This is a genomic window from Peptococcus niger (assembly GCF_900101835.1).
GTDB classification, from domain to species: Bacteria; Bacillota; Peptococcia; order Peptococcales; family Peptococcaceae; genus Peptococcus; species Peptococcus niger.
On the sequence record NZ_FNAF01000001.1, the window covers coordinates 115344 to 230686 of the forward strand.

Below are 115343 nucleotides of genomic sequence, written 5' to 3' on the forward strand. Positions count from 1 at the left end.
GACTGCCAACTCAACCATCGGATGGCGCAGGTTTGTAACGTCAAACCCTTTTTCCAGAGGCTCCGGCCGCGTATAGCGATTGACAATGGCACAGGTGGCCAAGGCAGCATGAACATCTAAAACAGCCAGAAGTCGGCTGGTGTTTAAAATGCGCTTAATATGGGCGGCCAACTGGCTACGCAAATCAACAAAAAGGTCATATTCTAATGCCTTCAACCGATCATTTGCCCCCAACATCCGGGCTTCCATGTCTTTTAATGCCGGTGTGATATATCGCTCTGAATTGGCCAATGTTTGTTTCCGCTCATAATCTGTTGGGGCCTTTTCCAGTTGGCTCTTGGTAATCTCAATATAATAGCCGAACACCTTGTTATAACCGATTTTCAAATTTTTTATATCGGTTCGTGCCCGTTCTTGCTCAATAAAATCCGTCAGCCAGTTTTCACCGGCACCGACCATTTGCCGCAATTGGTCCACTTCATCATGATAGCCATCACGAATAATGCCACCGTCCCGTAAAGAAAAGGGCGCTTCAGGCGAAATGGCCCGCTCAAGCAAGGCGCGAATATCTTGCAAGGGATCAAAGGTTTGATAAATACTCGTAAATGTCTCAGCGGACAGCCCCGCTATAATCTCTTTGATTTCCGGAAGTTGTTCCAGCGACTGCTTCAAAGACAACAAATCTTTTGCATTGGCGGTTTGATAGGAAATCCTAGATGTAATCCGCTCCATATCCATGATATGACCAAGCCGATCTCCTAGAAGTTCACGAATATGATGCGCCTGGAACAGCTCATCTGTCGCTTCCAATCGCTTTTCAATGTCTTTACGCTTGGTCAGGGGATGCTCCAGCCACTGGCGCAACTGTCGGCGGCCAAAAGCGGTTTTTGTATGGTCTAAAATATCCAAAAGGCTCGCTGAGCCGTCATTAAAGACCAGGGCTTGTTCCAATTCTAAATTGTAGCGAGTGGCGCGGTCTATAACCATGTAATCATTGATATGCGTTATATAAAACCGGCCGATATTGGTCGCCTTACTCCTCTGCATGGTTTCAATATAATTTAATAACGCGCCGGCTGCAGCAATAGCCGCTCCTTCTTGGGCGCTGTCATCATAGCCGTAAACATCTAAGCTGTTCACCGCAAAATGCTTTTTCAAATAGGCTTCCGCTTCATCCAGCCGAAAAGCAAAAGCATAATGGCCATTATATTGAATGCCCGACTCCCCAAGAATATCTTTTACCCTTGGCAACATATCACTCTGTGCATCATTATAAATTACTTCAACCGGATGATAGCGCTCCAATTCATCCAAGGCGGTCTTTTGATCGGTCGGGTATAGCGCAAAAAATTGGCCGGTTGACGCATCAGCAATGGCAAAACTGTATTTTTTGCCGATTGAAGCCAGAGAAGCGATATAATTATGGTCTTTTGCCAGCATTTGATCGTCCAAAACAACGCCCGGTGTAATGACCCGGATGACATCCCGCCGGACCAACCCTTTTGCCTCCTTAGGGTCTTCCACCTGTTCACAGATGGCCACCTTATGCCCGGCATTGACCAAGGTGGCTATATAAGCATCAGCGGAGTGAAACGGCACACCACACATCGGTACTTTAACCTTGCCGCCATCACGTGCGGTTAGGGCCAGTCCCAGAATGTCACTGGCCGTTTTTGCATCATCACCGAACATCTCATAAAAATCGCCCATTCTAAAAAAAAGGATGGCATCCTTATGATCAGCTTTGATGGCATGGTACTGTTTAAACATCGGTGTTGTGCCTATCATAAATCCTCCTACTTTAAGCGAACAATGGTAACCCCGTCTCCGCCTTCGTTAAAATCACCAAGCCGAAAAGATTTAACTTGACGATTCTCCTTTAAGGCCGTTTGCACCGCTTGTCGTAGTATTCCGGTGCCTTTGCCGTGAATGACGGTGACTTCATTTAAATTGTTCATAACCGCTTGATCTAAATATTTATCCATTAAAGCAACGCCGTCTTCCGGATATTGACCGCGTAGATCAAGCTCGGTAGAAACAGCTTTGACTTTTTTCCCGGCAGACTGTTTGGGACGCAAGTTTTGACGGTTTTTTCCTTGCCCGCCAGCATGGGTTAAATCTTTTACGTTAACATTTAATTTCATTGGACCGGCTTGCACCAGAAGATCGCCTTTTTTATCCGGTAAGGCCAAAACGGTCGCAGATTGAGAAAACTTAGGTAAAAAAACCTCTTGACCAAGGCTGATTTCATCAAGGGTGAGCGGTTTATGGGTCGAAATCTCTTTTTTGGTTCGCAAAGCCGCGGCACCTTTTGCCGCACGTTTGCGCAGGTTCCGAACTTGGCTAACCCCTTCTTGAGAGGCGTCCTTACGCAAGCGGCGGAGTTCCTGTTCGATCACATCCGCTTCAGCACGCGCCTCACTGAGAATTTTGGCGGCCTTGTCTTTGCTGTGTGCCAGCATGGCTTCTTCCTGTTGAAGGAGCGACATTTCTTTTTGCGATAGCTTCTCCGCTTCTGCTTTTAGAAGTTGTGAGCGCTCATGCAGCTCCCGTTCCAGTTCGGCAGTCCGCAATTGTTCGTTTTGCAAGTTTTTGATCATGCGCTCCGTTTCATTTTCGGCTTCTTCAGAGAGTTCCACGGCCCGGTGAATGACCGCTGGATTTAAACCAATGCGCTCAGCAATGGCGAAAGCATTGCTGTTGCCCGGTACACCGATTAAGAGCCGATAGGTGGGCTGCAAGGTTTCAACGTCAAATTCCACACTGGCATTGCTCACACCCGGCCAGTGGTAGGCAAAACGTTTTAAACGACTGTAATGGGTCGTTGCCAAAATACGGCTGCCTCTTGAAAGCGATTCTTCCAAAATGGCGATGGCCAAAGAGGCCCCTTCCGATGGATCTGTCCCGGCACCAAGCTCATCGTAAAGGACCAAGGTATCCGGCCCCAGTTCGGGCAAAATTTGGCAAATATTTGTCAGGTGCGCCGAAAAGGTGCTGAGCGATTGTTCAATGCTCTGTTCATCGCCGATATCCGCATAAATCCGACGAAAAATACCGATTTGACTATCTTCACGCACCGGGATGGCCATACCCGACTGGTGCATTAAAATCAGCAGGCCGGCCGTTTTGAGCGTTAAAGTCTTCCCGCCTGTATTGGGACCGGTAATGACCAGGGCCTGTCGCTCTTCTCCTAACCCTACATCAATGGGGACGACCGTTTCAGGCGCCAAAAGCGGGTGCCTCGCCTGATAAAATGTAAAAGATGCGCCTTCAGAAATGCTTGGTGATACAGCTTTCATTTTTAATGCCAAACGCGCCTTGGCAAAAGTTAAGTCCAAGTGACCTAAAATGTCCAGATTTTTCATTAAATCTGAGACATAGGGCCTGAGCAGGTCGGCCATTTCAGATAAAATCCGTAAAACTTCTTCTTTATCAGCTGCTTCAAGGGCGGCCACCGTGTTATTTTTTTCAACCAAGGACAAGGGCTCAATGAATAAAGTTGCCCCGCTGGCACTTTGATCGTGAATAATACCGGGCATCTTTGACCGGTAGGCGGATTTTATGGCAAAAACAAAACGTTCGTTACGGATGGTTAAAATATGGTCTTGAAAATAGTCTTCATACTGACGACTGTGGAGCATGTGATCCATTTGATTGCGAACCTGCTGACGTAAGGCGGATTTTTTTTGCCGAATGGTCGCCAATTTATCAGACGCATGGTCCAGGACTTCACCATCATCGCCTATTTTCCGTTGAATACTTTTTTCAAGCGTTTCAAATACGCGCAAACTCACTGCCCAATCTGCCAAGGCAGGAATTTGGGATGAACTGTATTTTTCAGTTAGAAATCTTTTTAACCGTTTTGTTGCATAAAGAACCGTATAGATGCGCAAAAACGACGCCCCATCAATGACGGCGCCGACCTTAACCGACTTAAGCAATTCTGTAATGTCATGAATGCCGCCTAGGGGAATATCGCCATCAACTTCTAAAAGCCACAAGGCCTCTTTGCTTTCCTGCTGCAATAAAGAAATGAAATGCGCTGATGTTATGGGACGCAATTCGCCGGCAGCATTTTTTCCCAGTTGAGATAAGCATTCTTTTTCAAGAAGGGAGGTGATTTTAAAATAATCCAGTTTTCGTAATGTCTTTTCATCCGCTAAAGCAGCAGATCCACTCATTGAAACACTCCTCGCATAAATTGTTCATCAGCCGGCGCTTCCTGGGTCAAGGCCGACAGGAGAGCGGCATCAGTCGGATTGTAAATGGATTTTCCTGCATCATATTGATTCAGCGCATTGGCAAATACGCGAACCAGGTCGGACAGGTCTGTATCGGATAAGTAAGCGCCTTCAATACGCCATGCATCCAGCGACAATGACGACAAAAGATCTATATGTTCATACAGCGACAGCAGGCGTCCGTTTAAGACCAGAAGGTCGCCGTAGCTGTTTTCAGAGACAGGGAAAAACGCGCCGCTTCCTTGCTTTAACCGCCGCCTTGCATCGGTTTCCGCCAGCGATTGCGGTGCCAGGTCACCATATGCGCTCTGCAGAAGGGGGTACCGACCTGCGACAATTATCTCCAAAGGGATGTTGCCTACAGCCGACAGGTCATTGATTTGGTCAGCACTGAGTTCAGGCGACAGGGTTAAGGCTGAAAGGCCGCGCTGCATCCAAAAATGCACATCTGCGTCATTGGTAATGTTCAGCGGATAATCTCCCTTTATCATATCATATACTTGATCCATCCGGCTCTGAGAAATATTACTGATATAGCAGGTTTCAACACCCCATTGCGCCAGTTGACGCAAGCGCCAGTCAGACTCTGCTTGGTGCGCCTGCATAACAATCGGTCCTTCCTGAGCGCTTAGCTCACAGCCTTGTTCCAGCAATGACTGGATGTCTTGCTCCTGCCAGTTAAATGCGCCTGGTAAGGCGGAGCATTTAATAATAATATGGTCGGCCCCGTTTTGAATCGCCAAATGCGCTTGACCGGGCGTGCCTACAGCCACTGATAATTTTGGCTTTGGCCACAATTTAATTTGTGGTGCAATGGCATCTAAGTAGGCGAAAGCACCGTCCATAAATGTTTCTTGACCACGCTTTGGTTCGGAAGATGCTACTTCACTGCAGGCTGCAACAGCAGCCCGCCGCAGGCGATTTAAAACACTGACAGGAATGAAAATGTCTCCGTCAGCCTCTACTTCAACTGCGCCCAAGGAAAAACGCGTTCCGCCCAACCGGTCCATCTGCTGACGAATGACGTCCAATTCAAGGGCCTTGCCGGTGGCTTCCTGTACAATATAATCATCTTCTACAGTGATGGGCATTTCTTGATCTGAGACCATCACTTGAGCCGTTAGCTTTTCTCCAATATTGGCAAACAGATAAATATCCAAGACCGATTTTCTTGGTGGCAGCAATTTTTCCCGTCGTGCCAGCTCCTTTACCAAACTGTTGTCATAACTCTTAAAAAGCTTAACCGGTCCTGTCGGTGCTTTTTTCAACTGCAGCGGAATAGAAACCGTTTGTCCAACCCTTGCCCCGCGTACCGGCTTGCCTGAAGACTTTAAGGCGTTTATATATCCCCCGGACAGCACATTGTCATCTGCGTCAAGCAGCACATATCCGTCACCTAAGGCCACCGGCACCTGCAAGTTAACGATCATTTCTCCACTCTGAACGCTTTTCACCTGCCCCAAAGGAATCCCCTTGTGATTGGCCAATTTGGTGCTGAGCAGGTCTTGCTTGTCTGCCTGACCGATATAGCCTTGCGTAAACCCGCCACGATTGTAGATTTGTGCCATGCTGTCAATTTCTGCATTCAATTGTTTCTTGCTGAGTGGCTTGTGCGCCAGGCAGGCGTCAATCTGCTTGCGGTAAGCGCCGACCGTCGAAGCAATATAAGCTTCTTTCTTCATGCGCCCTTCAATTTTAAGAGAAGTAATGCCCAGTTCAAGCAACTGGGGGACTTGTGGCAAGGTGCATAAATCTTTCATGCTCAACAAATGCCCTTCTGACAACAAGCCATTTTTGTCATCAGTTAAGCGATACATTTGCCGACAAGGCTGAGCACAGGCACCACGATTACCGCTTCGCCCGCCACAGAAACTGCTCATCAGGCAATTGCCAGAATACCCCATGCAAAGGGCTCCGTGAATAAAGACTTCCAATTCGATTGGCGTTGCAGCATGGATGGCCTGGATATCTTGAAGGGTACACTCTCTAGCCAGGACCACCCGTTCAAACCCCAAGTCAGCCAGTTGACGCGCCCCCTCCGGGTTGTGGATCACCATTTGGGTAGAGCCATGTAGCGCCAATTCCGGTAATTCGGAGCGCAAAAGCTCAGCCAATCCCAGGTCCTGAATAATCAAGGCATCAATACCCATATCGTACAAATCGTATACGGTGGCCAAGGCTTCTGCCAATTCATCGTTAAATAAAATGGTATTGAAGGCGCAGTAGGCCTTAGAGCCGTAATGATGGGCGTAGGCAATGCCCTCTCGAATGTCTTCCGGCGAAAAGTTTTTTGCATAGGCTCTTGCACTAAAGGCCTGGGCGCCAAAATAGACCGCATCAGCCCCAAGGTTAATCGCAGTTTTTAGACAAGATAAATCACCGGCCGGCGCCAACAACTCTACCTTATTCATGGGTCAGTTCCTCCAGTAAATCGCTCGAGTGGCTCCAGGTTTGGTATAATTCTTCCAATTCAGCTTCCAGCCGCTCCTTTTGCTGCACATGTGCCTCATAGGTGGCCAAAGCGTCTTCCGTATAATCTTTTGCCGCCGTCAAGATGGCTTCTTCCGCATCTGCTAAAGCGGCTTCCTTTTCTGCAATGGCCAGTTCACAATCTGCAATCGTTTTACGCAGCTTACTCTTACTGATATTACGCTTGGTCGTCTTCGCTGTGGGCGAGCTTTGCTGGTGCGGAGCATCCGGAGCGGTTAGCGAGATCTTTTTTAAGGCCTCCATTTCACGCTGTTCAGCTTTTTTTTCACGATAATAAGAATAGTTGCCATAGTAGATTTGGATGCCCTGATTTTCAAAGGCCCAGGTTTTTTCCGTAACTTGGTCCAAAAAATACCGGTCATGGCTGACAATTAGCAGGGTCCCCTTATACGTTTGCAAATAGTCTTCCATAATCCGCTTGGACGCAATGTCCAAATGATTGGTTGGTTCGTCCATAATGATAAAGTTCGGCTGTTCCAACAAAAGCATCAGCAAAGATAAACGGGCTTTTTCGCCACCGGATAAACTGCCAACGCGCTTTTCCCAGTCATTTTCCGTGAAAAGCATTTTTGCCAACTCTGCTCGAGATTCCGGCAAGTCCAGGTAGCTATTGTACAAAACTTGATCTAAAACCGTACTGTCAAAATTCAATCGCGATTGCTCTTGATCATAATAAGCCCATTGCACACGAGAGCCAAAAGCGACATCCCCACCATCTGCCGGCAACTGACCGATAATGGTCTTGAGTAGGGTTGATTTTCCGCAACCGTTTGGCCCTATAATGCCAATACGGTCCTGGCGAAAAACCGTTAGGTTTAAATCATGAAAGACCGTCTCGGCTCCGAAGCTTTTAGAGAGGTCTTGAATATCCAGTACGATTTTAGCAGATGTATCCACATCAAATTGACGCAAATGCGCCTTTTTTTGGCTTTGAACGTTATTGATAAGCTCTATCCGGGCCAGCTTCTTTTCACGACCCCGGGCTTGCTTGGCCATGCGGCCGGCGCGGTTCTTTTCAATATAGGCTTGTTCTTTTGCCAGCATTCTCTGTTGACTGGCAAAAGCCTTCTCTTGCGCTGCCTCTGCTTCGGCTTTCAACAGCAAGTAACGAGAATAATTTCCCGTATAGGACGTTAATACGCCATGATCCAGCTCTAAAATGCGCGTCACCACTTGATCTAAGAAATATCTGTCGTGACTGATCAGCAACAAGCTGCCACGATAATTTTTTAGATAGGTTTCCAACCATTCTAAGGCATTCAAATCCAAATGGTTGGTCGGCTCATCGAGAAGCAGAATATCCGGTTCCCGCACCAATAGTGCCGCCAACTCCAAGCGCGTGCGTTCCCCACCACTGAAGGTATCCAAGGGACGGTCGTAATCCGCTTCAGAAAAACCAAGCCCCTGCACAACCCCTTTAACCCGACTCTCAACGCTATAGCCACCCAATCGTTCGTATTCATGCGTCAATTCAGCATAGGTCTCATAGATTGCCGCCAGCTTGTCTTCCGAAGCGGCACTCATATCGTGCTCTAAGGCGCTCATTCGCTGCCGCATGGCCAGAACATCTTCAAAGACCGCCATCATGCTGTCCAGTAGGCTGGTATTGGATTTGAAGTCAATGCGTTGCTCTAAATAGCCCATGCTGCAATCGCGCGCAAGGCTGATTTGCCCCGATTCAAGGGCAAGTTCTCCGGTGAGACATTTAAAAAGGGTGGTTTTCCCAGCCCCGTTAGGGCCAATCAAGCCAATCTTTTCACCTGCTTGAATGGCAAAAGACAAGTGTTCAAAAGTGGGCTCTACAATATAGGCATGGCTTAAGTTCGTTCCTTGCAAAGCAATCATTGTCTCACCTCTTTTTTCTAAACTATGACGATAGGGGCTTTAAATAATTGGCCTTTAATTGACCGCATGCACCATCAATATCAGCGCCTTTTTCTTCGCGGATACTGGCTAGGAGTCCGTGGGCGGTCAGTTTTTGTTGGAAGGCACGAGATGCCTGAACGCTCGGCTTTGAAAAATTTTTCCCGGAAACCGGATTCACCGGAATAATGTTAAAATGGCAATCAATGCCCTTAACCAGATGGACCAATTCGGAAACTTCTTTTTTCCCGTCATTGACACCGGCGATCAGAGCATATTCAAAACTAATGCGCCGACCGGTTTTATTACAATAGTAGTGGCAGGCCTCCATTAGGTCAGCCAGCGGATAGGTTTTGTCAACAGGCATCAAGGCTTGGCGTGTCTCGTCATTGGAGGCATGTAAAGAAATGGCCAAACCGATATCTGTTTGCAAATCAGCAAAGCGCTTGATTTCAGGCACCAGGCCACAAGTGGAAATGGTCATCCGGCGTTGTGCCATATCTGCGCCGCGTTTATCGCAAAGAATCTCAATGGCCTTCATAACCGCATCAAAATTGGCAAAGGGTTCGCCCATGCCCATGAACACAAGGTTGCGCACCTGCATGGGTTCAGCATCCTCTTTTAATAAAGCGTTGCTGGCATAAACTTGTCCCAAAATTTCCGCCACCGACAGCTGGCGAGAAAAGCCCAAGGTTCCAGTGGCACAGAAAGAGCAGCCCATGGCACAGCCCACTTGACTGGAAACACATAAGGTGTTGCGCTGCTTGCTGTAATCTCCACGGTATTTCATTAAGACACATTCAATGAGCAGCCCGTCTTCCAACTCAAGAAGATATTTTTCCGTTCCATCTTTTGAGACTTGCCGGCGCATGCAGTGTGGTGGGTGGATGCCATAGCCGTCTTCTGTAAGACGCTCTACTAGCCTGTGACTGATGTTATGGGCTTCCGCCAGGTCATTGATCTGCCGGTTGTGCAGCCAGGCAAATAGTTGTTTGGCGCGAAAAGACGGTTCTCCGTAAGTGGCCAGTAGTGCGGCTAGTTCCGCGAAGGACAGGTTTCTCAAATCAGCCATGCTCATTGCCCTTTCTAAATTTCGCCAGGTAAAAACCATCCATCTGATCACGTTGCGGAATAATTCGACAATCGCTTGCTCCTTCCTCGGACAGGAAGGGGCTCAGAAGCTTAGGAAGCGGCTCAGGAATAAATTCAGGGTGGCGCGCTAAAAACGCCTCAGTCTGGTCTTCATTTTCAGCACGAAGCGTTGTGCAGGTGCTGTACAGCAAGATACCACCCGGCTTCACAGCCTCTGCTGCCCGATCCAGCAGTTGGCCTTGCAAGGCTACTAAGTCTGGAATCTGTTGACGTCTACGGTGCCAGCGTGCATCCGGCCGCCGGTTCAGAACCCCCAAGCCAGAGCAGGGGGCGTCCACAAGCACACGGTCATACGGCACATCAGGTAAAAATTGAGTGCCATCCTGTACAGAGGCCTCAATACAGGTAATGCCCAGGCGTCGAGCATTTTCCTGAATCAATTGAACCCGGTGAGCGTGCAAATCAAAGGCATCCACACGGCCCTTATCTTGCATCAATGCCGCAATATGGGTAGTCTTTCCGCCCGGTGCCGCGCACAGATCTGCAATGCGGTCATGCGCTTGAGGTGACAGCGCGTGCGCCACCAGCATAGAAGATGTATCCTGGATGATAAACTTTCCTTCTTGAAAGGCCTTGATATCACGTAGAGACCCGGGCGTTTGTAAAACAAGTGCTTCCGGAATCGCGTCAAGAGGTATGGCAGAAATATTTTCTTTTGCCAAGTTGTCAATTAATTGCTCCCGGGATACCCGCAAGGTGTTCACACGAGCCACTAAGGGGGCCTTCGCATTCATATATTGGCAGAATTGCTCTGCTCCTGCCTTGCCATATTCTTTCAGCCATGTATCCACCATCCATTGCGGAAAGCTGTAATACTTGGCAAAGTAGCCGGCTGTATTCTTTCGCCTATCCGGCCATTGAATTGGGCCCTCATCCGCCAGATAACGGCGCAGAATAGCATTGATAAATTTATCTGACCGTTGGTGTTTATTTTGCAGCCGTTTAGCCGTATTAACGGCTTCATTTACCGCCGCATGCGCTGGAATCCGGTCTAAAAAGAGCAGCTGATAAAAAGCCATGCGCAGTATTTGACGGGTCAAGCCGTCCATTTTTTTGACGGGTTTGTTGCTGTAATTTTGTAAAACAAAGTCCAGGTGATCCCGGTAGGTCACTGTGCCATAAACCAGCTCGGTGATGAGTCCCTTGTCCTGTGTCGGAAGGTCACAAGAAAAAAGGGCTTTATCCAATTCAAGATTGGTATAAGCCCCCTCCACATCAACAGCATAGAGCACCTGCACCGCAATATCCCGCGCAAAATGCTCAGTCACTGCGGCCACCTCCAAAAATGAGAATTAAACGCAGTAATTGAAAGATAGCCGTTACAGCTGCAGCGACATAGGTCAATGCAGCGGCACCCAACACAGACTTGGCACCAGTCAATTCATCAGCTTGTAAGATTCCCTCTCCACCAAGGGTCATAATAGCGCGATGTGACGCGTTAAATTCTACCGGCAAGGTAATGACTTGGAAAAATACAATCAGCGTAAAGAGCAGAATACCCCAGCGAATGAGCGGTGTTGAACTGAGCACAATGCCAAGAATCAGCAAAGGCAAGTATAAAAAACTACCGAAATTTGTCATGGGGATGACCATATTACGAATACGCAAGGGAAAATAACCCTTGGCATGCTGAATGGCATGGCCCACCTCATGCGCGGCAATTCCTACGGCAGAAATAGAATCCCCATAGTAGACATCATAAGACAGGCGAACTTCTTGGGCGCGCGGATCGTAATGATCGCTCAGCTCGCCGCCGATTTGACTGATGGTCACATTATAAAGGCCATTGTCATCCAACATTTTGCGAGCAACATCCATCCCGGTATAACCTTGCAAGTTCGGAACACTGTTGTATTTATGATAGGTCCTGGAAACCTTGCTTTGCGCGTAAACCCCCAAAATGATACATGGAATCAAAAGTATGAACGTTACATCAAAATACATTTGATCACCTCTCTATTTTTTTACATCGGAACGATTAAACTGATCGCCGACCTGCACCTTTGCACCATTGAGGTAGGCGTGAATCGGCATTGCTTTTTTACCTGCCGGTTGGACCGTCAATAAACAGACGGCCCCTTCTCTCGCCTGCACAACAATCTTGTCTTTACTGGTTTTCAGTACCGTCCCCGGTGCCTTACCGATATCGCTCTCAGCAGATACCGTCATCTCTTTTATCTTCAAACGTTTGCCATCCAAAAAGCTATAAGTGCCGACACTCTTACCAAAGGCCAAGTTCAGTCGCACAATATTTTCTGCCGTATCGGACCAATTGATCTCTTCATCTTGTCGCTCGAATTTCGGCGCATAAGATGCCTTCTCCTCATCTTGCGGGACCGGCAATAGATCTCCAGTTAAAATAGGCGTTAAGTATTTTTTAATGCTTTCTCCGCCTAATAAAGCCATGCGTTTGAATAAAGCATCGCTATCTTCATCAGGGTTTAAGGCAAGTGGCTCCTGGACGTAAATGCCCCCGGTATCCATTCCTTCTTCCATGTGCATCAAGCTGATGCCACTTTCTGCATCTCCATTGCGCACTGCCCATTGAATCGGTGCCGCCCCCCGATAGGTTGGCAACAAGGAGGCATGAACGTTGATACAACCTTTAGGCAAGGCCTCCAGCCATGCCGGTGGTAAAATTTTACCATAAGCAGCCACAACAGCAGCATCGGCGTGCAAGTCACGAAAGGTTTGAAAAGCCTCTGCATCATGCAGGTTGTCCGGCTGAAAAACAGGCAAGCCTCGACTTTCTGCAAAAACTTTAACATCCGGGGCCAGCATTTTTTTGCCACGACCCGACCGGCGATCCGGCTGTGTATAGACGGCAACCACTTCATGCTCCGTTTCGCAAACAGCCTTTAAAATGGTTACGGCAAAGTCGGGTGTCCCCATAAATATAAGCCGCATCAGTCCACACGCTCCACAGAGCTGGCTTTATCGGTATACAAAATACCCTCCAGATGGTCTATTTCATGCTGCAATGCGCGTGCTTTAAAGCCTTCCGCGTCAATGGTGACCGGCTGGCCGTATTCATTTTGCGCGGTAACAACAACATGGTTGGCGCGCACAACAACGCCGTTTAAGCCGGGAACACTCAAACACCCTTCCGGCCCTTCTTGAATCCCGTCTTTAGCACTTATCACCGGATTTACCAACTGTAAAAGGCCGTCCCCTACATCCACGACAATAAGACGCTTTGAAATGCCCACTTGCGGCGCTGCCAAACCGACACCCTGTGCGTGATACATGGTATCTGCCATATCGTTTAATATTTTACGCGTTCGATCCGTTACTTGATCAACCGGTCTTGCCGTTTTTCTCAAAATCGGATCGCCTGCTGTTACAATAGTATATCTGGCCATACGTCCTCCTTATCTGTCACCTACTATAAAATATTTTCCGGATCAACATCAACCGTCAGACGTAAACTTTTACTCTTTCTTGAGGAAAATCGGTAATTTTTACACCAAGTCCCGACGGTCAACAACGTCGGCAAATAAGGCGCTTTTAAAATCAATTGAAACCGCCAGCGATTGCGGATGCGTTCCAAAGGCGCTGCACTAGGCCCTAATAAAGTTACCTGACGGGCCGGATTGCCTAAGGCCGATTCATCATTGGCAAAGGGAACGTAATAAGCACCGCTTATCGGATCTTCCCGCATCAATGCACGTAAATTCTCCGTTAGCTCTGTGATGCCTTCCAAAGCCTTATCGCGATCACCAGCGCTGATAACGATTTGCATTAAATGAAAAAATGGCGGATAGCCTATCATCTTACGTACCTGAATTTCATGTTTATAAAACATGTCATAATCTTGGGCCAAAACAGCCTGAATCACCGGATGGTCCGGTAGCTTAGTCTGCAAAATAACGGTACCGGGTTTATGCCCACGGCCGGTTCGTCCGGCAACCTGGGTCAGTTCTTGGAAAGTCCGCTCCCCGGCACGATAATCGGGTAAATATAAGCCTAAATCCGCATTGATAATCCCGGTTAAGGTAATATTTGGAAAATCGAGGCCCTTGGCTATCATTTGAGTCCCGATTAAGACCTGGGCTTTGCCTTGTTTCATTTGCCGCAAAATATCGCCTTGCTGTCGCGCGGTATCCGAATCCAACCGAACCGATACAAGGTCCGGAAACAAGCCCTTAAAAATATGTTGCACCTGTTCGGTGCCAACCCCCTTATAGTTTAAGGCCTGCGCACCACAAGAAGGACAGGCCTGTGGCGGGCGGATGATAAAATCACAATAATGACAGCGCAAAATATTCTTCCCTTGGTGGTAAGTCAAGGCCACATCACAGTGGGGACAGCGAACAGCTTCACCACACTCGTCACAAATTAAAGCTGTTGAATAGCCGCGCCTGTTCATATATAGCAGGGCCTGCTCACCGCGGGAAAAGGCTTCCGCTAAAGCAGAGGTTAATTTTCCCCCCAGCATGGATGAGGTCTGTCTTGTATCTCGCATATCTGCAGCAATTATATTGGGCAAGACTGCACCACCCGGCCGCTCATGCATGGACAGGCGACGAATGGTTCCTGCTTCAGCACGATAGGTCAAGTCTACAGATGGGGTTGCGCTGCCGGAAATGAAAACTGCCTGGTTGATTTGTGCGCGCTTTTCCGCCACCGTATGCGCATGATAACGCGGATCCGGCTCACTTTGTTTATAGGCAGCATCGTGCCCTTCATCAACAATAATAATCCCAATTTCTTTCAGGGGGGCAAAAACCGCGCTTCGGGTGCCTATGACAATGCGTCTGTGACCAGCTTGAATATCTTGCCATTGTTGATAGCGGTCTTTATCGGTTAAACGACTATGCAAGAGGGCGATATCCTCAGAAAATTTAGCCGCAAAACGCCCCAACATTTGATCGGTCAAGGATATTTCCGGAACCAAAACCAGGGCTGTTTTACCTTTGGCCAGTACTTTTTCAACACTCCGTAAGTAAAGCTCGGTTTTTCCGCTACCGGTGATGCCCTGTAGCAAAAAAGAAGCAAAGCGGGCCTCATTTAAGGCCTGCCTAATCGCCAACATGGCAGCCTCTTGTTCGTCTGAGAGGGCCACGTCTTTTTTTTCATGAAAGGCATCGGCGGTCATAAGCGCCGCTCTATGGAAACTTTCTTCTTTACAGACATACCCTTTGGCAATCAATGCGTCTAAAGCTGAGCGCGGATCTATACCATTAAAGCGTTCACGTAAATCGCCTGCCGTTTGAGGACCATCTACAAACAGGGCCAACAATACCGCATATTGACGCGGTGCCCGTGCAAGCTCTTTTTCAAGCGATGCAAATGCCTCATCCTTCAAAATCGTACTGCTGTAAACGGCAATCCTTTTTTCCTTTAAGGGACGCGTTCTCCACCGCCATTGAATATACTGTTGGGATGCCAATATCTCTGCAGAATGACGCCAATCGCTAAAGGCCTTATCCAATTGATGAACCGTTTTCGGTGTCTTTAAAAATGTCCATAATTCTTCTTCGCCACCATCCAGGTCAGAAGCCGTATCTGTAAGGCGCACCAATACCTGTTCTAGTTTTTGTTTTAGATGGGCTGGCAGCATCGCCGCAAAAACCAGGTAGATCGGTGAGAGAAAGCGCTTCGCCGTCCAAAGCCCGAGCGTCACCTGTTCTTTACTCAAAACCGGCTCTTCATCTGCCACATCCTCGATGGCTTTTAGTTGAAGATCCCTAGATGTCTTGATGTCCGATGTGCATTGAACCACGAAAGCCGGCTCTATTTTATTGCCCCTACCATAAGGAACCACGACGCGCTTGCCGACACAAACATCCGCCTCTAAATTCTTCGGGACTGTGTAGGTAAACGTTTTGGCGCCCGGTGGATAAGGTAAATCCAAGACCACCTCTACATACATACGCCGTGCTCCTTTCTAAAAAAAAGATGCCGCAAGGCGGCATCCATTACATTTAGTCCTTTAAAACTTCTTTTAACGCCTCGGCGCGATCGGTTCTTTCCCATGGCAAATCCAGATCTTCTCGTCCAAAATGACCATAGGCTGCACAAGCGCGATACATCGGTTTGCGCAACTCCAAATCGCGGATAATGGCAGCGGGCCGCAAGTCAAAAACCCGCATTACCGCTTGCCCCAACCGCTCTTCATCAACGGTTGCTGTCCCGAAAGTTTCAACCAAAACGCTCATCGGGCGTGCCACACCGATGGCGTAGGCAATCTGAACTTCGCAACGTTTTGCCAAACCGGCTGCGACAATATTTTTTGCCACATAGCGCGCCGCATAAGCCCCGGACCGGTCAACTTTTGTGCCGTCTTTGCCGGATAAGGCACCACCACCATGACGAGCCATACCACCATAGGTGTCAACAATAATTTTTCGACCGGTTAAGCCGGCATCCCCCTGCGGTCCGCCAATAACAAACCGACCGGTCGGATTAATAAAGTACTGGGTATCGTCATCCAAAAGCGCCGGCGGAATCACTTCTTTGATGACCACATTAATAATATCTTCGCGGAGTTTTTCCAATGCAACCGACTCGGTATGTTGCGCCGAAATAACCACCGTATCCACACGACGTGGAATGCCATCGTCATATTCTACAGTCACTTGACTTTTCCCATCAGGCAAAAGATAATCCAGCAGTTCTTCTTTGCGGACAGCGGTCAATCGTCTGGTCAACGCATGCGCCAAATAAATTGGCAAGGGCATAAGCACCGGCGTTTCATCAGAAGCATAACCAAACATCATGCCCTGGTCCCCTGCGCCGATGGCCTCAATCTCAGCATCACTCATGGTGCCTTCTTTGGCCTCTAAGGCACGGTCAACGCCCAAAGCGATGTCTGCAGATTGTTCGCCTATGGCTGTAATAACGGCAGACGTTTTATAATCGAAACCATGTCGCGCATCCTTGTAGCCAATATCTTGAATCACACCGCGGGCTATTTTAGGCATATCAACGTAACAATTGGTGCTGATTTCACCGGAAATAAACACCATACCGGTGGTCAAAAATGTTTCACAAGCCACACGCGCATTCGGATCTTTTGCCAAAATAGCGTCTAAAATGGCATCTGAAATTTGATCGGCAATTTTATCTGGATGACCTTCCGTAACCGATTCTGATGTAAAAAACTTTTTCACACGAAACCTCCCTATCCGCTTGTCGGATATATCTATATATTAGTCTGGTCGTTTCTCTAGTAATTTGTCAACACGTTGGATAATTTCTGCAGATAAACGGTCTTTGCTCATGGTGGGTAAAGCGCTTATCCTACCATCCTGCTCAATGACCGTAACCGTGTTCACATCACGGGCAAAGCCTGCATTCGCTGCAGTGATATCGTTCGCGACAATCATATCCAGCCGTTTCCTCTTGAGCTTATCTTTGGCGTAAGCCTCAACGTTTTGGCTTTCAGCAGCAAATCCAACCACCACCTGGTGGGCTTGCTTAATATCGGCAACCGATGACAGAATATCCGGATTGCGCGTCAAGTCCAAGGAAAAAGCCTCTTTTGCTTTTTTCATTTTATTGTCCAAATAGACAGCCGGCCGATAATCTGACGGTGCCGCCGCCATGATTAATGCATCACACTGAGGAAATTCAGACAAAACGGCTTTTTGCAAGTCGCAGGTGCTGACAACGGGAATGGTTTTAATGCCTTTCGGCGGCTGAATATGCACCGGGCCGCTGACCAGGGTTACGGATGCACCTGCATTCTTGGCCGCTTGCGCAATAGCATAGCCCATTTTCCCGGAACTGTGGTTGCTCAAATAACGCACCGGGTCCACTTTTTCCTGGGTCGGACCGGCAGTCACCAAAATGCGTTTTCCGCTAAGTGTTTTTGGCACTGTTGACGCCAAAATCTCTGTTAAAATATCTTCCGGTTCCATCATTTTACCAATCCCGACCGTCCGACAGGCCAAGGCCCCTTCAGTTGGTGCCAGCAGTTGAACGCCACGGGAGGTCAGTATTTTCAAATTTTCCTGCGTTGCCGGGTGGGTGTACATTTGGTCGTTCATCGCCGGAGCGAGCAAGAGTGGGCCGCGATAAGCAAGCAGCAAGGTCGATAAAAAATCGTCTGCAATCCCGTGTGCCATCTTAGCGATAATATTTGCCGTGGCCGGAGCGACAACAAGAACATCTGCCCAGCGGGCCAAATTAATATGGGCCAATACATCTTCTCCGTTTGAATCAAACATATCGGAGATCACTTTCCGCGATGTTAAGGTTTCGTAGGGTAAGGGCAAAACCATTTTTTGCGCATGCTCCGTCAGCACAACCTGGACATCACAGCCGACCTTGGTTAAGGCACTCGTTAGAGGTAGGGTTTTATACGCAGCTATACCGCCTGTGACAGCTAGGATAACCTTCATCTATACTACTCCTCTACCGGTTTATGTAGATGGCTGTCATCGTTAAAGCGATAAGAAATATGCCCTTCGCCGATTTCACAAAGCGCAATGGATACGCTCTTATCGGTCGGTGCATCGGTTAAACGCGGCGCCCCGTCCACCAGTTCTCGAGCGCGTTTCGCAGCAATAACGGCAAGGGAATATTTACTGTCTGCTTCTTCAAGCAATTCATCAATACTCGGTTGAATCATGTTCTTTCTCCTTTTCCACCCTAAATTGATGTGGGATGCGGCTGTTGCGCTCAACACGACATTTTTCAGCATTAATAATAGCCTGTAAATCTGCCGTGGCCTCATCAATATTATCATTAACAATCACATAATCATATGCCGTTAAGGTATTGATTTCATTTAGGGCATTGCCCAGTCGATGGCGTATTTGCTCTTCCGTTTCTGTATCTCGGCCACGTATCCGTCTTTCTAGCTCGGCAAAAGACGGGGGCATAATGAAGACCAAAACCGCATCGCTTTTTTTGAGTTTAACCTGTTTGGCGCCTTGTGGGTCTATCTCCACCATAACATCTTTACCGGCGGCAATCTGCTGCTCCACATAATCCAAGGGCGTCCCATAAAAGTTATTGTAAACTTCCGCCCATTCTAAAAAACCATCATCTTTTATTTTCTGCTTAAAGGCCTCACGCGTCATAAAGAAATAATTGACTTTATCCTTTTCACCCGGACGCGGCGCCCTGGTTGTGGCAGAAATGGAATAGTTGATGTCAATTTTTTCGCGTAAATGCTCGCACAGAGTGCCTTTCCCGGCACCGGATGGGCCGGATAAAACGATAACGATTCCTTCTTTTTTATGATCCAGCATAGGTACCCCCTAGCAACCGGTTAAATTCAAGCAATATTTTGTACCTGCTCGCGCAGTGCATCAATCAAGGTCTTTAAGGCCACCACCGCTTGACTGCCAGTACTGTCGTTAATCTTAGACCCGCAAGTATTGACTTCCCGGTTCATTTCCTGCAAATAAAAATCTGCTTCCCGTCCAATGGGCCCGTCGCTCTCAAAAAGTTCATCCAGCTTTTGCAAATGACTATCCAGACGGACCAGCTCTTCTTCAATACTGGTGCGATTTATAAAATAGACCAACTCCTCCAAGAGGCGCTGCTCATTATAGTCTGCTGCAACCGAGACTTCCGTCAGCTTTTCCCGCAGCTTTTCTTCTAACTTGGCATTAATGCGGGGGGATGCCTCCACTAAAATACCCAGGTTTTCTTTAAAACGTGTAAGGCGGTCTGCCATATCCGCTTTTAGCTTTTCACCCTCTGTAGTGGTCGTTTGCAGGTGATTGGCCAAGGCTTCTGCAGACGCTTGGAATAAAATAGCCGCGTCATCATCAGAAAACTCAAGGCTTTTTTCTTCCAAGACATGAGGAATCTGGAGCAGCTCCAACCACTCGCCACGCGTTAATTCACCTTGCGACACTTGTTTTTGTAAAAAATCCTGGACGGTCGCAAGCAGGGTCTCATTTATAGTCCAGTGAGATTGACCTCTTGTCAAGGCCTCAAGGCTCACTTCTATCGTTACATTTCCACGCATAATTTTTTCACTGAACTGATGGCGTAATTCAACTTCATGGGGTCGGAGCATTTGCGGCATTAAAAGACGCAAGTCCAATCTTTTGTGGTTAACGGAATGAATGGTAACCGTCACACGCCAATCGGCGTTTTCTGCCCTTCCGGCGCCAAAGCCTGTCATGCTGCGCATAGGTCCTCCTAAAAATAGTTTTATATAAGAATAGCACAAATCTTTTATTAAAAAAAGTGCTTCCATTTATTGGAAAATGGGCAGAGCCGACTATTTACTTTGGACAACTATAATGTATATTCAATTTCAATGGGGCGCAAATTTTTGCTGAGAATATTTTTTTTGGGCTTGATAATGATTTTATTTTTACGAATTAAAATACTGCCACACCGCTGAATGGCTACAGATAAGCAGTGGGCGTCATCAAGGTGGTCATGCCGTAAGACCTCGCCATGTCTATCCTTAATGGTTGAAAAAATTTGGCATCTGCCATTATCAAACAAGCGCAGGGACAAGTCCACTTCTATTTTTTGATCACTCTTACGCTGGTAAAGAAGGGGCACATCCTCATCGTTGTTGCGAATGACCTCGATGGCTTGGGAAATAATCTCTGAGAATTGATGATCCACATCATAGGTCATCAATATCCGTTCCGTCGTTGCCAATAAAATATCAAGCTTCTCATCAACAGTACGGCGATTAAATTCATCTGCATTTAAACCGATGGTAATATAACGTGAGCCATCATTCGACAGGCGTCCCTCATCTTCAATTTCTGCCGGATTTAAATAAGTGCTGAAAACGACTGTTAATTTTTCCTGGTCAAATAGCTTGACGCCTTTCTCATAAAGCAAGAGCGCCAGGCGCTGCCCGATAACTGAGTAATTAAAAGGAATATCGTATAAGAGGCCGATGTCCGCCGGAAATTCTTCACCTGTTACGTTAGGAACATGGGTTTCCGCATAGGTCAAAGCGGAAATGACCTTTGCTGTCATGTCTTCACCTCATTAATTATAAATTTAATGCCTATAGCTTCAATATACATTGTCAATGTACACATTTAACAGTATAACATACAATCTATGGAACAGTTTTATTTTATTCTGTAATTATCTTTTTTTATGACTCGTAAAAATCCCTCTAACCCATCGGGCATCCCGACCGGCTAGAGGGATTTGATTAAATCCAATTTTTTTCAAGTAAAAGTTCTAAAATTTGAACCGTATTGGTAGCGGCGCCTTTTCTAATTTGATCAAAGCAGGCCCACATATTTAACGCATGATCATTGTAGAGGTCTTTACGAATACGCCCTACAAAAATATCATCGCTTCCGGTAGCGGTAATCGGCATTGGATAAATATTATCCTGCGGTGCATCCTGTAGAACAACCCGCGGTGCAGCCTGCAAAATATCCCGCGCTTCATCCGGTGAAAGTTTTTCTTCAAATTCCAGATAAATGCTTTCCGCATGGCTTCGCATGACGGGTACACGCACGGCTGTGACGGTTATAGCCATATCCTTGTCGGAAAGAATTTTATGGGTTTCGTGAATAACTTTTGTCTCTTCTTTACTGTAGTCTGCTTCCTGCCAAACGTCGATATGTGGAATTAAGTTAAAGGCAATTTGATGTTGAAAAACATCCGGATGAATCGGTTCTCCGTTCAAAATTTGGCGAGTTTGCTCTTCCAGTTCACTTAAGCCTGCAGCGCCGGCACCTGAAACCGCCTGATAGGTGCTTAAAATAATCCGCTTAATACCCGCTTTCCGGTGCAAAGGGTTAATGGCGCCAACCAGTAGGGTCGTTGAGCAATTGGGGCTGGCAATCAAGCCTTGATGGTCTTTTGCGGCGTCACCATTCACTTCAGGTATGATTAAGGGGACATCGTCTTCCAAACGGAAAGTACTGCTGTTATCGATGACGACAGTGCCCATGGCCTGTACATCCCGTCCGAAAGCACGGCTGGCCGGGCCACCAGCAAACAAGGCGACGTCAACACCTTTAAAGACTTCCAACGTCGTTTCTTCAACCGTATACTCTTTCCCCATAAATTGCAGTTTTTTCCCCGCGCTCCGGGAGCTGGCCAACATTTTTATGGATTTGTAGGGCACTTTTCTTTCTTCAATGACTTTGAGTATTTCCTGACCAACCGCGCCGGTTGCACCGACAACAGCAAGGTTTAATTCTTTCATGGCAGACGCTCCTTTTTCGTTCTTATTAACGCAATCCTATCATGCACCAGAATAGCTGTCAAATATCAGCGCGCTGTTCTGGCAAGGAATTCACGCGTCCGTTCGTTTTTCGGATTCGCAAAAAATTCTTCTGATGACCCGCTTTCTAAAATAACGCCCTCATTCATAAAGACAATGCGATCCGCCACTTCACGAGCAAAATTCATTTCATGGGTAACAACGATCATTGTTAAACCGCTTTCTGCCAGTTCTTTCATAATCCCTAAAATACCATCTACCATTTCAGGGTCAAGCGCAGAAGTCGGTTCATCAAACAGCACCACTTCCGGATCCATGGATAAAGCCCGGGCAATGGCCACCCGCTGTTTTTGTCCGCCGGAAAGTTGACGCGGCAAGGCATTGGAAAATTCCAACATGCCCACTTGACGCAAATATTTCTTTGCATTTTCTTCTGCCTCTGCTTCAGAACGCCCCAAGGCTTTCATTTGAGCATAAGTGCAGTTTTTGAGGGCTGTCATGTTGTTAAAAAGGTTGAATTGTTGAAACACCATCCCCACTTTAGAGCAATATCGGTTTTGATCCACTTTCTTTTCCAAGATATTTTGATCTTTAAAATAAATGGCACCGCCAGTAGGCTGCTCAAGTAGGTTGATGCACCGCAAAAGTGTTGATTTCCCGGAGCCGGATGAACCAATGAGACAAACGACCTCTCCCGGCATAATCTCCATATCAATTTGCCGGAGCACTTCTCGAGGTCCGAAAGATTTTTTCAATTTTTCAATGCGCAAAATGGCTTCGCTCATTTGCCTTTACCTTCCTTCCCGAGACGGCTCACATAGGCACTTCCGTCTAAATCTACCAGCAATTCATAATGATCGCTGCCATCCATCTTGCGTTGGACTAGGGCCAAGATCCGCGTCGTCAGCAGGGTCAATACCAGGTAAATGACGGAAGCAATCAAGAAAGGAGGGCCTACATTGAACATCGCCCCACCTATGGTTTGCGAGGTGTAGAAAATTTCTGTTACGCCAATAATGGATAAGACGCAGCTGTCCTTCATGTTGATAATGAATTCATTCCCGATGGTCGGTAAAATATTGCGAAGGGCCTGGGGTAAAATAATCCCTTTCATCGTTTGCCAATGGCTTAATCCAACAGAATGTGCCGCTTCATACTGGCCGTCATCAACGGAGATAATCCCACTGCGTACAATTTCCGCCATATAAGCGCCGGTATTAATGGTAATGATTAACAAGCCGGCGGTTAAAATATTTAATTTAACGCCAAAAAGGCTTGCAGCAATCCCAAAATAAATAAACATGGCCTGTACCATCATCGGCGTACTGCGGAAAAATTCAACATAGCAGGTGGTTAAAAAACGACCGATTTTATATAAGACCACCAACAGCTGGTTGGACTGACGCTCAATGGGGATCACCCGATACATGCCGATAAGCATGCCAATCAGCAACCCCACCAAGGTGCCAACCACAGCTAAGAGCAAGGTTACCCCAATGCCGCGCAAGTACCACTGGCTGTAATTCGCTAAAATATCCGGAATAGGTTCGAATAATGCCATTATTGCCTTCCTTTCAGAAAAGAGAGACTGCCCTTTTTAAAGGGCAGTCCGCCGTACATGTATTGATTAGGCAGCCGGTTGATCTTTAATCGCTTTCTCCATAATGGCTTCGCGATCTTTATCGCTGATGTTTTTCAAAGCGTTATTAACGGCTTCCAAAAGCGCATCGTTACCTTTTTTAACGGCTGCTGCAATGGCAATATCGTTAGGATCGGTTTTGAAGGCATTGTCCTTGTCAAACTCAACAAAGGTAAATTCCGGGATGGCGTTTTGAGCGGATAACCCTTCAACCTTTTCAGATACATAGCCATCAATGATACCGGATTTTAAGGCCTCCCGCATGGTGCTGAAATCTTTCATCGGTTTTTGAATATCGGCTTCGGTCAACTGCTGTAAGGCAGTGGCATGGAAGGTATTCACCTGAGCGGTAATTTTAGCATCTTTGAAGTCACTCTTGGTTTTGGCTTTTGCCAAGGGACTGTCTTTTTTAACCACAATAACCAATTGGCTTAAATAATAGGGCTCGGAAAAATTAACCGTTTCACGACGTTTGGCTGTCGGGCTCATGCCGGCCATCACCAGGTCAGCTGTACCCGATTGAACGGCCGGAGACAGAGAATCCCACGGTAATTTAACAACTTCAAGTTTCAAGCCGAGGTCTTTTGCGATTAATTGAGCAATTTGAATATCATAGCCATTGGCGTAGGTATTGCTGCCTTTAATCGGGGCAGCATTGTTGCTGTCGTCCACCTGTGTCCAGTTAAACGGCGGGTATTGAGCTTCCATAGCAATCAAAAGTTTTCCTTTTTCAACAGTGGCCAAACCGGTGCTGTCGGATGCAGCAGCGGATGTTGCTTCTGATGAAGCATTACCACCATTGTCATTTCCGCAAGCCACCACAGATACTGCGAGTGCCATTGCAAGTACAGTAGCCAACATTTTCTTGAGTTTCATTTTTTATCGCTCCTCCTTTTTTTATCATATAAAAACACCACAATTGCTTGTGGTGTAATGCATCAGTTTGCAGCACAACAATGTGGATGTACATTGACAGCCCTAGACCTATTTGATCCAGTTCCAAGAAGATATGAAAAAAGCATTTCCTCTTTCGGCGATGACACCTTTTGTACTGTTTCATCAGCGCTTTTTTCGCCTCCGCAGCCGACTCATTGTCATCGCAACCTCTGCATTACATATGATATTGGTTAAAGGCTACCACACATTGGGGGCTACGTCAAATGAATTTAGACATAATTTTACCAATTCAGTCATATTATCTTATATAATCTATAAATGCTGAGTCTGAAGCTGGAGGGGAGCCCCCATTGACAAGAGGGGACGCTGAAAGGGATCCTTGTTCACAGCAGTTAAGCGAAGGGTCTTCAAAGCATCTGCTGAAAAGCACTCGGTTGCTGCACCAAGTGCCCATGCGTGAACACTGGGATGTGGCCAATAGTGTTCAATTAAAGTCTCCAACAGCTTGTTCCGTTGCAGGGCATCGCCAGCTTTTTCTGCGTACTTGGTCAAGGGTGGCAAGCTGATCACAACTTTTTGGCCAAGGGCATCACACAAGGAAAGACGTTCCTCAAGCCGGTGTAAATTTGCAATCCAGAGGTATTTATCCGATGCCCTATAGGCCTCTCCATTTTTTACCAACTCTGAAGTGATCTTACTTAATGTTAGGCCTTGGTCGCTTTGGAAATCGGCCAGAGACGGGATGCCAAAGGAAATCATCCAATGATCCATCAGCCTGTCATTTTGAATAGCTTGAACCTCTAGACGATAAAGTGTGGGTTCTGAATCGCGCCAGGTTTCCAAGACCTTACAGGGAACAGCAATCCGGTCACCGGAAGAGTAGGCCAATTCCTTGCCTTCTTCATCAACAACAAACAGGTGCAGGCTGCCAAGGTCCCCCAGGGTTTTTATCGTAAAAATGAGTTGATCATCTGCGCGTATCGCCTGGCAGCCGACAATATAAGCCCATGGCGTTGTACAAATACCAAGGTCACCAAATATTCCCATGCCTGGCCATCCAAGGGGCTCGGCCAGTTGAGACCAGGTCTCTTCCGATAAATTCATCGGCGGCAAAAGCGGACAACTGCCGCCTTCCGGGACTTGTTCAAATTCTATGCGAATCTCATTATCTCCCACTTGCAAGAGGTCATTACAAGCCACTGAAAAGGCTGTATGCCGGGTGTAGTAGACATGCGCTAAAATATTATTGATATAGACACGGGCCGGAATAGACAGACTTTCGCTGTAGAAAACACAACGTTGCTGTAAAAAGGCAGCAGGCAAGATAAAGCGACGGTGGAGAGTCCGCCTTGCACCAAGCTGGTCAACCCTAATCCCCTTTTCCATCGGCACAGAGATACCGGCCGAAGCCTTATCCTGCAACCAGTAGCCGCCCAATGATAAAACCATTCTGGTTGCCGAAGGTTCCATATAAATGCCCCCTTCCGCCATTGTCAACCCCTCGGAAGTTGCCCACCATCTGCGTAGGCTTCTAGGAGTGGAATAACCTTGGCACATGCGCGGCCTCGATGGCTGATGGCATTCTTTTCTTCTGCAGACATCTCTGCCAATGACTTCATATAGGTCGGTACAAAAAACAGGGGATCGTAGCCAAAGCCACCACTGCCAGCAGCCTGGTGAAGAATAACCCCGTCCAGCTGACCTCGAACAAAAATCGGCTTTTCATCTGGTAAGGTCAGGGCCATGACACAGGTAAAATGCGCTTGCCGCTTTTCTGTCGGAACAGCTGCCATTTTTTTCAAGAGCAAGGCATTGTTGGCCGCGTCGTCATGATCCAATCCTGCAAAGCGGGCAGAATAAATACCAGGCGCACCGTCCAACGCATCTACTTCCAAACCTGAATCATCTGCTAGAGCCAATTGGCCGGTTAAGTTTGCCACGGTCTGTGCCTTAATGGCGGCATTCTCGGCAAAGGTCTTGCCATTTTCAACAATTTCTCCAATATCCGGGTAATCGTTTAAACTCAAAACATGAATTGGCAAGTTTTTCAACATGGCTGCCATTTCTTTTCGCTTATTTTCATTGTGTGTTGCCAAAATCAAAGTGAGCATGCCCATCCCTCCCTAGGATATAAAAAAAGCACCCAAACGGGTGCTTTAATCAAAAGCGGAAAACGAGATTCGAACTCGCGACCCTCGCCTTGGCAAGGCGATGCTCTACCACTGAGCCATTTCCGCATGCGTTTTCCTTAGCGCTATTACATAATATCATACTTCACAAAAAATGCAAGCCCTTTTTACAATATAGCTGTTATTTCTTTTTGAAGGTGAAAGCTGCCTCGAAAATTTTATCTGTGAAATAAGAGTAAATTAGAGCCAATACAAGTCTCCCACTTTACAAATACCGCAAATAAAGCTATAATACTAACCGTTAAGCGCCCGTAGCTCAGTGGATAGAGCGTTGCCCTCCGGAGGCAAAAGCGTAGGTTCGACTCCTATCGGGCGTGTCAAAAGTGGTCTGGAAAACAGGCCGCTTTTTTTATTGGATTTGTTTATTCTAGCCCTGCTTCGGTTATTTGACCAAGAGATACGAGGCTTGGAGGTGTATGATGGCTTTTATTTGGAAATATATCAAACAGGATTCGGCTTTATTGCTCTTAGCGCCTTTTCTAATGCTTTTATCGGTGGCTGCTGATTTATTGCAACCGAAGCTGATGGCCGATATCGTCGACATTGGTGTTGCCAATGGTGACGTAACCTTTATTAAGGGCAAGGCCCTTATCATGCTAATAACAACTTTTGGCGGCTTATTGGCCGGAATTTCTTCTTATTATTTGGCAGCCCGCTCAACAGCCCGTGCCGGCGAACGAATCCGCTCGGCTCTTTTTTCACGCATCATGACTTTTTCTCATAAAGAATTGGATTATTTTTCCGTTCCCACTTTAATTACACGGATGACCAATGATGTCAGTCATGTGCAAGGGGTTATTCTGTCTATCCAAAATACCTTTATTCAGGTTCCTTTTCTCTTAATAGGCGGTCTGTTTATGGCCATTACATTGAGCCAGCGCCTATCGCTTATCTTTTTGGTTGCCATTCCGGCGCTCATTTCAACGATTGCCCTGGTCTTGGTCAGAGCAGTAAAGGTTTTTCCGGTGGTACAAAAAAAGTTGGATGCCATGAACCGTATTGCACGGGAAACACTTCTCGGAATGCCGATTATCAAGGGGTATTTGGCTGAACCCTTAGAACGCCAACGATTTGACAAGGCCAATCAAGATCTCTACGATTGGCAGCTAAAGTCTGCCCTGCTCATGATCTTAATGTCCCCTTTTATTATGATAACCTTTAATTTTTCCACGGTTGCGGTTCTGTGGATGGGGGGATACCAGGTCTATGGCGGCCAATTAGAAGTCGGTAAAATCATGGCCTTTTCAACCTATCTGTCACAAATTCTGATGGCGGTAATGATGAGTTCTTTTGTGATTTATATGTTCTCACAGGCACAGGCCTCTTTAGCCCGCCTCCAGGAAGTCATCGACAGTGGGAGCAGTATTGTTTCTCCGACCCAGCCACAAAAATCTCAAGGCTATACCTTGATTTTTGACGACGTTTCTTTTCGATTTGATGAGCAATCCCCAAAAAGCACTTTAGAAAATATCAATCTCAGCATTTCAGAAAATGAACGCATCGGCATTGTTGGGCCTACTGGTTCAGGAAAATCAACTCTAGTTGGCTTGATGCTGCGCTTTTATGATCCGCAAAGGGGAAAAATCACATTAGGCGGGGTTCCGTTAAAAGACCTGGACCTCTTGGCCTTGCGTAAAAAGATCGGCCTCGTGCAACAGGAAAATACCGTTTTATCGGGAAGTATTGAAGAAAATTTAAAGATTGCTGCGCCAGATGCAAGTCCGGATGATATGCAAAAGGCCTTGGATCAAGCCATGGCGTCTGAACTCTACATCAACCGGGTCGGTGGATTGACCACAGCCATCCAGCAACGTGGTAAGGATTTGTCCGGTGGCCAGCAACAGCGTCTGTCAATTGCCCGGGTCTTGTTGCAAAAACCTGAAATACTTATTTTAGATGACAGCACCAGCGCTTTAGATGTCCTGACGGAAAAGCGCTTTTTGGATGCACTGGATGACCAAAAGGCACATCAAACCCAAGTCATCATCGCCCAACGCATCAGCACCTTACAACGCTGTGACCGCATTGTCGTTATGAACTGCGGCAAAATTGAAGCCATTGGAGACCATGAAAGCTTGCTGAAAACGAGCCCCACTTACATGGCCATTGCTGAAAATCAATCAGATCGGAAGGTGAGCGCATGAGCAGACATCGCCGAAAAGCTTATCGGGAGACACCGGCTACCGCCCAAAATACATGGGCAACATTCCGCCGACTGGTCCGCTATTTTCGCAATTCACTGGGGCTGATACTGCTTGCTTCTCTTGCAAATGCCTTGGTAACCGGCTTAACCATCTTGAGCATGTACTTGATGGGGGTTGCCATTGACAAGTATATTCTGCGTATGGATTTGGTCGGCTTAGGCCACCTGTGCCTCGGCATGGCCCTTCTTTTCATCTGTACGTCTACCTTGAGCTATGCCGACACACGAATTATGGCGGTCGTCGCGCAAAAAATTTCCAAATCACTGCGCACTTCGATATTTGCTCAATTTTTACGCCTTCCGTTGAGCTATTTTGACAAGCAAAGTTCCGGTGATTTAATGAGCCGGCTGACCAATGACGTGGACAACATCAACCAAACCTTGTCCACGAGCATCAGCTCGGTTTTAGAAGCGATGATTAACCTCATTGGTATTTTTATTGCCATGATGCTCCTGTCCCCGGCGCTGACCGGTTGGAGCATGCTGATTTTACCCTTTGTCATACTGAGCACACGCATTGTTGTCTATTTTTCAGCGCGCTATTATCGCAGCTTGCAGAAAAATTTAGGTGCTGTAAACGGCTATGCGGAAGAACATATTTCCGCCCAAAAAATGCTGCTTCTATATGATACACAAAAAAGTATTGAACGGGACTTTACCCAACTGAATGCCCAATTGGCAGATGCCTATAAAAAGGCACAAGCGGTTTCCGTGCTGAGGCCAATTACCGGTTTTTTAAACAACCTCATCTTCCTTTTGGTCACCTTAATCGGCAGTTATATAATCATCAAGGACGGGTCCTTAACCGTTGGGATTCTTTTTTCTTTTTTAATGTACATGCGGCGTTTTACGCGCCCCCTCAATGAGCTGGCGGCCCTTTTTAATACAATTCAATCGGCCATTGCCGGGGCGGAAAGGATTTTCACCCTGCTTGATGCCACCCCTGAAGACGATACCGGCTTGAAAGATTATGATTTTAAAGGCGGTGCCATCAGCTATGACCACGTTTCATTCGGTTATGCAGCAGATAAAGAAGTCCTGCATGATATTTCTTTTGACATTGCTGGCGGGGAAACGGTGGCCCTGGTTGGCGCAACGGGTTCCGGGAAAACCACTATTGCCGGTTTGCTGAACCGCTACTATGACCCTGTGCAAGGGGCCATCTACTTGGACGGGCAAGACACGCGCAGCCTAAAACGCCAGTCCTTGCGCAATCATATCGGGCTTGTGCTCCAGGACACCTTTCTGTTTACCGAATCGGTAGCGGATAACATCCGCTATAGCCGTCCGAAGGCGACGGAGGATGACGTCATCGCTGCAGCCAAAGCGGCCGGAGCCGATGACTTTATTCGGCAATTACCCCATGGCTATGAGACCACTTTAAAAGATAATGGCAGCAATCTTTCCGGCGGGCAGCGGCAGCTTTTAGCCGTCAGTCGCGCCATGCTTGCCGATAAACCGCTGCTCATCCTGGATGAAGCCACCTCCTCCATCGATACAAAAACGGAAAAAATCGTTCAGGCCTCTTTTGCAGAATTGACCAAAGGACGTACAACCATGATCATTGCCCACCGGCTGTCAACCATCCGGAACGCCGATCACATTATCGTCATCGATGACGGGCGTATTTTGGAGCAAGGCAACCACCAGACCTTACTCGAAAAAGGTGGTGCTTATGCCCGAATGCACGCCAGCCAAGCTTTACCGGAACCAGTAGGAATGCCAGCCGGATAATTGAACCTTAGCGTCCGAGGGTACTTGCCGCAAAGTGTTGGCGACATTATAAAAATCGCCAACTGCGCCAAAGAGTAAGGCGGCCCCAAAGGGCAAACATGAACGGACAAAAATGCCTGTACCCATGGACAGGGACCAAATGACCAGGGGAACCACCCCCAGCAGCAAGGCCGGCGCCAGAGAGATAAAAATAAAGCGGTTGCGCGAAACAGGAAAAGTTGAATACGCCAATAGGACGCCCTGAGAAAGTTTGCGATAAATATGGACGCTGGCTTGGCGCGGAAAACAAAGGGCATGGATCCATTCATGTAAAAACAGGCCGGGAAAAATCGCTATAAACCCGATGATGGTCGGCAAATGGACCCATTCTCCTGTGCGCAGGCTCTTGACCAAGTACAAGCCTAAGATAAAAATAAGCACCGGCCAATGCCATGGCAAAACCGCTTCTACCAATTCATTTAAGTCACCTGCTTCATCATATTGAACAGCTTGCGACGGCAGATCTCCTTTCGGCAGGTCACTTAAGCTGTTTAGGTGACCTTTATAATCAATTGCCAACCCCTCACCTCTTTTCTAATCCACAAAAAAATCCTATTCCGTCTTACCGGCGGAATAGGATTTTTTTAATTTAAGCAAGCCTTTAAAAGACTGCTGGCCCCAATGCGAGTGGCACCGGCAGCAAGATAGGCCATGGCTTCGTCAAGCGTACGAATCCCGCCTGACGCTTTTATCCCAATCTGCGCCGGCAGTGCCTCCCGCATCAACCTTACTGCGGCCAATGACGCACCTGGAAAATTGAAGCCGGTGCTCGTTTTTAAAAAGTTCGGGCCACAAGACGGTAAAATATCGCACAACCACCGGATCTGCGCTTCCGTCAACGCACCGCTTTCAATGATGACCTTCAAGACGGCATCAGGCACCGCTTCCCGCACAGCCCGAACTTCATCCGTAACGGACTGGGCGTCATGAGCGATGACATTGCCAAGACATAACACCATGTCGACCTCATCTGCGCCATCTTCTATGGCTTTGCGGGCTTCAAAAGCCTTAACGGCTGGCGTGCTGTAGCCGTTTGGGAAGCCGATTACCGTGCAAATCTTCGTCTCCCCCTGGAAGAAGGCCCGGCCCTGGGCAACCCGGTTCGGCGGAATGCAAACCGATGCCACGGGAATCCCCTTTACAGCTGCGAAAAAAGACCGATAGTCGGCCTCCCCTGCTTCCGGCTTGAGAAGCGTATGGTCCAGAGCTGTCAGAACATCTGATGCCTTAATATCAGACATTGTCGAGCACCTTCGTTAGCAATTGGTTGACCATTCCCGGGTTGGCCTGACCTTTCGTTTCTTTCATCACCTGGCCGACCAAAAACCCGAGGGCTTTTTTCTTACCGGCCTTATAGTCCGCAACAGACTTGGGATTGGCCGCAACAATATCCCGAATGAGCGGCTCTAAAGAACCTGTATCGGAAATTTGTTTTAAGCCTTCTTTTTCGACAATATCAGAGGGCTGGTCTCCACTGTCAAAAGCTTTCAGAAAAACGTCCTTAGCAATTTTCCCGCTAATAACGCCATCTTTGATAAGGTTCAGCAGGTCCACCAACTGTTCAGCGGTGAAATGACTGTCTGCTAAAGCCACATCGTCTGCATTGAGCTTGGCCATAACATCACCCAGCAGCCAATTGGCGACCGGCTGGGCATCCCCATAGGCTTTCCAAGCGCTTTCAAAGAAGTCTGCCAGATAGCGATTTTCAGCCAGCAGTGCCGCATCTGCTTCAGGCAATTGAGCTTCTGTGATAAAACGGGTCCGGCGGCTGCGCGGTAATTCAGGGATTTCTGCCCGCAACCGGTCAATATCCGCCTCCGTTACAATAACCGGCGGTAGGTCCGGGTCCGGGAAATAGCGGTAATCATCGGCATTTTCTTTGCTCCGCAGGGAATGGGTAACCCCTTTTGCATCATCCCATGTTCTGGTTTCAAGCTTAACCGCTTCGCCATCGTCTAACAAATCGCTTTGGCGATCAATTTCATGGGCAATTGCCCGTTCCACTGCGCGGAAAGAATTCAAGTTTTTAATTTCCGCCCGCGTACCGAAGGCCTCCTGGCCGACCGGTCTCAGGGAAATATTGACATCACACCGCAGCGATCCTTCCTCCATTTTTGCATCACTAACACCAATGTAGGTGATGATGGCCTTGAGTTCTTCCAAGTAGGCACGCGCTTCTGCAGCGCTGCGCATATCCGGCTCGGAAACGATTTCAATCAAGGGAACGCCGGCACGGTTATAGTCTGCTAAAGAGCTGTTGGATGCCGTAATACTGGCCCCTTGGTGGACCAATTTCCCTGCATCTTCTTCCATATGGATCCGCGTCATCCCGATGCGTTTTTCCTGACCGTCTACGGTAATATCAATGTATCCATGCTCTGCAATCGGCTCATCATATTGGGAAATTTGATAGGCCTTTGTCAAGTCGGGATAGAAGTAATTTTTGCGGTCAAATTTACTGAATTGATTGATGGTGCAGTTCGTTGCCAGGCCAGCCAGGATGGCATAGTGCAGGACTTGCTTGTTCAAGACAGGCAAGGTTCCGGGCAGACCTAGGCATACAGGGCAGGTATGGGTATTCGGATCGCCGCCAAAGGCTGTTGTGCAGCCACAAAAGATTTTCGTTTTTGTTTTCAGTTCAACGTGAACTTCCAAACCGATGACCGGTTCATACTTCATGCCGACACCTCCGTCATGTAGCGCTCTAAAGCGGCAGCAAACCCGATTAAGGTTTCATCACCGCGTACATTTCCAATGAGTTGCAAGCCAATCGGCAAGCCGTTCAGTTGACCAAATGGCATGGACAATCCCGGCAAACCGGCCAAATTAACCGGGCAGGTCAGCAAGTCTTGCCGGTAAGCCTCCACAGCATCTAGGTTTTCATGTAAAGCAGGTGCCACCTGGATGGCCGTTGGCGTCAGAAGCGCATCGTATGTCTTGAACAGGTCCTTGAAGGCATCTTGAATCAAGCGGCGAACCTTTAAGGATTTTAAATAAAAGGCGTCATAGTAGCCGGCGCTTAAAGCGTAAGTACCAAGCATAATGCGGCGTTTGACCTCCTCGCCAAACCCTTCGCGGCGGGTTTCTTTAAACATGGAGATAACATCTTTACCATCAACGCGCAAGCCATACCGAACCCCATCAAAGCGTGCCAGGTTTGAAGAAGCTTCTGCCGTTGCGATGAGATAGTAGGTCGGAATGGACTCTTCCAGGTAGGCCAGGTGACAGGTTTCCACTTCTGCACCCAAGTGCCGGTAAATATCCGCCGCCTCCATGACCGCATCACGAATGGCCGGGTTGGTGGCGGCATTCAGCATTTCTTCCGGAATACCTATTCTTTTCCCCTTCATATCGGTCTGCAAGGCAGCCTCATAATCCGGACGCTCCTCCGGAAGTGAATTTGCATCCCGGTGATCATAACCGGCAATAACCGATAAAGTCGTCGCCAAATCAGCCACAGAATGACCCATCGGGCCGATTTGATCCAAAGAAGAGCCAAACGCCACGCAACCATAACGGGATACAACACCATAAGTCGGTTTTAAGCCATAAATCCCACAATAGGCTGCCGGTTGGCGAATGGAGCCGCCCGTGTCTGAGCCCAGGGCAACCGGCACCATATCCGCTGCAATAGCCGCAGCGGAACCGCCGCTTGACCCACCGGGCACATGCCCCGTATCCAAGGGGTTTAACGTAGGCCCGAAGTAAGATGTTTCTGTCGTCGCCCCCATGGCAAATTCATCCATGTTCGTCTTACCGATGATGACCGCGTCTTCGGCGATTAATCGCTCCACCACATGAGCATTAAAGATAGGCTGGTAGTTTTCTAACATTTTAGAAGCACAAGTGGTGCGCAAGCCAACCGTGCTGAGGTTATCCTTAAGGGCAATCGGCACCCCCGCTAAGCGGCCCAAAGGCTCGCCGGCCGCTAATTTTTCATCTAGTTTTTTCGCCTGTGCAAGGGCATAGTCCTGGTCAACGGTAATAAAGGCATTGATGGTCCGGTCTTGTTCAGCAATACAATCCAGGTACGATGTCACAATATCGACAGCGCTTTTTTCACCGCTGGTGAAGGCTTCACGCACAGAGGCGATGGTATGATTTTGCATAATTCCTCCTAAACAATCTTCGGGACTTGAAACATCCCGGCTGCAACTTCAGGCCCATTGGATAAAGCAGCCTCTCTATCCACGCTTTCCGTCACCTGGTCTTCCCGGTAAACATTGGACAATTCTAAAACGTGGTTCAAGGGCGAAACGCCTTCTGTATCGATTTCATCCAAAATCGCCATCATATCAATAATCATATCCAACTGTTCCGTCTGCTGGGTCAATTCATCTTCTGTAAAGGACAACCGCGCCAAATGCGCAATGTGTTCTACCGTTTCACGTGTCAGCATAATCTATCTCCTATCTGCTTCTATTGAGGCGCCAGCCTTCTCTAGCAAAAGTTCTATCTCGTCTTGAGTTAATATGGTAATCCCCAGGGCGTGCGCTTTGTCCAATTTACTGCCGGCGTCTTCACCGGCCAGGACAAAATCGGTTCGCTTGCTCACCGAACCGGTCACTTTGGCGCCCCTGGCTTCCAGCAAGGTTTTCATTTCACTTCTGGAGTAGTCCGGTAAGGTACCCGTCAAAACAAAGGTTTTACCTGCCAAGGGCGTGTCCTCTTGCGGTCTTTCAAGGACTGAATAACCCACTCCAGCTGCTTTCAAATCGGCCAACAAGCGTTGATTGGCCGGGTCAGAAAAGTAGCCGACCACCGCTTCCGCTATGCCCGGACCGATGCCATCAATGGTCAGCAGCTCTTCTTCACTGGCCCGCCGAAAATCGTCCAGCGTTGGCAACTGGTTGACCAGTAAGCGACTGACGTTGAGGCCCACCAAAGGAATACCTAAAGCATAAATAAAGCGATCAAGCGGCCTGTTTTTAGCCTGGTCAAGGGCCGTAAGCAAGTTATCGACGCGCTTATCGCCCATACGTTCCAGTTGAAGCAAGTCATCCTTGGTCAAGGTGAACAAGCCTGCTGCCGTGCGAATCAGCCCGGTCGCATAAAGCTGACCAATCAAGGCCGGCCCCAAGCCGTCAATATCCAGGGCATCCCTAGCTGCCATGTGCAAAATACCGGCTTGAATCTGCGAGGGACAGCCAAGACGATTTGGACACCGCCAGGCCGCCTCTCCATCTAAACGAATCAAATGGGAGCCACAGGATGGGCAAAACTTGGGAAAGATATAAGGCCTGCTGCTAGCGCTGCGCTCTTCCGGCAAGGACCGGACCACTTCAGGAATGACGTCTCCCGCTTTTTGAATGACAACCCTGTCACCAACTCGGACATCCTTGCTTTTGATCAAATCTTCATTGTGCAAGGTCGCCCGACTCACCAGAGAACCGGCCACCATGGTCGGCAGGAGGTCAGCCACCGGCGTCACCACACCGGTCCGCCCCACCTGGGTCACAATATCTGTTACCACCGTTTCCTGCTGCTCTGCCGGAAACTTATAGGCAATTGCCCATCGCGGCGTTTTTGCCCGCACATCCAATACACGGCGGTCGGCCAATGAATCCACCTTAATCACCACACCGTCAATATCATAAGGAATGGCTTCCCTATTTTCGGCAATGGCCATGCAGGCCGCAATGGCCTCATCAATGGTCTCGCAATGGACAGCCTCTACCGGCTTAAGTCCCCATTGCCGCATATGGTCCAAGACCTCCACTTGACTTGCCACTTCCTCAGAGCAGGCCAAGATATCGTAAAAGCGAAGGCTCAGCGGCCGCTGGGCCGCTATCTTTGAATCCAATTGTCGGATGGAGCCGGCAGCAGCATTGCGCGCATTGGCAAATAAGGGCAAGTCTGCTTTTTCACGTTCAGCATTTAAGGCGGCAAATGGCGCTTTAGGCAGGTAGACCTCTCCACGGACAATTAAATCTGCCACCGGTTCATTTAAACGTAGCGGTACATTTCGAATGGTCTTAACATTATCCGTTACCACTTCTCCGGCCTGACCATTCCCCCGGGTAGCCCCTAAAACCAATAAGCCGTCTCGATAGGTAAGCGCCATCGATAGGCCGTCAATTTTATGTTCCACACTGTAGGCCACCTGGCTTTTGCCCAGGGCGCGGCAGACTTGTGCGTCAAAATTGCGCAAGTCTGCTTCAGAAAAGGCATTGGCCAGGCTCAACAAGGGCACCCGATGCTGGACCGATTCAAAGCCTTCTGCAACCGCTCCACCAACCCGCTGACTCGGCGAATCGGCCTGCACCCACTCCGGATGAGCCGCTTCAATGGCCAAGAGCGTTTGGTAGAGAGCATCATAGGTACCATCACTGATTTCAGGACGATCCAGTACATAATAACAGTATTCATAATGGCGTAATTGCTCAATCAACGCCAGCATATCTTCTTTTGTCTTATACTCAGCCACCCGCATCACCTGTCTTTCCGTATTATTTTACCTTGACCGTCGCAACACGTCAACGTGTACCCTTATCGATAGCGGCCTCCGCTCTTGACAGGCCTTTATGAAAGGATTATGATAAGCTTAACAAATCAATACTTCTTCAGGGCAGGGTGCAATTCCCGACCGGCGGTAGAGCCCGCGAGCGACCTTTCGCTGATTCGTTGTAATTACGAAGCCGACAGTAAAGTCTGGATGAAAGAAGATTTCTTGATGCATTTTTTGCGTCCATTTCAGTGTGCCCTGTTTAGGGTGCACTTTTTTTATTTGGAGGATTTATGAACGATCGATTAATGATGACACGCGCCTTACACTTGGCGGTGCGTGGTGCCGGGAATGTGGCCCCAAACCCCATGGTGGGCTGTGTGATTGCAAAAGACGGCAAAATTTTAGGTGAAGGTTGGCACCGTCAGTTCGGTGGTCCTCATGCCGAGCGTGAAGCACTGGCTGCTGCGAAGGACGCCGATGTCCAAGGCGCCACCTGTTTTGTCACCTTAGAGCCCTGCAGCCATACCGGTAAAACACCCCCCTGCACAGACGCACTGATAAAAGCCGGCATTGCGCGCGTGGTAATCGCCGCCAAAGATCCAAACCCGAAGGCCAGGGGCGGTGCCGAAAAACTTTTACAAGCCGGTCTGAAAGTTGATATTGGCCTCATGCGGGAAGAGGCGGAAAAAATAAATGAGGCCTTTTTTCATCAATTGAAAACGGGCCGTCCCTATATCCGCTGGAAAGTAGCAGCCACAGCCGATGGGTGCGTGGCACCGCCACCAGGTTCGACAGACCGGAAAATTTCCGCCTCCGATGCGGATGACTGGGTTCAAAAATTACGCCACAGCGTCGGCGCCATTATGGTTGGCGCCGGAACGGTTCGCAAAGACAACCCCCTGCTGTCAGACCGGTCCGGCCTAACCCCTGAGGCTCCCCTCCTTCGTGTGATTGTCGGTCACGATCCCATGGTCTTAGAAGGCAGCCGCATCTTGGAAACGGCAGGAGACATACCAACGGTATTTGCCTGCAGCGGTCCCGCGACCGGGCGAGAATATTTACAAAAGGCCGACATTGACCTCTGGCATTGGCCTGACCACCAGGATGTACCGCTTGACGCCCTATGTGACCGCTTGGCAGCCCGCGGCATTAACGATGTCTTGTTGGAAGGTGGCGCTCATTTGGCCGCCGCCATGCTGCAAGCACAGCTGATTAATCGGGTACACATTTTATGGGCGCCAAAGCTATTGGGCACCCGGTCCATTTCACAAGCCATGCTGGCCGATTGCAAGTGCAGCGGTCCATCTGACGCTTATCGTCTGGTCAAGCCGGACCTGACCTTTTTAGGAGACGATGTGCTGTACAGCGCTGCCGTTGCTTATGATAAGGAGGGCCTATGTTTACCGGATTGATTGACCGCACCGGCGAGATTCGCCAATTGCAAGCAACGGCTTCAGGATTGGAATTGACGATTGTCCCCAAATCGCCCTACGTTGCACTGGAACTGGGTGAAAGCATTGCCGTCAACGGGATGTGCTTAACAGTAACAAAAATAACCGATGACGGATTTTGCGCCGATGTAAGCCGTGAGAGCATTCATCGGTCAACCATCGCTGATCTGACCGTCGGAGCCTTGGTTAATTTGGAACGGGCCATGGCCATGGGCGACCGGTTTGGTGGTCATATTGTCAGTGGCCATATTGACGGTACCGGGAAAATTGCTCGAATTACGCCGGACGGAGACGTCCGCCTCTTTGAAATCGATATTGGTGACCGCTTGGCCCGCTGGGTGGTTGAAAAAGGTTCCATCGCCATTGACGGCATCAGTCTAACGGTGGCAAAAGCAGAGGTCGCTTCCGTCACCATTGCAGTGATTCCCCACAGCCTGGCCGCGACAACCCTATACCGGTCCTCAGTTGGCCAGGAGGTTAATGTGGAATGTGATATGCTGGCCAAATACGTGGAAAAAATGCTTCACCCACCATCGGCTGAAAAAGAATCAACCGATGCGACTGAAGCTATAAATATGGATTTCTTAGCAGAAAACGGTTATTTATGAACTGGAGGGAAAAATATGAATAAGTTTAGTACCGTGGAAGATGCTTTACAACGTTTACGCGATGGCGGCATTATCATTGTCACCGATGATCCCGATCGTGAAAACGAAGGCGATATGATTTGCGCCGCTGAATTTGCCACTACGGAAAACGTCAACCTCATGGCCTCTGTGGCCAAAGGGCTGATTTGCATGCCGATGAGTGTCGAACTTGGCGAAAAATTGGGCCTGTCTCAAATGGTCACTAAAAATACCGATAACCATGAAACAGCCTTTACCGTATCCATTGATCACATGGATACCACCACCGGCATATCAGCCGTTGAACGGGGATTTACCGCCCGAAAATGCGTTGAAGCAGACGCCAAACCGGAAGATTTCCGCCGCCCTGGGCATATGTTTCCACTGATTGCAAAGGACCGCGGTATATTTGAACGACAGGGACACACAGAGGCCACGGTGGACTTGTTAAAATTGGCCGGCCTTGATCCCTGCGGATTGTGCTGCGAAATTATGAACGACGACGGCACCATGATGCAGACCAGCGATTTACACCACCTTGCTGAAAAATATGACCTGCCTTTTATCACCATTCGTGACTTATTGCATTACCGTAAAGTGCATGAAACGATCGTCCGCCAAGTGGCCAAGGCCAAAATGCCCACCCGCTACGGTGACTTTACCATCTACGGGTATATAAACCTCATTAACGGTGAACACCATGTCGCCCTCGTCAAGGGCGATGTTGATGATGGCGAGCCGGTTCTCTGCCGGGTTCATTCTGAATGCCTCACCGGTGATGCCTTAGGGAGCATGCGGTGCGACTGTGGCGAGCAATACGATGCCGCCATGAAGGCCATTGCCGAAGAGGGGCGGGGCATCCTCCTCTATTTGCGGCAAGAGGGGCGGGGCATCGGCTTAATCAATAAAATCAAGGCCTACGCCCTACAGGACCAGGGCTATGATACCATTGAAGCCAACAACATGCTCGGCTTTCCTGATGATATGCGAGACTACAGCGTTGGCGCCCAAATTTTACGCGACCTGGGCGCACGTGACTTGCGGATTATGACCAATAATCCCCAAAAGATATACGACCTTAAAGCCTACGGCATGTCCATTGTCGAACGGGTGCCCATTCAAATGCCCATTCACGACACGGATGCGCGGTATTTGAAAACCAAGCAGGAAAAAATGAACCACTGGCTCGATTACGATCTCAACAACTAGGAGGATATCATGCACATTATTAACGGCCACTTGGTTGGCAACCAGCAAAAAATCGCCATTATTGCTTCTCGTTTTAACGAGCTCATCGTCAACAAGTTAATTGGTGGCGCTCAAGACGCCTTGACCCGCCACGGCATTGACGATGACAACATTGACCTATACTGGGTCCCCGGTGCCTTTGAAATTCCAGCGCTTGCAAAGCGAATCGCTTTGAGCAACCGATATGACGCTGTCATCTGCTTAGGCGCTGTGATTCGCGGCGCCACCCCGCACTTTGATTACGTTTGTGCAGAAGTTTCCAAAGGCATTGCGGCCATTTCATTGGAAGCTGCCTGCCCGGTTATGTTCGGCGTCCTGACCACAGATTCCATCGCCCAGGCCATTGAACGCGCCGGCAGCAAGGCCGGCAATAAGGGCTACGATGCCGCCGTCGGCGCCTTGGAAATGATGGACTTGTACCAAAAAATTTAATCCTTGTGATTTTAGTCCATAAGATAAAAAAGCGCCTGTCAAATCCGCATCCTTGGATTTGACAGGCGCTTTATCTTATGAGCAGGCTGTGGGCAGGTAAACCGCTTTTACCCATCTTGATGACAGGCCTCTTCTTCCGCTTGCGCTTCCAGCAGCAATTTCTTTTCTTCATCTGAAAGTGAATAGTCTTCAAGTAGGTCCGGCCGCCGCAACCAGGTGCGGCGCAGGGCTTCTTTTTTTTGCCAGCGGCGAATGTTGGCATGGTGGCCGGATAATAGCACGTCCGGCACCTCCATGTCTCGAAAGACCCTCGGCTTGGTGTATTGGGGATATTCTAATAAACCTTGAAAGAAGGAGTCCTCTTCATAGGAAGCACGCTCCTTAATAACCCCGGGAATCAATCGCGCAATGGTATCAATCATGACCATGGCCGGCAATTCACCACCGGTGAGCACATAGTCGCCAATGGAGTATTCGCTATCGACAAAATGGCGTATCCGCTCATCAAAGCCTTCGTAATGCCCGCAGACAAAAGATAGCTCGTCACGGTCGGCAAGGCGAACAGCATCGGACTGGGTAAAGGTCTTTCCCTGAGGCGAAAGCAAAATGATTTCGCTGTTATCGCTCATCGGTGCATTGGCTTCCATGGCCGCAATCAAGGGCTGGGGCATCAGCACCATTCCCTGACCGCCCCCATAGGGCGTATCATCCACATGCCGGTGCTTGTCCAAAGCAAATTCGCGGAAGTTAATGACCTCTAAAGAAAGAATGCCCTTATCTTGAGCCTTTCCCAAAAGGCTGGCGGATAAGGCACCGTCAAACATTTCCGGGAAAAGCGAAAAAACGCGTATTTTCATGGTTATTCGTCCCTTAATCCGGCCGGTAATTGCACATCCATTTGGCCAGCGGCCAAATCAACCCGATTTACCACCGTTTTTAACGCCGGCACGTAGATCCTTTTCCCATCGGTCCCATGAACAACATAGACATCATTTGCCCCGGGTTGCAACACTTCCCTTATCTCTCCCAGGCAGATGCCGTCCTCATAAACGGAAAGGCCGATTAAATCGTCAATGTAAAAGCGATCCGGCGGCAAAGGCCGCCGCTGATCAAATGGGATGAGACAATCATAGCCTTTAACCGCCTCGGCAGCGTTACGGTCTTCCAAGCCGTCCAGCTGTAGTAAGACGCTCCCCTTGTGGTATCGGCGGCTCCGGATGGTATATTTTTCCACCATTTCTTTATGCGCCAGCATGATTTCATCCAAGTCATCAAAACGTTTGGGATCATCGCAGAGCGGCTTTATTTTCAACTCACCGTGAACGCCGTGTGCTGCCTGGACTTGACCGACGGTAACCGTTCTCAATTTAGGCATTGGGCCGACGGATGTCGATGACGACATCATCTTTGATGACCACTTCGCGGTTCAGGTTCAAGTTGAAGGGTTCACCAACGGCCAATTCGGTGACAAAGTTGCCCTCACCGGCCGTCACCTCTTCCCCTTCAGCTAAAATATCAACCGCTTGCTTACCGCTTTCAATTTGTTCCCGGTAAACAGCAATTTTTTGCCGTTCCATGTTGAATTGCTGCCGCAATTGTTCAATTTGCGGATGTGCCTTCAACGTCAGTTCGGTCATGGTTTTATCCATTTGTTTATCAAAATTAGCCAGTTCTTCGTCAATTTTCGCAATCTGCTCATCAACTTCAGCTAAGGCTTTTTCTTTATAGGCTTGTGTAACCACTTGTTTGTAGGTCACTTTGCCCATAACAGTTAATTTTTCTTCGCTCATGGATGGCTCCTTTCTAAAAAATCCGGAATCCCAACGGGCTTCCGGATCCAATCTTTATTCTACAATTTCAACATACACTTTTTTATGCATACGAGCGCCTACCGCTTTGAGCACCGTGCGCAAAGCATTGGCAATTCGGCCTTGTTTACCGATAATCTTGCCCATATCTTCGCCGGCGACTTGCACTGTTACGTTAACGGCTGTGTCGCTCTCTTTGATACGAACTTCAACCGCTTCCGGATAATCCACCAGTGCCTGCACCAAATGTTTGACCAGTGCTTCCATGGTTACCACTCCTTAAGCATTTTTCTTCACGCCTGCTTTTTTGAAAAGACTGCGCACTGTATCGGACGGCTGAGCACCGGTAGAAAGCCATTTCTGTGCTTTTTCTGCGTCAACCTTGATATCAGCCGGGTTTTTATTCGGATCGTAATAACCAATTTCTTCGATAAAACGACCGTCACGCGGTGCACGGCTGTCAGCTACGACAATACGATAAAAAGGTTTCTTTTTAGCGCCCATGCGTTTTAATCTGATTTTTGTTGCCATTCTTCCTCACCTCCTATGTGAGATTACAGCCCGAAAAAGGGTAACCGTTTCTTTTTACCGCCTTTTCCGCCGGCCATTTGTGTTAATTGTTTCATCAGCGTTTGCGATTGGTCAAATTGTTTTAACAGTCGGTTGACATCTTGCACGCGCACGCCTGCACCTGCCGCAATGCGCTTGCGGCGACTGCCATTTATGATTTTCGGGCTTTGACGCTCTGCTTTGGTCATGGAAAGAATCACAGCTTTACTGCGTTCCATTTCCCTTGCGTCAATCTTAACATTCTTTAAAGCCTTCTTGTTAAGCCCCGGAACCATCTCTAAAAGAGAATCCATATCCCCCATTTGCTGCATTTGGGTCATTTGTGCTAAATAATCTTCCAAGGTAAAGGATTGGTTGATAATCCGTTCTTGGATTTTCTGCGCCTCTTCCTCGTCAAAAGCTTCCTGCGCTTTATCAATGAGCGTCAAGACATCGCCCATCCCCAAAATACGGTTGGCCATGCGGTCCGGATGAAAGGGTTCAAGCGCATCCAGTTTTTCACCCATCCCGATAAACTTAATCGGGCAACCGGTCACTTCCTTAACGGACAAGGCGGCACCACCGCGCGTATCCCCATCCAGTTTGGTGAGGACCAGTCCGGTAATGGCCAAGGTCTCATTAAACCCATCTGCCACGCTAACGGCATCTTGACCCGTCATGGCATCGATCACCAGTAAAATTTCGCTGGGATCCACAGCCGCTTTAATGCCCTCCAACTCTTCCATCAGAGCGGCATCAATGTGCAGGCGGCCGGCCGTATCCAAGATAACCACGTCATTGTTGTGTGACCGCGCATGCTCCCGGGCCCGCACGGCAATATCAACCGGGCTTTCATCCGTACCTTCCGAATAAACAGGAATATCCAGCTGGTCACCGAGCACTTCCAATTGCTTGACCGCAGCCGGTCGATAAACATCGCACGCCACCAGAAGAGGTCTTTTTTTCATTTTATCCCGCATGTAGCGGGCCAATTTACCGGAGGTGGTTGTCTTACCGGACCCTTGCAAGCCGACCATCATAATTACTGTTGGCGGCTGGGAGGCAATTTGGATTTTTTCCTGCTCGCCACCCATCAGCTGGGTTAATTCATCGTGGACGATTTTAACCACTTGCTGGCCGGGTGTCAGGCTTTCCATCACTTCACTGCCTAAGGCGCGGTCCTTAATGTGAGCGACAAAAGACTTAACCACTTTATAGTTAACGTCTGCTTCCAGTAAAGCCAGTCGCACTTCTTTTAAAACATCTTTTAAGTCTGCTTCACTAATCTTGCCTTTACCAGTGATTTTAGAAAAAACATCTTGTAGGCGATCCGCCAATCCGTCAAAAGCCATCGTTTTGGCCTCCTTTCAAGATTGAGAGCACATCCATGGCCACTTGGAAGACCTTGGCATCTCCGCCGGCTAAGTCCTTTATAGCCCCTTCCAGCTGTGTATAATAAGCCTGGTATTGCTCATCTTTTTTTGCCAAAGCCAACCGATTTTCATAATCGGTTAAAAGCGATTCCACGCGCCGCAAGGTACTGTGAACGGCTTGACGGGAAGTATCCATAGCACTGGCAATCTCCGCCAGTGACAAATCCTCTTCATAATATAAAGTAAATAAATCCCGCTGTTTGTCCGTTAACAAGGGGGCATAAAAATCAAACAAACGCGTTATCTCTGCAAGATGACCTAACGTTGTACTCAATCCATCACCTGTCAATCTTTTTCCCTTGACACCTGTAGTATCATAGCAAGTTTATCCCTTACTGTCAAGATTTTTTTCACCGGTACTGCCGAAGCCTCCCGTCCGCTGGGCAAGAGCTTCGTCATCATCGCAAAGAAGGTGGGGTAAAAAAACACCCTGCATAAATCGCTCTCCGGCAGCCAGGGTCAAGACGTCCCCTTTTTTACTGTCATTGGTAATCGTGGTCAGAATATGACCTTCATTTAGTGCGCCGTAGTAGTCGCTGTCAATAACGCCAATGGTATTCGCCAATTGCAAGCGATAGCGAATCCCTAAACCGCTGCGCGGCATCAGCAAAAGCACCACCCCTTCAGGCATGGCTGCACGGATGCCCGTTGGAATGCAAATGCTTTCACCCGGTGACAAGTGAATTTGAAAGGGCGTGTAAAAATCATATCCCGCACTGCCGGCCGTGGCACGGACCGGCAAGGAGATCTTGCGATAAACCGCTTTGATGTCCAAAACAGAATATCCGTTTTTTTCAGCGTCCTCTGCAAACTGTTTTGCACTGACTTTTTCAAAATAAATCATCTTAACCCTCCAAAATAACAGCTTATTCTTGAAACACAAATGCCAAACTGTTATAATTTTAATGTTAGTTTAAAAAGAAAAGGGGATTTTCATGGGTCGTATACATAATATTGAAGGCAAAAAAAATAAGATGGACAGCCAACGATCGGCAAGCTTTACCAAACATGCGCGCAACATCAGTGTTGCAGCCCGTATGGGTGGCGGTGATCCAGCCTACAATGCAACGCTAAAATTGGCCATCGATAAGGCAAAGGCAGATAATATGCCCAATGATAACATACAGCGGGCTATAAAAAAAGGGACCGGCGATAACGATTCAGACAAATTTGAGCACATTACCTATGAAGGTTACGGTCCCGGTGGGGTTGCCATTATGATTGACTGCTTAACCGATAATAAAAACCGAACAGCCGGTAATGTCCGCCACCTCTTGGATAAAAATGGCGGCAACCTTGGTACCAACGGTTGTGTGGCCTTTCTTTTTGAACGCAAGGGGGCCATCGCCATTGATCGTGCAGAAACGCCGATAGGCGAAGATGAATTGATGGAGCTGGTACTTGAAAACGGTGCTGAAGATTTCATCAGCGAAGCGGATTATTTCGAAGTCATCACCGGACCTGAAGATTTTTCACCGGTATTGGATGCCTGTCGAGAAGCCGGTGCTTCGATTATCACCAGCGATATCAGCATGCTACCGGTCACCACTGTCGAGGCCGACAAATCAACTTCCTCTAAAATGGAAAAATTGCTCAATGATTTAGAAGCCGACGATGACGTACAAAATGTCTACACAAATGCTCAATAATCAAAGGCCAGACCAGCTAAAAAGCCGACCGATTCAAGTTGAATCGGTCGGCTTTTTTTACCTGCGACAAAATCGGCAGCAATGATTCTCCGGTGCCGGCCATTCATAAAAACCGTCACCGCATACAGAGCAGGTTTCAAGAGGCACTTCTAGCAAAATATCCCAACTTGGATTAGCCAAGTCACCGATACGCAAGGGCGCATCCCAATGCAAGCCGCTAACGGGACATACATCTTGACACAAACCACATTGGCTGCACAATACCGGCGCATAACTCAGCGCCTTACCCATCTCTGTTTCATCAATCCGCAGTGCCTCACGGGGACAAATAGCTGCACAAGCGCCACAAAATTGACAAGCCGTCGCCCGCAATCGTCGATAGGGCAATTCTTCCTGCCAAGACGCTTTCGGGTATTTTTGATAGGGTCGCATAAGGAGGGCCCGACGCGATATGGGCCTCCCTTCTGCTGCTGAAAAATAGTGCGCGGTTTGTAATTGCCATTCCGCCTTGCCGGTTTTTTGCAGCCGTTGCCAGCCTGCAGCAATAAATTCCCGACGGTTGCTTGTTGGATCTTGGAAGCCCAGCAGGTCACCGGGATTTTGGACAATGGTCAGTCGCTCCCGATAGGGCAGGGAAAGCTGTTCCATCCGCCCTATCAGGGCCTCTGCCGACCAACTGTTGACACAAGGCCGGCAGGACTCTTGATCAACATAGAGAATCAGTTGGGAGACATGCTGTAAAACCGTTGCCAACCACTCCGGTTCCAACTGGGTGAAACAGCTGATGCGTCCATCAACCGACGCACCACTTACATCATGGGTACAGCCGATGACCGGGCAAGCTTTTCCGCGGCAATAGTCAGCTAACAGAAAGCTGTCAAGGGTATAAACCCGCTCCGGGCAATCACGAACGCAACGTCCGCAAGCCCGACAGCGCTCAACGAGCGGTCCCTTATCCGTTAATACAATCCCTTTTTCAGGGCAAATATCTGCACATAAAGAGCAAGTCGCCAAAGGGGACCGGCAGCGAACGCACAGGTCTGCATTCGCTGTTATGCGGCCCAATAATTTTTGAGCCCCCCATCCTAAAACGTTCACAGCGCATCAGCACCTTTTGGTAAGGAAATGGTAAAAGTAGACCCTAGGCCAGGCACGCTTTCCGCCAGCAAGGTTCCTCCATGCGCCTGTACAATAGACCGGGCAATCCACAAGCCCAAGCCGGCGCCATGGCCGTCAGCCTCCACTGCCTCTCCGGCAGTGTCAAAGGCGTTAAAAATACGCCCCACTTGCTCCGGGTTCATCCCCCGTCCGCTATCTCTTATGTCTAAATACAGATGGGCATCATCCTGGCGAATGGCCAGATGAACCTCTCCGCCGGACTGGGTAAATTTAAAGGCATTGTCGACAATATTCACCAAAACCTGACGAAATTTATTTCTATCCAGCTCAACAACCGTACCTTTAGGGATATCGTTAATCAGTTGAACACCGGTTTGCTCCATGCGCAGTTCAAACTGACCTTGAATTTCCAGGCCCAGTAAATAAAGGTCTGCCCGTTCAGGAGACAGCACGACTTTGTCACCGGATAGCCTTGCCCAATCGAGCAGTTGATTGATCACATAAAGCAAGGCATCCGATTCCTGGATAATTTTTTTCGTATAAATATGTTGCTTAGGATTTAGCGGCCCGGCCATTTCTTGATCCAATAATTCGCCGAACCCTTTAATGATATTTAATGGCGTCCGCAGATCATGGCCAATTTGTGCCACATAATAAATCCATTCGTTTGCCTTTGACTCATGCATGGTCGGCCTCCATAAGCTCATCTGCGTGCGATTGGACAATCTCCAGGATGTCTTCATAATGCGCCGCTTCTTCATCGCGAATGCGCTTTAAAATCAATTTTTCCGCCTCTGAGTCAACCATATGCAGTAAGGTCTCATAATAAAATACCGCTGCTTCTTCTTCGGCCAAATAGGTCACCATAAATGCCATGATGCCTTCAGAAAAATCCGGTGGTCGATGTATTGCCCTGCAGTTAAAATCAGGCACTTGCCGGCCCAGCATGCCGGCCAAAAAATTGGCATGGCTCAGTTCTTCTTGGGCATAAGAAATAAACCGTATTTTTATATCAAATGCGCTAATTTCCTGTGCCATAGCAATAAAGGCCTCAGCTGATTTAAGCTCATCGACCAATCCTCTGCACAAGACCTGTTCAAAATCTTGAAGCATAGGCCCTCCATTACTTCATCCGCAACCGAAAATCCAATTTTTGATGCTGCTTTAACAAGGGAAAACGCCGCAATTTAAAAATACGCACGATTGACGATACCAAGATAAAAGCCAGCGCAATCGCACCACAGGCCACTAACGAATTGGTTGCATATCGCATGGATACAGGGATATTGCCATTGATAAAGTTTTCGATAGCTCGGTAGACCCCGGCACCAGGTACAATCGGCAAAACACCAACAATCAGATAAACCATAACGGGCACCTTCGTAACACGCGCCATAATTTCAGCGTAAATAGCCAAGGCAATGGATGCTATAAAAAAGTCAAAGGCCTCTCCGGCAATGACGTTCAAATCAAAGGCCAGCTTACCCAAGGCACCGCCTAAAGATGTCCAAAAGACCAATTGACCGCGCAAATTGTACAGAAGCGCAAAACCAATGCAGGAAAAAAAAGAAAAAATATAGATCATGTCAGCCATTTCCACCCTTCTGAAACCGCCCAATAACCGACGGTACTGCCGATGGCTATCGCACTACCGACTAAGGTACATTCCAGCCCGGCTATCATCCCGGCCAAAAGGTCACGCGCAATCATATCACGAATAGCCGTTGTAAAGGCAATACCTGGAACCAATATCATCAAGGTACCGGTGATGATGCGTCCGAGGTGAAGGTCTGGCATAAATAAAGAACAGCCTGTTGCTACCGTTGTGTGGATCAGGCTTGCTACTAGGGTGACAAAAAAAGCATTGGCATGAAAACGTTCCATTTGCATACAAAGTGCTTTGGCCAAGGCAACGGCAGACATGGCCACCACAGCATCTTTAAGGGTACCGTCAAAAAACAAGGTAAAGAAAAAGCCAATCAAAGCAGCTGCAAACAACTGGGTCGGAAACCCATAAACAGGTCCTCGGCGAATTTCTTGCGTATGCTGACGCACTTCAGCCAGGGGTGGTTTTTGCGCACAAATATACCGCACATAATCATTGACCTCGCAAACAATTCTATAATTGGTGCCCCTGGCATAAACACGGCGCGTTTTGGTCACCGTTTCTTTATCTGCTGTTTCCATCGATAAAATGATCAAATTCGGGATGGCAAAAACATCGGTGCTTTCGATGCCATAGGCTTTCAAAATACGTTGCATCGATTCTTCCACCCGGTATATTTCAGCACCATTAACTAAAAGGAGCACGCCCAAGTCAATTGTCGTGCTCAGCAATCGGTGGTAACTTAATTCTGTATCCAGGTGCTCACCCATTACAATCCTCTAAATAGGTCGCCCTAATAATATCCTGACGGGTGACAATGCCAAGCAATTCATCTTCTTCATTGACAATGGGGATGCGGTTCACTTGTTTGGTCAGCATCAACTGGGCCACTTCAGAGATATCCGCATATTCCGGCAAGGTCAGCGGATAAGGCGTCATGAGTTCAGACACCGTTGTGGCCGTCAAGGCTTCCACTTCAGACTTCATATTTTTGTAATTGATGGGAAAGGCGCTATCTAAAAACATCAGATACAGCGGTTTTTGAAGAGGTTTCTGCTGCTTAACCAAGTCACCCTCAGTTAAAATTCCCACCAACCGATTGTTGCGATCCACCACCGGCGCACCACTGATATTGTGCTCGACAAAAACCGTCGCTGCTTCCTTTAAATCAATTTCAGGGCGTATGGTGATCACATCACGGGTCATAATATCTTTTGCCAGCATTGTGGATGACCTCCTCTTTCATCAAAATAGCATTCGGATTAAAAGAACTGCTCTGTCTTTAAAAACCGTAAAAATTCTTCATTGGCTTGCGTTTTAAATTTTTTCTTATGGTAAACAATTCTAAAGCGTCGTTTAAACTCTTCTTCTTTAAGTTTGACCATCGCCAAGGTCCCAGCCTTTAAATCATTTTTGATGGCCCAACGCGACACAATTGTGAAACCGTAACCGCTTTTCACCGCTGTTTTTAGGGCGGTGGTGCTGCCCAGGCGCATCATCACATTTAAATTATTTGCGGAAAAACCGGCCAGCTTAAGATGGTGTTCAATTTCAGCCCGCGTGCCCGATCCTTTTTCTCGAGAAATAAAGGGGTATTTATCCAATTCAAAAACGGATATGCTGTCATGTTTTGCCCAGGGATGATTAGGACTGGTGATTACCACCAATTCATCATCTAAAAATGGAATGGATTCCAAATCTTTTCCAACCGGTGGTCCCTCTACCAGACCCACATCCAAAGTTGTACCGTGAATGGCCATTTCAATTTCATCTGAATTAGACACATCCAGGGATAGGGTTACTTTAGGGTGACGTTTTTTAAAGGTCCCAAGAATATAAGGGGCAATGTACTCACCAATGGTATTACTTGCCCCAATGCGCAGGCGACCAATGATGGTACTGTTCAGCTCCTGCATATCTTTTTCAAGATGCTGCTGCATATTGTTCATTTCTGTCGCAAATTTATAAAGCAACTCACCGCTTTCCGTCAGTATAATATTGCGGCTGACGCGGTCAAAAAGACGCGTACTGTAATGTTCTTCCAACATTTGAATTTGAAAACTCACAGCCGGTTGCGTTAAAAATAAGGCTTTTGCTGCCTTTGAAAAGCTTTTCTTTTCAACAACCATTAAAAAAACACGAATGCTATCATTTAACATCTGGCCACCCCCTTACTTTTGTTCCAAAATTTTTTCTAAGTCTGCTTCCGCCAAGTAGTGAATGAAATGACTGCAGGCTTCTGATTCAAAATGGTTCTCATTGAGCAAAATATTAAATCGACGCGGCATTTTTAAGTCCTTTATCCGGACAATAGAAGCCATCTTGCCTTCCACCATATCTCTAGCAGCCCACTTGCTCATAACGGAGATGCCCAATCCGCTGATGATGGCAGATTTAATCGCCGTAATATTGCCAATCTCCATGATGATGTTTAAAGATTCAACGTCAAATTCCGCATCAATGAGGGCCTGTTCAAAGACCAAGCGGCTACCGGACCCCGGCTCCCGAATGATAAATGGCTCTCCTGCCAGTTCATCCAGCGTCACTTCTTCACGTTCTGCCCAGGGATGCGTTATCGGAACAACAATCACCAATTCATCTTCTAAGATGCTCTGAAACATTAGTTCATCGTGTTTGACTTGACTTTCCACTAAACCGACGTCCAGATGGTTTGATAACACCAATTCTTCAACGTGCTTCGTATTATAAATTTCTAAGGTGATATCCACATCCGTATATTCATTTTTAAAAGCACAAATAATATAGGGCATAATATATTCACCAACCGTTCGGCTGGCGCCAATCATCAAGGTGCCCTTGACATGTCCTGTCAATTGCTGCATTTTACGTTCCAACTGACTTTGTAAATCATTCATTGATAAGGCATATTCCAGTAAAAGTTCACCAGCTTCAGTCAATTTGACATGGCGGTTTACACGGTCAAACAACATGGTTTGATAATACTGTTCCAAGGTTTGTATTTGAAAACTGATGGCCGGTTGCGTTAAATTCAATGCCTTAGCGGCCTTCGAAAAATTCTTTTTATCAGCAACGGTAATAAATACCTTTAAGCTGTCACTTAACAAAGAGTTTCCTCCTTTAATATTCTTGTCTATCCAGCAGCTTATCAATGATTTGGCAAAAATGAGGGGGTGGCGGTGCAAAAATAGAAATCCATTGATTGAGCTGTGGATGGAAAAATTGCAATTGCCAACTATGTAGAGCCTGCCCCTTGAAGCCGTATGCCTTTTGTCCTGGAGCATATGCCCAATCCCCTATGCAAGGGTGTCCCAGGGAAGCCATGTGTACCCGAACCTGATGGGTTCTTCCCGTCCATAAACGAACCGCTGCTAAAGAAGCCTCATCAGTGCAAATCAATGCATCGATATCACTGACAGCGGGCCGGCCGGCAGGATTAATTTCTCGTTTGTATGGGTGGCCGGTAATCCGTGCAATTGGCGCATCAACCCGTTTAAATGCAAAAGGCAGGCAGCCATGCACCAAGGTTAAATAGCGTCGCAACACCTTATGTTGGCCAAAGTCTTCAGCCAGCTGGGCGTGCGTTTCCATATCTTTTGCAACCAGCAAGGCACCGGAGGTGTCTTTGTCCAATCGGTGGACGATACCCGGTCGAAAATAATCGGTCCCCGGCGATAGTCTCGTATGGGCAAGCAATCCATTTACCAGGGTCGCATCATCGCAGGGGGTTGCTGCATGCACCAAAAGGCCTACCGGCTTATTGACAACTAAAAGCCACTCGTCCTCATAAAGAATATCCAGCGGCATGTCAACCGGCGTCAAGTCAATTGGCTGCGGTGCAGACCATTCAATACCATCGCCACATGTCAATTGCCGGCCGGGTTTGCGAACGACTGCTCCATTAAGGCGTACCCGTCCTTCTTTCACAGCCTTTCGAATGGCCGACCTGCTTTCACCCATTTGTCCGGCGAGCCATTCATCCAAGCGTTGCCGGTCTTGTACCCCGTATTGAAATTTACTTGTTTGTGGACTTGTTTTCATCTTTAAAAATAAACACCGCCATCAAGAAAACACCGCAGGTAACCGCAATATCAGCTACATTAAAAATTGGAAAAAAATGAAAGTCAATAAAGTCCGTCACACTGCCCTTTACAATACGATCAATTAAATTGCCAAGAGCGCCGGCGATAATCAACCCTGTCGATATTTCCAGGAGAAGGGATTGATGCTTATTCTGATGACGATACCATAAAAGAAAAGCCAAGAGCAAAAAAGTCAATGCGATGAATAAAACCCGGCCACCTGCCATAATGCCAAAGGCCGCACCTCTATTTTCAATATAGGTGAGGGACATCAGCGAAGAAGTGATCGGTATGCTCTGACCTAAATCCATTGCATCCCGTACCAGCCATTTGCTAACTTGATCTAAGCCCAACATTAAAACGATAATACCCAAAAATTTAGTTTGCATATAGAACTCTCTAGATAGCCTGTGCCATGGCCAGTAAGTTAGCAAGCCATTCGCTGATACCCGGCAAATTCATTGTAATGATATTTTTCAAAATCATACCAACGATGGCCAATACAAGGGCTAAGCCAATGGTGCTGCCCAAGCCTCTGGCCAAGCCGATGAGGAAGTTCATAAAAAGCAACCGGTAAGGATGTGCCAAATAGCTTGCATATTCAGCCAAGCGCGCTTTTTCCATAGCAGAAATAAGCTTATTAAACTGTTCCTGATTAGACCCGTTACCATCCGCCAGATCCTGAAGCTCTTCTTTAGCCTCCCGGTAGCGAATGTCCGGTGACTCCCCCATTTTACGCTTGCTAAAAAATACCACAGCAGATCCTCCTGTTTTTAATTATTAAGTGCATGTATCGGCGCCGGAATCCGCCCACCACGGGCTATAAAAGCGCTTGAATCATAGCGACTGATGTCCATAATCGGTGCATAGCCTAATAAACCGCCAAATTCTACTTTATCCCCTACAGATTTACCTGGAACAGGAATAACGCGGACAGCAGTGGTTTTGCGGTTAATCATCCCAATGGCCGCTTCATCGGCAATCATAGCAGCAATGGTGGAAGCCGGTGTATCACCTGGAATAGCAACCATATCAATGCCGACGGAGCAGACCGACGTCATTGCTTCCAGCTTACTAAAAGACAGGGCGCCTTCCTGGGCAGCCCGAATCATTCCCGCATCTTCGCTGACCGGTATAAAAGCACCTGATAATCCGCCAACATGCGAACTGGCCATTGCGCCACCTTTTTTTACAGCATCATTTAGCATGGCTAGGGCTGCTGTCGTCCCATGCGTGCCGACCCGTTCCAAGCCGATGGCTTCTAAAATATCCGCAACCGAGTCCCCCACGGCCGGTGTCGGGGCCAAAGACAAGTCTACAATGCCAAAGGGAACGCCCAAACGGTCTGCGGCAACACGACCGACCATTTCACCGCTACGGGTAATCTTATACGCCATGCGCTTAATATGTTCCGCAATAACATCAAAACTTTCTTTTTCCCGGCCTTTAAGGGCATTCAATACCACACCCGGCCCACTTACGCCAACACTTAAGACAGCGGCCCCTTCGCCAATGCCGTGAAAGGCGCCGGCCATAAAGGGATTATCTTCAACGGCATTACAGAAAGCCACAAATTTGGCGCAGCCCAAGGCATCATTTTCTTTGGTGCGCTCCGCTGTTTCTTTAATAATATCTCCTAAAAAAGCAACGGCATCCATATTGATGCCGGCTTTACTGGACCCGACATTCACCGAAGAACAGACCAAATCTGTTTCAGCTAAGGCTTCCGGAATAGATGCAATGAGCTCACGCTCTGCGTCGGTCATCCCCTTCTGCACCAAGGCACTAAACCCGCCAAGGAAGTCCACACCGACGGTATGGGCTGCCTTGTCTAAGGCTTTGGCAAGGGCGACATAATCACGCTTATCACAAGCTTCACCTATAATCGAAATCGGTGTTACAGAAATTCGTTTGTTGATAATGGGAATACCGTATTCAGCGGAAATATCTTCCCCTGTTTCGACCAAATGCTCGGCATAGCGTGTAATCTTATCATAAATCCGACGCGCAACATCATTAACATCTCTTGATATACAATCGCGCAGAGAAATCCCCATAGTAATGGTTCTAATGTCTAAATTTTCATCAGAAACCATATGGATGGTTTCAAAGATTTCAGTTGGTGTAAGGCTCAGTTTCATTGGCGGCTCCAATCTATACCCGATGCATAAAATTGAAAATATCTTCGTGCTGACAAGTAATTTGTGTTTTTGTTTCTTTGGCAATCGATTGTAAGGCCTGGTTTAAATCGCCTAAACTGATTGTCGCTTCAGAGATATCCACAACCATAATCATGGAAAAGAAACCATCAATAATGGTTTGGCTAATGTCTAAAATATTAACATTGTTTTCCGCTAAAGCGGTGGATACAACACTGATGATGCCTCTATGATCCTTGCCCACAACTGTAATAACAGCTTTTGTACTTTGTGTTTCCATAGGCCCTCCGAAATTAGGACAGGTGTTTTTGAACAATGTAGCGAATGATATTGGAGCGGCTGACGACACCAACCAATTTACCATTTTCTTCAACCGGTACTTTTTTTATTTTCTTTTTGCCGAGCACACGTGCCACATCATCAACGGCTTCATTGATGTCAACGGTGATGGCCTTGGTGGTGGCCAGCTCCATAACATTGATTTTTAAAAGGTCTTCCAATTTTTGGTCGAAACTTTCAATATCATACCAGACGGTAATGAAGCTTGTCATATCAATGATACGCGGATCTTGTTTGGCAATGAATTTCATAATGTCGCCATCGCTGATAAAGCCGACAATTTCACGATTATCATTGATAATGGGCAGTCCACTGGTTCGTTTATCCACTAAGATTTTCAATACATCAGCTATGGTATCGTTTTCATTGGCCGTATAAACATCCGTCTCCATAATTTTGCTAATTGGCTCTGCCATGAAAATCCTCCTCTTCATTTGAGTAAAGCATAATTTTTATTTATAATACCGCAAGTTAATTCATTTGTCCAGTAGCTGGCGGTTTGTTTAAATACAATTGATAAAATGTGCACCTGCTTGACAGCAAGTGCACATTGGCCATAAATTTATTTATTTGCTTACTTCAACTGACCAGCCAAGTCTGCAGAGAGATCAAGTTCACCCACTTTTTTACCCTCTTTAATAACAACAACTGCGGCATGCTGGTTATCATTTAATTCAATGCCAAACTTCGCCGCCAATGTTTTCTTGCGCGTATAGTCAGCTTCCATGGTCTTATAATGGCCACCGGCTTCTGCAACGGCTTTATCCACAGCATTCACCATTTCTAAGCTGTCATCATAATCCGGCGTCCAGAAAGACAGTAGGACCGGTCTATCGGAATGCATGATATTTTCCTGGAAATCTTTCTGCTCTTCAATGAAGCGTTCAGCAGCCGTCGCAGCTGTTGCACCATCACCAACAGCCGTCGCGATTTGCCGCAAGTATTTATCTCGAACGTCACCGACGGCATAAATACCTTCCAGATTGGTTTCCATTAAATTTGTCGTCGGGATATAACCACGAGAGCTGGTTTCAATCCCGGTGCCTTCCAAGAACGCGGTTTGGGGCACTAGGCCGACAAAGAAAAATACCCCTGAGCAAGCCAGGTCGCTAATTTCACCTGTTTTAACGTTTTTAACCTTAACGCCTTCAACGCCATCATCGCCGTAAATAGCGTCCAAAACAGAGTTCCAAACGAAGTTCATTTTCGGATGCTTAAAGGCACGTTCGGCAGCCTGTTTATTGCAGTCCAAAACACCTTCATCGTGTAATACGATGACCGTAATCTTTGAAGCAAACTTAGCAATAAACATGCCTTCTTCAATGGCCTGGTCACCACTGCCGACAACGACAACGTGTTGGTCTTGGAAAAATTCCGCATCACAGGTGGCACAATAAGCAACACCATCACCGGTAAATTCTTTTTCACCGGGGATACCAAGCACACGAGCTTCAGTACCGGTAGCGACAATAACAGCCGGTGCCATGTATTTGTTTTTACGTGTGGTTAGAACTTTAACATCATCGCTGAAGTCAACACTTTTTATATTTTCACGTGCAATGGTAACACCAAATTTCTCAGCGTGTTCGCGCATGATATTGGTTAAGTCCGGCCCTGTCGTCTCCGGAAAGCCGGGGTAATTCACAATTTCACGCGTTGTAAAGGCGCGACCGCCGACACTGCCTTTCTCAATAATCAAGGTATTCAGCTTCGCACGTCCACCATAAATACCGGCAGCCAGCCCAGCAGGGCCACCACCTAAAATAATCAAATCATAATGTTTTTCATTTAATTTTTTCTCAGCCATTAATGCCTACCTCCACGTCTGCACACAGAAAAAATGTATGGATTATATTAACGCTACTATTATAGCAGATATTGTGACGAAAGCCATAGGCGTTCAGTTTACCGGCAAAGCTTTTTCTATTTAATCCATTGATTTATTTTATTCTCCGGCATGAGCCAACGGTTTCACCAGAATGTGGTCGCATATTTCTTTCGGCACTTCCAGCTGACCGGCACCAATCTGAACCAGGGAAGCCACTGCGCGTTTTAAAACGATAACGCTCATACCCACATGAGCACCAATCTGTTCAAAAATCCCCTCATTATCAATGGCGACGATTTCCCCCAAAGCGCCTTCCTGTAATTCAGATAGGGTGCACGTGTGCAAGGGTTTAGCGACTCGTTTCATGATCATTAGAACCTCCTTCAGACAAGGGCCTGGCCAAGCGATACAATTCTGTGATTCTATCGGCCCGCAAGACTTGCTTAATAACATCGCTTGTTATTTCTTGTCCGGGCATAATTATCACCTGCCCATATTCATTGACAATCGGGCGAGACACGGTTTGTCCGGCAAGGTCATTTAATACGGCTTCCACATCTCGATCATACCGTTGCCGTGATGTGCGCTCAATCACTTGATCAAAGAAATCACCAAGCTGTCTGTTAATCTTGGTCGTTAGCCGATTTAAATCGTTAACCATCTCATCATAGTTAACATTTTTGACCCGGTCACTTATTTTCTCACCAATTTCATTCCATTGTTCACCGATTTTATTGATGAACTCTTCGGATTTTTGCCTGCTCTTATCTTCCTCTTTATCATCCTTGCGATGCAGGGCCTCTTTGTAGAGCCTTTCATCAGCCGGTGAAAAGCCAACTGTGTCGCTGTCTATCTGGCAGATAAGGGCATCTGTTCCAATACGACTTATGGTCAACACGGACAGGACCGCTGGTTTACTCATTTTTGCCATGACAAGTCCGCCGCTCAAAAGGAATTCAAGCAGGCGCCCTTCCCGATCAATGGCCATATCAATGACTTTACCAATCAAAACGCCATCCTCATTGATGACCGGCAGGCCAATTAAGTCTATGCCGCTGACCTCACCGCCCTTATCCACCCCGTCAATGACAATGACATCTCCGGCAAAGGCCTTAATGGCCTCTTTAGGAATAAAGCCTTGAGCCTCAGATGGTAAAATGCCTGTCAGCCCTTGAGTGCTTCCATCAAATAGCCAGGTCGAAGCTACGTTTAACAAGGTACCGGAGGTCACATCAATGATATCTTTAGCCATCAGCTGTCGTACGCTGTATTTAAGGGTTCCCATATGAACACGCCTTTCCTTTTATTTTTTGTGCACTGCTCTTTTTTCCATTGATTTGCAAACTTGGATAGATACTTCATAGAGAACAAGCATCGGTAAGGCCAGCATCAGTTGACTCACTATATCCGGCGGTGTCAATATGGCCGCCAAAAATAAAATAATGATGACAACATAACGCCGCCACTTTTGCAATAAAGCCGCTTGGACAATACCGGCTTTGCCCAATACCCAGGCAAGCAGCGGCATTTCAAAAATAAGCCCAAAAGGCAGCAAAAACCGCCCTACAAAGTCCAGGTAATAATTGGCCGTAATTTGCGGCACAAACTGACCACTGAATTGAAACAGGAGAATTTTCAAGGCCGGCTTTAATACCAATATATACCCAAAAGCAATGCCTGCTAAAAATAAAATCGTGCCTAAAAAACTGACGACCAGCAACAACCGCCGCTCATTTTTATACAATGCCGGCAAAATAAAAGAATACAGCTGCCATATAACAATGGGGCTGGCCAGCACCAGTCCCGCTAAAATACTGATTTTAAAATAGGCTATAAACGCTTCTGAAACTCCGATAAAAATAAGTCCCTGGCCATCGCCTTGAATCGGTGCGACAATCCATTGCATGAGGACTTCCCGCCATAACCCAAAACAAAGCATGGTTGCCAAGCCGATGGCAACCACACTGATCATAATGACGCGGCGCAATTCTTTGAAATGAGCGGAAAGCGTTAATTCTTTTTCTGCCATGCACGCTCCTCACTTTCTTTACTCATCCAAGTCATTTTTATCCGTATCATTTTTAGCAAATGTCGGTTCTTTGATAAGATCTTTCAAGTTTTGTTCACCGACATAGCGATTTTCGCGAATTTTTTTCAGGCCTTCCTTTAAAGAATCATCATCCAAATCCTCGGACAAGGTTTCCTTTAAATCGTCGGTCATCCCGTTCATGGTCTGCCTGAACTCTCTCACAATCTTTCCCAATTGACGCGCCGTCTGTGGCGCTTTATCCGGCCCTAAGACAAGAACTGCGGCGAGTAGAATCAGCAGCAGCTCGCCAAAGCCAATGGCGCCAATCATCATTTCTCATGACCCTTTTGCTCATCTGCCTCAGCCTCATGATCGGAAGAAGGCTCTTTGTCTTGTGACACTTCCTCCTTAAATTCACGTACCGATTGGCCTAATGACTTACCTACACCAGCCAACCGCGAGCCGCCAAAAACAACTAGGGCTACGACAATCACAAGTAAAAGCTCCATGCTGCTGATCAATCCAATAACCAATTTATTCACCCTCTCTCACTATGGCAGCAAACTGCCGCCGGGTCGACTTATAAACTTTTCAACAAGGCTAATCGTTCCTGTACTGTGGTCAAGTCGCCTTGATAAGTTTCCAATTTTTGTCGTTCTTGTGCCACCACCTCTGCCGGTGCTTTGGTCACAAACCCTTGATTGCTAAGTTTCCCGGAAAGCCGTTTCAACTCACCCTGAAGCCGTTTTTCTTCTTTTTCCATCCGGGCAATTTCTTCATCCAAATGAACCAAGTCTTTGAGCGGGAGGAAAATTTGAACACCTCCGCTGACTGTGCTAACCGCTTGTTCGGTTAGCTGATTATCTGCACTGACTGCAACATCTGAGGCAAAGGCCAGGAGCTGGAAGGCTTCTTTTTGGGCCTCAAAAAGAGCCCGCATATCAGCGTCATCACTCACCAGATAAACAGGAGCGCGTTTGCCGGTGGGCACGTTCATATCGTGCCGCAAACCGCGAACGGCTTTGACAGCATCCATAACCATTTGCATCTGCATTTCCGCTTCAGGATCTTCCAGCTGGTCTAAGGCCGGCCAGGCCGAAACCATAATGCTCTCGCCTTCATGCGGCAACTGCTGCCATAATTCTTCTGTAATAAAGGGCATGATCGGGTGGAGTAAAACCAGGGCATCCCTGAGGACAATGGCCGATGCCTGCTGGGCTTGCAATTGAGCTTCTGCCCCTTCTTTTCCATACAAGCGCGGCTTGGCCAGCTCAATATACCAATCACAATATTCATCCCAAATAAAGTCCATAATGGTCCGCGTTGCTTCACCCAATTCATAGGCTTCCAGAGAAGCGGTAACGTGGGCAGCAACTTTTGCCAACCGGGCAGCAATCCAGCGATCGTACAAATGCGTCGGTTGGAAGGAGCCGGCCAATACAGCTTGATCTTCCGGCTGGTTCATCAGGACAAAGCGTGCCGCATTCCAGAGCTTGTTGGTGAAATTACGGGAGGCTTCAATTTTTTCTTGGCGATACCGCGTATCATTTCCCGGCGTTGTCCCGGTTACCAAGGTCATCCGCAAGGCATCTGCCCCATAGCGCTCAATTTCTTTCAAGGGATCGATGCCGTTGCCCAAGGATTTGCTCATTTTGCGCCCTTGTTCGTCTAGAACCAGGCCATGAATCAGCACATCGTTAAAGGGCTTTTCGCCGGTCAATTCATAGGCATCAAAAATCATACGGGCAACCCAGAAGAAAATAATATCGCGTCCAGTAACCAAAACACTCGTTGGATAAAACATCTCCAAATCGGCCGTTTTTTCCGGCCAACCCAGCACCTCAAAGGGCCACAAGCCGGAACTGAACCAGGTATCTAAAACATCCTCATCCTGGTGCAGTGCTTTTGACCCGCAAGCCGGGCACACGTCAGGGCCTTCCATTTCACAAATGACTTCCCCGCAATCAGCACAAGTCCAAACCGGGATACGATGCCCCCACCAAAGCTGGCGAGAAATGCACCAGTCCCTAATATTTTCAAGCCAAGCTGTATAAATTTTGGTAAAACGCTCCGGCACAAAGCGGATATCTCCGCGATAAGCAGCCTCCAAGGCCGGCTTCACCAATTTATCCATCGCCACAAACCACTGCTTGCTGATCCGGGGTTCAATGGCCGTATGACAACGATAGCAATGACCGACAGCGTTATCGTAGTCTTCAACCTTTTCCAAGCTTGACGTGCCTTGCAAATCAGCAATAACCTTCTCACGACAAGCAAACCGGTCCAAGCCTGCATAGGGACCGGCAGCTTCGGTCATATACCCTTTTGCATCCAAGACTTCACAGAAGGGCAAGCCATGACGTTCCCCTACTGCAAAGTCATTCACATCATGAGACGGCGTTATTTTTAAAGCCCCGGTCCCGAACTCCCGGTCAACATATTCATCGGCAATAATCGGAATCTCCCGTTCAATAATCGGGATTAATACCTTCTTCCCTTGCAAATGCTTAAACCGTTCATCTTCCGGATGAACCGCAATTGCCACATCCCCAAAAATGGTTTCCGGACGGGTGGTGGCAATTGTCACGTGATCAGACCTGTCAGGGGTGTAATAATTCAAATAGTATAAGTGGCCATGGTGATCTTCATGTTCCACCTCTATATCAGAAATGGTTGTTTCACAGTGGGGGCACCAGTTAACAATATAGTTGCCTTGATAAATCAAGCCCTTCTGATAAAAATCGACAAAAGTTTTGCGGACTGCACGGCTACAAACGTCATCCATGGTGAACCGCTCCATGCTCCAATCACATGACGAGCCCAGCTTGCGAATCTGTTGAGTGATCGCTTCACCGTATTCGTTTTTCCATTGCCAACACCGCTCAATAAAGCCTTCGCGGCCGATTTCCTCTTTGCTGATGCCGGCCTCGCGCAGCATATTTTCAACCTTTGCCTGCGTTGCAATACCGGCATGATCCGTTCCTGGAACCCATACGGTATTGTCGCCTTTCAGCCGATGATAGCGGATGAGAATGTCCTGCATTGTATTGTCCATGGCATGGCCCATGTGCAGGCGCCCTGTCACATTTGGCGGCGGCATGACAATGGTGAAGGGTTGAGCCCCCGCATCACGCGACGGTTTAAAATATCCCGCCTGCTCCCAAACATCGTACCATTTGGCCTCAATTGCCGATGGATTGTACGTTTTTGCCAATTCTTTCGCCATAATTTACCCCTCCTACTAAAAAAACAGCCGCCCCTAAAAGGACGACTGTTCGCGTGGTACCACCTTTTTTTGATCATAAGATCCTCAACGTTGGTAACGAAACGACCCGGAGCCGTTCCCACGGCCCACCTCAGGAGCGACCTTCAAGCAGTTTAACATCCGGCCTTTTCAGCTCCAGCCAGTCTCTGTAATGCAAGTCCTGCTCTACTCTTCTCCATCATCGGCATTTATTATTTTCGCAATTATAACCGATATTTTTCTCCCGGTCAATAGCGGTTTAATTGATTGCCTATCCGCAAAAACAAAGCGCCGGATAAAAGCGTCACCAAGCTGCCTTTAATGAAATTAAAGGGCAAGACGCACAGCACGATTAAAGCCTTTAAATCAACCACATGAGCGTTAAGCGCGTGCCCCGCATTGACATAAACCTCAATTGGCACATTGAACAGGGTTGCATATAGTGGAATCAGGAGAAAATAATTCAGCACCGCTGCCGCAAGCATCAGCGCTAAAACACCGACGGTCGAACCAACAACCAGCATCCGTTTAGAGGGCTTGTGCCGAACAAACAAGACCGGCGGTAAGACCAATACGCACCCCATCATAAAGTTTGCCAATTCGCCAACGCCTGCCGTATAGCTGCCTTTAATGAAAAAGATAATCAGAATCTTCATCAGTTCGACAACAACGGCTGCAAGTGGCCCCATCATAAAACCCGCTATCAGCACCGGAACTTCGCTAAAATCCATTCGATAAAAATCCGGTGCCAAAAACGGAATCGGAAACTCAAAATACATCAGCACACTGGCAATCGAGGCCAACAGCGCCAGTCGGACCAGATTCTTTGTTGCAAAAAACCTTGATCTTGTCATTCGTCAGCCTCCTACTGCCATTAGAACCGTTTGTTTTTGCTGGCCATCGAGAAATCATACCACAGGGGCGCTGCAACGCCAATGGATGAATAAGCCCCTGCCGTAATACCGATGATCATGGCCAATACAAAGTAACGCGTTGTATCCCCACCAAAAAGGAATACAGCAAGTAAAGGCAACAAGGTGCTGATAGACGTCACCAGAGAGCGGCGCAAGGTAGCGCTGATGCTTTTATTGACAACAAGGCCCAACTCCTGACGTTTAACGCGACCCAAGTTCTCGCGAATGCGGTCAAATATAACAATGGTATCGTTGATCGAATACCCAAAGATGGTTAAAATGGCCGCAACAAAGGTGCTGTTGACTTCCCACTGAAAGATTGAAAATAACCCCATGGTGATGAATACGTCATGGAAGAGCGATAAAATCCCAGTCAGCGCAAACCGCCATTCAAAACGCACGGTAATATAAACAATCATCAATACCATGGCAATGAAAAGTGCAATAAGCCCTTTTTGTAAAATTTCCTGACCAATGGTCGGGCCAACGGCGGTCGATTGCAAGACTTCTGTCTTGCCCAATTTATCGCTGATGGCTTTCACATATTGATCCTGAGCATCTTGTTTCATAAACTGGGTCTTAATTTGAAAGGTTCCGTCCTGCAGCTCTTGAATCTGGTCGCCGCCATGGCCGGTCTTTTCCAATGCCGAGCGCACATCAGCAGTTTTAACATCTTTGGCAATCGAAATATGGAGCTTGGTGCCACCGGTAAAGTCAATGCCCAGATTCAATCCTTGAATAAGCAAAGACCCCAAGCTGGCGACCAATAAAATAATGGAAAGAGCGTAAAAGATTTTACGTTTTTCAATAAATGTAAAGTAAAACGTTTTCATTATTTACCCTCCTCCTTTGCTACCCGACGCACGCCATAAAATTCCGGTTTGGCAACGATGCCACTGGAAATAAGATGATTTAAGATAAACCGTGTAAAGGTAATGGCTGTAAACAAGCTGATGATAATCCCAATGCACAGGGTAATGGCAAAACCGCGAATTTCACCGGTGCCTAAAATAATCAAAACCACCCCGGCAATAAGGGTCGTGACATTCGAGTCAATAACGGTTCTGAAGGCTTTTTCAAAACCTGCTTTTGTGGCGACACGAACGGTCTTTCCTTGCCTTAGTTCTTCTTTAATACGCTCGTATATTAGCACATTCGCATCAACAGCCATCCCGACGGACAGCAAGAAAGCGGCTATAACTTGCAGGGTAATGGTGGACTTGATTAAAATCAAAGTGCCGGCCAACAGCAAAGCGTACAAAATTAATGAGAGGCAGGCAATGATACCCGGACGCACATACAACACCAAAATCAAAAGTGCCAGTAAAATGCTACCGATAATGGCAGCTCTGATACTCTTTTGAATCGCATCCGGCCCTAATTGAGCGCCAACCGTATTTTGTTCAATAATATCCAACTTGACAGGCAAGGCCCCGGAATTCAAAAGCATAGATAAGTTTGAGGCCTCTTCCATACTTTCAAAACCACCACTGATGCTGGCTTCCCCATTGGTGATCGGTTCCTGAATAAATGGCGAAGAAATCGGTTGGCCATCTAATTCAATGCGGATTACACGCTGCGGGTCACGTCCTGTCGGGAATTTAGATACCAATTCCGTGGTCGCTTTGGCAAACGCATCCGCCCCGTCTTTTTTGAATTTCAAGCTGACACCAAACTGGTCGTTCGCTTCAATGGCCTTATCATTCGTCACTGCAGCCGCATTTTTCAACTGCGAACCGTCCAAGACCACTTCATTCGTATCTGCCCGAACAAATTCCAATTTTGCTGTGGTGCCGATTAATTTAACTGCTTTTTCCGTATCGGCAACCCCGGGCAATTCAACCGCAATACGATTGGTGCCCTCGCGACGAATTTCCGGTTCGGCAACCCCTAAGCCGTTGACACGGTTGGAAATAACCGCCATCACATCGCGCATGTCTTCGTCAGATGTTCCCTTTGGCGCTTCTAATCTAATCTGAACGCCCCCCTGCAAGTCAAGCCCCAAGTGAGCATGACTTTTATAAATCGGGAACAAAACCACTATAGCGATGGCAATCAGCGCAACGACTGCGACTACAATGGCTAAACCTCGCCGTTTCACAAAAAATCCCTCCCAAAATAATATGATAGACATAGGCTATTATAGACCTGAACGGTTGGATTGGCAAGCCTTTGAACCCTCCAGACCGTATTTTCAGCCATAAAAAAGACGCAGACTCTTATGAGCTTGCGTCTAAAATCCATTGCTTGTCCTTAAGGCTTAGGCGTCTTTTTCCTGATCGGTATCCACCGCATCTTCTTCAGGCGCCTCTTCCTCTAGATCAGCTTCCGGCAACTCAGCATCGTCTGCAGCATCGTCGTCTGCAAGAACTGCGCTAACCGCCTGACGGGTCATCTCAACTGTCAGCCCTTCAGCGATTTCCACATAAATATAATCCTCCGTTAAGGCACGAATGTAGCCGGTAATTCCGCCAACGGTCACAATATGATCACCGTTCGACAAGTTGTTCAGCATTTCATTGCGCGTTTTCATTTGTTTCTTCTGCGGACGCATCACAAAGAAGTACAAAAGGCCGAACATGGCGACCAACCAAATCAAGGTAATGCTTCCACCAGCAGCGTTTGTTGCAAAAATATCCATTGTTAATAACCTCCCTATAAACTTCTGCTCTATTTACACCGTATATTGTGCGAAAAAGCTTTTCCGAAAAGCTTGATAAGTATCCTGACGAATCGCTTCCCGCAATTGTTCCATCAAATGATTTAAAAAATAAATATTGTGCAAGGAGAGGAGCCGGATACCAAATACCTCCTTGGCTTGAACCAAGTGTCGAATGTAGGCCCGACTGTAATGCTGACAAGCGTAACAACCACAGCCGTTTTCCAAAGGAGAAAAATCTTCCTGATTTTTGGCATTGCGGATGTTCTCCCGCCCTTGTCCGGTCCAAAAAGCGCCATGCCGTGCAATACGGGTAGCCTGGACGCAGTCAAACATATCAATCCCATAGCCTACACCTTCAACAAGGTTATCCGGATTACCGACACCCATTAAGTACCGCGGTTTGTCCTTTGGTAGTTCATCGGCTGTTTGGTCCAAGAGGTCATACATCACCTCATTGGGCTCGCCAACTGAAAGCCCGCCGATGGCGTATCCGGGCAGGTCTACTTCCAAGGTGCGCTGAATGCTTTCCAGGCGCAACTCAGGAAAAATTCCCCCTTGAACGATACCGAACAAGGCTTGATCTGGGCGTTTATGGGCTGCCGCGCAACGTTTTAACCAGCGGTGGGTACGCTCCAGGGACTGTCGGGCATAAGCTTCATCCGCATCAGCAGGGGTGCATTCATCAAAGGCCATGATAATATCGGCACCCAGTGCATTTTCGATGCCCATAACCGATTCCGGTGTAAACAGGTGTTTAGACCCATCTAGGTGAGACCTGAAAAGTACGCCTTCTTCGGTAATTTTACGCAAATCTCCCAGGCTGAATACTTGAAATCCACCGCTATCGGTTAAAATCGGCCCGTCCCAGTGCATAAAGCGATGCAGGCCACCAGCACTTCGAATCAGTTCATGTCCGGGACGCAAGTACAAGTGGTAGGTATTGGCCAAGATAATTTGGCTCTTAGCCTCCTTAACCTCTTCCGGCGACAAGGTTTTCACCGTCGCTTGGGTACCCACCGGCATAAAGGTCGGTGTATTGATCACACCATGAGGGGTATGAAATTTGCCCAAACGTGCCTTACTGTCACTTGCCTCGACAAGTTTTTCAAACTCAAACGACATCATACCCTCCTAACGAATGAACATGGCATCACCAAAGGAAAAAAACCGATATTTTCTTTCAACCGCTTCGTGATAAGCGGCTAATATCTCTTCTCTGCCGGCTAAGGCAGATACCAACATTAAAAGCGTTGATTTCGGCAGGTGAAAATTTGTAATTAAAGCATCGGTAACCTGAAATTGGTAGCTCGGATAGATAAAAATATCAGTCCAGCCGCTACCGGCACAAACTTTTCCCTCATGCGCGGCACTTTCAACCGTGCGCACACTGGTGGTGCCTAGGCAAATAATGCGCCGCCCTTCTTCTTTTGCCCGGTTAAGACAAGCTGCTGCCTCCGGCGTCACCTCGTAAAATTCACTATGCATGTGATGTTCCAAGGCATCCTCTTCCTTGACCGGCTGAAAGGTCCCCAAGCCTACATGCAGCAAAACTTCGCAAATTTCCACGCCTTTCTCACGAATTTGCGTTAACAGGTCTTGCGTCATATGCAGGCCGGCTGTAGGGGCTGCAGCAGACCCGCTTTGCTTGGCATAAACGGTCTGGTATCGGTCTGGATTGTCCAATTTTTCATGAATATAGGGGGGCAAGGGCATGGTGCCCAATTCAGCAAGCACCTCTTCAAAAATACCATCATAGCTGAAGTCAACAAGACGGCCGGACTCCGTCATATCTACAATTTCAGCCGTCAAGCGTCCATCACCAAAGCTGATTTGAGCTCCAGCCTTGAGCCGTTTGCCCGGACGCACCAAGCACTCCCACCGGTCTTTTTTATCAGCAGAAGGCTTTAGCAACAAGACTTCAGCCGTTGCAGACCCGCCCACTTTCTCACCGATTAGACGCGCCGGAATAACACGGGTGGTATTCAGAACCAATACATCGCCTGCGTTTAACTCATCAATAATATCATAAAAATGACGGTGCGTCACCTCACCGTTTTCTTTATTCACCAGCATTAAACGGGAAGCACTGCGCCGATCCAAGGGATGCTGGGCAATGAGGGCCTCCGGCAATGTATAATCAAAATCTGAGGTTTTCATCAATTCAACCGTCACCTATCTTAACAATCTTAACAAAAAGCTTAACACAATGCTGATAACAATGCAGGAAACAAGGGGAAAGAAAAAGACGCCTTTTTCACCGCGAATGATAATATCACCCGGCAGTGGAAAAATTTTCAGCCCCCGCATTTCAAAAAAGCAAAAGAGCCCACCTACAAGAACAAAAATAAAGCCGATCAAGACCAAGCTTTTACCCATCTGCTTGCACCCCATTGTCAAAGAGCCCGCCCGGCGGGTGCAATTTTAAGTGTTTATAAGCCAGGGGGGTAACCATGCGTCCACGTGGCGTACGATTGATAAATCCCTGTTGCAGTAAAAATGGCTCACACATATCTTCTAAGGTGCCGCTGTCTTCATTGATGGTCGCTGCCAAAGTGTCCAGCCCGACCGGGCCGCCACCATATTTTAAAATAATCGTTTCCAAAAATAGACGGTCTACCTGGTCCAGCCCTAGCCCATCTATCTGCAAAATATCCAGGGTGCTGTCGGCAAGTTTTTCCGTAATGACCCCGTCCGACTCTACTTGTGCAAAATCTCGCACCCGCCGCAACAACCGGTTGGCAATACGGGGCGTCCCACGCGCACGCTTGGCCAGCTCATGGGCGCCACCTTCTGTGATGGGCACATTTAAAAGATGGGCACTGCGTTCAATAATGCGCTGCAAGTCAGCATCTTTGTAAAATTCCAGACGCTCAATAACCCCAAAACGGTCCCGCAAGGGGGCCGCCAGGAGTCCGGCCCGAGTTGTCGCCCCAATCAGGGTAAAGGGCGCCAAATCCACACGCAAGGTCCGCGCAGCCGGGCCTTTTCCCATGACAATGTCCAAGGCATAATCTTCCATTGCCGGATAAAGCACTTCTTCCACGCTGCGGTTGATCCGGTGGATTTCATCAATAAAGAGGATATCCATTGGCTCTAAATTGGTTAGAATAGCCGCCAAATCCCCCGGCCGCTCAATGGCCGGCCCGGAGGTCACCCGCAGTTGAACATGCATCTCGTTAGCAATAATTTGCGCTAAGGTTGTCTTCCCCAAGCCAGGCGGTCCGTAAAAGAGCACATGATCCAAGGCGTCCCCGCGCTCTTTTGCCGCGCGGACATAGACATTCATATTGGCCTTAACACGATCCTGGCCAATGTATTCGTCAAATGACTTTGGTCGAATGGAAATATTTTCCTCATCACTGTCCAAGATTTCCGGGGAAATGATTCGCTCATCGCGCACCTTACTCAACTCCTATATTTGCCCAGTAGCGACAAGGCCTGCTTTAATAAGGCCCCCTCATCGCTGCCCTCCGCTTTCAAGTGAGGCCGGATGGCATCAATTTCCGACGCTTGGTAGCCCAAACTTATCAGTGCATCGGCCACCGTATCAAGGGCCTCATTCTTTTGCGCAGGCGGCGCCGCCGACCAGTCTGCCGGCAGGTCTTCAGCATCAAAGGCTTTTTCCAACTCTAATAAAATACGCGCAGCTGTTTTTTTACCACAACCAGGTAAGGTCAACAACATTTTTTCATCCTTACTTAAAACCGCACGAATAATGGTCTCTGCCCCGGCTGACGCCACCATGGTCACTGCGCTTTTCGCCCCAATGCCGGTTACACCCCGCAATTTATTAAAAACCGTCTTGTCGTCAACAGTTTGAAAGGCATACAGCTCAAGGGCATCTTCTCGCACATTCGTATAAGTATAGACCGCCAAGTCTTGACCGACCTGATACATCGTACGCGGATCACAGCCGAAATTCAATTCATAGCCGACACCGCCCACCATCAATATCAGGCTTTTGGCATCCATGGCAAAAACCTGTCCCGATAAATACCCGATCATTCAGCCTGCTCCTCTCATATGCGCATGACAAATCGCAATGCCTAAAGCATCTGCAGCGTCATCCGGCTTAGGTATATAATCCAGTTTGAGGATTTCCCTCACCATGCGCTGCATTTGCTTTTTTTCTGCCATTCCGTAGCCGACAATAGCGCGCTTAACTTGCATGGGCGTATACTCACCGACCGGTAAATGGTGCATTTCCGCTTGCAATAATAGAATGCCACGCGCTTGACCGACGGTAATGGCCGTCGTCGTATTGCGGCCGAAAAACAGTTTTTCAATGGCTATTTCATCCGGACGAAAGCGGTCAATCACCTGGCCCAGCTCTTCATAGATTGTCAGCAGACGTTTGCTCATGGGGTCTTCTGCCGGAGTCGTAATCGTCCCATAACAAATACCGGTCAACCGACCGCGAAGGTATTTGACCACGCCGTAACCAGTCGTGGCCGTGCCGGGATCCAAGCCTAATATGATCATAACCCCTCCATGAAGAACCATCAGCAATAGTGCCTTTTATTTTATCATATCGGTCATGCAGGCTCAAATATTGACATGGGTTGTCACTTTATCAATCCGTTCCCCATGTTTATGGCTGATGGGCAAGATGGTGGCCAAAAAGGTATAAATTTCCAACCGGCCGATGATCATTAAAACGCTGTCGTAATATTTCAATGGGCTCGGCAAGGGGGCAAAACAGACATGACCTCCCGGCTCACTAAAAAAGGCACCACCATTGCCGATACATGTTGCTGACATGGACAAGGCCTCCATGTGAGAGACGTCAAAAAAGCTGTTGATCATAGTCCCGATGAGTAAAAATGACACATACAAAAAAAAGAAAACCCCGGCATTGGTCGCAACCCGTGTCGGCAAGGCTGTACCGCTGACTTTTATGCTGGTCACAACCCGAGGATGGATGATACGCTGCAATTCATTTTGCGTTTGTTTGAGCAAGATAAGAATGCGCTCAACTTTCATCCCCCCGCTGGTTGATCCGCTACAACCGCCGATGACCATAAGGATCAGCAAAATATACTGGGTAAAAAACGGCCAATGTATGAAGTTATCGTTTGTATAGCCGGTGGTCGTTATTACAGAGACCACTGAAAAAAGAGAATAGCGAAAAGCCAGACCGGCATTTTTGACATGATAAGCCGCCAAGTACACAAAAGACAAAAGCGTCGCAATGGAAATAATGCTGACATAAAGCCTAAATTCCAAACTGCGCAAGGCCAATTTAAGCGACCTTCGTGCAAAAATACGATACAAGAGGATAAAATTCATCCCGCCTACAAACATGAAAAAAATGGTCACCCATTCTGCCGCCGGATTTTGTAAGCCGCCAAAGCTGGCATCTTGAGTCGAGTACCCTCCGGTTGCGATAGTTGTCATGGCATGGTTGACCGCATCAAACCAACTGATACCGCAAATTTTTAAAGCAAGGGTATTAAAAACAGTCAGAACCACATAAGTGTACCATAGGCGCTTGGCGTTATCTGAAATCCGTGGACGAATTTTCTCGTTCACCTGGCCAAATTCCGCTTTAAACAACTGCATTCCGCTGACACCGATACCTGAAAGGATGGCGACAAATAAAACAACAATCCCCATCCCGCCCAACCACTGGGTCATTGAGCGCCACAATAAAATGCTGGCCGGTAAAATTTCCACACTTGGCAAAACAGTGATACCTGTTGCCGTAAATCCGGAAGAAGCTTCCAGTAAAGCATCTCCAAATTCAGGATAATAACCACTTAGGGCAAATGGTAGGGCACCAAAAAATGATGCAATAAACCAGGTTAGGGTCACCAGGAGCAAGCCTTCTTTGATGCCCATGCTGCCGCGGGGATTTTTAAAAAAATGAGACAAGCCGGCACCGCATACTATGGTAAGCACCGCACTAATGGTAAATGCCGCGGTGTCCATTTCAATCTCTTGATAGGACAGCACCAAGGGGGCTATCATCGCAGCACCGATCAAGAGCAGAATTCGCCCCAGCGCTGATAGAACGATTTTATAATTCATTGATTCCTCTACCCTTATCCAAGTATCCGCTTTAATTTTTTCATAGATGATTTCGCCACAAAAAGGTTCAAGTTATCGTCTTCTAAGAGGATATCGTCCCCAGAGGGAATAATAACCTTGCCATCACGCAAAATCGACACCACTATGACACCTTTCGGGAAATTAATATCTTTAATGGCCCGATTCACAACGGCATGATTCTTACGCCCTATAATGACTTCAATGATTTGAGCGAAACCGGTATTCACTTCCGCCATAGAGATGAGCGTCCCCTTCTGAATAAAGCGCATAATGGCTTCACTCGTTAATAGGCGCGGACTGACCGATACATCAATGCCCACCGATTGAATCAGTGGCAAATAATCACTCCGGCGAATCTGTGCGATGGTTTTTTTAGCGCCTAAGCGAGAAGCCATCAAGCACGTGAGGACGTTCAATTTATCATCTTCCGTGGTACTCACCATGATGTCCACTTCATCAATGCCCTCTTCTTGCAGTAAATCAATATCGCTGGCATCACCATGTAAAACAATGGTTGTGTCCAGCAGGCCCGATAACCGTTCGCAACGCGTATAATTTTTTTCAATAATGGTCACATGGATATTGGTTGGCTCCAGGTTCTTAGCCAAATAATAGCCGGTTCGACCACCGCCTAAAATCATAACATTTTCGACAGGGCGCCTGTTAATGCCCATGGATTTTTCAACCTCGACCATATCTTCCGTCCGTGAAATCAGGGTCAAGCGATCACCGGCCAAGATCATGTCATCACCATTCGGGATAATCAAATCCCCATCACGCAGGATGGAGGTGATGAGAAAGCGGGAGGCACTTGATAAATCTTTAAGCATCACATTGACAATTGAGCACTTATCCGGCACTTCAATTTCTAAGAGCATGACTTGCCGAGCGTCAAAAAAATTAACATTCAAGGCTTCCGGCACCTGGATATAGTTGGTTATAGCATTGGCCGTAACTTGTTCCGGATTGATAAAGAAGTCAATGCCGAGAGATTTATTGGCTTTAAGAAGCGCATCCTGGGCATATTCCACATTACGTACACGGGCAACGGTAAAATCTGTACCGCTTTGTTTTGCAAACATGCAGGCCAGGATGTTCACTTCATCACTGTCTGTCACCGCTACCAAGAGGTCAGCAGATTTTAAATTTAAGCTTTGCTGGAAACGTGGGCTTGCCCCATTCCCAACTATGACTTGAACATCTAAATTATCGTTAACTGTATCTGCACGGGTCGGATCACTTTCAACAACGATAACGTCATGACCTTGATCCGATAACATTTCTGCTAAACTGAAGCCGACCTTGCCGGCGCCGATAATAATCGCTTGCATACCTTGCCACCCTCCCATCTTTAACAGTTTATCATTGCTTGAAAGAAATTCAAGAGAAAAACTCTCCAGCATCGGGGTGACGTTGGAGAGTTGCTAGGGTCAATCTTCATCAAACGGTGTAATGAGTTCTTCCAGCAAAGCCGATAATTGATCTAAACCGTAACCACTGACAGCAGAAAAGACAAGGGGTTTCTTCGGCGTATCCAATGTTCGCATCAGGCGATCAATATGGGCCTGCCACTTCCCCTTCGGGACCTTATCTGCTTTCGTGGCAATAACGGCCACCGGTAATCCTTGGTCTGTCAGCCAACGAAACATCGCCACATCATCTTTTGACGGCTCGTGACGCAGGTCGATCACTTGGAAGGTCAAGGCCAGCGGCCCTCTATTGGACAGATAGGCTTCAATAAAGTCCTGCCATTTTTCTTTTTCAGAGCGGCTCACCCGTGCATAGCCATAGCCCGGACAATCCACCAAATAAAAGGGTGCCAGATCCGTTTCAATGGCATAATAGTTCAGCTGTTGGGTTTTACCCGGTTGAGCGCTTGTCCTTGCCAAGTTCTTCCGGTTAATCAATCGATTAATGAGCGATGATTTGCCAACATTAGAACGCCCCACCAAGGCAATTTCCGGCAAGCCGTCCTCTGGGTATTGTTTAGGACCTACGGCGCCCCGCAAAAAGCTCGCATTTTTAATTTGCATAGGCCCTCCTAAACAAAAGCATGCTGAAAGACATCTTCAATAAGGTGACACAAATGAAAGGTCAGGTCTTTACGAACAGATTCAGGAATCTCATCAATATCGTCTTTGTTATCCACCGGCAGAAGGATCGTCCGGCAGCCACTGCGATGCGCTGCAATGACTTTATCGCGGATGCCACCGACGGCAAGGACTTTACCCCGCAGGGTAATTTCACCGGTCATGGCCACGTCTTTCTTTATTTTTTGTCCGTTAAGCGCAGAAACCATCGCTGTGGTCATCGTAACCCCGGCGGATGGCCCGTCCTTGGGGACAGCGCCTTCCGGAATATGCAAGTGCAAATCTCGCTGCTCGTAGAATTTTTCCGGTAGCTTTAATTTTTCCTGTAAACTGCGCACTAAAGCAAAAGCCAAATACGCACTTTCCTGCATGGTCTCACCCATCCGACCTGTAAATTTCACATGTCCCTTCCCGGGCATGGTCTGACACTCGATTTGCAAAATTTCGCCGCCTAAAGCTGTCCATGCCATGCCAACAGCTACACCGACGTCGTCCTCTTCTTCCGTCATCAAATGTTTCACCAGGGGCTTGCCCAAATAAGCTTCAACGTTGCGCTTTTGCACCCGTACCGTCCCCTCAGCTTCTCCGGCAACCACCTTACGGGCAACCTTGCGGCAAACGGTAGCTATTTTTCGCTCCAAGTCTCGGACGCCGGCTTCAGCCGTATAAGCACGGATAATGCGCAAAATAGCCCCTTCAGAAAAGCTGATCTGCTCCGTTTTTAACCCTTGATCGGCAATTTGACGTTTTGTCAAATATCGTTTTCCGATTTCCAGCTTTTCCCCTTCTGTGTAACTTGGCATTTCAATAATTTCCATCCGGTCTTTCAAGGGCCCGGGAATGGTCTGCGTGGTATTGGCCGTGGTAATGAAAAAGACGCGTGACAAGTCAAAGGGCAAGTCCAAGTAATGGTCTTTAAAGGTGTTATTCTGAGCCGGATCCAAGGCTTCCAATAAAGCCGAAGCCGGATCGCCACGAAAATCTCTATTCAGCTTATCAATTTCATCCAGCAAGAAAACCGGATTGGCGCTGCCGGCATCCTGCATGCCGGCCATCAGACGTCCCGGCAGGGCCCCTACATAGGTGCGACGATGCCCGCGGATCTCAGCCTCATCCTGAATGCCACCTAAGGCAAGTCGAACGTAATCACGACCGGTAGCCCGAGCGATAGACTTGGCCAAGGAAGTTTTCCCCACCCCAGGCGGACCGACCAGGCAAATGATAGATCCCTTACTATCGCCTTGCAAGGCACGAACAGCTAAGAATTCCAAAATACGCTCTTTAACCTTGGTTAAGCCGTAATGATCTTCATTTAAAATTTGCTCAGCCTGTTTAATGTCATGGTTTTCTTCTTTCAAGTCACCCCAGGGAAGTTCCAGGACAAATTCCAGGTAATTGACCAAATTGCCGTAATCCGGCGTCATGGTGGAGAGCCGCGCTAAGCGATCAACTTCACGGTTGAGTTTACTCTTAATATCATCGCTCATTTTACCTTCAGCTATGGCCGTGCGATAAGCGCTGATATCTGCCTCTTTATCGGTGTTCTCACCGAGCTCTTCATTGATGACCTTTATTTTTTCCCGCAGATAATACTCTTTTTGAGATTTATCCAAGGCTTTTTTCAACTTTTGATTGATTTCTGCCTCGAGTTCAATCAATTCATTTTCTTTTGCCAGGTGACGAATCAAAAGAGCCAAGCGTTCTTCCAAGCTCGATTCAGCAAGCATCTCATATCGGTCCTGCGGATCACTCAACAAAATACCTGCAAGATAATCGGCGCGTGCTTCCTGGTCGGACAAGCTTTCATAATGATTCAACTGATCCTGGTTGAGGCCACCGGAAAGTTGAGCGAACTTCATCAGTTCATCATTTAATCGCCGCTCGTAAGCCTCTCTTGTCGTTACGTCCGTCTCACTGGTACCAACGATCGTGTGCAGCGGTTTCCAAACCGCCTCCATGTGCGGATCGTATTGGTTCAGCTCTATCAGTTCAATGCGCTTTTTCACCTCAACAACAATGCGCATGCCGGAAATGGCGCCTGCCGGGATGATTTTCTTTATTTCAGCTAAGGTTCCGACCGGATAAAGATCATCCATGCGCGGCGATTCCGTCTCCAGTTCTTTTTGCGTTAAAAGCACCAGCTCTCCGCCAACGCCTGCACGACGCACAACTTGCTTGGACATCAGTCGTCCAATATCAAGCGTCATTTCCGATCCAGGAAATAAGACCACCTGTCGCAGCGGCAAGGCGCCGGAAATGGACACTTCATCCTTGTGCGACAAGGGCTCGTGGTACTCATTCGGTGTTTTATTCACAGTATCACATCTTTCTAAAAATGCCTTGCAAGGTGAACGCTTGCAAGGCATCAGATTAATTGCTAATTGCTTTCTGAGTTTAAAATCACTTGGGCTTCTTTTTTGCCACGTATTGTATCCTCATCAAGGACAATCCGCGCGACATCCTGACGACTGGGCACTTCATACATGACGTTCATCATGACATTTTCTAAAATGGCACGCAGTCCACGGGCGCCGGTTTTCCGCGCCAGTGCATCTTCTGCAATGGCATCCAAGGCGCCTTCGGTAAATTCCAGGTCAACATCGTCCAAGGATAGGAGTTTTTTGTATTGTTTGACCAAAGCATTTTTGGGCTCGGTCAAAATGCGCTTCAAGGCATCTTTGTCCAGGTTATCCAAGGAGACCAGATAGGGCACCCGCCCGATAAATTCAGGAATTAACCCGTATTTCAGCATATCTTCCGGCTGCACCTGGTGCAAAATTTCATCCTTGTGAACTTTACGGTCTTCTTCCGTTTCACCTGTTTGAAAGCCCAGGGTTTTATGGCCGACCCGCCGCTCAATAATTTTATCCAAGCCATCAAATGCCCCCCCTAGGATAAAGAGGATATTCGTCGTATCCAGTTGGATAAATTCTTGATGCGGGTGCTTACGACCACCTTGTGGCGGGATGTTAGCAACCGTGCCTTCAATGATTTTTAACAAGGCCTGTTGTACCCCTTCGCCGGAAACATCCCGCGTAATGGATACATTTTCACCCTTGCGGGCAATCTTATCGATTTCATCAATATAAATCATCCCGCGTCCGGCTGCTTCCAAGTCAAAATCGGCCGCTTGTATGATTTTCAGCAAAATGTTTTCAACATCTTCACCGACATAGCCGGCTTCCGTTAACGATGTCGCATCCGCAATGGCAAAGGGCACTTTTAAAATCCGTGCCAACGTTTGCGCCAGTAACGTTTTACCGCTCCCGGTCGGACCAATCAGGCATATATTTGTTTTTTGCAATTCCACATCATCTTCAACATCCAGGTCGTGATTGATGCGTTTGTAGTGGTTGTAAACGGCGACAGCCAAAGCCTTCTTGGCTTCGTCCTGACCGATAACATATTCATCCAGGATTTCTTTGATCTCACGCGGTTTTAATGCATCCCCCAAACCGAGTGTCCCCAGATCATCCGTCTGTTCTCTGGAAAGAATATCGTTACACAATTCAACACATTCATTGCAAATAAATACCCCGGGGCCCGCAATTAATTTTTTCACCGCATCCTGCGGTTTACCGCAAAAAGAACAATGCAATTCTTCTTGGTCAATGGTATTGTTGCTCAAAACGTTCCCCCTAAAGGTTCTTAATCATGGTTCTCGATAACTTTATCAATCAAGCCGTATGACAGCGCACTCGCCGCATCCATGAAATTATCGCGTTCCGTATCAACTTCCACCTTATCAAGGGGTTGACCGGTCATTTGCGCTAAAGTCTCATTCAATTTTTGGCGGATGCGCAAGATTTGCTCAGCGTGTATCTTGATGTCAGAGGCCTGGCCAGAAGCACCGCCGGACGGTTGGTGGATCATTATCTCACTGTTCGGCAGAGCAAAACGCTTGCCCTTTTTACCGGCCGCCAACAGGAAGGCGCCCATACTGGCCGCCATGCCAATGCAAATGGTTTGAACATCCGGCTTTATATAACGCATGGTATCAAAAATAGCCATGCCCGCTGTCACAGAACCACCCGGGCTATTGATGTACAGGTAAATATCCTTGTCCGGATCATCAGCTTCCAAAAATAAAAGCTGTGCAACGATGGCATTTGCAGAGGCATCGTTAACCTCGCCACCCAGGAAAATAATTCTATCTTTCAAAAGGCGAGAATAGATATCATAAGACCGCTCACCTTGTCCGGTCTGTTCAACGACATAGGGTACCAAAACACTCATGTTGTATATTCCTCCTTTGTCAAACAAAACAGGCTATCTACAACTATTTACCCGATATTCGCATTATCTAAAAGAAAATCAACCGTTTTTTCCAGCACCATGTTGCGTGCAATGCTGTCCCCTTGACCCTGCATAACAAAAGCGCGCTTAATGTCTTCCTTCTTCATATCATAGGCTTCGGCCAAGCGGTCAAATTCTGCTTCCACTTCTTCATCGGCAACGGTAATATTTTCCGCTTCAGCAATGGCTTCCAAAACAATGCTTGCTTTAACGGACTCTTCTGCGCGTTTCTTAAACTCATCGCGCAAACCATCCATATTACCGCCGGTGAGCTGCAAGTATTGCTCCAGCTCAATCCCTTGATTGCGCATGCTGTAAGCCATTTCATTGATGTAATTATCGGTTTCTTTTTCCACCAATGATTGGGGAGCCACCACATCAGAATCGGCAACAACTTTTTCCGTCACCTTATTTTTATATTGTGCCTGAGTGGATTCTTCCACCTGTTTTGTCAAATCTTTACGAATGTCTGCCTTGTAGTCATCCAGCGTATCAAATTCGCTGACATCCTTAGCAAATTCATCGTCTAAGTCGGCCAATACTTTACGCTTAATATCATTGACCTTGACCGTAAAGATGACCTCTTGACTGGCCAAGTCTTCAGCATGATAGTCTTCCGGGAAAGTCAAGGGAATATCCTTACTTTCACCGACTTTCATCCCAAGCATCCCATCTTCAAAGCCGGGAATGAAGCTGTTGGAACCAATCACCAGTTCATAATTTTCAGCCGTACCACCATCAAACGGCACGCCATCTTTCTTGCCTTCAAAGTCTAAGGTAACGCTGTCGTTTTTCTCAACAACCGCATCTTCAGGCGCATCTTCTAAAAGCGCCGTCCGTTCCTGAGCGCGTTTCAGTTCCGCATCAACCATTTCATCGGTTACTTCCGTATCCAATTTTTCCAGTTCAATGCCCTTATACTCGCCTAAGGCAACCTCTTGCTTGGTATCAACGACAACTTTAAAAATGAAGGGTTTGCCCACTTCCAGTTGTTCTACATCAAAGCTGGGGTCGCCCACCGGCTTAATATCTTCATTATCTTTGATGGCTTCCAGGTAAGCCGGGTAGACACATTTTTCAGCAGCATCATAATAGAAGAAATCTTTACCGTAATGCTGTTCGATGAGCGCCTTCGGCGCTTTCCCCTTACGGAAACCGGGAATTGCAATTTTACCTTTTTGATCCTTGTACGCATCCTGAACAGCTTTGTCGAAAACGTCCTGATCCACTTCAATGGTCAGTTCTTTTCGCACCTTGTCAAGGGCTTTAATTTCTACGTTCATAATATTCCTCCTAGAATACGCAACTGTATGGTATCGCAAAACGATGATTGATTATAAAAAAAACTGCAACCATTGGTCACAGTTAATGAAGCGGAAAACGAGATTCGAACTCGCGACCCTCGCCTTGGCAAGGCGATGCTCTACCACTGAGCCATTTCCGCAGATGCGGGTGAAGGGACTTGAACCCCCACGTCGTAAAACGCCAGATCCTAAGTCTGGTGCGTCTGCCAATTCCGCCACACCCGCAGCTTAAACGACGTAAGGACTTTTCCTTACCGTTGACGCACTTTATAATACTATAAGGCTTGTGCTGTGTCAAGAATAACGGCAAAAAAATGTTATTTTTAGATCGGAAGTGAAATCGGAAGTTTTTGGGAGTTTAAAAATCGCCACAAACCGCTTCGTTAAAGGCTTTTCCGAGGTCGTCAATCTTCCGATCATCGGGGTCATAGTAAATATCCAAAGTTATTGAAGGTCTTTTATGACTTGAACGTTTAGAAACTTGCACCACCGGCACGGTGGAAGCGAGCATTTAACAGTGGAGCCATTTGGAAAGATTTGTCAAGGACATAAACAAAATTTCTTTGACAAATTTATATCTTCTCTGTTTCTCTCTTGATTAGCTTTAGTATTTTATCCTTGTATGTTTCCCCTGTACCTTGCTTAAAATGTAGATTTACAGTATATTTTGTCTTTCCAATATCCATTATTAGCTGTTTATGTTGTAGTTTTTTTATATCTCTTTTTTCTTCTTCCATGTGTCCTCCTTTCCATTTTTAGACAAAGAAAAAACAGTAAACCTTTTATGATTTACTGTTTCGTAAGTTGATATGTTATAGATTGTATTTAGTTGCTTGAGTTAAACAAACTCAATTTTATTTATAGCCATCTTCATCATATCATCGCCTATCTTTGCAAGTAAGCGATGAGAGAAACGAATATTGGGGCTTTTCATGTCATAGTAGCCTAACATATAGCCTTTTGATGTAATTTTTATTTTGTCCGACCAGTTAAGCTCTTGCATTGGATTATTTGTATAGAATAATCCTTCTACATCGCTGATACCCATATTCTTTAGTGTCTTTGACATCATTAGCTTTAAACCAAGCTTGCCTACACTATCAAAAATCAAGCAGCCTCCTACATATCTTTTAGAAAGCTCTAAAACCAAATCCTTTACTTCGTTTCTCTTAAAATAATGAAATACCCCTGCCGCAAAGAAAACAACTCCATTTGAACCGTCTACTTCGTTCATCCATGAATAATCTTTTAAATCACAGGCAACATTTTTTTCTCTTTCATAATTTGAAATAAGCTGATTACGAACTTCTATAACATCGGGGAAATCTACATTGACTATCTTACAACTTCCATTATCACAAGCTTTTCCTGTTTCGTCTAAGCCACAGCCAAGATTTACAACAGTTGCCTTCGGATAAGTCTTTAGATATTCTTTGATTTCCCACATAATATCTAACTGACGCATTGCTGCTTCAAGTGATCCAAACTCATATAAAAACGAATTATTTTTTCTCTCTAATTCTGAAAAATCATAATCCAAACTATTGCATAAATTCTTTGCGAAAATGTCTGTATAAAGTTCAGGAAATTTTTCAGAACACATTTTTCTACCATATAGTGGTACAAGCAATGTTTCCTGAACGGTATTCTTTTCTATCTTTACTTTTTGTATTTCAACACACCTCCTTGAGTTAATTGAAATTTTATTTCACTCTATGTTTATGTCATTATATCAATATTTTCAATTAGTTTCAATATTTTCAATTAGTTTTGCAGCCTTAACTCGTGCTTCTTGACCTGTGTTAATTCTCTGTTTCCTTGTAGTAATTTCTCTATGCAGCTCCTAACACTCTCGGCTTGTTCAACCTCTTTTCGCATATCTAAGATTTGAGAATATAGGCTATTTTTCTCTTTCTTCAAAGTGGTAACTTCTGATTTCCATTTTGATATAGCTAAGGTCTTGCTTTCTCCTAAATGTTCTTTTAGATATTTTCTTGCACTCTCAAATAAAATAATCTCTGCCGTATGTTCGTTATAAAAATCTTCTTGTTTGCTTTTCTTTAACCTGGTATAGGCTTTGTAGGTGTCTTTATGTTTCAAATATTTTTCTGCTTGGTCGATAAGCTCTACTTTGTCATTGGTTTTCTTTTCGGTATCTTTGATAGCTCTTGTAGTCTTGTAGTTCTTATCTCTTAATGCTGATATACATTCTTTCAATTCGGGTATTGATGTAATATTTTTCTCTTTAAGAAATTGATAGCTTTCAATGTATTGTTCTAAATCTGTATTATGGTTATCTGCATTTTCTTTTATGAAATGAGAAAGTATATCTATTAGGTTATTTTGTTTTGGCAAGGTAGTGGATTGTACAGATATATCCTCTTGGTTCTCTGTTAGATTATCTTTGCTTTTGTCTATCGTCAAACTTCTTATCCATCTCATTAAGGCTTTTATTCTTCTTGCAATTTCTTTTAGTATTTTGTTTTGATGTTTTATTTCTCGGTTGATATTTCCTCTATCGGTGGCTATGCCTTTCTTCTCCATTTGACTTGCCGATACTCCTAAATGAATGGTCGGTATTTGCTCTATGCCCTGTCTTTCATAAGAACGGTGATCCACTTTTTCTTGTATACTGTTTTCTTCCAAATATTTGTTTGTAATATCTGCCCATGCATTTCGCCACTCTTCTGCTTTGTCTTGCTCATTCCAATCTGTTGTATTGATTTTTCTTGTTTTGTAATTGCCGTTTTTGAGTTTTACTTTTTCTCCGTTTTTATCAAGGATATATTCCTTTTTTGATTTTGCTCCCCATGTTGTATCTTCATTTAACGGTCGCATGGTAAGTAGGATATGTGCGTGTGGGTTTCCATCTCCTTTATCGCGCAAAGCAATATCGGCACACATACCGACTTTTACAAAATTTTCTTTTACATACTCTCTTACAAGCTCAATCTGTTTTTCCCTGTCTAATTCTTTGGGCAATGCAATTTCTATTTCTCTTGCAAGCTGTGAGTTTTTACTTTTTTCGATTTTCTCTACACTATTCCATAATGTTCCTCTGTCTGAAAATTCCTGTGGTGCATTTTGTGGTAATAGGATTTCTGTATGGGCTATTCCGCCTTTTCTTGTAAAGTCGTGGACTATGCCGTCGTATTCATTTTTTATCTTTTCACCACTTCGATAGGCGGAAGCTGCTACTGCACTTTTACCTTTGCCTCTTGAGATAATCTTTATACTGATATGATATATTGCCATAGCTAAAAACCTCCTCTCTTTTTCTGATATGGATATAGTGGTGATGGATAAGACTTCCTAAAAAAATCGGATTTCTTTTTATCCGATTTCTTTTGGTAAGTACACAAGGGGTAGGAAATTTATTTCCGTAGGGGAGTGTAGCTCCCCTGTATCAGCTTTAGCTGATATGCTCTCTGCAAGAGCCTTCGGAGAACGCACACACCCTTTAGGGTGTATAAGTGCGCCCTTGTAAACAAGGGACTATTCTTCTGTGTCGATTTCTTCCTCTTGTGTTTCTATAATTTTGTTTTCGCTTTGTTCTCGCTTTTCTATGATTTTTAGAATTTTTTGATTAACTGCTTCTTTGATATTTTGGAATGTGATTAGCTGATAAAATTCGTCTTTGCTAAAATCCTTGCTTTCTGTAAAGATACTTTCAAAGACTGCTCCTTTTTCATAAAGCCTTTTATCTCTCTTTTTTCTTTCTTCCTGTTTCTGCTGACCGATGAGTTTTTTTCTCTTGTTTTGTAACTGCTTAATTTCTTCTTCTGCCATTAAAATTTTTTCATCTATATTTTTCATTTTCTGTTTTCCTCTCTTTCAAATTTTGAGCATAAGAAAAGACGATAGATGTTTTACTTTCTATCGCCCTATATCTTTAATGTTCAGTTTTATTCAGCTCGACAAACTGGGATTTAGTTAAAATAATGTCTCGTTCCTTTATAATCTATATAGAATAATTTCACTCCAACCAAGTAAGAACTTCCCTGTGATATAGAATAAAGTAAAATACTAAGAAACTTATGATGATAGAAAACAAGTACACATAGCGATTTTTCACTTTATTGAAAAACAATACTCCAAAAGCAATAGTTCCAATTCCATCCATTAGTAACTGAAACAAAAAAGTATGTGTCATGTGAAATTTTATTGCTATAGCTACCGTCTCTGAAAATAATGCTCCTACCGGCAATGAATATAAAACAGAGTTATAAAATTCATTTTTATTCCAATAATAAAGGATAAACGCTGCGATCGCACATGGTATGGATAAAATCGTAAACATTATAAATAAAGAAAAACGAAATCTATCCGAAAACATTGGAATAAACATACCAAGAATAACCTGCAATCCATAAAAACTCAATGTCATTCCAAACATATATAAGAATGAGCTAATTCCTGCACACTTATTCGATGAACTCTTTACCACTATTATAGTATTTGAAATCATCCAAAATCCTAATAGCGTTTGAATAGAAGACCAACTCCATAAAGTATCTAATGAACAGTAATCTAACAATCGAGTAATACATCCCACCAATATTCCAATTAAAAATATTTTTATATATGATTTTCCATCATCTTTTAACTCCCTTATCATTACATTCTATCTCCATCATAAATTCAAATTTATCCAACTATATTATACCATTTTTAAGGCATTTTTTCTATATCGGCTTTTTGTGGTACTTGACAGTTGCCTATAAAGTTAAAATACACATCAACTTGTTGTTTTCTGTCTTTCCCTTTTCTTCCTCCTGTTGCTTCATGGACTACTACTTTTTCTATATACTCATTTATCATTGGTACTGTCAGTTCCTCAATGTCTGTATACTTCTCTATCATCTTTAGGAATTTATCGGTATCAACTTTTCTCTGATGGTAGCTTTCTATTTCCTGTTCAAAATACTGTATTTGTTTTTCTAAGTCTTGTTGTTCCGTATCATAGATATTAAATAATCTATCAAAGTGTTTTACAGGAATTTTACCAAGAGCGTGGTCTTCGTATAGCTTTGTAATGAGGGTTGTTAATTCTGCATTTCTTGATGACAGTTTTTCTAACTTTTCTTTATCCTCTTGATACTTTTCTTCTCTTTTTTCATCGGATAACTTGTTCATCACCTTTAGAAATTCTTGCTTTTCTTCTTTGGCAAAGTCAGTTATTCCTTTGATTGATTTTAGGAGAATTTCATTGACTGTTTTTACTTTGATGTAGTGCATACTGCAAGAGCCTTTTCTATGTCTGTAATGTTGACATACAAAAGAGTAATCACTATCATATTTCTTTTCCTTATGTTCTGCCGGCTCTCTGTAACTTAGCTTACCGCCACAATCGGAACAGATTAAAAGTCCTGTAAATGGGTGTGAGGTTTTTCCGTACTTTGGACTTCTTCTTACTGTCTTTCTTAGCCTTTGGGCATTATTCCATGTTTCTTCATCTATGATGGCTTCATGGGTGTTTTTGAAGATAATGAGTTCATCTTCTTTTGCCTTTCTTCGCTTTTTGGTTTTATAATCAAGGCATCTTGTTTTCCCAAGTACGGTGTGCCCCATATATTCTCTTTTTTCTAAGATATAACCTACTGTGGTCGGTGTCCAAAAATACGGGTCTTCAATTCCTCTTTTCTTTGAGCTATGATTATTTTCAGGGGAATGTATTTCTGCATAGGCTGATGGGATAAGGACTTTATCTTTGGTTAGTATATCTGCTATCTGTGTTACTCCATATCCCTCTATAACAAGATGGTAAATGCGTTTTACGACCTTTGCACTCTCTTTATCGACAAGTAGCTCCTGTTTGTTCTTAGGGTTTCTAAAATAGCCGTATGGAACACTTGGAGATACTCTTTTTCCTTCTTCCATTCTTGCTCTGAAGATAGATTGTATTTTTCTTGAGGTATCTCTTGCATACCATTCGTTCATGATATTTAGAAATGGGGTAAAGTCGCTTTCTGATTGTTTTTCACTATCTATTCCGTTATTGATGGCTATAAATCTTACTCCCTTTTCTTTGAAAAGTATTTCAGTGTAAAAGCCTACTTTGAGATAATTTCTGCCAAACCTACTCATATCTTTTACTATCACAGTAGATACTTTGTTTTCTTCTACTGCTTTTATCATCTTTTGAAATCCCTCTCTATCAAAGGTTGTTCCACTTACTCCATCATCGGTATAGTGATAGATATTTACAAAACCGTTTCTTTTGGCATAGCTTTCAAGTAGCTGTTTTTGATTGGTGATGGAATTGCTTTCTCCTTGCATTTCATCATCACGACTTAAACGCTCATAAAGGGCTGTTTGTCCTGTTCTTTTCGTATTTGACATGAGAATTACCTCCTTTCCAAGTTTTTATTATTTTCTCTGTCCCTAAAAGATTAATCCTTTTTCAGCGCTTTTGAATGAGTTCTCGTCACCCGCTTTGGGTCGATTCGATTATTTTTTAAATCTAAAACAAGCCAAATTTTCGACTCAAAACTGTCTGGCGTACTTCCCGATCTCCAATTTTTTCAATGATTATTGAACAAGGTTAATCCTGTACATAATTAAATCTGCAATGAATTTTGGATAAACGACGATATCTCTCGATGCTTCGTTTTTTGTCCTATCACGCTCAATGATAGTGCTATTGCAGGTTGAAACGGCCCTCTCTATATTCATATGTTTTTATAAATAAAACCAAAAAATACCGGGGTCTCCCCCGGTAAAGCAGCTTACTCATTCCTATACAAATTTTCCAATCAGTCCGCCCTCATACCGACAGACAGGGTCAATCCTCGTCATCCCAGCGATTGGCAAGTTCTTGAATGGCCGCCTCCAAAAAACGGTCACGTTCAAGATCATACAGGTCAGGAAAGTCCTCCGCCGGCTTTGCCGACGGGATACAAGGATCATCCGCCAGCAAATCCGTCTCATTCTCATTCAACAATAAGTCCTCAAAAGAAGGCTTTTCCTCCAGAGCGTCTTTCCTATCCAGTTCATCCGCATCATCCATAAATGCATAAAACATGGTCCTTGCCATTATGTGATCAATATCCATGGTTTTCTCCTAAAGTCACCTGCAAAGGGGGTACCTTGCCGACCTTGTCCGCCCTATAATATAACAGATAAGGGCCTTGTTTGGGCAAGTTATTCCTATTGTACTGCGGGTTATGAGCCGCCAAAATACCAAGGTTACTTTTCTCAAATCATACGTGAATAAACGAGACAACACCCAGCGTTGCCATGCTGACCAGGGCGGCTGCAATGCAGACTCCCAAAAAAATAGAGGGCAAAGCATCGCGCAGACGCATATTCAACACCGTTGCCACCATAGCGCCTGTCCAAGCGCCTGTCCCCGGTAGCGGAATGGCCACTAAAATACACAATCCCAGCCAGCGATATTTTTTGACATTTTGACTCTTTAAATGCGCCCGTGTTTCTATTTTTTCTGCCCATATTGCCATGCGCGGAATTGAGCGCATCCAATTTAAAATATGCCGCATTAGCAATAGTATAAAGGGCACCGGAAGCATGTTGCCGATAATGCTGACCAATACCACCGGTATGAAGGGTAGGCGAAGAGAAGCACCGAACGGAATAGCAGCCCGCAATTCAAGTACCGGTAGCATCGCCGTAAAAAGCACAGACATAAATTGACCGATTTCACCACCTGCAATATCAGCCAGCATGCACGACCTCCTTTTGGAAATAGCTCTTTTTAGGCAACAGGTCAACCGCATATGAAAAAAGGACACTGAGCGACGGACCGCTCGGTGTCCAAATATTTTTAAGCAATGGCATCCACTTTGTCGGCTTCGCCAGTATTGTCATCAATGCCTTTGACTCGCCATACGGAAGTATAGTCAAAGTTCCAGCCATTTGTTTCCATGTAACCGTAAACCACACCGAAGGTCCCACAACTTTCCAAGGTCACCGGAGCGCCGCTGGCATCTTCTCCCCAATAGAAAGCAACGTGACCATCGCCCAAGATAATGTCCCCCGGGCGAATATCGTCCCAGCTGATTTGTTCAAGATATTCTGTGTAATTTGGCAGTGTATAGGTGGTAAACGCCCAACTTTCGCTCGGCATAAATCCGGCATCCATTAAAGAGGTGTGCACAAAGCTGGAGCAATCACGGTATCCATTGGTCATCCGCTGAGGTTGACTGTAATGCCAACCCAGCATTTTTTCAGCTTCTTTTTTCAGCTTTAGCCGTCCGCTGGATGGAGAAAAATCTTTCCAGCTCATCACAGAACCCTTGTAATATCCGGTGGAATCATCTACATGGTATAAAGGATTCGCCGCAATATAGGCATCATTGGTTGTCACCATCGGTTGCTGAACAACCGATCCGGCATTTTTCTTCGGCACGGGAACAAGCGCCAGATCATCAACGGTATTTTCCTTTTCTTTTTGGGTGGCCACAACCGGCTTATCAAGCGTTTGTGCAAGGGCGGCCGAACTCTCTGGTGCTGAAGCAGCCGGTTCAGTGGCTGTAGCTTCCACTTTATTTGCTGTTGCAGGGGATGATTTAGCATCCTGATTTTTCTTATCCTCTTGCTCAGAATCGACGGCTTTTTCTTTATCTTCTTTAGCACCCTGGGCCTCTTTAGCCGAAGACTTTTTGCTGTCTTTCTCTGAAGTTGCCGTGTCCGCTTTAGCTTTATCTGCTTCGGCTTTTTCGGTTTCTTCGGCAACTAAAGCTTCCAGTTCCTTAACTTTTTCCTTATCAACTTCTTCTCCATCTTTATCAACAAAGACATCGTGTCCATCTTTTACAATTTTATAAATAACAATATCTTTATATTCTAAATAGGGTTTGTCCGGTAATTCTGCTGATAAACCCGCTAAAGGAGAAGCGAGCAAACCGGCAATGGTAATAGCACCAATCCATTTTTTCGCACTTTTATTCATTCAGCTTGCCTCCATAATACAATTTATATTAACGAAACTGCTCTAGGGATACGTCTTAAATTCACTACCTAATACTATACCTCAAGGCGCTGTATTATGCTAGACCTACAAGTCATTTTTTAACTTTTTCCTTAGAATTTAAGCATTTTTTAAGTTCAACCACTACCGTCCAATTCAACGCCCCATAAAACCGACCCGGTCTACCATAATAAATATACTCGCCGAAAAAAACCGGATTGCAGTTGAATCCGGTTTAGAAGATAGTCCATAAAGAGCGTAACCTTTGAGCGCTTTGAAGAAAATGAAAAATCGGATTTAAGCTGGACCCGATTTATGAATACCCATAAAAAATGTAAGCTCTGAACGTCCTTGAAAAAAAAGCAATAAAAAAAAGACCTTACCTAGGTCTTTTCGAGGATGCGCCATAAAGGACTCGAACCTTTGACACCCTGATTAAAAGTTTTATCTCCTATTGTTTGCTTTAATCTATCTTCATAAACTTGTATTTCATTTTCAAGGAATGTTTCTATTGGTATTTTGTATTCATTGGATATTGCAATTAGCGTATTTATATTTGGTGTAGCTATATTATTCTCGTATGAATGTATTTTATATTTTGTTAGGTTGAATTTTTGAGCAAATTCTTCTTGTGTTAGATTATTTTTTAATCTAACATTTTTTAATTTTTCACCTAAGTTATGACCTTTTAAATTTTTTTGTTCGTTTATATTATTTATATCATTTAGATTGAGTTTTAGTATTGGCTTTAGTTCGATTAATTTTTTTATTGGTGGTGTACTTCTATTTGTTTCGTATCGTGATATTTGTGTTTTAGATACATCTATTATTTTTGCCAGTTCTTTTGATTGTATTCCGTTTTTTAGTCTATTTTCTTGTAGATAGTCGCCTATCATTATTTTCACCTCTTTTCTAAAAATATAGGTTGCTTTTGTATTTGATTTAATGTATTCTTATGTTAGATAAATTACATTAAATCTGATTTTACTGCACCTTATATTATACCCTATTTTTGCTAGTAATATTTTAAGATAGACTAAAAATCATGAACACATGAAAACAGAAAGGATGATGAAAAATGAAATTAGTAGCAGAAGCAGTATTTTTAGGTGGTACTACTGGAAAAAGTAAAAATGGTAATCAGTTTGGCATTTTAAGATTTGCTGATAAAAGTGATGGCTCTTTGCTTTCGGCTTTTACTGATGATTTAAGCGTTCAATATTCTTTAAAACAATTCAAACCGCATACTTTAATCGTTGAATATACAGAAAACGGTAATTTTAAGTCAATGTCTTATGTTTCAGCTGAAGAGATTAAACAATGAGTAAACCATATGATTCTGATATTAATGCGGATGAATCTAGTGATTTACATGCTAATGATTCTGTGCCTGAATCAGATCCACAACCAAAACCAAAAGACAATACACATACAGCAGCATTAAGTGATCAAGACGTATTAACATTGGTGAAGCATGTTGATGATATTCATACTATAGCCTACAACACTTACTATATGGAAGCTTTTGCTCTATCTTTCATTATGGTTTGTGCATTTGCTTTAGTTTTGATTTCAGCATTGAGGCGATAATATGTTATTAACAATTGCAACTAACTATTTAATTGATTTTTTCAGTATTTTTTGGCAAATGTATGTTATTACAATGTCTATAGCCTTAATATTGTTAGCCGGCAACTTTATATTTTGGCTTTTAGATAAAATTTAAAAATGAGGTGATCATATGAAAGCATTAGAAAAGTTAAACGCTAAAATGGCTATTCCTGTTTGTACTCTTATGATTGCGACACCTGGCGTTGCAATGGCTTCGGAGGGTGCCGGTAATGATGTTATGGGTATCATTCAAACGCAAATTACTTCATTGACCAGTTCTAGTAAAACTATTATTGGTGGTGCTATCGGCTTATCTGCTATTTTCTTTGGCGCTAAGTTTGTTTGGACTAAGTTTAAATCTATGGCACGTTAAATTACTAGTTGCATAATATTAGGGTGATTATTAATTAAATAATCACCCTGATATTTAATTTAGGGGTGATGAAATGACTTTAACAGTAAAAAAATCATTATCTATATTTTTAATATTTATTGTTATTGTATCGTCTGCTATTGTCCCTAAACGCTCATATGCTATTGCTCCTGCTGTTGCTGCTGGTGCAGTTGAGGTTATACAACTTGCATTGGCTTTATCTGTTGTTGTAACTGGATTGGTTTTAACTAAAGGTGATGTATATCAATTAACGGAGGACTTTATAAACTCTTGTGATGATGCACAACTAAGAACGCTTGAAAAAATAGCAACGAAACCTAACGTTGTTTTAACAGCTGATTTATATTTATTGTTAAAAAAAGCAGCTGAAATAGCTTTAGCAAATCCAACGATAAAAGTATATAAAAATCCGCATTTTAGCCCAAGCAATATAGGTGCTAAAGGTGAAACAATACCTTTAGCATATACAGATAGTACTAATTTACCTAAGTATGTTAAGTCTGATATTGCTGATATTGCTAGTAATCCTAAAACGCTTGAATTATTTAGGATGGCTAATTCTGCTTATGTAGTAGCTTTTTGTGCTGCTACTGAATGGGGACAAATGTATACAATTTTAAATCCTGGCTTATCTTATTATGTCGTTGATGAATTTGGTAAATACAGGACAGGTGTTTCTTCTTATCAATCAATACCTGTTTACAAGTATAAATATGGTGAATGGGTGTTAGTAGGAACAGAAGCTATTTCATTTACTTTATCAGCTTTGTTAGATACTTTTGATTATCTTTATACGCCTGATGGGCAAGCTGTTCCGACATCTGTTGACGCACCTACTCAAGTTATTGAGATACCGACACAATTAGATGCTCTTTTAGAGGGTGATATTGTCGGTGATGTTTCTTTACCGGCTGTAGATACATTAACACTTAATCCAACGGCTGTTTCACAATCAATATCTGCTGATTGGGCTACATCTCTTGATTTAGTAGATGTATCTGTTTCTGTCGGTGATGTTTTAACTGGCGTTGATGTAGGTGACGCTTCAATTGATATTGATTTAGATACATCTATTTTAGATAAAATACTTGAACAAACTAGAGTTGCTTCTAATGCAGTGTCTCAAGTTTTAACTGGTGTACAATCTATACCTGCTACATTGTCAGCAGCTTTATCAGCAGCTTTAACAGGCGTACAAGCTAAATTGGATGTTATATCATTAGCACTTGATGGTTTTTTTGATATATCACAGTTTAGTTTTGATTTAGCACCGATTAAAGCAGCTGGAGCAGATTTATCTAAGGTATTTCCTTTTTGTTTACCATTTGACCTTTTAAAGTCTATTAAAGTTTATTTGGTGCCAGCTCAAATACCGGATTTAACGATTGATATTGATACCGATTTTGTAACTGTATATCGCAAGATTGATTTAACGTCAATAGTTTATGTTTTAGCTTTTGTTAAAGTGGTTGCAGTTGTTTTTTACATGAATTGGCTTATAACCATTACTAAAAAATTAATAAAGTGGTAGGTGATTATATGTTTTTTAAAGCAATTGGAATAGTGTTATCTAAAATTATAGCTGTTATAGCAGCAGCTATAGGTTTGTTAGTTTCTTTGTTACCGCCATCTCCTTTTCAATTGATGGATACTTCCGGTTTTGGTGATTTAATTTCTCAAGTTAATTACTTTGTACCTATTAACGAGTTTGTGGTTATAACGGAAGCTTGGTTAGTATCTGTTGGTGTTTATTACATCTATAGCATTTTTGCAAGATGGCTTAAAGCAATACATTAATTGGAGTGATTACATGATATGGATGTATACCGGTACGCCTGGCAGTGGCAAGTCATATCATGCAATGTATGATATTTATAATAAATTACGTCGTAAAACTAAAAATAATGTAATAGCTAATTTTCCCATTTTTACGGATAAATTCGATTTTAAAGGATGTTTTAGTTATGTTCCTAATTCACAACTTACTCCGCACTTTTTCGTGGAATACGCTAAGGCTCATCATGATTTACGCACTGAAGCTGAAACGCTTGTTGTTCTTGACGAAGCGGGGGCGTTATTTAACTGTCGTGATTATGGTACTAATTCTAATACTAGGATGGATTGGATAAAGTTTTTTAGCCAGCATAGGAAGTTAGGTTATAACTTTATATTGATTGCTCAATATGATAGAGCTATAGATAAGCAAATTAGGACCCTTGCTGAATATGAAGTCGCTCATTTTAAAATGAGTAATTTTTTTAAAGTGCTACCGTGTACAGCTTTTCTTGCCGTTGAACGTTGGTACTCTCAAAAAATGAAAGTTGGACATACTATTATTTTGTATCGATCTAAAATTGCTGATTTATACGATACGTTTGCACTCTTTGACACTGATAAAAGTGAACAAGAATTGGCGGACGTGGCGGTGCGGGGATTGAGGGGACCCGCAACCGACACATCCGCCAATAAGGTAACTAATTTATCAGCGTTAAAAGAGTACTACCGCACGAAAATACTAAAAAACAATAATGTAATTTGAACCCCCCTATTACTAACAGGGGGTATCTGAATTACATTTCCAAAGAACGGGGTGTAAAAATGATTAGAAAATTATTATCTTTTTTTCTAATAATATTTTTTACTTTAAATTTTTTTACTCCTGTTTTTGCTTATGCTTTTCCCTCTCCTCTTCCTGTTGTTTCTCTTTTTCCTTGTGAAGCTAAATATACAGATTACAAAAGTAGTGAATATAGTGGCTATTGGTTGCATGAAAAAGGTCCTAATGATAGTGATACACAATTTATAGTAGCAGCTTATCTTTTTTATGCTATTGCTATGGATGCTTTCTATCGTGATGATAGTGGTGTTACATTTCCCGTATTTTTTGGAGATATAGAAAGTTCGCTTGGTTACCCTCGTACAAAATTAGTTCATGGTGGTTCGTGGGAGTTTATTTGGTTAAATGATCCGACACCTGCCAAACCTAAGTTGGAAACTTATCGGGCTTTGATTTATGGTCAACAAATTCAATATACAAATTTTTTAAGTTTTGCTAAAACCAATTACTATTCTAAACTTGTAAAAATTGGTAATGAAATTATTCAAGGATTAGAGCCTTTAAAAAAAGCACCTGAATCTAAGTGGGATTCGTGCATTGTAACTTGTGGTCGTGATGTTGAAATATATAGTATGGAGTTTATGCCTTTATTTAATAAAGCCTTTGAATGTCTATCTCAAACGCCATATATTTCTGGTGCTAAAAACCCTGATATTTTAAGTTATTATCAGCGTGCTGATGGTATAAAAGTTAAAGCTGTTTATAAAATCAGTGAATATGCTTCTATGTGGTATGCAAGTCATCATCCTGAATTGGGAAATGAAAATAATGTATTTAGAGCTTATACTGATGATGGTAGTAGTTGGCAATATTGCTTTTATCGTGATTTATGTTGCTTTGAATTCATCTATAACTCTATTGTGCCTAGTTCTTTTTGTGCAGATATGATAACTGTAGATTATCATCCTAAATTAAAAAGTTACATTGCAACATCTATTGTACCTGGTGTTGGTGATGATGGCGGTTATAAGTACGATATTGATAAGTCCAACAATCCTAATAAGGATAAAAAAGATGATGTTGGTAAGGATAATTCAGGTTTAATCGCGAAAATCAAATCATTATTTGGGGTGATAAAAGATAAAGCAAGTCAAATTTTAATTGCTTTAAAAGATGGAATTAACCCAAAATTGGAATCAATAAAAAAAGCATTAAATGAAGTTAAAGAGGGTATAAAAAATGCCCTTTCTTCTCCTTTCTCTGTTATTACTAAAAAGTTAGATGTTATTACAGATAAAATTAAATCTTTTTTTTGATGTATCTGAATTTAATTTAGATTTAGAACCATTAAAAACATTGGGTGGTATCTTGAAAGGTAAGTTTCCGTTTTCGATACCTTTTGATTTTTACAATTCTATTAAAGCTTTAAATTCATCTCCTAGTTTAAACTTAACTTTGAATATAGATAATGATTTTTTCCAGCTTCATCATACAATAGATTTTTCGCCGTTTGAGTTTTTATTGCGGTTTGCTCGTTTTGTGATGATAACTATTTACGTTGGATTTCTTATTGTTAGAACTCGTGATTTAATGCAGTAGGTGGTGAGTAATTAATGCAGATGATACAAAACATTGATACTCTTGATTTTTCGGTTCTTGTTGCTGATTTTGATGTATATATGCAAGCTTTTCGCAAGCCACTGAAAGAAGCAAAGTTACAATCAATTGATAGTAGTAAAAATACAGTTGTACTTTTAGCAGGTATGTCATGGGAGGTTTATCCTTATTCTAATCGTCGTTATGTATATATTTTGCATAATGAAATGGTTGAATTGAGATTATGCGATAGCTGGCAAGACACAGATAGTCATTATCCTATATTTGTACGTCTTAAAAGTTATGGTTTGTGGCGTTTTGGCTATTTGCAAGCATATAAAAAATTCATGCAGTATTTAAGTAAGCTATTTAATATTGTAGATACAAAAATTTCGAGATTAGACATAGCAACGCAAGTAAACAGAAAAGTTGAGATCGATATTGATATAGGTGCGGAAACTGTGTCGAGAACTAAATTTAGGCATCAGTGGTTTAGTGATGGTGTTTGTACTGGCTACCAGTTTGGCAAAGGTGATATATTATTACGGATTTATGATAAGGTAAAAGAAATTGAAGTATCTCGTAAATTTTGGTTTGCCGAAGTTTGGGATTCTGAAAATTTTAGCTTAGAAAGGGGTGTTTGGAATATTGAATTTCAGTTAAGACGTGATTTCTTGAGAGAATGGGACATTGACAGTGTAGAGGAGGCATTCAATGAACTTGAAAATTTATATAGTTATTTAACTCGTAAATGGTTTAGAGTTGTTGCGAAACAAGAAAAAGATACTAATGTTACAAGACGTGATACTTGTGATTGGTGGCAAGTACTGCAAGAAAAACATGATGGAATTGATAAAAAGCCGAAAAAAGAAAATAAAAAAGTAAAGCCATCGACTGACCATTTAATAGCTTGTATTACAGGCTATTTAATTTCTATCGGTGCAGTTGATGACTTGGATATAAATGATTTAATGATAAAAGTTAAAGACGGCTTGGTAAAAAATTTAGAAAAAAAAGAGACCACCTATCAACTGGCCAAAGAAGAAAGGCGGTCACTATATGTTAAAATCTGATTTCTACAGCTATTGTACTCTAAAAGGATTAAGCAAGTCAACGCTAGAATACTATGAAGATGTTTTGAATTATTATCAAGATTTTTTAGGCGGTAAAGCAATAGAAAATACTTCTGTTAGTGACATTAAAGAGTATCAGCATTACTTGCATGATAAAGATTTAGCTTTAGCAAGTATTAGAAATTATCTTATAGGGTTAAAAGTTTTTTACAGGTATATTGGTAAAATGGATATAGTAAAATCGATTGTATTGCCTAATTTGCCTAAAAAACAAGTGGAAATTCTATCAGTTGAAGAAATGCAATTGCTTTTAAAATCATGTAAAACATTAAGAGATGAAATTATAATTTTACTCATGTTGGATTGTGGATTGAGACGGTCTGAAGTGTGTCGTTTAAAGGTGACGGATTGGCAATTTAATAAGCGTTTATTGCTTGTTAAGGGCAAAGGTAGTAAAGAGCGTTTTCAACGAGTAGGGCATATTTTAAGCGACAAATTAGAGGTGTATTTAAATGATTGTCATAGTAATACTACTGATTACCTTTTATATACTAGGCGTAGCCCTTTTTTAACGCCTAGTTGCATTGCTAAAGTGTTTAGTAACTTAAGACAGGCAACAGGTATAAATGTTTATCCTCATATGCTTAGGCATAATTATGCTACTTTGTACATGGTGCATAGTCTAATGCAAGGTAATTCTGATTTATATAGATTACAAGTTCTAATGGGGCATAGTTCGCAAGCAACAACGCTAAAATATTTGCACATAGCACAAGAGCAATTAATACTATCTAATTCCTATAGCATAATTGATGATATATTAAGTTGCTGACTGTCAATAAGTATTTTTGGTTTTTAAAATACTTGTTGACAGTTGTAGTAAAACCGTAAAATAGTAAAGCCCTAGCATACGCTAGGGCTTAATTACCAATTACGGTAGCTTATAAAAACACATTAAAACAAACAATAAGTGATGCGCCATAAAGGACTCGAACCTTTGACACCCTGATTAAAAGTCAGATGCTCTACCACCTGAGCTAATGGCGCAAATGCTTTACATGTAAAGCAACTGGGGTAGCAGGATTCGAACCTACGAATGCGGGAGTCAAAGTCCCGTGCCTTACCGCTTGGCGATACCCCAATAAAGGGTGGATGATGGGAATCGAACCCACGAGTGCCGGAGCCACAATCCGGTGCGTTAACCACTTCGCCACATCCACCAAAACAAAATGACACGCGCCTGGAGGGATTCGAACCCCCGGCCCTCGGATTAGAAGTCCGATGCTCTATCCAGCTGAGCTACAGGCGCAAAAGCTGGTCGGAAGCGAACACCGTAGCTCCCTTTTAGGCGGCCGTTTCCTGTGTCACGCATTCAATTGTACCACAAGTCTATACAAAGGACAAGCAGTATTTTTACATTTTCAGTAAAGCGGGTGATGGGAATCGAACCCACGTAGCTGGCTTGGAAGGCCAGAACTCTACCATTGAGCTACACCCGCATGCACTTATCGGGGCGGAGGGATTCGAACCCCCGACCCCATGGTCCCAAACCACGTACGCTACCAAACTGCGCTACGCCCCGACAACAACGATGATTATAGCAAATTGTTTATTCATCGTCAAGCATTTAAAAAGTTTTTCAGTGCAGTGCCTTGTCCTACCGCTCTATAAGGCTTGAACTTATTTCCCTAATTTTCAAATGGCTTTATCCCTCAAATTTACCTGATTTTATGATTATCACTTTATTTTAAAGCCAAAATACGGTATCTTATTAGATGAATAAATATTTCATCTTTTAAGGAGGATGTTATGAGTACAAAAATCGGTATTAATGGCTTTGGTCGCATCGGGCGGTTGGTGTTACGTGCTGCCATGGAGCATCCTGATGTTGAAGTTGTTGCTGTCAACAGTACCTCTAATCCGGAAGGCACAGCGCGCCTCTTTGAATTTGATTCCACCCATGGTCGCTATCAAGGTGACGTCACATTTGATGATGAGCATTTGATCATCGATGGCAAAGCGATTCACCTGTTCAGCGACCGAGACCCTAAAAATTTGCAATGGGGTAAATTTGGTGCGGATATTGTTATTGATTCCACCGGTAAATTTAAAACTGTTGATGCTGCATCGGTACATTTGGAAACCGGTGCCAAAAAAGTTATTATTACCGCTCCCAGTCCGGACGCCCAAATGATTGTAATGGGGGTTAACCAGGACGCATACGATCCCTCCCAGCCGGTTGTTTCTAATGCCAGCTGTACAACCAACTGCCTGGCTCCAGTGACGAAGGTCATTCATGACCACTTCAATATTGTTGCCGGGATTATGACCACCGTTCATTCTTTCACCAATGACCAAAAGAACCTGGACAACCGCCATAAAGACCCCCGCCGTGCACGTGGCTGCACTCAATCAATCATTCCTACGACAACCGGCGCGGCTAAAGCAATGGGCAAGGTCATTCCGGCTTTAAACGGCAAAATGAACGGTTTTGCTTTGCGGGTGCCTACGCCAAATGTGTCCCTGACAGATGTGGTGTTCCAATTAGAAGAATCTCCGAGCGTCGAAGAGGTTAACGGTCTCTTAAAAGAAGCTGCCGATGGCGAATTAAAAGGCATCCTCGGCTTTTCTGACCAACCTTTGGTTTCTATTGATTATAACGGCGACCCCCGCTCCTCCATTGTTGATGGGCTTTCAACAATGAAGGTTAGCGATCATTTAATTAAGATTATCGCCTGGTACGATAATGAATGGGCTTACAGTAAGCGTTGCGTTGACTTAGCCAGCTTTATCGATGCCAAATAAGTTTAAAACTTTCCTAGCTTTTTATGAATAAAAAATGCGCATTGCCCACCTGTCTTAGGTCAGCAATGCGCATTTTTTGTATTTTCCACCGGGTTTATCCAGTGCATCCCGGCAAAAATTTATTTATTTTTCTGCTGTTTGGCAAAGCGGTCTTTTAATTGCTCCAACCGCTTGCTCCGTGACGTCTTATTGTTACTTTTAACCGGATGCAGGGGCTCTACATTGCGGTTCCATTTGTCCTTATCACGCGGCGTTTCATATAAATTCTTACCCATTGTCCTCATCCTTTGCTGCAATCAAATCCATCAATTTGGCGCGCTTGGGCGGTTGGCTACCGTTGGCAAAGCAACGCACGGTTTCTGTACCTTCAATGGCCTGCCGGATTAACTCATCCAAGCCTTCTATACGACCTTCTTCACGGGCACATTCGTGACGTTTGGGCTTGGTCTTCGGCTCTTTTGGGACGAACACGGTACAGCAGTCTTCATACGGCAAAACCGATGTTTCGTAGGTATCAATGGCTTTTGCAATTTTTACGGTATCCACCTTGTCATAAGTTAAAAGCGGGCGTAAGACCGGCATGGTGGTTACTTCATTAATGGCATAAAGGCTCTCAATGGTTTGGCTGGCAACTTGTCCAATGTTATCGCCCGTTACCAAGGCTTTGGCGTGACGCAAGTCGGCAATCTGTTCAGCAATACGGAGCATAATGCGACGCATCAAGGTGATCCGAATATTGCTGTGGCAATTGGCGCCGATGGCTTCTTGGATTGGGGTAAAGGGCACCAGGTGTAGGTCAATATGGCCACTGTAGGCGGCCATTTTTTCCGCCAAATGAAGCACTTTTTCCTCTGCTTGTTTAGAGGTGTAGGGATAGCTGTGAAAATGCAGCCCCTCAACAACGACACCGCGGCGCATCATGAGCCATCCGGCAACGGGACTGTCAATGCCGCCGCTCAAGAGCAGTTCGGCACGACCACCGGTTCCCAACGGCAACCCGCCTAAACCGGGTCGTTTTTCCAAAAAGATATGGGCCTGTTCAAAGCGGATGTCAACGGAAATTTCCAAATCATAATTGGTCAGATTGGGCACCAGTTGAGGATATTTGGCCAAAATGGCCTCTGCCAGTTGCAGCTGAAAATCCATGGACCGAATTGGAAACCGCTTGTTGGCACGGCGGACACTTACCCGAAAGGTCTTGCCCTCCAGTGGCACCTGCGCCAATTCAGACAATACAGCAGCTTGAATGTCTGCAGGATCAAGGCTGGTGGTCATGACAGGGCTATAGGTTGAAATACCGAATACACGGTCTAAAGCCGGATAAAACGGCTGCGGTGGTTGACCCTTCAAAGGAATGGATAGCCGCCCCTGTTCGCGAATAACGTCAGGTCGCTTTCCAATTTCTCTTTCCACTTGACGCCGCATATTGTTGACCAGCGTTTTTAGAAATTGCTTTTGGTTTTTACCCTTCAGACCCAACTCACCATATCGCACTAAAATATGATCGTATTTCATGACACCCGGGGCTCCTTTCCATTATGAACTTTTGCGTCGAGCGGCTTGTTTCCGCTTATCATTTTTCCCCTTGTAAGAGTCTTTACGTTTATCTTTCCCGTAATAAGACCTGGTCTTCCGACCGTGGTGACCTTTTGAGCGATTGCCGCTATAATTTTTTCCGCCTTTACCGCTTTTATTTTTATTATAGATCGGCTTTTCTGCGGTTAAATTAATGCGTTTTGCGGCCGTATCTCTTTCTTCGCCATCGGTAATGAGTGATAAGGTTGCCATCAGCGCTTCTTCAGCGCCATACATATCAATTAAATCCTGTGCCACACCGCTTAAATGCTGACTGCCACCAGCCTCTAAAGCCTCTACGACTTCTTGATACAGGTTGGCTCTGCGCACCTGCCGCGTATCCTTATCACTGGGAATCGGTGAGCGGGCAATGGTCTGCTTGATGGTGCGTTCAATGTAGGCCAAGTGGTCTTTTTCCCTCGGCGTGACAAAAGACATGGCCAAGCCGTCATTGCCGGCACGACCGGTACGGCCGATGCGATGAACATAGCTGTCGGCATCTTGTGGCAAATCAAAATTAAATACATGGGTCACACCCTGCACATCCAACCCACGAGCGGCCACATCCGTTGCGACTAAAATATCAATGCGTTTTTCACGGAACTTGCGCATGACTTGGTCCCGTTGATATTGGCTCAAATCACCGTGTAACCCATCTGCACGAAAGCCTAATTGCTGCAAGGCACGGGTCAGTTCATCCACCCGTCGCTTGGTCCGCCCGAAGATCATGGCCAAGTCTGGTTGCATCATGTCCAAAAGACGCGACAAAAGTAGCAATTTTTTATCTTCATAGACAATAAAGGCTTCCTGGTCGATGGCCGGCACCGTCAATGTTTCCCGGCTGATGGTCACCATTGCCGGGTCCTTCATATACGTTTCCGCAATGTGTTTAATTTCAGGCCGCATGGTGGCTGAAAACATCATGGTTTGACGCTCTTCCGGACAATTTTTGAGAATATCTTCAATATCTTCCACAAAGCCCATGTTCAACATTTCATCCGCTTCATCAAGAATCACCACTTTTATGGCACTCAAGCGAATGGTGCGTCTCCGCAAGTGATCTTTCAACCGTCCCGGAGTTGCAACAATAATTTGCGGCCTGTTTTTCAAAGAAGCAATTTGGCGATTAATATCCTGGCCGCCATAAATGGCCAATGAGTGCAAGGGCAAATACCGGGATAATTTATAGATTTCTTTTTCAACTTGAATGCACAGTTCACGCGTCGGCGTTAAAATGAGCACTTGAATGGTGTCATCATCGGTGATGCGTTCCAGAAAAGGGACAGCAAAGGCCGTCGTCTTCCCGGTTCCCGTTTGCGCCTGACCAATTAAATCCTGTCCTGAAAGACCAATGGGGATGGCCTGCTCCTGGATTGGCGTCAGCGATTCAAACCCCATGTCATCAATGGCACGCTTTAAGGGGGCAGATAATTCTTCTATTGTAAAACTCACATTTTCCTCCAAATCATTTATCAAAACGATTGTTGCATTAGAATACAAAAAAACATTATACCACATTTTAAGAGCTAATGGTATTATTTTAGACAAAAAGTCGCCGGATACTTTCCGCATCCGGCGACTTTATTTTTATGCATTGATAAATTTATCGAAGGGCCAGAAGAAAATGCCGCCTTGCAAGAAGCGTACTTTATCAAATCCGGCATGTTCTAAAATCAACTGGGCTTCATAGCCACGTGTTGACAAGATGCAGAAAAGAATGATTTCCTTATCTTTCGGCAGTTCACCAGCACGTGCCCGCAATTCTTCAATGGGAATATGGGCTTGATGTTTTGCTTTAAATGCGCCCATTTGGTTGACCTCATCATCACAACGCAGGTCAACAAAGATAACATCGTCACGGTCTAAGAGGTCCAGGCAGGAAAAGAAATCGATTTGTTTGGCTCTGCCTTCGATGACGTTTTGGATGACATTGGCATTGGTCAAAAGGTTGTCCACAGCAGATGAGTAGGGCGGGGCATAAGCCAGGTCCATATTGGCCATATCGTAAGCCGTTAGCTGGGGATTGGCGGATAAGGCGCCTGCCATGGTGTCAACCCGTTTGTCAACATTACCCGGGCCAATGATTTGAACGCCTAAAATGCGGGCCGTCTTTTTATCGGCAACCACTTTGACCATAATGAGCTTTTTGCCCGGCATAAAATGCGTAATGTCCGGACCTGGCACAATGCAGGTAACGGCGTCAAAGCCTTGGGCTAAAGCATCTTTTTCTGTCAAACCAACCTTACCGGCCGTCCAATCAAATTGCTGCACCAAACTCGTCCCCAGTACGCCCGGGAAGGTTTGCGTATTGCCTTGGGCAATATTTGTGCCAATAATTCGGCCGTGTTTGTTTGCCGTTGACCCCATCGGTGCAAAAGTGCGTTTGCCGGTAATCCGGTGGTTGACCATGACGCAGTCCCCGCCAGCATAAATATCCGGGTCGCTCGTTTGCAAGTATTCGTTCACCACAATGCCGCCGTCGATCTCCAGGCCGGCATCTTTGGCCAAGGCAACATCGCTGCGCACGCCGGTGGACACCAAAACCAGTCCACATTCCAATTCTCCTGCGTCCGTAACCACACCGCGGACTTCTCCCTTGTCGTCCAGTAAGACTTCCTTTAAAGCGGTGCCGGTCAAGATATTGATGTCTTCCGATTCCAAATAGGCTTGTAAGACCGCAGCCATATCCTTATCCAGCATTTTCGGGAAGATTTGGTCTTCCATTTCAATGACGGTGACCTCCAGCCCCCAATTGGCGCAGGCTTCCATCATTTCCATGCCGATTAAGCCACTGCCGATAATCACCGCATGGCTGATACCGCCTTTCAAATGGCTCAAGATATCTTGACCGTCTTGAGGGGATTTAAGCTGGAAAACGCCCTTCCCGTCCAGGCCTTTAATCGGCGGTTTGGCATTGTAGGAACCTGTCGCTAAAACCAGTTTATCATAGGGCAGGACCTGCTCCGTCCCGTCTGCCACATGTTGAACCGTAACGGTTTTGGCCTTACGGTCAATTGCCGTAGCAGCATAACCGAGCAAGGTATCAATGTCTTTTGTCGCCTTCATAAATTCCGGCGTACGGACCGCATCCCAAGAGGTGGTCATCAGGTCATTTAATTCTTTAACCGTCGCACCAATATAATATGGCAGCCCACAGCCACCGTAAGAAATCCAATCGCCTTTTTCCACCAAGGTTACCTTGGCATCCGGCATTAAGCGTTTCAGGCGTGCTGCAGCTTTCGGCCCGCAAGCCACCCCGCCGATGACAACAACATTTAAAGCGTCACTCATGGTCATTCTCCTTTATCATTTATTCTATGGTTCATAAGTTCTAGCTTCTATTGTACATGACTTTCCTTGAAAACTCGATAGGCCATAAAAATACAGCATTATAATCGATAATAGGTGTGATTACTATTTTCTATGTCTCTTCTGTCAAGTGCCGGTCAAAATTGGTACTAATGCGCAGAAAAATCTGATATGATAGACTCGTGAGATTTAGAACAAACAGCGAATGCGCTGATGTTCAGCCGAAAATAAATCAAAATTTTTCGGCGTTCAGAAAAAAGGAGGTAGTATAGAATGTTCTTGACCCTACTCTGTTGGTTTGCCATCATCTTCTTCATTGCGGCATCTGTGAAAAAATTCCGTTTTTATGCCAAAAAACCGATGCATGGCAGACAAGACCTTTACCCCATCCCCGGTGAAGATCCCGATCGTGCCAAATACGGCGGCTCCTACTATGAAGAGCAACGTTGGTATGAAAAACCGCGTGCTAAAAACCATCGTGGCGAAATTCTCGACATGATGGCTGAAATGCTCTTTATTAAAAAGCTCTTTAAAAAGCAGCCGAAATTATGGTGGGTCTCTTATTCTCTTCACTTGGGCATCTACTGCATTATTGCCGCTATTGTTATCGCTTCTGCAGCCGTATTGCTGCCCTTTACCGGTGTTTTAGCAATGCTCTTAGGCCTGGCCTTGACCGTTGCCGGTGTGGCCGGTGCTGTCTTGATTTCTGTCGGCACCATTGGTCTTCTGTTTAAGCGCATTACTGATCATGAATTCCGCAACTACACCACACCGCAAGAATTTTTCAACTTAGCCTTTCTCGGTGCAGGCGGTCTGACCGGGTTGGCATCATTCGTCAGCAACGGTTGCCGTTTCAACTATGTCAAGCAAATCTTTAGCGATATGTTTCATTTTAGACCTATTAAGGGGTTAAATAAAATCACCGTTGTACATGTGCTGATTTTCTGTGGGCTCTTAATTTACATTCCTTTAACCAAAATGAGCCATTATGCCGGAAAATACTTTGCCTTCCATAGCGTCCTTTGGGACAACCGTCCGAATACGCCCGGCAGCAAGGTTGAAAAGCGCATCATTGATGAAGCATCCATCAAACCGAGCCCGGATATGCAATGGTCCGCCCCTCACTATCATCCGGCTCCGAAAAATGAGGAAAAATAAAAACTGTTGCCTTGGACTATAGAGGATTGGAGGACTTTAAATGATAGATGGACGTCATATTCGCCCGCGCGATATGGGTATCCGTGGAGAACAATTAACCACTGTCAACGACAAAAAGCACCTCATGCCTTTACCGGCACCCTTCGAAGATCCGGCCTCCTGGCCTGAAATTGAAGAAGCAAAACCGGAATGGCGTGACACCTATTATGCTGACCTGGACGGGTTCATCGCTTTGGATGACTTTAAACGGCCACAAACCAAAGAAGAAGAGGATGAACTGGTCAATAAGTTCTTAAAAGGTCTTGAAAAACTGCTCAATGATGAAGCCAACAAGGGCATGATTCAGGTCTTGGATTTGACCATGGAATATTGCGCCAAATGCAATACTTGCTCAGATGCCTGCCACCTGTTCGTCGCAACCGACCGCAATGAAATTTATCGCCCGACTTACCGCATTGATGTCTTGCGACGCATCATCAAGGGCTACATCAATCCGCCGAAAGGCAAATTGGGCCGCTGGAAGGCAAAATTCACCGGCGCAGATGTGGATTTGAACTGGGAAACCATTATGCGATTGGCAGAAAGCGCTTACCGCTGCAACCTTTGCCGCCGTTGCGCCCAGGCCTGCCCCTTGGCTTTGGACAATGGGTCCTTGGCCAAAGAAATCCGTAAAATCTTCTCTCAGGAAATGGATATCGCACCGAAACCGGTTCACGATCGCGGCGCTAAAATCCAATTGCGGACCGGTTCTTCTACCGGTATTACCAGAGCCGCTTTCCTGGATACTGTTGAGTTCTTGGATGAAGACTTAAATGACCTTTACCCGGGCAACAACTATGAAGTGCCTATTGATAAAAAAGGCGCTGACATTCTTCTGATTCATAACGCCGGCGAGTATATGGCTTGGCCAGAAAACCCCATGGCATTTGAAATTTTATTCAACGAAGCCGGCTTGTCCTGGACTCTTTCCAGCGATATGATTGGCTATGACAACGTCAACTACGGCATCTGGTATGATGACAAAATGGCCCGCGACATCGCTCTGCAACAAATCGAAGCCGCTAAAAAGCTTGGCGTTAATCGTATTGTCGTCGGCGAATGTGGTCATGCCCACAAGGCCATCAGCGTCGTCAGCGACCGTTTCTCACCAGCAAAAGACCGGGTACCGGTTGAAAGCTTCTTGCCTATGCTGCGCGATTTGGTGTTAGGCGGAACCTATGACCTGGATCCCATGCGCAATGATTTTGCCGTCACCCTACATGACCCTTGCAACTTTGTACGCCAGATGGGTGTTGTACAACCGCAGCGTGACATCATCAACGCAGTGGTGCCAAAAGGCCGGTTCATGGAAATGTACCCGCACGGGGTTGACAACTACTGCTGTGGCGGTGGCTCCGGCTTTGCCATCATGAACAGCATGAACTTCCCGGCCTATCGTGAAAACATCTCTACTCGTATGAAACTCAAACAAGTATTGGATGCTTTTGGACCGGAGAACATTTACAACAAAGATTTGGTCAAATACATTTGCGCTCCCTGCTCCAACTGCAAGGGGACTTTCCGCGAAATGCTCAAATACTGGGGTCTCACTGAAAACTATAACTTCCAGTATGCCGGCTTAGTGGAACTGGTCGTCAACGCCATGACAAAATTCGATACACCTTATTTCGAATGGATGCGCGATGACGCCGATGAATTTTCCATGATGTAAGATGGCTAAAATGGACAAGTTGGTCCAATAAAAATAACCGACTGCCTTCACTGGCGGTCGGTTATTTTTATTGGGTTTGCTCTTTTATGCCCACCTAGCGGTTAGCCCTATCTTGGCCAGCTCCCCCTTACAAGTCATATGAGCAGCCTTCCCGCTAGCTGCAATCCTGTCAAAAAAACAGCGCCGGCATAATCTATGCCCAACGCTGTTGGTCATTTACCGAAGCATATGGCCGGTGATTTTATTTAGACAACAGGCGGTTTTTGCCAGAGTAAGCAGGCAAAAGCCCCTCTTTCGCTTTGACTTAACCGCATCTCATTTTCCAAAGTTAAGGCTTCCGGCCCGGCATTCGGGGGAACAAAAACCGACTCCCGCGCCGCAAGCAAATAATCCGGCGCCAAGGCTTTCATTTCTTCCATGGTTTTAAAGGCCGCCTCATGAAAAACCGAATCTTCACGAGGCATGTGGGTTAGGTACTCTGCTCCCCAAGTGGAATCCCGGGTAATAGTGCCAATCATGATATAGCCGCCGGGCCGCACCACGCGAAAACATTCATCCAAGGCTTTTTTACTGTCCTGGATAAATTCAAAAAGCGCCATAGAAACAACACCGTCAAAGCTCTCATTGGCAAAATCCATATTGGTGATGTCCATTTCATGAAGTCGCGGTGCTAAACCGGCGTATTTCAGCTTTTGCCGGGCAATGGCAAGCATTTCAGCTGACAGGTCAATGCCGGTCATGCGGTGGCCCAAAAGGCTCATTTTCAAAGTAAATCGACCTGTCCCGCAGCCGACATCCAGGATATTTTTCCCCATTTTCACTGGCAGAAGGGACAGGGCACATTCCGTCTCTCTGGCGTCTACAAACCGTCCAAGGGGTGTCTCATACCAAGCATCATATTCCTTTGATTTTTCGGCAAAATCCGCCATTGACCTCATCCTTTCTGCCCCTATCCGCCTTATTGATCTGCGTGTTTTGCGTACTTTTGGCGATCAGCCAGACGTAAAAAGCGTTTTCTCAAGCGCAAATGCTGAGGCGTGACTTCCAGATATTCATCCTGTGCCAAAAAGGCAATGCATTCTTCCAAGGACATGCTTCGGGCACCCTTTAATTGAATGGCATCGTCTTTACCGGCTGCACGGGTATTGGTTAATTTTTTCGTTTTGCACACATTGATGGGAACATCTTGACTACGGTTGGCTTCGCCGATGACCATCCCCTCGTACACGTTCACGCCCGGACCGATAAACAGTTCGCCTCGTTCTTCGGCAGCCTTCAGGCCGTAAGCAGTGGAAACCCCGGTTTCAAAAACGACCAGAACGCCACCATCCCGGGTGGTAAAAGTCCCTGCAAAGGGACGGTGGTCTTCATAGGTTGCATTCATAATCCCATAGCCGTGAGTTAATGTCAAGAACTGGGTCCGGAAGCCAACCAAACCGCGTGTCGGTACAATAAATTCAAGACGGGTTTCACTGCCGCGCGGCATCATTTGCTGCATAACGCCATGACGGCGATTCAATTCATTCATCACATCGCCAATGTAGTCTTCCGGAATATCCAAGGTGACAAATTCAAAGGGCTCGCATCTCACACCGTCAACTTCTTTATAGATAACTTGCGGCATGGAAACTTGAAACTCCAGCCCTTCACGGCGCATTTTTTCGATTAAAATGGCCAAATGCAGCTCGCCGCGGCCGGCCACACGGAAGGCATCCGCTGAATCGGTGTCGCTGACTTGCAGGGCAATATCCGCTTCACACTCTTTCAGCAACCGTTCTCTAAGTTTTCGACTGGTCAGCGGTTCCCCGTCTTGTCCCGCAAAAGGCGAATTATTGATCAAGAACCGCATTTCCAGCGTTGGTTCTTCTATTTCTATAAAGGGCAAGGGATCCAAGCGGTTAACATCGCAAATAGTTTCACCGACATTAATCTCGCCCAGGCCACCAATGGCCACAATATCCCCGGCGCCGGCTTCTTCAATATCCACCTGCTTTAAGCCGTCAAACCCGTACAATTTATTGACACGCACTTGGCGAACATCTCCTTGGCGGTTCATAATCGCCACCGAGTCACCAAGGTGCAGCATACCCCGCTTAATGGTACAAATCCCCATTTTGCCCACGTATTCGTTATAATCCATCAGTGTGACCTGAGCCTGCAAACTGGCATTTCTATCGCCCTTCGGGGCCGGAATAGTGGTGACGATTTGATCCAGCAAGGCCTTGAGGTCTGTTGTTGCGGATAAATCCGGCTCCGTTCCACAAATGCCCTTAACGCCAACGGCGTACAGCACAGGGAAATCAAGTTGCTCTTCATTAGCATTCAGATCAATGAACAAGTCATATACCTCATCCAAGACCTCGGCCGGTCGAACAAAGGATTTATCCATTTTATTGATAATGACAATCGGCACCAGATTGGCCGCCAGGGCTTTTTTAAGCACGAACCGGGTTTGGGGCATGCAGCCTTCAAAGGCATCCACAACCAAAATGACGCCATCGACCATGGTCATGATGCGTTCCACTTCACCACCAAAATCAGCGTGCCCCGGCGTATCGACAATGTTCATGCGAACGCCTTGATAATCAATGGAGGTATTTTTTGCTAAAATGGTAATGCCTTTTTCGCGCTCCAAATCATTTTTATCCATGACTCTTTCGGCCACGGTTTCATTGTCACGAAAGGTCCCGCTTTGACGCAAAAGTTGGTCCACTAAGGTCGTTTTCCCGTGGTCAACGTGTGCAATGATGGCTATATTTCGAATGTTATTTTCGTCTCGCATACGGCCTCCTAGCCTGAAAGAAAAACACCCGACCAGGCAGACCTGTTCGGGTGAGTAGCTTATTCGTCATCCTGTGCAGCTGTCGTTGCCGGAACTTTTTCGGCACCGACTACACGGCCATCATAATGACCGCAAGACGGGCAAACATGGTGGGGTAATTTCGGTTCATGACAGTTCGGACACGTCATTGCGGAAACAGCGTTCAGTTTAGACCAAGCGCTGCGCTTGATGTTTCTTCTGGCTTTGGATCGTTTACTTTTTTGGACACCCATTTATTCCACCTCCCCGTCTCGCAGTTGTGCCAATTTGGCCCACCGCGGATCAATTTCAATGGTTTCACATTGACAATCGCCCAGATTAAGATTTTGCCCACACTTGGGACACAAGCCTTTACAATCCTCCCGGCACAAAACCGTCACCGGCAAGGTTTGCAAAAGCGTATTCACCAGCAATGGTTCAAAATCGTACATGGTCTTGTCATAAATCCAATAGCGTTCTTCCAAGTCACCCATCTCTTCACCCGGTTTTATGACATTGGGGATGTCTAAGGCATACACCAAATTTTCATCAATATCTGCCTGCACATTGATGTGAACCGGTGTCAAGCACCGATCACAGGGCACCACCAAGTGCCCGCTCATATGGCCAAGCATTTGCATCTCGTATTGGGCAACACGAAAAATGCCGCTAACCTTAAGCCCATCGACAAAATGGTAGCCTGCAGGTAACAAAGGCAAAGCTGCCGCTTCAAAGTGAAACGGCACATCGGATTGTACTTGTGGTCGAACCGATGCCAAATTCAGTGACAGCATGGCGCTCCCTCCTAAAATGATGACAGCGTTCAACTTGTACTATTATAGACATCTGAGGACCACTTGTCAATTGTTTTCACCGCTATTCCAGGCCTTTCTCTTCTTATTTTTATCGGCTAAGCCTTGACGGTGCAGCCTCACTCTTTTTCTCTTCCAGAACTGATCGGTTTACCCATGGGGAAGGTCAGGGCTATTGCCGATGACGCCTGCGGATGGTATGATCATCCATATGAACTGCTGCCATACTGTTAGGTGAATTTTAGGGGGGCTACCATGCAGGTGTGTGGGATTATCGCGGAATTTAATCCCTTCCATAAGGGACACGACCGTTTATTAACCGCTGTGCGCGAACAGCTTCCGGAAGCCCGGCTGGTCTGTGTGATGAGCGGACCCTTTACGCAACGTGGTGAACCGGCTATTTTAGACAAGTGGGCGCGCGCTGAAGCAGCCGTCGCTGCCGGAATGAATGTGGTTTTTGAATTGCACAGCGCTTGGGCGACCGCATCCTTGCAGTCCTTTAGCTTCGGCGCGGTGAAAACATTGGCCGCCACCGGCCTTGTCACCCACTTGGCCTTTGGTAGTGAGTCCGGTAACCTGCCAGAATTAAACCACATGGCGGCCCTGCTCCAAAGACCGACGGCCACTTTCCAACAGGTCTTGAAAGCGGCCCTGGCCAAAGGCGCTCCCTTTGCCGTCGCTCAACAAGGGGCTCTTGAAATGGCCTGTGGCGCCAGAGGCTTACAAGATCGGCCCAATGACCGCCTGGCCATATCCTACCTCCGGTTTGCCCCAACCGACTGGACAGCCCTGGCCGTCCAACGGGACACCTGCCATGACGGTGCCTTGTCGGCCCGGGCCATCCGCCAGGCCTTACAGCAAAACCGTCTACCGGCGAATTATTTAACGGCGGAAAGCGCCAGTCAACTAAAAAAAGCCACCACAAATGGATGGCTTTGGCCGCACCTGGCCGATTTTTATACCGCCTTACAGTTGCGCCTTATCAATCTACCTGTGGCAGAAATTAGCCGCATAACCGGTTGTAGTGAGGGCATGGCGGTACGCCTGCGTCGGGCAGCCAGGACAGCAGAAAGCTTTGATGCCTGGCTGGATACGGCCCTAGACCGTCACCTTTTTGAGACCACCCTATCCCGGGCGGCCCTCCAGCTCTTACTGCCGGTTTCCACCCCTGCTCAGGTACCTTACTTACGGGTCCTGGCTGCCGATGCAGAGGGCCGTCGCTGTTTACGAGCCATTCAACAAACAGCCTCTACCCCGCTGGTCACCAATACCGGCCGCGACGGGAAAAAGCTGACGTCTAAAGCCCAGGCCGCCTTACAGGCAGATGTGGCGCGCCAGGAGGCCACCCGTCTCTTACAGACGGCCCCTGCCTACCGGCGCCCCATGCGCGACTATTATGAACCGCCACGCATGGTCTAACCTGCCCCTATTGAATCACCGTCCGCACCCCATGGCGGAGCCAATACAGGCTTTTACTGATTACGGGTACCCGGCGGGCCTCTGCTAGCGCCTTGGCATAAAGCTCCAATTGCAACCGGTAGTCTTCAGGCTGAACCTGCCGATCGCTTTTGAAATCAATAATATGGTAACCTGCCTCATCCCGATAAATTAAATCAATCTGACCGTCAATCAAATGATCCTCGTAAAACATGGTGAAGGACACTTCCTGTTCCACGCTGTCCTGATATTGCCGCAAAACGGCCGCTGTATCGCTTGCATAATAGTCCAGCAGGAGGGGTCTTTCAATGGCGGCGACTTCATCAACCGTCATCAGCGCACGCTGGACCAAGTCCTCCAAGGCCTGGGTCAACTGCTCGGCTGTATAGGGCCGGTTTGGCAAGAGCTGGACTGCGCGGTGGAGCAAGGTCCCTTGTTCTCGCGCGGTAAAATGCCATTTCCCGTCCAGAAAATCAGGGCGTCGGTGGTGCTCTTTAGCCAAGGCGCCCTTAAAGTAGGTCGGCCAGGCCCCACTCACATCGTCAACCAGTCGGTTTTCCGCCGATAACTGGCTGACGGTTTTTTTATAGGGTTCTTCGGCTGCTTCCGCATAGGGATAAGCTTGAGCCAAGCGGCGGGTCAATTCCTTGAGTGCCTGTGGATCAAAGGGCAAGTCAGACGGCTGTAACCGACTTTCCCCCTCCGACACCTCCCAGGAAATTTCTTCGTGCCTTATACATAAATCTGCCGTTGGCAGAAGTCCCGCCTCTGTCAAGGTGTACAGCCAATCCCCGTAAGACCGTCCGGCCGCCAGGGCAAAGGGCAGGGCCCCGTCGCCAAGGGGCGGGACTTCTTTTTCAGGTATTCTGCCGACCAGAAACAAGCGCTTGATGGCCCGGGTCATTGCCACATACAAAAGCCGAACCTCTTCGCTGATATTTTCCCGCCGCATGTGAAAAGCGCTGAGTTTCTTTTCAAATGACGGCCGCACGGTATGCTTGTCCAGTTGGACCACATCCAGGGCACAGCCCAAGCTGGGGTGAACCAACAGCGCCTCACTGGTATCCCGCATATTGAAGCGGTGATATAGGTCTGCTAGGAATACCGTATCAAACCCCAGCCCCTTGCTCTTATGAATGCTCATGATGCGCACACAGTCATCTTGCTCGGTCAGGGCAACCGCCGGTTGCAAGCTGTCACCGGGCGCTTTTTTTATTTCTTCGACATGGCGCAAGAAGCCATCCAGTCCGGCATGCGAAAAGTCTCCATAAGTCCGCATTAAATCAATCAAGGCGCATACATTGGCGTAACGCTCGGCGCCATGCGGCATGGCCTGAAGAAAATCCCCGTAGCCGGACGATTGGAGCAATTCTTCAGCAAAAAGATCCGGTGAAATCATTTTCAACCGCAAGCGATAGCGGCTCAGTCGATCATAAAAAAGCTGCAGTTTATTTGCCGTAGGTCCTTCTCCCTCAGCAGCCACCCAACGGGCAGCGGCAGAAAACCGGCCTTCCGGCTCTTGCAGGCGAATGTTGGCCAGGTCATCATCGCTACACCCTCCAAAGGGTGATACAAGCACCGCCAGCAAGGGTTCATCATAGCTGTCGTTGTCGATAACACGCAGCATGTCCAGAAAAAGCCTAACTTCCATGTTTTCAAACCCGACCAGGCTGTTCTCCGAGTAGTAGGGCACTTCCGCGTCATTAAAGGCCTGTTCATATTCTGCCAAATGGGTGCGGGGCGTCCGCATTAAGACCGCCATATCCCGATAATGTTTACCTTCTTCCGCCACCAGCCGCCGGATCCGGTCAGCAATCCAGCGGCCTTCAGCATAGTGGGGGGACGCGTCTTGCGGTACTTGATCATCCGCCAGCCAGACAAATTCTGCAGGGCAATCGGCCTCTGATGGCTCTTGTCCGGGAACCAGGGCCTGCCCCGGTGCAGAATAGTCAATGTCGCCCAAGGCCGACGTCATTAAGGGCTGAAAAACAGCGTTACAGGCGTGTAAGATACGCGGCTGGGACCGGAAATTTTCCGATAGGTGAATTAGGGCTTGGTCCCCCTGCTCCCTGCCCTCGTAGGCATGGTAACGCGCCAAAAACAAAGCCGGATCAGACTGACGAAAGCGATAGATGGCCTGCTTGACATCGCCGACAAAGAAAAGCTGGCGTGGGGTGGCCAAGGCCTTGATAATTTCCTCCTGTATTTGATTGGCATCCTGGTATTCATCAAAGAAAATATAGGCCGTCTCCCGGCGAATCATTGCCTGGCTCTCGTCATCCGCCAGCAAGGCCAAAAATCGCGTCTCTAGATCGGCAAAATCTAAGCTGTTTTTCTCTGCTTTTAGAGCCTCATACCGCTCCATAACCGCCTTTGTTAATTGGCCCAGGGCATATAAACGCGGTAAAGTGCCCTGCCTGTCTGCAATGACTTGGGCCATGCCACCGGCCGGCAAGAGCTTACGCAAATGGGTCAGCGGGGCCTTAATGCCACTTTCGCGCAACCGCTTAAAGGTCTCCTGAAGGTCACGGACCGCCTCGTCATCCTCCTTCTTTAACCGCACAGCTTTTAACCGCGCCGGCTGTAAATCGGTTAAAAGGGCCAAGGCCTCCGGCACTTGCAGGCAAGCGGCCTGGTCAACCGCCGTGACCAAGCCCTGATCCTCCACCACCGTATCCCGATAGGGACTGAGCCTTTCCGCTTCCGGCGATTCCAACAAGCGGGCCATACTCTCCAATGCCGCCATCATCTGCTCGGCCGTTGCTTCCAGCACTTGTTGAAAGGCGCTTGTAACAGCCTCCGGCAGCACTTCAGGGGCCTCCTGACCCAATTGGTCCAGCCAGGCCGAGGGCACAGGATGCGCCCGTGCAGCTTGCAGCAAGCGGGTAACCAGCCGGCGTACATTCGCATCGTCATTGGCTGTCCCGTAAGCCCAAATCAAATCGCTAAACTGGTCCTCCCCACTTTCATACGCCGCATCAAAAACATCGGTCAAGGCTTCGTTCAGCAATTTGCCGGCCGGCGCACTTTGCAAAACGCGAAAATTCGGTTCTACACCGGCCGCTTGAAAGTAACGCCGCAGCATTTTGGCACAAAAAGCATGCAGGGTGCTGACATTGGCTTGGGGGAGTGCCGTTAGCTGGTGCCGTAAAAATTTGATCCGCTCCTGATCTCCAGCCGCCATCGCCAGCTGGAGCGCATCTTCCAAGCCTTTTGCCAGCCGATCCTTTAATTCACCGGCGGCTGCACGGGTAAAGGTGACCACCAGCATTTCTTCCAGTGAAATATGCTCTTCAGATACCATGGCAACAATGCGGTCAATGAGGACCCGCGTTTTTCCGCTGCCGGCGGCCGCTGACACCAAAATATCCTGATTGCGTAAATAAACTGCTTTTTCTTGAGCTGCCGTCCGTTTCATCGTGTCCCTCCCTTCGGAATATCCTCTGCTGAGGCGGTTCTCTCCGGCATACCCGGCTCAAATCGACAGATGCCCTGATAGCGGCAAAAATGGCAAGAAGATTGGTTGCCAATGACCATGGGCTCGTTAGCAATGTAGCCGGCCAAGGCGTTTTGCGCAGCGCAGTTCGCCATGTCTTCCGCATACCGCATCATGTCATCAAACGCTTCCTCTGCAATGACATTATTTTTCTGCGAAA

114 protein-coding genes, 10 tRNA genes, 2 riboswitches and 1 other annotated feature (2 of these 127 cut by a window edge) are annotated in these 115343 nt (G+C 46.1%); of the genes, 21 read left to right on the forward strand and 103 right to left on the reverse strand.

What is annotated here, in order from left to right:
* The 23 genes from mutS to BLQ16_RS00725 all read right to left on the reverse strand — a co-directional run.
* On the reverse strand, positions 1-1788 hold the 5' portion of the coding sequence (gene mutS / locus BLQ16_RS00615) for a DNA mismatch repair protein MutS (RefSeq protein ID WP_091790821.1). The gene continues 813 nt to the left of window position 1, outside the view; 1788 of the gene's 2601 nt are visible here — the first part of the coding sequence; it begins with the start codon at positions 1786-1788; its stop codon lies beyond the left edge, outside the window.
* Positions 1789-1796: 8 nt separating this feature from the next.
* Positions 1797-4181, reverse strand: coding sequence for an endonuclease MutS2 (locus BLQ16_RS00620; RefSeq protein ID WP_091790822.1), 2385 nt, complete (start codon positions 4179-4181; stop codon positions 1797-1799).
* Positions 4178-6652, reverse strand: coding sequence for a U32 family peptidase (locus tag BLQ16_RS00625; RefSeq protein ID WP_091790823.1), 2475 nt, complete (start codon positions 6650-6652; stop codon positions 4178-4180). The genes BLQ16_RS00620 and BLQ16_RS00625 overlap by 4 nt, the downstream gene beginning before the upstream one ends.
* Entirely contained in the window at positions 6645-8576 is a 1932-nt protein-coding gene (locus tag BLQ16_RS00630; RefSeq protein WP_091790824.1) for an ABC-F family ATP-binding cassette domain-containing protein, read from the reverse strand. The genes BLQ16_RS00625 and BLQ16_RS00630 overlap by 8 nt, the downstream gene beginning before the upstream one ends.
* 22 nt (positions 8577-8598) lie before the next feature.
* Positions 8599-9666: a dual-specificity RNA methyltransferase RlmN gene (rlmN, locus tag BLQ16_RS00635; RefSeq protein ID WP_242868921.1), complete on the reverse strand. Its 1068-nt coding sequence runs from the start codon at positions 9664-9666 to the stop codon at positions 8599-8601.
* On the reverse strand, positions 9659-11014 hold the full coding sequence (gene rsmB / locus BLQ16_RS00640; RefSeq protein ID WP_159427918.1) for a 16S rRNA (cytosine(967)-C(5))-methyltransferase RsmB: 1356 nt from the start codon (positions 11012-11014) through the stop codon (positions 9659-9661). The genes rlmN and rsmB overlap by 8 nt, the downstream gene beginning before the upstream one ends.
* Entirely contained in the window at positions 11007-11690 is a 684-nt protein-coding gene (locus BLQ16_RS00645) for a zinc metallopeptidase (protein ID WP_091790827.1), read from the reverse strand. Before BLQ16_RS00645 ends, rsmB begins: the two co-directional genes overlap by 8 nt.
* 12 nt (positions 11691-11702) lie before the next feature.
* Positions 11703-12653, reverse strand: a complete 951-nt coding sequence (gene fmt, locus BLQ16_RS00650; RefSeq protein WP_091790828.1) for a methionyl-tRNA formyltransferase — start codon at positions 12651-12653, stop codon at positions 11703-11705.
* Positions 12653-13108 carry a peptide deformylase gene (gene def, locus BLQ16_RS00655; protein WP_091790829.1) on the reverse strand — a complete coding sequence of 152 codons (456 nt, stop codon included), beginning with the start codon at positions 13106-13108 and terminating at the stop codon, positions 12653-12655. Before def ends, fmt begins: the two co-directional genes overlap by 1 nt.
* A gap of 23 nt (positions 13109-13131) precedes the next feature.
* Complete coding sequence (gene priA / locus BLQ16_RS00660; protein ID WP_091790830.1) at positions 13132-15621, reverse strand: replication restart helicase PriA; 2490 nt, start codon at positions 15619-15621, stop codon at positions 13132-13134.
* 52 nt (positions 15622-15673) lie between these two features.
* Positions 15674-16861 carry a methionine adenosyltransferase gene (metK, locus tag BLQ16_RS00665; protein ID WP_091790831.1) on the reverse strand — a complete coding sequence of 396 codons (1188 nt, stop codon included), beginning with the start codon at positions 16859-16861 and terminating at the stop codon, positions 15674-15676.
* A gap of 39 nt (positions 16862-16900) precedes the next feature.
* On the reverse strand, positions 16901-18094 hold the full coding sequence (gene coaBC, locus BLQ16_RS00670) for a bifunctional phosphopantothenoylcysteine decarboxylase/phosphopantothenate--cysteine ligase CoaBC (protein ID WP_091790832.1): 1194 nt from the start codon (positions 18092-18094) through the stop codon (positions 16901-16903).
* A 5-nt stretch (positions 18095-18099) separates the two neighbouring features.
* Positions 18100-18324, reverse strand: a complete 225-nt coding sequence (gene rpoZ, locus BLQ16_RS00675) for a DNA-directed RNA polymerase subunit omega (protein ID WP_091790833.1) — start codon at positions 18322-18324, stop codon at positions 18100-18102.
* Complete coding sequence (gmk, locus tag BLQ16_RS00680) at positions 18305-18949, reverse strand: guanylate kinase (RefSeq protein ID WP_091790834.1); 645 nt, start codon at positions 18947-18949, stop codon at positions 18305-18307. Before gmk ends, rpoZ begins: the two co-directional genes overlap by 20 nt.
* A gap of 26 nt (positions 18950-18975) precedes the next feature.
* The gene (locus BLQ16_RS00685) at positions 18976-19845 is read right to left on the reverse strand and encodes a YicC/YloC family endoribonuclease (RefSeq protein ID WP_159427919.1); all 870 of its coding nucleotides are present in this window, start codon (positions 19843-19845) and stop codon (positions 18976-18978) included.
* Between the two features lie 107 nt (positions 19846-19952).
* Positions 19953-20660: a hypothetical protein gene (locus BLQ16_RS00690; protein ID WP_091790836.1), complete on the reverse strand. Its 708-nt coding sequence runs from the start codon at positions 20658-20660 to the stop codon at positions 19953-19955.
* Positions 20661-20844: 184 nt separating this feature from the next.
* The gene (locus BLQ16_RS00695; RefSeq protein ID WP_091790837.1) at positions 20845-21855 is read right to left on the reverse strand and encodes an aspartate-semialdehyde dehydrogenase; all 1011 of its coding nucleotides are present in this window, start codon (positions 21853-21855) and stop codon (positions 20845-20847) included.
* A gap of 65 nt (positions 21856-21920) precedes the next feature.
* Positions 21921-22658, reverse strand: a complete 738-nt coding sequence (locus BLQ16_RS00700) for an amino acid ABC transporter ATP-binding protein (protein WP_091790838.1) — start codon at positions 22656-22658, stop codon at positions 21921-21923.
* Positions 22655-23434, reverse strand: a complete 780-nt coding sequence (locus BLQ16_RS00705; RefSeq protein WP_091790839.1) for an amino acid ABC transporter permease — start codon at positions 23432-23434, stop codon at positions 22655-22657. Before BLQ16_RS00705 ends, BLQ16_RS00700 begins: the two co-directional genes overlap by 4 nt.
* Positions 23435-23500: 66 nt before the next feature.
* Positions 23501-24388, reverse strand: coding sequence for a transporter substrate-binding domain-containing protein (locus tag BLQ16_RS00710; RefSeq protein ID WP_091790840.1), 888 nt, complete (start codon positions 24386-24388; stop codon positions 23501-23503).
* A gap of 62 nt (positions 24389-24450) precedes the next feature.
* Positions 24451-24629, reverse strand: a riboswitch (Lysine riboswitch).
* A gap of 92 nt (positions 24630-24721) precedes the next feature.
* On the reverse strand, positions 24722-25879 hold the full coding sequence (locus BLQ16_RS00715) for a glycoside hydrolase family 2 protein (RefSeq protein WP_144019639.1): 1158 nt from the start codon (positions 25877-25879) through the stop codon (positions 24722-24724).
* Between the two features lie 23 nt (positions 25880-25902).
* Positions 25903-26520 (reverse strand): XTP/dITP diphosphatase, encoded by a 618-nt coding sequence (locus BLQ16_RS00720; RefSeq protein ID WP_091790842.1) that lies wholly within the window; start codon positions 26518-26520, stop codon positions 25903-25905.
* 54 nt (positions 26521-26574) lie between these two features.
* Positions 26575-26646: transfer RNA gene (locus BLQ16_RS00725), tRNA-Gly, on the reverse strand.
* A gap of 197 nt (positions 26647-26843) precedes the next feature.
* On the opposite strand from BLQ16_RS00725, the gene BLQ16_RS00730 reads away from it, so the two are divergent.
* From BLQ16_RS00730 to BLQ16_RS00740, 3 genes are all read left to right on the forward strand, one after another.
* Positions 26844-26915, forward strand: a tRNA-Arg gene (locus BLQ16_RS00730).
* Between the two features lie 99 nt (positions 26916-27014).
* Entirely contained in the window at positions 27015-28742 is a 1728-nt protein-coding gene (locus BLQ16_RS00735; RefSeq protein ID WP_091790843.1) for an ABC transporter ATP-binding protein, read from the forward strand.
* Complete coding sequence (locus BLQ16_RS00740; RefSeq protein WP_091790844.1) at positions 28739-30535, forward strand: ABC transporter ATP-binding protein; 1797 nt, start codon at positions 28739-28741, stop codon at positions 30533-30535. The genes BLQ16_RS00735 and BLQ16_RS00740 overlap by 4 nt, the downstream gene beginning before the upstream one ends.
* Here BLQ16_RS00740 and BLQ16_RS00745 read toward each other — a convergent pair.
* The 6 genes from BLQ16_RS00745 to ligA all read right to left on the reverse strand — a co-directional run bounded on the left by BLQ16_RS00745 (position 30503) and on the right by ligA (position 37001).
* On the reverse strand, positions 30503-31093 hold the full coding sequence (locus BLQ16_RS00745; RefSeq protein WP_091790845.1) for a DUF3267 domain-containing protein: 591 nt from the start codon (positions 31091-31093) through the stop codon (positions 30503-30505). The two genes, BLQ16_RS00740 and BLQ16_RS00745, sit on opposite strands and share 33 nt — an antisense overlap.
* A 65-nt stretch (positions 31094-31158) precedes the next feature.
* Entirely contained in the window at positions 31159-31815 is a 657-nt protein-coding gene (deoC, locus tag BLQ16_RS00750) for a deoxyribose-phosphate aldolase (RefSeq protein ID WP_091790846.1), read from the reverse strand.
* Positions 31808-33253: an Asp-tRNA(Asn)/Glu-tRNA(Gln) amidotransferase subunit GatB gene (gene gatB / locus BLQ16_RS00755; RefSeq protein ID WP_091790847.1), complete on the reverse strand. Its 1446-nt coding sequence runs from the start codon at positions 33251-33253 to the stop codon at positions 31808-31810. The genes deoC and gatB overlap by 8 nt, the downstream gene beginning before the upstream one ends.
* A complete protein-coding gene (gene gatA / locus BLQ16_RS00760) occupies positions 33250-34683 on the reverse strand; it encodes an Asp-tRNA(Asn)/Glu-tRNA(Gln) amidotransferase subunit GatA (RefSeq protein WP_091790848.1) in 1434 nt (477 codons plus the stop codon). Before gatA ends, gatB begins: the two co-directional genes overlap by 4 nt.
* Before the next feature lie 8 nt (positions 34684-34691).
* Positions 34692-34973 carry an Asp-tRNA(Asn)/Glu-tRNA(Gln) amidotransferase subunit GatC gene (gatC, locus tag BLQ16_RS00765; RefSeq protein ID WP_091790849.1) on the reverse strand — a complete coding sequence of 94 codons (282 nt, stop codon included), beginning with the start codon at positions 34971-34973 and terminating at the stop codon, positions 34692-34694.
* A gap of 3 nt (positions 34974-34976) precedes the next feature.
* Positions 34977-37001, reverse strand: coding sequence for an NAD-dependent DNA ligase LigA (gene ligA, locus BLQ16_RS00770; protein WP_423230807.1), 2025 nt, complete (start codon positions 36999-37001; stop codon positions 34977-34979).
* Positions 37002-37129: 128 nt separating this feature from the next.
* A riboswitch (FMN riboswitch) is annotated at positions 37130-37245 on the forward strand.
* Between the two features lie 67 nt (positions 37246-37312).
* Between ligA and ribD the strand changes: the two genes are divergently transcribed.
* From ribD to ribH, 4 genes are read left to right on the forward strand one after another with little or no spacing between them, the layout of a single operon-like run.
* On the forward strand, positions 37313-38434 hold the full coding sequence (gene ribD / locus BLQ16_RS00775) for a bifunctional diaminohydroxyphosphoribosylaminopyrimidine deaminase/5-amino-6-(5-phosphoribosylamino)uracil reductase RibD (protein WP_091790851.1): 1122 nt from the start codon (positions 37313-37315) through the stop codon (positions 38432-38434).
* Positions 38419-39081 (forward strand): riboflavin synthase, encoded by a 663-nt coding sequence (locus BLQ16_RS00780; RefSeq protein WP_091790852.1) that lies wholly within the window; start codon positions 38419-38421, stop codon positions 39079-39081. The genes ribD and BLQ16_RS00780 overlap by 16 nt, the downstream gene beginning before the upstream one ends.
* Positions 39082-39096: 15 nt before the next feature.
* On the forward strand, positions 39097-40308 hold the full coding sequence (locus tag BLQ16_RS00785; RefSeq protein ID WP_091790853.1) for a bifunctional 3,4-dihydroxy-2-butanone-4-phosphate synthase/GTP cyclohydrolase II: 1212 nt from the start codon (positions 39097-39099) through the stop codon (positions 40306-40308).
* Between the two features lie 9 nt (positions 40309-40317).
* Complete coding sequence (gene ribH / locus BLQ16_RS00790) at positions 40318-40779, forward strand: 6,7-dimethyl-8-ribityllumazine synthase (protein WP_091790854.1); 462 nt, start codon at positions 40318-40320, stop codon at positions 40777-40779.
* 107 nt (positions 40780-40886) lie between these two features.
* Here ribH and trmD read toward each other — a convergent pair whose 3' ends face one another.
* The 8 genes from trmD to BLQ16_RS00830 are packed head-to-tail and all read right to left on the reverse strand — an operon-like array spanning position 40887 to position 45413.
* Positions 40887-41636 (reverse strand): tRNA (guanosine(37)-N1)-methyltransferase TrmD, encoded by a 750-nt coding sequence (trmD, locus tag BLQ16_RS00795; protein WP_091790855.1) that lies wholly within the window; start codon positions 41634-41636, stop codon positions 40887-40889.
* A 2-nt stretch (positions 41637-41638) separates the two neighbouring features.
* Positions 41639-42184: a ribosome maturation factor RimM gene (rimM, locus tag BLQ16_RS00800; RefSeq protein WP_091790856.1), complete on the reverse strand. Its 546-nt coding sequence runs from the start codon at positions 42182-42184 to the stop codon at positions 41639-41641.
* Positions 42147-42569 (reverse strand): YlqD family protein, encoded by a 423-nt coding sequence (locus BLQ16_RS00805; protein ID WP_091790857.1) that lies wholly within the window; start codon positions 42567-42569, stop codon positions 42147-42149. Before BLQ16_RS00805 ends, rimM begins: the two co-directional genes overlap by 38 nt.
* A gap of 54 nt (positions 42570-42623) precedes the next feature.
* Positions 42624-42854, reverse strand: coding sequence for a KH domain-containing protein (locus BLQ16_RS00810; protein ID WP_091790858.1), 231 nt, complete (start codon positions 42852-42854; stop codon positions 42624-42626).
* A gap of 12 nt (positions 42855-42866) precedes the next feature.
* Entirely contained in the window at positions 42867-43118 is a 252-nt protein-coding gene (rpsP, locus tag BLQ16_RS00815) for a 30S ribosomal protein S16 (RefSeq protein WP_091790859.1), read from the reverse strand.
* Positions 43119-43141: 23 nt separating this feature from the next.
* On the reverse strand, positions 43142-44488 hold the full coding sequence (ffh, locus tag BLQ16_RS00820) for a signal recognition particle protein (RefSeq protein ID WP_091790860.1): 1347 nt from the start codon (positions 44486-44488) through the stop codon (positions 43142-43144).
* Complete coding sequence (gene ylxM / locus BLQ16_RS00825) at positions 44478-44843, reverse strand: YlxM family DNA-binding protein (protein WP_091790861.1); 366 nt, start codon at positions 44841-44843, stop codon at positions 44478-44480. Before ylxM ends, ffh begins: the two co-directional genes overlap by 11 nt.
* Positions 44844-44894: 51 nt before the next feature.
* Complete coding sequence (locus tag BLQ16_RS00830) at positions 44895-45413, reverse strand: dCTP deaminase/dUTPase family protein (RefSeq protein ID WP_091790862.1); 519 nt, start codon at positions 45411-45413, stop codon at positions 44895-44897.
* A 91-nt stretch (positions 45414-45504) separates the two neighbouring features.
* Here BLQ16_RS00830 and BLQ16_RS00835 point away from each other — a divergent pair, with 91 nt between their 5' ends.
* Entirely contained in the window at positions 45505-46218 is a 714-nt protein-coding gene (locus BLQ16_RS00835; RefSeq protein ID WP_091790863.1) for a YebC/PmpR family DNA-binding transcriptional regulator, read from the forward strand.
* Between the two features lie 57 nt (positions 46219-46275).
* Here the strand turns inward: BLQ16_RS00835 and BLQ16_RS00840 are convergent, their stop codons facing one another.
* From BLQ16_RS00840 to BLQ16_RS01085, 50 genes are all read right to left on the reverse strand, one after another.
* A complete protein-coding gene (locus BLQ16_RS00840) occupies positions 46276-47316 on the reverse strand; it encodes a 4Fe-4S dicluster domain-containing protein (protein WP_091790864.1) in 1041 nt (346 codons plus the stop codon).
* The gene (locus tag BLQ16_RS00845) at positions 47313-48023 is read right to left on the reverse strand and encodes a sensor histidine kinase (RefSeq protein ID WP_159427921.1); all 711 of its coding nucleotides are present in this window, start codon (positions 48021-48023) and stop codon (positions 47313-47315) included. The genes BLQ16_RS00840 and BLQ16_RS00845 overlap by 4 nt, the downstream gene beginning before the upstream one ends.
* Positions 48016-48450 carry a ferritin family protein gene (locus BLQ16_RS00850; protein WP_091790866.1) on the reverse strand — a complete coding sequence of 145 codons (435 nt, stop codon included), beginning with the start codon at positions 48448-48450 and terminating at the stop codon, positions 48016-48018. Before BLQ16_RS00850 ends, BLQ16_RS00845 begins: the two co-directional genes overlap by 8 nt.
* Before the next feature lie 10 nt (positions 48451-48460).
* Positions 48461-48931, reverse strand: a complete 471-nt coding sequence (locus BLQ16_RS00855; RefSeq protein WP_091790867.1) for a threonine/serine exporter family protein — start codon at positions 48929-48931, stop codon at positions 48461-48463.
* Positions 48919-49713 (reverse strand): threonine/serine exporter family protein, encoded by a 795-nt coding sequence (locus tag BLQ16_RS00860; protein ID WP_091790868.1) that lies wholly within the window; start codon positions 49711-49713, stop codon positions 48919-48921. Before BLQ16_RS00860 ends, BLQ16_RS00855 begins: the two co-directional genes overlap by 13 nt.
* Entirely contained in the window at positions 49706-50167 is a 462-nt protein-coding gene (locus BLQ16_RS00865; RefSeq protein ID WP_091790869.1) for a CBS domain-containing protein, read from the reverse strand. The genes BLQ16_RS00860 and BLQ16_RS00865 overlap by 8 nt, the downstream gene beginning before the upstream one ends.
* 38 nt (positions 50168-50205) lie before the next feature.
* Positions 50206-51102 (reverse strand): selenium metabolism-associated LysR family transcriptional regulator, encoded by an 897-nt coding sequence (locus tag BLQ16_RS00870; protein WP_091790870.1) that lies wholly within the window; start codon positions 51100-51102, stop codon positions 50206-50208.
* 12 nt (positions 51103-51114) lie between these two features.
* Complete coding sequence (locus BLQ16_RS00875; RefSeq protein ID WP_159427922.1) at positions 51115-52029, reverse strand: selenium metabolism-associated LysR family transcriptional regulator; 915 nt, start codon at positions 52027-52029, stop codon at positions 51115-51117.
* Between the two features lie 13 nt (positions 52030-52042).
* Positions 52043-52963 carry an RluA family pseudouridine synthase gene (locus tag BLQ16_RS00880; RefSeq protein ID WP_091790872.1) on the reverse strand — a complete coding sequence of 307 codons (921 nt, stop codon included), beginning with the start codon at positions 52961-52963 and terminating at the stop codon, positions 52043-52045.
* The gene (gene lspA, locus BLQ16_RS00885) at positions 52938-53393 is read right to left on the reverse strand and encodes a signal peptidase II (protein WP_091790873.1); all 456 of its coding nucleotides are present in this window, start codon (positions 53391-53393) and stop codon (positions 52938-52940) included. The genes BLQ16_RS00880 and lspA overlap by 26 nt, the downstream gene beginning before the upstream one ends.
* Before the next feature lie 10 nt (positions 53394-53403).
* Complete coding sequence (locus BLQ16_RS00890) at positions 53404-53760, reverse strand: DUF5665 domain-containing protein (RefSeq protein WP_091790874.1); 357 nt, start codon at positions 53758-53760, stop codon at positions 53404-53406.
* Positions 53761-53777: 17 nt separating this feature from the next.
* Positions 53778-55145 carry a PFL family protein gene (locus BLQ16_RS00895; RefSeq protein WP_091790875.1) on the reverse strand — a complete coding sequence of 456 codons (1368 nt, stop codon included), beginning with the start codon at positions 55143-55145 and terminating at the stop codon, positions 53778-53780.
* 13 nt (positions 55146-55158) lie between these two features.
* A complete protein-coding gene (locus BLQ16_RS00900) occupies positions 55159-55443 on the reverse strand; it encodes an ACT domain-containing protein (RefSeq protein WP_091790876.1) in 285 nt (94 codons plus the stop codon).
* Positions 55444-55456: 13 nt separating this feature from the next.
* Positions 55457-55918, reverse strand: coding sequence for a CBS domain-containing protein (locus tag BLQ16_RS00905; RefSeq protein WP_159427923.1), 462 nt, complete (start codon positions 55916-55918; stop codon positions 55457-55459).
* A 158-nt stretch (positions 55919-56076) separates the two neighbouring features.
* Positions 56077-57309 (reverse strand): thioredoxin-disulfide reductase, encoded by a 1233-nt coding sequence (gene trxB, locus BLQ16_RS00910; RefSeq protein ID WP_091790878.1) that lies wholly within the window; start codon positions 57307-57309, stop codon positions 56077-56079.
* Positions 57310-57447: 138 nt separating this feature from the next.
* Positions 57448-57702 (reverse strand): FeoA family protein, encoded by a 255-nt coding sequence (locus tag BLQ16_RS00915; protein ID WP_159427924.1) that lies wholly within the window; start codon positions 57700-57702, stop codon positions 57448-57450.
* A complete protein-coding gene (locus tag BLQ16_RS00920) occupies positions 57680-58615 on the reverse strand; it encodes a PRC-barrel domain-containing protein (RefSeq protein WP_091790880.1) in 936 nt (311 codons plus the stop codon). The genes BLQ16_RS00915 and BLQ16_RS00920 overlap by 23 nt, the downstream gene beginning before the upstream one ends.
* Positions 58616-58633: 18 nt before the next feature.
* Positions 58634-59359, reverse strand: coding sequence for a twin-arginine translocase subunit TatC (gene tatC, locus BLQ16_RS00925; RefSeq protein WP_091790881.1), 726 nt, complete (start codon positions 59357-59359; stop codon positions 58634-58636).
* Between the two features lie 18 nt (positions 59360-59377).
* Entirely contained in the window at positions 59378-59692 is a 315-nt protein-coding gene (tatB, locus tag BLQ16_RS00930) for a Sec-independent protein translocase protein TatB (RefSeq protein ID WP_091790882.1), read from the reverse strand.
* Complete coding sequence (locus BLQ16_RS00935) at positions 59689-59892, reverse strand: twin-arginine translocase TatA/TatE family subunit (RefSeq protein WP_242868922.1); 204 nt, start codon at positions 59890-59892, stop codon at positions 59689-59691. The genes tatB and BLQ16_RS00935 overlap by 4 nt, the downstream gene beginning before the upstream one ends.
* A 47-nt stretch (positions 59893-59939) precedes the next feature.
* Positions 59940-62585, reverse strand: coding sequence for a valine--tRNA ligase (locus tag BLQ16_RS00940; RefSeq protein WP_091790883.1), 2646 nt, complete (start codon positions 62583-62585; stop codon positions 59940-59942).
* A gap of 34 nt (positions 62586-62619) precedes the next feature.
* Positions 62620-62815: a binding site (T-box leader), on the reverse strand.
* Positions 62816-62851: 36 nt separating this feature from the next.
* Entirely contained in the window at positions 62852-63457 is a 606-nt protein-coding gene (locus tag BLQ16_RS00945) for an ECF transporter S component (protein ID WP_091790884.1), read from the reverse strand.
* Between the two features lie 20 nt (positions 63458-63477).
* Positions 63478-64350, reverse strand: coding sequence for a protein translocase subunit SecF (gene secF, locus BLQ16_RS00950; RefSeq protein ID WP_091790885.1), 873 nt, complete (start codon positions 64348-64350; stop codon positions 63478-63480).
* A complete protein-coding gene (gene secD, locus BLQ16_RS00955) occupies positions 64350-65618 on the reverse strand; it encodes a protein translocase subunit SecD (protein WP_242868923.1) in 1269 nt (422 codons plus the stop codon). Before secD ends, secF begins: the two co-directional genes overlap by 1 nt.
* Before the next feature lie 159 nt (positions 65619-65777).
* Positions 65778-66158 carry a preprotein translocase subunit YajC gene (gene yajC / locus BLQ16_RS00960; protein ID WP_091790887.1) on the reverse strand — a complete coding sequence of 127 codons (381 nt, stop codon included), beginning with the start codon at positions 66156-66158 and terminating at the stop codon, positions 65778-65780.
* Between the two features lie 33 nt (positions 66159-66191).
* The gene (gene tgt / locus BLQ16_RS00965) at positions 66192-67301 is read right to left on the reverse strand and encodes a tRNA guanosine(34) transglycosylase Tgt (RefSeq protein WP_091790888.1); all 1110 of its coding nucleotides are present in this window, start codon (positions 67299-67301) and stop codon (positions 66192-66194) included.
* A 9-nt stretch (positions 67302-67310) separates the two neighbouring features.
* Positions 67311-68336 carry a tRNA preQ1(34) S-adenosylmethionine ribosyltransferase-isomerase QueA gene (gene queA / locus BLQ16_RS00970; protein ID WP_091790889.1) on the reverse strand — a complete coding sequence of 342 codons (1026 nt, stop codon included), beginning with the start codon at positions 68334-68336 and terminating at the stop codon, positions 67311-67313.
* Positions 68337-68351: 15 nt separating this feature from the next.
* Positions 68352-68570 (reverse strand): DUF2905 domain-containing protein, encoded by a 219-nt coding sequence (locus tag BLQ16_RS09905; RefSeq protein ID WP_423230810.1) that lies wholly within the window; start codon positions 68568-68570, stop codon positions 68352-68354.
* Positions 68548-69588 (reverse strand): Holliday junction branch migration DNA helicase RuvB, encoded by a 1041-nt coding sequence (ruvB, locus tag BLQ16_RS00980; protein WP_200781849.1) that lies wholly within the window; start codon positions 69586-69588, stop codon positions 68548-68550. Before ruvB ends, BLQ16_RS09905 begins: the two co-directional genes overlap by 23 nt.
* Complete coding sequence (ruvA, locus tag BLQ16_RS00985) at positions 69585-70184, reverse strand: Holliday junction branch migration protein RuvA (protein WP_091790892.1); 600 nt, start codon at positions 70182-70184, stop codon at positions 69585-69587. The genes ruvB and ruvA overlap by 4 nt, the downstream gene beginning before the upstream one ends.
* Positions 70185-70661 carry a crossover junction endodeoxyribonuclease RuvC gene (ruvC, locus tag BLQ16_RS00990; protein WP_091790893.1) on the reverse strand — a complete coding sequence of 159 codons (477 nt, stop codon included), beginning with the start codon at positions 70659-70661 and terminating at the stop codon, positions 70185-70187.
* A gap of 63 nt (positions 70662-70724) precedes the next feature.
* Positions 70725-72209 carry a TrkH family potassium uptake protein gene (locus BLQ16_RS00995; protein ID WP_091790894.1) on the reverse strand — a complete coding sequence of 495 codons (1485 nt, stop codon included), beginning with the start codon at positions 72207-72209 and terminating at the stop codon, positions 70725-70727.
* Between the two features lie 14 nt (positions 72210-72223).
* Positions 72224-73561 carry a Trk system potassium transporter TrkA gene (gene trkA / locus BLQ16_RS01000; RefSeq protein WP_159427925.1) on the reverse strand — a complete coding sequence of 446 codons (1338 nt, stop codon included), beginning with the start codon at positions 73559-73561 and terminating at the stop codon, positions 72224-72226.
* A 99-nt stretch (positions 73562-73660) separates the two neighbouring features.
* Positions 73661-74263, reverse strand: a complete 603-nt coding sequence (yihA, locus tag BLQ16_RS01005) for a ribosome biogenesis GTP-binding protein YihA/YsxC (RefSeq protein WP_091790896.1) — start codon at positions 74261-74263, stop codon at positions 73661-73663.
* Positions 74264-74271: 8 nt separating this feature from the next.
* Positions 74272-76635: an endopeptidase La gene (gene lon, locus BLQ16_RS01010; protein ID WP_159427926.1), complete on the reverse strand. Its 2364-nt coding sequence runs from the start codon at positions 76633-76635 to the stop codon at positions 74272-74274.
* 62 nt (positions 76636-76697) lie between these two features.
* Positions 76698-77948, reverse strand: coding sequence for an ATP-dependent Clp protease ATP-binding subunit ClpX (gene clpX, locus BLQ16_RS01015; protein WP_091790898.1), 1251 nt, complete (start codon positions 77946-77948; stop codon positions 76698-76700).
* Positions 77949-77968: 20 nt separating this feature from the next.
* On the reverse strand, positions 77969-78556 hold the full coding sequence (gene clpP, locus BLQ16_RS01020) for an ATP-dependent Clp endopeptidase proteolytic subunit ClpP (RefSeq protein ID WP_091790899.1): 588 nt from the start codon (positions 78554-78556) through the stop codon (positions 77969-77971).
* A 47-nt stretch (positions 78557-78603) separates the two neighbouring features.
* The gene (gene tig, locus BLQ16_RS01025; protein ID WP_091790900.1) at positions 78604-79899 is read right to left on the reverse strand and encodes a trigger factor; all 1296 of its coding nucleotides are present in this window, start codon (positions 79897-79899) and stop codon (positions 78604-78606) included.
* A gap of 89 nt (positions 79900-79988) precedes the next feature.
* A tRNA-Gly gene (locus BLQ16_RS01030) sits at positions 79989-80060 on the reverse strand.
* A 3-nt stretch (positions 80061-80063) separates the two neighbouring features.
* Positions 80064-80145: transfer RNA gene (locus tag BLQ16_RS01035), tRNA-Leu, on the reverse strand.
* 347 nt (positions 80146-80492) lie between these two features.
* Positions 80493-80657, reverse strand: a complete 165-nt coding sequence (locus BLQ16_RS01040; protein ID WP_018659278.1) for a transposon-encoded TnpW family protein — start codon at positions 80655-80657, stop codon at positions 80493-80495.
* Positions 80658-80758: 101 nt separating this feature from the next.
* Positions 80759-81523, reverse strand: coding sequence for a class I SAM-dependent methyltransferase (locus tag BLQ16_RS01045; RefSeq protein ID WP_206597378.1), 765 nt, complete (start codon positions 81521-81523; stop codon positions 80759-80761).
* A gap of 161 nt (positions 81524-81684) precedes the next feature.
* Positions 81685-83175, reverse strand: a complete 1491-nt coding sequence (gene mobQ / locus BLQ16_RS01050) for a MobQ family relaxase (protein ID WP_091790901.1) — start codon at positions 83173-83175, stop codon at positions 81685-81687.
* Between the two features lie 240 nt (positions 83176-83415).
* Positions 83416-83736: a DUF3847 domain-containing protein gene (locus tag BLQ16_RS01055; RefSeq protein ID WP_091790902.1), complete on the reverse strand. Its 321-nt coding sequence runs from the start codon at positions 83734-83736 to the stop codon at positions 83416-83418.
* Positions 83737-83896: 160 nt separating this feature from the next.
* Entirely contained in the window at positions 83897-84538 is a 642-nt protein-coding gene (locus BLQ16_RS01060; protein WP_091790903.1) for a hypothetical protein, read from the reverse strand.
* A gap of 53 nt (positions 84539-84591) precedes the next feature.
* Positions 84592-86262 carry a recombinase family protein gene (locus BLQ16_RS01065; RefSeq protein ID WP_091790904.1) on the reverse strand — a complete coding sequence of 557 codons (1671 nt, stop codon included), beginning with the start codon at positions 86260-86262 and terminating at the stop codon, positions 84592-84594.
* A gap of 442 nt (positions 86263-86704) precedes the next feature.
* Complete coding sequence (locus tag BLQ16_RS01070; RefSeq protein WP_091790905.1) at positions 86705-86974, reverse strand: hypothetical protein; 270 nt, start codon at positions 86972-86974, stop codon at positions 86705-86707.
* A gap of 148 nt (positions 86975-87122) precedes the next feature.
* Entirely contained in the window at positions 87123-87605 is a 483-nt protein-coding gene (locus BLQ16_RS01075) for a COG2426 family protein (RefSeq protein ID WP_200781850.1), read from the reverse strand.
* A gap of 98 nt (positions 87606-87703) precedes the next feature.
* Positions 87704-88831 carry a C40 family peptidase gene (locus tag BLQ16_RS01080; RefSeq protein ID WP_091790906.1) on the reverse strand — a complete coding sequence of 376 codons (1128 nt, stop codon included), beginning with the start codon at positions 88829-88831 and terminating at the stop codon, positions 87704-87706.
* A gap of 401 nt (positions 88832-89232) precedes the next feature.
* Complete coding sequence (locus BLQ16_RS01085) at positions 89233-89745, reverse strand: helix-turn-helix domain-containing protein (protein ID WP_091790907.1); 513 nt, start codon at positions 89743-89745, stop codon at positions 89233-89235.
* A gap of 182 nt (positions 89746-89927) precedes the next feature.
* Between BLQ16_RS01085 and BLQ16_RS01090 the strand changes: the two genes are divergently transcribed.
* The 9 genes from BLQ16_RS01090 (at position 89928) to BLQ16_RS01130 (ending at position 96912) form a co-directional block, all read left to right on the forward strand.
* Positions 89928-90173, forward strand: a complete 246-nt coding sequence (locus BLQ16_RS01090) for a hypothetical protein (RefSeq protein WP_091790908.1) — start codon at positions 89928-89930, stop codon at positions 90171-90173.
* On the forward strand, positions 90170-90439 hold the full coding sequence (locus tag BLQ16_RS01095; RefSeq protein WP_091790909.1) for a hypothetical protein: 270 nt from the start codon (positions 90170-90172) through the stop codon (positions 90437-90439). The genes BLQ16_RS01090 and BLQ16_RS01095 overlap by 4 nt, the downstream gene beginning before the upstream one ends.
* Before the next feature lie 151 nt (positions 90440-90590).
* A complete protein-coding gene (locus BLQ16_RS01100; RefSeq protein ID WP_091790910.1) occupies positions 90591-90833 on the forward strand; it encodes a hypothetical protein in 243 nt (80 codons plus the stop codon).
* Between the two features lie 73 nt (positions 90834-90906).
* On the forward strand, positions 90907-92385 hold the full coding sequence (locus BLQ16_RS01105) for a hypothetical protein (RefSeq protein ID WP_091790911.1): 1479 nt from the start codon (positions 90907-90909) through the stop codon (positions 92383-92385).
* 8 nt (positions 92386-92393) lie between these two features.
* Positions 92394-92651, forward strand: coding sequence for a hypothetical protein (locus tag BLQ16_RS01110; RefSeq protein ID WP_091790912.1), 258 nt, complete (start codon positions 92394-92396; stop codon positions 92649-92651).
* A gap of 13 nt (positions 92652-92664) precedes the next feature.
* Positions 92665-93393 carry a zonular occludens toxin domain-containing protein gene (locus tag BLQ16_RS01115; protein WP_091790913.1) on the forward strand — a complete coding sequence of 243 codons (729 nt, stop codon included), beginning with the start codon at positions 92665-92667 and terminating at the stop codon, positions 93391-93393.
* Between the two features lie 59 nt (positions 93394-93452).
* Positions 93453-94727 carry a hypothetical protein gene (locus BLQ16_RS01120; RefSeq protein ID WP_091790914.1) on the forward strand — a complete coding sequence of 425 codons (1275 nt, stop codon included), beginning with the start codon at positions 93453-93455 and terminating at the stop codon, positions 94725-94727.
* 297 nt (positions 94728-95024) lie between these two features.
* Positions 95025-96080 carry a hypothetical protein gene (locus tag BLQ16_RS01125; RefSeq protein ID WP_091790915.1) on the forward strand — a complete coding sequence of 352 codons (1056 nt, stop codon included), beginning with the start codon at positions 95025-95027 and terminating at the stop codon, positions 96078-96080.
* Positions 96067-96912: a tyrosine-type recombinase/integrase gene (locus BLQ16_RS01130; RefSeq protein ID WP_091790916.1), complete on the forward strand. Its 846-nt coding sequence runs from the start codon at positions 96067-96069 to the stop codon at positions 96910-96912. Before BLQ16_RS01125 ends, BLQ16_RS01130 begins: the two co-directional genes overlap by 14 nt.
* Positions 96913-97054: 142 nt before the next feature.
* Here the strand turns inward: BLQ16_RS01130 and BLQ16_RS01135 are convergent.
* The 6 genes from BLQ16_RS01135 to BLQ16_RS01160 all read right to left on the reverse strand — a co-directional run bounded on the left by BLQ16_RS01135 (position 97055) and on the right by BLQ16_RS01160 (position 97662).
* A tRNA-Lys gene (locus BLQ16_RS01135) sits at positions 97055-97127 on the reverse strand.
* Positions 97128-97149: 22 nt separating this feature from the next.
* Positions 97150-97221, reverse strand: a tRNA-Gln gene (locus BLQ16_RS01140).
* A 6-nt stretch (positions 97222-97227) separates the two neighbouring features.
* Positions 97228-97300: transfer RNA gene (locus tag BLQ16_RS01145), tRNA-His, on the reverse strand.
* A 15-nt stretch (positions 97301-97315) separates the two neighbouring features.
* Positions 97316-97389, reverse strand: a tRNA-Arg gene (locus BLQ16_RS01150).
* 119 nt (positions 97390-97508) lie between these two features.
* A tRNA-Gly gene (locus tag BLQ16_RS01155) sits at positions 97509-97579 on the reverse strand.
* A gap of 9 nt (positions 97580-97588) precedes the next feature.
* Positions 97589-97662 (reverse strand) — tRNA-Pro (locus BLQ16_RS01160).
* A 227-nt stretch (positions 97663-97889) separates the two neighbouring features.
* Between BLQ16_RS01160 and gap the strand changes: the two genes are divergently transcribed.
* On the forward strand, positions 97890-98885 hold the full coding sequence (gene gap, locus BLQ16_RS01165; protein WP_091790917.1) for a type I glyceraldehyde-3-phosphate dehydrogenase: 996 nt from the start codon (positions 97890-97892) through the stop codon (positions 98883-98885).
* A gap of 119 nt (positions 98886-99004) precedes the next feature.
* Here gap and BLQ16_RS09615 read toward each other — a convergent pair whose 3' ends face one another.
* The 4 genes from BLQ16_RS09615 to BLQ16_RS01180 all read right to left on the reverse strand — a co-directional run bounded on the left by BLQ16_RS09615 (position 99005) and on the right by BLQ16_RS01180 (position 103751).
* Positions 99005-99160 carry a hypothetical protein gene (locus BLQ16_RS09615; protein ID WP_159427927.1) on the reverse strand — a complete coding sequence of 52 codons (156 nt, stop codon included), beginning with the start codon at positions 99158-99160 and terminating at the stop codon, positions 99005-99007.
* A complete protein-coding gene (thiI, locus tag BLQ16_RS01170; protein ID WP_091790918.1) occupies positions 99153-100400 on the reverse strand; it encodes a tRNA uracil 4-sulfurtransferase ThiI in 1248 nt (415 codons plus the stop codon). The genes BLQ16_RS09615 and thiI overlap by 8 nt, the downstream gene beginning before the upstream one ends.
* Before the next feature lie 21 nt (positions 100401-100421).
* Positions 100422-101912 carry a DEAD/DEAH box helicase gene (locus BLQ16_RS01175; RefSeq protein ID WP_242868924.1) on the reverse strand — a complete coding sequence of 497 codons (1491 nt, stop codon included), beginning with the start codon at positions 101910-101912 and terminating at the stop codon, positions 100422-100424.
* Between the two features lie 135 nt (positions 101913-102047).
* Positions 102048-103751, reverse strand: coding sequence for an FAD-dependent oxidoreductase (locus BLQ16_RS01180; RefSeq protein WP_159427928.1), 1704 nt, complete (start codon positions 103749-103751; stop codon positions 102048-102050).
* A 291-nt stretch (positions 103752-104042) separates the two neighbouring features.
* Between BLQ16_RS01180 and BLQ16_RS01185 the strand changes: the two genes are divergently transcribed.
* Together BLQ16_RS01185 and BLQ16_RS01190 are read left to right on the forward strand one after the other, a co-directional pair.
* A complete protein-coding gene (locus tag BLQ16_RS01185) occupies positions 104043-104927 on the forward strand; it encodes a respiratory nitrate reductase subunit gamma (RefSeq protein WP_091790921.1) in 885 nt (294 codons plus the stop codon).
* 40 nt (positions 104928-104967) lie between these two features.
* The gene (locus BLQ16_RS01190; RefSeq protein ID WP_091790922.1) at positions 104968-106638 is read left to right on the forward strand and encodes a (Fe-S)-binding protein; all 1671 of its coding nucleotides are present in this window, start codon (positions 104968-104970) and stop codon (positions 106636-106638) included.
* 245 nt (positions 106639-106883) lie between these two features.
* On the opposite strand, the gene BLQ16_RS01195 is transcribed toward BLQ16_RS01190, so the two are convergent.
* The 4 genes from BLQ16_RS01195 to BLQ16_RS01210 are packed head-to-tail and all read right to left on the reverse strand — an operon-like array spanning position 106884 to position 110232.
* Positions 106884-107567, reverse strand: coding sequence for a class I SAM-dependent methyltransferase (locus tag BLQ16_RS01195; protein WP_159427929.1), 684 nt, complete (start codon positions 107565-107567; stop codon positions 106884-106886).
* 29 nt (positions 107568-107596) lie between these two features.
* A complete protein-coding gene (gene typA / locus BLQ16_RS01200; protein WP_091790924.1) occupies positions 107597-109420 on the reverse strand; it encodes a translational GTPase TypA in 1824 nt (607 codons plus the stop codon).
* A 59-nt stretch (positions 109421-109479) separates the two neighbouring features.
* Positions 109480-109692, reverse strand: coding sequence for a 50S ribosomal protein L32 (gene rpmF, locus BLQ16_RS01205; RefSeq protein WP_091790925.1), 213 nt, complete (start codon positions 109690-109692; stop codon positions 109480-109482).
* Entirely contained in the window at positions 109693-110232 is a 540-nt protein-coding gene (locus BLQ16_RS01210; protein WP_200781851.1) for a YceD family protein, read from the reverse strand. It abuts the gene before it with no gap.
* A gap of 273 nt (positions 110233-110505) precedes the next feature.
* Here BLQ16_RS01210 and BLQ16_RS01215 point away from each other — a divergent pair, with 273 nt between their 5' ends.
* Entirely contained in the window at positions 110506-111669 is a 1164-nt protein-coding gene (locus tag BLQ16_RS01215) for a nucleotidyltransferase family protein (protein ID WP_091790926.1), read from the forward strand.
* Positions 111670-111676: 7 nt separating this feature from the next.
* Here BLQ16_RS01215 and BLQ16_RS01220 read toward each other — a convergent pair whose 3' ends face one another.
* Positions 111677-115105: a UvrD-helicase domain-containing protein gene (locus BLQ16_RS01220; RefSeq protein WP_091790927.1), complete on the reverse strand. Its 3429-nt coding sequence runs from the start codon at positions 115103-115105 to the stop codon at positions 111677-111679.
* A protein-coding gene (locus BLQ16_RS01225; RefSeq protein ID WP_091790928.1) for a PD-(D/E)XK nuclease family protein crosses the window boundary here: on the reverse strand, positions 115102-115343 show its end. Its footprint extends 3118 nt past the window's final position; only the last 242 of its 3360 coding nucleotides appear in the window; the start codon falls outside the window, past its right edge; its stop codon occupies positions 115102-115104. The genes BLQ16_RS01220 and BLQ16_RS01225 overlap by 4 nt, the downstream gene beginning before the upstream one ends.

Excerpts from the sequence above, each read along its gene's own strand:
- BLQ16_RS00620 (WP_091790822.1), bottom strand. The coding sequence starts at position 4,181 with ATGAGTGGATCTGCTGCTTTAGCGGATGAAAAGACATTACGAAAACTG.
- BLQ16_RS00625 (WP_091790823.1), bottom strand. The coding sequence starts at position 6,652 with ATGAATAAGGTAGAGTTGTTGGCGCCGGCCGGTGATTTATCTTGTCTA.
- BLQ16_RS00630 (WP_091790824.1), bottom strand. The coding sequence starts at position 8,576 with ATGATTGCTTTGCAAGGAACGAACTTAAGCCATGCCTATATTGTAGAG.
- rlmN (WP_242868921.1), bottom strand. The coding sequence starts at position 9,666 with ATGGCTGATTTGAGAAACCTGTCCTTCGCGGAACTAGCCGCACTACTG.
- BLQ16_RS00645 (WP_091790827.1), bottom strand. The coding sequence starts at position 11,690 with ATGTATTTTGATGTAACGTTCATACTTTTGATTCCATGTATCATTTTG.
- fmt (WP_091790828.1), bottom strand. The coding sequence starts at position 12,653 with ATGCGGCTTATATTTATGGGGACACCCGACTTTGCCGTAACCATTTTA.
- def (WP_091790829.1), bottom strand. The coding sequence starts at position 13,108 with ATGGCCAGATATACTATTGTAACAGCAGGCGATCCGATTTTGAGAAAA.
- priA (WP_091790830.1), bottom strand. The coding sequence starts at position 15,621 with ATGTATGTAGAGGTGGTCTTGGATTTACCTTATCCACCGGGCGCCAAA.
- coaBC (WP_091790832.1), bottom strand. The coding sequence starts at position 18,094 with ATGAAGGTTATCCTAGCTGTCACAGGCGGTATAGCTGCGTATAAAACC.
- rpoZ (WP_091790833.1), bottom strand. The coding sequence starts at position 18,324 with ATGATTCAACCGAGTATTGATGAATTGCTTGAAGAAGCAGACAGTAAA.
- gmk (WP_091790834.1), bottom strand. The coding sequence starts at position 18,949 with ATGCTGGATCATAAAAAAGAAGGAATCGTTATCGTTTTATCCGGCCCA.
- BLQ16_RS00685 (WP_159427919.1), bottom strand. The coding sequence starts at position 19,845 with ATGCGCAGCATGACAGGCTTTGGCGCCGGAAGGGCAGAAAACGCCGAT.
- BLQ16_RS00690 (WP_091790836.1), bottom strand. The coding sequence starts at position 20,660 with ATGACAGCAAAGGTCATTTCCGCTTTGACCTATGCGGAAACCCATGTT.
- BLQ16_RS00695 (WP_091790837.1), bottom strand. The coding sequence starts at position 21,855 with ATGAAAGAATTAAACCTTGCTGTTGTCGGTGCAACCGGCGCGGTTGGT.
- BLQ16_RS00700 (WP_091790838.1), bottom strand. The coding sequence starts at position 22,658 with ATGAGCGAAGCCATTTTGCGCATTGAAAAATTGAAAAAATCTTTCGGA.
- BLQ16_RS00705 (WP_091790839.1), bottom strand. The coding sequence starts at position 23,434 with ATGGCATTATTCGAACCTATTCCGGATATTTTAGCGAATTACAGCCAG.
- BLQ16_RS00710 (WP_091790840.1), bottom strand. The coding sequence starts at position 24,388 with ATGAAACTCAAGAAAATGTTGGCTACTGTACTTGCAATGGCACTCGCA.
- BLQ16_RS00715 (WP_144019639.1), bottom strand. The coding sequence starts at position 25,879 with ATGGAACCTTCGGCAACCAGAATGGTTTTATCATTGGGCGGCTACTGG.
- BLQ16_RS00720 (WP_091790842.1), bottom strand. The coding sequence starts at position 26,520 with ATGCTCACTTTGATTTTGGCAACACACAATGAAAATAAGCGAAAAGAA.
- BLQ16_RS00735 (WP_091790843.1), top strand. The coding sequence starts at position 27,015 with ATGATGGCTTTTATTTGGAAATATATCAAACAGGATTCGGCTTTATTG.
- BLQ16_RS00740 (WP_091790844.1), top strand. The coding sequence starts at position 28,739 with ATGAGCAGACATCGCCGAAAAGCTTATCGGGAGACACCGGCTACCGCC.
- deoC (WP_091790846.1), bottom strand. The coding sequence starts at position 31,815 with ATGTCTGATATTAAGGCATCAGATGTTCTGACAGCTCTGGACCATACG.
- gatB (WP_091790847.1), bottom strand. The coding sequence starts at position 33,253 with ATGAAGTATGAACCGGTCATCGGTTTGGAAGTTCACGTTGAACTGAAA.
- gatA (WP_091790848.1), bottom strand. The coding sequence starts at position 34,683 with ATGCAAAATCATACCATCGCCTCTGTGCGTGAAGCCTTCACCAGCGGT.
- gatC (WP_091790849.1), bottom strand. The coding sequence starts at position 34,973 with ATGCTGACACGTGAAACGGTAGAACACATTGCGCATTTGGCGCGGTTG.
- ribD (WP_091790851.1), top strand. The coding sequence starts at position 37,313 with ATGAACGATCGATTAATGATGACACGCGCCTTACACTTGGCGGTGCGT.
- BLQ16_RS00780 (WP_091790852.1), top strand. The coding sequence starts at position 38,419 with ATGTTTACCGGATTGATTGACCGCACCGGCGAGATTCGCCAATTGCAA.
- BLQ16_RS00785 (WP_091790853.1), top strand. The coding sequence starts at position 39,097 with ATGAATAAGTTTAGTACCGTGGAAGATGCTTTACAACGTTTACGCGAT.
- ribH (WP_091790854.1), top strand. The coding sequence starts at position 40,318 with ATGCACATTATTAACGGCCACTTGGTTGGCAACCAGCAAAAAATCGCC.
- trmD (WP_091790855.1), bottom strand. The coding sequence starts at position 41,636 with ATGAAAATACGCGTTTTTTCGCTTTTCCCGGAAATGTTTGACGGTGCC.
- rimM (WP_091790856.1), bottom strand. The coding sequence starts at position 42,184 with ATGATGTCGTCATCGACATCCGTCGGCCCAATGCCTAAATTGAGAACG.
- BLQ16_RS00805 (WP_091790857.1), bottom strand. The coding sequence starts at position 42,569 with ATGAGCGAAGAAAAATTAACTGTTATGGGCAAAGTGACCTACAAACAA.
- BLQ16_RS00810 (WP_091790858.1), bottom strand. The coding sequence starts at position 42,854 with ATGGAAGCACTGGTCAAACATTTGGTGCAGGCACTGGTGGATTATCCG.
- rpsP (WP_091790859.1), bottom strand. The coding sequence starts at position 43,118 with ATGGCAACAAAAATCAGATTAAAACGCATGGGCGCTAAAAAGAAACCT.
- ffh (WP_091790860.1), bottom strand. The coding sequence starts at position 44,488 with ATGGCTTTTGACGGATTGGCGGATCGCCTACAAGATGTTTTTTCTAAA.
- BLQ16_RS00830 (WP_091790862.1), bottom strand. The coding sequence starts at position 45,413 with ATGATTTATTTTGAAAAAGTCAGTGCAAAACAGTTTGCAGAGGACGCT.
- BLQ16_RS00835 (WP_091790863.1), top strand. The coding sequence starts at position 45,505 with ATGGGTCGTATACATAATATTGAAGGCAAAAAAAATAAGATGGACAGC.
- BLQ16_RS00845 (WP_159427921.1), bottom strand. The coding sequence starts at position 48,023 with ATGCATGAGTCAAAGGCAAACGAATGGATTTATTATGTGGCACAAATT.
- BLQ16_RS00850 (WP_091790866.1), bottom strand. The coding sequence starts at position 48,450 with ATGCTTCAAGATTTTGAACAGGTCTTGTGCAGAGGATTGGTCGATGAG.
- BLQ16_RS00855 (WP_091790867.1), bottom strand. The coding sequence starts at position 48,931 with ATGGCTGACATGATCTATATTTTTTCTTTTTTTTCCTGCATTGGTTTT.
- BLQ16_RS00860 (WP_091790868.1), bottom strand. The coding sequence starts at position 49,713 with ATGGGTGAGCACCTGGATACAGAATTAAGTTACCACCGATTGCTGAGC.
- BLQ16_RS00865 (WP_091790869.1), bottom strand. The coding sequence starts at position 50,167 with ATGCTGGCAAAAGATATTATGACCCGTGATGTGATCACCATACGCCCT.
- BLQ16_RS00870 (WP_091790870.1), bottom strand. The coding sequence starts at position 51,102 with ATGTTAAATGATAGCATTCGTGTTTTTTTAATGGTTGTTGAAAAGAAA.
- BLQ16_RS00880 (WP_091790872.1), bottom strand. The coding sequence starts at position 52,963 with ATGAAAACAAGTCCACAAACAAGTAAATTTCAATACGGGGTACAAGAC.
- lspA (WP_091790873.1), bottom strand. The coding sequence starts at position 53,393 with ATGCAAACTAAATTTTTGGGTATTATCGTTTTAATGTTGGGCTTAGAT.
- BLQ16_RS00895 (WP_091790875.1), bottom strand. The coding sequence starts at position 55,145 with ATGAAACTGAGCCTTACACCAACTGAAATCTTTGAAACCATCCATATG.
- BLQ16_RS00900 (WP_091790876.1), bottom strand. The coding sequence starts at position 55,443 with ATGGAAACACAAAGTACAAAAGCTGTTATTACAGTTGTGGGCAAGGAT.
- BLQ16_RS00905 (WP_159427923.1), bottom strand. The coding sequence starts at position 55,918 with ATGGCAGAGCCAATTAGCAAAATTATGGAGACGGATGTTTATACGGCC.
- trxB (WP_091790878.1), bottom strand. The coding sequence starts at position 57,309 with ATGGCTGAGAAAAAATTAAATGAAAAACATTATGATTTGATTATTTTA.
- BLQ16_RS00915 (WP_159427924.1), bottom strand. The coding sequence starts at position 57,702 with ATGATCATGAAACGAGTCGCTAAACCCTTGCACACGTGCACCCTATCT.
- BLQ16_RS00920 (WP_091790880.1), bottom strand. The coding sequence starts at position 58,615 with ATGGGAACCCTTAAATACAGCGTACGACAGCTGATGGCTAAAGATATC.
- tatC (WP_091790881.1), bottom strand. The coding sequence starts at position 59,359 with ATGGCAGAAAAAGAATTAACGCTTTCCGCTCATTTCAAAGAATTGCGC.
- tatB (WP_091790882.1), bottom strand. The coding sequence starts at position 59,692 with ATGATGATTGGCGCCATTGGCTTTGGCGAGCTGCTGCTGATTCTACTC.
- BLQ16_RS00940 (WP_091790883.1), bottom strand. The coding sequence starts at position 62,585 with ATGGCGAAAGAATTGGCAAAAACGTACAATCCATCGGCAATTGAGGCC.
- BLQ16_RS00945 (WP_091790884.1), bottom strand. The coding sequence starts at position 63,457 with ATGACAAGATCAAGGTTTTTTGCAACAAAGAATCTGGTCCGACTGGCG.
- secF (WP_091790885.1), bottom strand. The coding sequence starts at position 64,350 with ATGAAAACGTTTTACTTTACATTTATTGAAAAACGTAAAATCTTTTAC.
- yajC (WP_091790887.1), bottom strand. The coding sequence starts at position 66,158 with ATGGATATTTTTGCAACAAACGCTGCTGGTGGAAGCATTACCTTGATT.
- tgt (WP_091790888.1), bottom strand. The coding sequence starts at position 67,301 with ATGTCGTTTGAGTTTGAAAAACTTGTCGAGGCAAGTGACAGTAAGGCA.
- queA (WP_091790889.1), bottom strand. The coding sequence starts at position 68,336 with ATGAAAACCTCAGATTTTGATTATACATTGCCGGAGGCCCTCATTGCC.
- BLQ16_RS09905 (WP_423230810.1), bottom strand. The coding sequence starts at position 68,570 with ATGGGGTGCAAGCAGATGGGTAAAAGCTTGGTCTTGATCGGCTTTATT.
- ruvA (WP_091790892.1), bottom strand. The coding sequence starts at position 70,184 with ATGATCGGGTATTTATCGGGACAGGTTTTTGCCATGGATGCCAAAAGC.
- ruvC (WP_091790893.1), bottom strand. The coding sequence starts at position 70,661 with ATGATCATATTAGGCTTGGATCCCGGCACGGCCACGACTGGTTACGGC.
- BLQ16_RS00995 (WP_091790894.1), bottom strand. The coding sequence starts at position 72,209 with ATGAATTATAAAATCGTTCTATCAGCGCTGGGGCGAATTCTGCTCTTG.
- trkA (WP_159427925.1), bottom strand. The coding sequence starts at position 73,561 with ATGCAAGCGATTATTATCGGCGCCGGCAAGGTCGGCTTCAGTTTAGCA.
- yihA (WP_091790896.1), bottom strand. The coding sequence starts at position 74,263 with ATGCAAATTAAAAATGCGAGCTTTTTGCGGGGCGCCGTAGGTCCTAAA.
- clpP (WP_091790899.1), bottom strand. The coding sequence starts at position 78,556 with ATGAGTGTTTTGGTACCCTATGTCGTTGAACAGACCGGACAAGGTGAG.
- tig (WP_091790900.1), bottom strand. The coding sequence starts at position 79,899 with ATGAACGTAGAAATTAAAGCCCTTGACAAGGTGCGAAAAGAACTGACC.
- BLQ16_RS01040 (WP_018659278.1), bottom strand. The coding sequence starts at position 80,657 with ATGGAAGAAGAAAAAAGAGATATAAAAAAACTACAACATAAACAGCTA.
- BLQ16_RS01045 (WP_206597378.1), bottom strand. The coding sequence starts at position 81,523 with ATGTGTTCTGAAAAATTTCCTGAACTTTATACAGACATTTTCGCAAAG.
- mobQ (WP_091790901.1), bottom strand. The coding sequence starts at position 83,175 with ATGGCAATATATCATATCAGTATAAAGATTATCTCAAGAGGCAAAGGT.
- BLQ16_RS01055 (WP_091790902.1), bottom strand. The coding sequence starts at position 83,736 with ATGAAAAATATAGATGAAAAAATTTTAATGGCAGAAGAAGAAATTAAG.
- BLQ16_RS01060 (WP_091790903.1), bottom strand. The coding sequence starts at position 84,538 with ATGATAAGGGAGTTAAAAGATGATGGAAAATCATATATAAAAATATTT.
- BLQ16_RS01065 (WP_091790904.1), bottom strand. The coding sequence starts at position 86,262 with ATGTCAAATACGAAAAGAACAGGACAAACAGCCCTTTATGAGCGTTTA.
- BLQ16_RS01070 (WP_091790905.1), bottom strand. The coding sequence starts at position 86,974 with ATGGATATTGATCACATAATGGCAAGGACCATGTTTTATGCATTTATG.
- BLQ16_RS01075 (WP_200781850.1), bottom strand. The coding sequence starts at position 87,605 with ATGCTGGCTGATATTGCAGGTGGTGAAATCGGTCAATTTATGTCTGTG.
- BLQ16_RS01080 (WP_091790906.1), bottom strand. The coding sequence starts at position 88,831 with ATGAATAAAAGTGCGAAAAAATGGATTGGTGCTATTACCATTGCCGGT.
- BLQ16_RS01085 (WP_091790907.1), bottom strand. The coding sequence starts at position 89,745 with ATGATAGGCGACTATCTACAAGAAAATAGACTAAAAAACGGAATACAA.
- BLQ16_RS01090 (WP_091790908.1), top strand. The coding sequence starts at position 89,928 with ATGAAATTAGTAGCAGAAGCAGTATTTTTAGGTGGTACTACTGGAAAA.
- BLQ16_RS01095 (WP_091790909.1), top strand. The coding sequence starts at position 90,170 with ATGAGTAAACCATATGATTCTGATATTAATGCGGATGAATCTAGTGAT.
- BLQ16_RS01100 (WP_091790910.1), top strand. The coding sequence starts at position 90,591 with ATGAAAGCATTAGAAAAGTTAAACGCTAAAATGGCTATTCCTGTTTGT.
- BLQ16_RS01105 (WP_091790911.1), top strand. The coding sequence starts at position 90,907 with ATGACTTTAACAGTAAAAAAATCATTATCTATATTTTTAATATTTATT.
- BLQ16_RS01110 (WP_091790912.1), top strand. The coding sequence starts at position 92,394 with ATGTTTTTTAAAGCAATTGGAATAGTGTTATCTAAAATTATAGCTGTT.
- BLQ16_RS01115 (WP_091790913.1), top strand. The coding sequence starts at position 92,665 with ATGATATGGATGTATACCGGTACGCCTGGCAGTGGCAAGTCATATCAT.
- BLQ16_RS01120 (WP_091790914.1), top strand. The coding sequence starts at position 93,453 with ATGATTAGAAAATTATTATCTTTTTTTCTAATAATATTTTTTACTTTA.
- BLQ16_RS01125 (WP_091790915.1), top strand. The coding sequence starts at position 95,025 with ATGCAGATGATACAAAACATTGATACTCTTGATTTTTCGGTTCTTGTT.
- BLQ16_RS01130 (WP_091790916.1), top strand. The coding sequence starts at position 96,067 with ATGTTAAAATCTGATTTCTACAGCTATTGTACTCTAAAAGGATTAAGC.
- gap (WP_091790917.1), top strand. The coding sequence starts at position 97,890 with ATGAGTACAAAAATCGGTATTAATGGCTTTGGTCGCATCGGGCGGTTG.
- BLQ16_RS09615 (WP_159427927.1), bottom strand. The coding sequence starts at position 99,160 with ATGGGTAAGAATTTATATGAAACGCCGCGTGATAAGGACAAATGGAAC.
- thiI (WP_091790918.1), bottom strand. The coding sequence starts at position 100,400 with ATGAAATACGATCATATTTTAGTGCGATATGGTGAGTTGGGTCTGAAG.
- BLQ16_RS01180 (WP_159427928.1), bottom strand. The coding sequence starts at position 103,751 with ATGAGTGACGCTTTAAATGTTGTTGTCATCGGCGGGGTGGCTTGCGGG.
- BLQ16_RS01185 (WP_091790921.1), top strand. The coding sequence starts at position 104,043 with ATGTTCTTGACCCTACTCTGTTGGTTTGCCATCATCTTCTTCATTGCG.
- BLQ16_RS01190 (WP_091790922.1), top strand. The coding sequence starts at position 104,968 with ATGATAGATGGACGTCATATTCGCCCGCGCGATATGGGTATCCGTGGA.
- BLQ16_RS01195 (WP_159427929.1), bottom strand. The coding sequence starts at position 107,567 with ATGGCGGATTTTGCCGAAAAATCAAAGGAATATGATGCTTGGTATGAG.
- typA (WP_091790924.1), bottom strand. The coding sequence starts at position 109,420 with ATGCGAGACGAAAATAACATTCGAAATATAGCCATCATTGCACACGTT.
- rpmF (WP_091790925.1), bottom strand. The coding sequence starts at position 109,692 with ATGGGTGTCCAAAAAAGTAAACGATCCAAAGCCAGAAGAAACATCAAG.
- BLQ16_RS01210 (WP_200781851.1), bottom strand. The coding sequence starts at position 110,232 with ATGCTGTCACTGAATTTGGCATCGGTTCGACCACAAGTACAATCCGAT.
- BLQ16_RS01215 (WP_091790926.1), top strand. The coding sequence starts at position 110,506 with ATGCAGGTGTGTGGGATTATCGCGGAATTTAATCCCTTCCATAAGGGA.
- BLQ16_RS01220 (WP_091790927.1), bottom strand. The coding sequence starts at position 115,105 with ATGAAACGGACGGCAGCTCAAGAAAAAGCAGTTTATTTACGCAATCAG.